The sequence below is a fragment of the Myxococcus xanthus genome (assembly GCF_006402735.1).
GTDB lineage: Bacteria > Myxococcota > Myxococcia > Myxococcales > Myxococcaceae > Myxococcus > Myxococcus xanthus_A.
In genome coordinates, this window is sequence record NZ_CP017174.1 from 6,157,491 (window position 1) to 6,272,575 (window position 115,085).

Sequence of the window (115,085 nt, forward strand, 5' to 3'; positions counted from 1 at the left end):
GGAAGCGCAGCTCGCCGCGTGCGGCAACATCGTTCCCGGCTTGCGCTCCATCTACCGGTGGGAGGGGAAGGTCCAGGACGAGCCCGAGGTCCTGCTCATCCTCAAGACGCGCGCGGCCCTATTCGAGCCGCTGCGCGCGCGCATCGTCGAGCTGCATCCCTACGACGTCCCGGAGGTGCTGCGCGTGGACATCGCGGAGGGGCACGCGCCGTACCTTTCCTGGATTCTGGGCAGCACCCGCACGCCGGACTGAAGTCCCGCTCCCCTGCCCTACTGACTGGCGCAGCCAGCGCTCCACCTGCGGCTGGAACAGGGAGGAAGCGGCTTTGGAGAAGGGCTCGTGCGTGGCCTCCGCCCCCTGTTTTCAGAGGGACAGTGCGGCCTGGCGGGCCCGCGCCGGGAGCCTGAGCGACCCGGCGGGCCGCCTGCTCCACGAGGGCACGGCCACGGGCTTCCGGCAGAATACGGCGCGGCGAAAGGAACGTTGTCGGCTCGCCCTCTTCCCCCCCAGGAGCCGACCCCCATGTCCCGACTGCGCAGCTTGTGCCTCCTCGGACTCGTGTCCGTGGGTGGCGTCGCCTGCTCCAACGGCGCGCAGGCGCCTGCTCCAGCGTCCGATTCGGACCGCCTTCCCAGCTATCCTGGCTCGCGGCAGCCCTCGGCCCCCAACGTGCCTCCGCCCGCGCCACAGAACGACAACGACGACGTTTCTGGCCACGACGGCGATGACGAAGACGACATGCCCGTGGTGGAGCAGCCGCCTCCCGTCCCCGAGCCGCAGGCACCGGAGCCGCCCGTCTACGCGAAGGAGTGGTACGTCAGCCCGTCCGGCAATGACTCGGCGAATGGCTCGCGTGCAAAGCCGCTGCGCACCATCTCCAAGGCCCTGACGCGGGTGGGCCCGGGGGAAATCATCCGCGTCCAGAAGGGCACCTACACAGAGAAGCTCATCATCGACGCCAGCGCCAAGGCCGGCACCGCGGATGCCCCCATCACCCTGCGTGGCGAGGACCTGCCCAAGGTCGTTCCCACCAACAGCGGCTGGTTCATGGCCCACGTACAGCGCCCCCACTGGCGCATCGAGGGCTTCGAGTTCGACGTCCGGGGTCAGCGCCAGGTCGCCGTGACGTTCTCTGGAAACACCACCGGCACCGTGCTCGCGGGCAACGAGCTGCACCACGGCGCGTTCGGCAGCGGCATCAGCACCGACGCGGGCGCCAACGGCATCACCATCGAGAACAACCACATCCACCACTTCGCTCGAGGCAACGACGACTCGCACGGCGTCGTCATCGCGCCCACGTCGGTGGACATCACCGTGCGGGGCAACGACATCCACGACAACTCGGGTGACTCGGTGCAGTGCCTGGGCCCCGAGGGCTTCAGCAACAACACCCCGGCGCGCGGCGTCCTCATCGAGGACAACGACATGTACGACAACCGGGAGAACGCGGTGGACCTCAAGACGTGCCACGACGTCGTCGTGCGCGGCAACCGCATGTACGGCTTCGAGAAGTCCACCTCGTCCCGTGGCGAGGCCGTGGTGGTGCACTACTCCGCGCGCAACGTCGTCATCGAGGACAACGACATCTCGGATTCGTCGCTGGGCATCGCCGTGGGGGGCACCCGCGTGGGCGCGCCGCCCACCAACATCTCCATCCGCCGCAACCGCATCCACGACTTGAAGACGCCCGAGGGCTCCGGCATCCGCATCGAGAATGGCAGCGACGTGCGCGTGCTGCACAACACGGTGGTGGGGACGGACGGCTTCGCCTTCGTGGTGGGCCACGGCACCGGTGGGCCGTCCACCAACATCGCGGTGCGCAACAACCTGTTCGCCACGCGCAATGCCGTCAGCATGGGCCTGTCCGCCCCCGGCCTCAGCATGACGTCCAACCTCTACCTGGCCGACGCCGCGTTCAACACGGGCATCTTCGTCGCCCCGCAAAGCGGGTGGGTGGGCAGCACGCTCGCCCACTGGCTGTCGAACGGCGTGGAGCAGGACTCGGATGAGGGCGGCGAGCCGCTGGTGGACCTGGACACGCTGATGCCCGGCGAGCGCGCGGTGGACCGGGGCATGGACCTGGGGCTGCCCTACTGCGGCGCCGCGCCGGACATCGGCGCGGTGGAGTCGGACTGCCCCGAGGCCACCACCGCCGCGCTCATGGAGTAATCGCGCGCACCAGCGAATTGCCGGCGTCCGCCACGTAGAGGCGACCATCCGGCCCCACCGTCAGGCCGGCCGGGAGGACGAGGTCCGCCTTGTCTCCCGACCCGTCCGAGTGGCCGTAACGCCCGCTGCCGGCCAGCGTCGTCACCTTGCGCGCGCTGCCGTCCGCGTTCAGGACGACGCGGCGCACGCGGTAGTTGCCCGGGTCCGACACCGCGAGCGAGCCATCCTTCAGCACCGCGATGCCCAGGTACGGCAGGAACTGGGACGACTCCGGCGCGCCGTCACGGAAGCCCGGCGTCGTGCCCGCCACCACCGACGTGAGGCCGTCGCGAATGCGCACCACCCGGGACATGCCGGACTCGACGACGAACAGCGTGTTCCCATCCGCGCTCACCGCCACGCCCGAGGGCCGGTAGAGCCAGTCACCCTGCAGCGTCGTCACCGGGTGGCCCTCCGCCACCAGGTCGATGCGGCGAATCACGCCGTTGTTCATGTCCGCCACCAGCAGCGCGGTGCCATCCGGCGTCACCGCCAGGCCCGTGGGCTGGTTGAAGGCCGCCTGCTTCGCGGGGCCGTCCATCAGGCCCGGCGTCCCGCCCGCGAACACCTCCACCTTCCCTTCCGGGTCGATGCGGCGGATGACGTAGTGGTCCGTGTCGGCCACGTACACGTTGCCCGCTGCGTCCGCGGCGATGCCCATGGGGCCATTGAGGCCGGAGGCCACCGTCTTCACCTCGCCCCCCGGCGTCACGCGCTTCACCGCGTTGCCCAGGCCGTCCGCCACCACGATGCCCCCATCCGGCAGCAGGGCCACCGCGGTGGGCGCCCCCAGCGAGTTGCCCGCCACGGGGACACCGGCGCGGACGCGCTTTCCGGGCACGCCCGCCACCGTGCGCACCTCGGCCGAGGAGGGCCCCTGGGCGCTCGACACGTTCTGCCGCTCGAAGCGCACCAGCGTGTCGGGTACCGGCCGGCCCAGCGCCTTGTAGAGCACGTTCGCGACGATGCGGGCCGCGCGCGGGTCCGCCATGTCCTCGGAGGCCAGCGTGCGCACGAAGTCGATGCCGCCCGAGGAGAAGATGTAGGCGCTGCCCTGCTTGCGCAGCACCATGTGGCCGAAGCCGAAGGCGCCCTGGAGCGACAGCAGCGGGGACTCGGCCAGCACCTCCAGGCCCTCCGGCGAGCTGCCGTTGCTCACCAACTGGTCCACTTCGTAGCCGTTGGCCATCCACAGCGTGTCACCGGCCTTCAGCCCCGAGCCCGCCAGTGCCCAGTGTCCCGGGTTGGTGATGACGGCGGGGAAGCCGAACTGGTGCCAGCGGGCGGAGAACTGCACGCCCAGGAGCGCGTTCTCCGGACGGCCCACGACGCGCTCGCGGAACTTCACCGTGCGCTGGGCGCCCGAGTACGGCTCACTCGCGTGGCCCTTGTAGCAGGCGATGATGCGCCGCGGCCGGCCGTCCTTGGACGGCTCCATCTGCACCTGCCAGTACGCATTGTTCGCGCCCAGGTTGAGCAGCGACCGGCCTTCCGCCACCGCCCGGTCCGCGTGCTCGCGGATGCGCGGGCTCCAGTACTCGTCGTGGCCCGACATGAAGAAGGCCTTGGCGCCGGCCAGGAAGTCGTAGCTGGCGTCCAGGTCCTCGTCGGTGAAGTAGCCCACGTCCAGGTCCTGCGACTCCAGCCACTGAACCAGGCTCAGGTCGTCCGTCAGCAGGTGGCCGCTGCCATGGCCCCGGTAGTTGGGCCGGTCATAGGACACCTGGAAGGCGCGGCTGACGCCGTGCTCGCGCATCACCCGGTCGCGGTCGTCATAGAGGCTGGTGCCCCCCCAGGTGTTGTAGGCGGCCCAGGTGGCGGTGGGGATGAGGACGGCCACCTCGGCGCGCGGATTCGCGTCGCGCACGAAGAAGGGCACGTAGCGCTGGTGGTTGTCCTCACGCACCAGCTTCACCACGTACACGCCGCGCACCCAGTCTTCACCGACGGAAATCTCCAGCGTGGGCGCCCAGCGACAGGCGACGACGCCCGTGGCGCGGTCCGCGGGACAGTCACCCTGGCGCACGCCGGGCACCGGGCCTCCGCGTGCCACCTCGCGGGCGCCCGTGCCGCCGTAGTGCCCCATCCGGTACACGTACCAGCGGAACGTCCGGGCCTCGGACACCGACACGGCGACTCGCAGCGTCTCGCCCTGCGTCAGCGTGGCCTTCAGCGCGTAGCCTTCGATTTCGCGGCCGTGGGCGTTGCGGGTGATGCGCCACGCCGTGGTCCCCGGGCGGCGGTTCTCCTCGCGCACGGCGTCCGCGTCTCGCGCGGGCAGCTCCACCGGGCCCGCGTCGGGAGGCGCGGGCTGTCCGGTGCCGGCGTCCGGCACACCCGCGTCAATGAGTCCCGGATGCGGCTCACCGTCGCCGCCGTCATAGCCGTCGTTCAGGGGAGGCGTGTCGTGTTTGTCACCCGGTAGCACCGGGCGCACGGCCGCCTCCTCACAGCCAATGCCACCGAACACGAGCGCAAGCCCGCACACCCAGCCCGCCCAACGGCCTGCCTGAGCCATTCCGATCCTCCAAGCCACGGCTATTGGAGCGGAGGGTAGGCACGAACCCCCAGGAGGGAAGCGGGTGCCCTCCTGGAGCAATCATTGGGATGGATCACCCGGACAAAAGCTCAGGGTGGGAAAAGGCCTACCCGCCCAGGAGCTCTCGGTGCAGCCGGGCCGTCAGCGCCTTCAGGTGTGCTTTGTCCACCAGCAGCGTCAGTTGCAAAGGCGACGTATGGGCCGCGTGAACGTGAGCCCCCAGCTCCTCGGCGGCGGCCAGCGCGCGGCGCAGCGGCGCCCAGTCCGCGTTCAACCCCACGCCCACACAGGTGACGGTGCCCAGGTCCTCGCGCCAGGACACGGCGTCACCGAAGCGCGTGGCCAGCTCCCGGCGCAGCGCGTCCGCGCCATGGATGTCCGCCAGAGGCACGGTGATGACCGTCCTGCGCGCCCCGCCCACCGAGCCCTCGAAGTCCAGCGTCCGCCCTCGCACGGCGCGCGCGTCCAGGAACTCCAGCAGCTCCGCCAGGCGGATGGGCTCCGCGGCGGACAGCACGGCCATCTCCGCGTCGGCGGTGACGCCCTTGAGCCGGTGGTCCGTGGGGACAGCCAGCTCCTGGACCGCCGTCCCCGTTCCCTGGCCGTGCGCGGTGCGCGCGAGGATGGTGATGCCCCGCGCCTTGGCCCACTCCACCGCCTGCGCGTTGAGCACCTTGGCGCCCGCGCTCGCCAGCTCCTGCATCTCGTCGTAGCTCAGCGACTCCAGCTTGCGCGCATCCGGCACCACCCGGGGGTCCGCGCTGAACACGCCGTCCACGTCCGAGTAGATTTCACACGCCTCCGCGTCCAGCGCCGCCGCCAACGCCACCGCCGTCGTGTCCGAGCCGCCGCGCCCCAGCGTCGTCACTTCCTTCTTGAAGGAGACGCCCTGGTAGCCCGCGACGATGACGACCTTGCCGCGCGCCAGCTCGTCGTGGATGCGGTACGGACGCACCTCCACGATGCGGGCCTGCGCGTGCGCGTCCGTGGTGATGATGCCGCTCTGGCTGCCGGTGAAGCTGATGGCCGGCACGTCCATCTCCTGGAGCGCCATGGAGAGCAGCGCCATGGAGATGCGCTCGCCACACGTGAGCAGCATGTCCAGCTCGCGGCGCGGCGGGTCCGCCGAAACGCCCTTGGCCAGCGCCAGCAGCTCATCCGTGGTGTCGCCCATGGCGCTCACCACCACCACCACCTGATAGCCCGCCTCGCGCTTGTCCTTCACCCGCTGGGCGACCTTGCGGAGCTTCTCCACGCCGGCGACCGACGAGCCGCCGTACTTCTGGACCACGATTGGCATGATTCGACTCACTACCCCTGTTCGGCGTGTCCGGAAAACCACACTGGTAGGCCTCCCTGCAGAAGTCTGGCCAGCCGCTGAACGACGCCCACACCCGGAGTCGGTGTCGCCTTGACACGCCAATGTCGGGTTTAATACCCGCCCATGCCGATGATCGAGGTCCAGCACCTCACCAAGCGATACCGCGACCGGGTGGCCGTGGACGACCTCACCTTCCAGGTCGAGGCCGGTGAGATTCTCGGGTTCCTGGGCCCCAACGGGGCGGGCAAGTCCACCACCATGAAAATCCTCACCGGCTTCCTCCCGCCGTCGGAGGGGGTGGTCCGCGTCGGGGGCTATGACGTCGAAGCGCAGCCGCTCGAGGTGAAGCGCCGCATCGGCTACCTGCCGGAGATGCCGCCGCTCTACGTGGAGATGACGGTGCGAGGCTACCTGCGCTTCGTCGCCTCACTGAAGGGACTGTCGGGGAGCGCCCTCAAGGCCGAGCTGGAGCGGGTGGCCGCCCTCATGGGTGTGACGCACGTCATGGACCGCGTCATCCAGAACCTGTCCAAGGGCTACAAGCAGCGTGTGGGAATCGCCCAGGCGCTGCTCGGCTCCCCGCCGGTGCTCATCCTGGACGAACCCACCGAAGGCCTGGACCCCGCACAGCGCGCCGAGCTGCGCGCCCTCATCAAGGGCCTGGCCGGCAAGCACACCGTCATCCTCTCCACGCACATCCTCCCGGAGGTCACGATGACGTGCCAGAAGGTGCTCATCATCCACCAGGGGAAGATGGCCGCGTACGACGACATCTCCCAGCTGGCCCGCATCCACGGCCAGGCGGAGAACGCGTCGCTGGAAGAAGTCTTCATCAAGCTGACCGCCGCCTGAGCGCGGCCCCCTTTTCGAGGACCCTGCCTCCATGCGCACCGCCCTGGCGATTGCCCGCAAGGAACTGTCCATCTACTTCACCACGCCGTGGGCCTACGCCGTCTTCACGGCGATGGCGGCGCTGACGGCCTTCTACTTCACGGACCTGCTTCAGGCGTTCAACGACGTCCAGGGCGTGGCGCGCCGGGTGGGCTGGGCGCAGATGTCCCCGGACTTCAACATGTACCGCAACCTCACGGACGGGGTGGTGGTGGAGCTGTGGGGCAGCGTCCTGGTCATCACCCTGGTCGTCACGCCGTTCCTGTCCATGCGGCTGTTCGCGGAGGAGAAGCGCAACCGCACCTTCGAGCTGCTGATGACGGCGCCGGTGCGGCCCATTGAAATCGTGCTGGGCAAGTACCTGGGCGGCCTGGGCGTCATCTCCGCCACGCTGGCGCTCACGCTCGTCTTCCCGCTGCTGCTGTCCGCACTGGGCAGCAGCGAGTCCGGGCTGGCGCTGGAGTGGTCCACCGTCCTGCTGGGCTACGGCGCGTTGCTGCTGTGGGGCGCCACCTGCATGGCCGTGGGACTGTTCATCTCCGCGCTGACGGAGAGCCAGATGCTGGCGGCCTTCCTCACCTTCTGTGTCCTGCTGGCGTGGATGCTGCTGGGCCAGGTGGCCCGCCGCGCGGAGGAGCCGCTGCGCTCCGCGCTGTCCTACGTCGCCTGCGACCTCCAGTTGCAGGGGATGATCAAAGGCGTGCTGGACGCGCAGTCGCTGGTGTTCTTCGCCTCCGTCATCGGCTTCTCCCTCTTCCTCACCCACCGCACGGTGGATGCCCAGCGGTGGGCCTGACATGCAGGCGGCCAACGTCGGCAAGGTCCTGGGCGCGTTCGGACTGCTGCTGCTGCTGTCGAGTCCGTTCACCCTGTTCGTCACCTCGGACAGCGCCGTCACCGCCGCCGTGAAGGCGGGCGCGGGACTGGTGCTGGTGGGCATCTACGGCGCGACGAACTACCGGCAGTTCGGCCAGTTCGCCACCCGCCGCTCCAGCAGCTTCTTCGCCACCACGGTGCTCACCACGCTGGGCGTGTTCGCCGGGCTGGTGGCGGTGAACTACCTGGCCTTCAAGCAGAACCGGCGCTGGGACTTGACGCAGGCGCGCATCCACACGCTGGCGCCACAGACGGTGTCCTCGCTGGCCGCGATTCCGGACCAGGTGCGCGCCATCGCGTTCATCACCCCGGCGCATGCCCAGTACGGCCAGTTGGAAGCGCTCCTCGCGCTCTACCATGCGGAAGCGCCGGGGAAGTTCGAGTACACCTTCAAGGACCCGCGCCGCAGCCCGGACCTGGCCGCGAAGTACCAGGTGCGTGAGGGCCAGACGGCGGTGGTGCTGGTACGCGGCGAGGGCGAGCACGCCACGCACACGCTGCTCGCCACCGTGTCCGAGCAGGAGCTGACGCACGCGGTCCTCAAGCTGAACTCGGTGGGCAGCCAGAAGGTCTATTTCGTCACCGGCCATGGGGAGTGGCCACTGGACAAGGAGCAGGCCCCGCCCAATGACCCGGGCGCCAGCCTTTCCGAATTCCGGAGGCAGTTGCTCCAGGAGGGCTACACCGCGGAACCGCTGAACCTCGCGGGTGTCCAAGATGTGCCACCGGACGCCGCGCTGGTCATCATCGCGGGGGCCCGGGTGTCCTACACCGCGCCGGAGAAGGAGGTGCTCCAGCGCTACCTCGCCTCCGGTGGACGCATGCTCTACTTCGCCGACGCCAATCTCCGTGACGGCCTGGACGGACTGCTGGCCGAGCACGGCGTGCAGGTGGACGAGGGCATCGTCGCGGACGCGCAATACAACAGCGGCAACCCCTTCGTGGTGCTGTCGCTCTTCTACAGCGACCACGAGATTGGCAAGCCGCTGCACCAGCGGGGGCTCAACGTGGAGTTCCCCACCCCGCGCAGCCTGACCCTGCTGCGCATGGGCATGGCGCCGGGCGTCCAGGTGGAGCCGGTGGTCCTCACGTCCCAGTACGGATGGGTGGAGAGCACGCCAGAAGAGAACGCGGTGCCTTCGGATGGCGAGAAGACGGGCCAACTGGTGCTGGTGGCCGCCGTGACGCGTGATACCCAGGCCGCGCAGGGCAAGCGCTTCGACGAGGCGCGCCTGGTGGTGATGGGGGACTCGGAGCTTCTCCTGGACCCGAACTGGGGCCATGAGCCCAACCGCAACCTGGTGATGAATGCGCTGGGCTGGGCGTCCACGCAGCTCACGAAAATCACCATCCGCCCGCCGGACCGCGAGGTGTCCACGCTGGAGCTGGACGCGGCGACGCTCAGCCGCATCCGCTTCTTCGCCACGGACCTCATGCCGCTGACGCTGCTGGGCGTGGGCCTGGCCATCTGGCTGTCGAGGCGCAACAAGTGACGCCGGCCCGCGGAAGGTGGCGGTGGAGCATCCTCACCGTCGTCACGGCGGGCCTGGGGCTCACCGCATGCACCGGTGAGAAGGCGTCCGAGGCGAGCGAGGCCCGGCGGAAAGCCGACACCCAGCAGCGCCTCTTCGTCACGGGGACGGAGGAGACGCGCGGACAGGACGACGGGGCACCCGCGAAGCCCGTCTTCACACACCTGACGGTGCGGGCCCGGGGCGCCACCACGGAGCTGGTTCGCGAGCAGGACGGTACGTGGAAGCTGACGGCGCCCGTGTCCGCTCGCGCGGAGGCAGCCGTGGTGGAGACCATCCTCGGCACGCTGGCGTCTTCGAGCTTCAGCGCCACCGTGAAGGAGGCGCCCACCGACGCCGACCTGGACGCGTACGGCCTGAAGCCGCCCCTCTTCACCGTCACGGCCCGGGCCTACCTGCCAGATGCTCAAGGCCAGGGGGCGCAGGACCCCGCCCGCCAGCGCACGGTGACACTGCACTGTGGCAAGGAGAACACCTACGACGGCTCCGTCTACGTACGCCGAGACGCGGAGCCGGCGGTCCACGCCGCCGCGGGGACGGTGCGCTGGGCCCTGGACCGGGACACCTTCGCCCTGCGCGCCAAGGACCTCCTGGCGCCCCTGGATGAGCGTGCGCTGAAGGGCATCGAGGTCAAGGCGCCGCAGGGTGCGTATCAACTGACGCGAGACGCGGACGGCACGGGCTGGCGGCTGGTCGCGCCGGTGGCCGCCAACGCGAACGCGACGCGTGTCGCGGACCTGCTGAAGGTCCTGGTGGACCAGCGGGCACTGTCCTTCCCCGAAGACACGCCGGAGTCCCGGAAGCGGTTGGGCCTGGAGGCCCCGGTGGTGGACGCCCGCTTCACCGGCGGCCCGGGCGAACCGGTTCGGGTGCGGATGTCCCGCGTGACGGAAGACGGCGCCGTGCGCGCCTATGCGTTGCGCGAGCAGGGGACGCAAGCCGTGCTGGGCGAGGTGCCCGAGGACGCCCTCGGCGTGCTGGACGTGAGCGTCCGGGAGCTGAAGGACCGGCGCGTGCTGGAGTTCCGGCGCCAGGACGTCCGCCGCATCGTGTTCCACCCGGGCGGTGGCGCGCCCACCATCACCGTGGTGAATACGTCGGAAGCCAACGAAGGCGCCGGACACTGGGACATGGAGTCCCCGCAGCGGGGCAAGGCACAACACTTCAAGCTCGCTTCGCTGCTGCGCGCGCTGGAAGGTCTGAAGGCCACGGGCTACGGCGAGACGAACCCAAGGAATTGGGCCCGGTATGGCGTGACGGCGGCCTCCCCCGGCGCCGTGCTGCTGGGCGCGGACGGACGCGAACTGGCGCGGCTCTGGCTGGGCACTGAAGTCCCCGACGAGCCCGGCACGCTCTACGCCCGCGGCTCCGGCCCTGATGTCCTCAAGGTGCCCGAGTCACGCCTCACGTTGCCCACCAGGCCCGAGGACTTGCTGGAAGCAGCGAAGGTCCCCGACGCGCCGAAGCCGCCCGCGAAGACGGAGCAGGCGCCCTGAGCGCCCCTCCCCGCCCCACCGACAAGCAGCGCCAAGCGTCAGCGTGAAGGCGCTGCGCTGAGCCCCCTCCCCTGCCCCTCCGTCAGCGTGTGCTCGAACTGGAGCATGCACAGACCGCGCTGGGTCCTCAGGCGCCCACCCGCCAGACATGTCTCACGATATCGGCTACGCGACACTGTGCTGCCCCGCGGGGTGACTACACCTCCAGCAACACATACCGCTGGTCCGGGGTGTGCTTCGCCAACAGGGGCATGGCCACGTTGTAGACGGGGATGCCGCTCTTCGTCTTTCCGTTGCGAGCGCCGTGGTGCGCGTGCCCGTGGAACACCACCTCCGCGCCGTAGTGGTCAATGGGCATGGACAGGCGGCTGGTGCCCAGGAAGGGGCGAATCTCGATGTTCTCCCCCTCCAGCGTGTCCGGCACCGGGGCGTAGTGCATGATGACCACCTTCTTCTCCACGTCGAGGTGGCTCAGCGCGGCCTCCAGCTTGAGCGACTCCGTGACGGCCTCCTGCACGAAGGCCTTCGTCTGGCCCTCGCCAAAGGCCTGGAGCGTCGCGTTGCCGAAGCCGCCGCCAAAGCCCTTCACTCCCGCCACGCCCAGCACCTTCTCGAAGATGAAGTGGTCCCCGTCCAACACGTGGACGCCGACCTTGGCCAGCTCGCCGCAAATCTCCTTCACCTGGTTGTGCTCATAGTCGTGGTTGCCGAGCACCGCGGCGCAGGGAACGCGGAGCGCGGACAACTCCTCCGCCAGCACCTTGCCCTCTTCAATCATTCCGCGGTCGGTGAGGTCGCCGCACAACACGAGCAGGTCCGCCGTGGCGTTCACCTGCTTGACCAGTTGCCGGAAGCGACCGTGGTGGTCCTCCCGGCAGTGCAGGTCACCGACCGCCGCCAACCGAATTTTCGAGCCCGGATCGCGCGCCACTCTCATCCCCTCGCTGTCGTTCGTTCTCGTCCCAGGACCTCCCGTCACTGAAGCCCCAGTGGTGGATGTCCACGTGATAGTTCACGCGGGAAATCAGGTTGCCGCGGCACAGCTTCTCTTCCCAGCGCCCCTCGCGCAGGGTGTGCAGCGTGCGGCTCATCAGCTCCGCCATCACCCATTCGGGAATGGCGTCCCGCTCGGACGGATAGGCGAAGCGGAACATCATCAGGTGGCTGAGCAGGACCTCCCAGTACCGGTCGAAGCGGCGCATCATCCGCTCCCAGTCCATGCTCCGGCCCGCTTTCAGCAGCAGGTGGTTCACGTCCGCGCCGTCATAACGCTCGCGCTCGTTCACGAACGCCTTGGACCAGATCATCTCCTCGGCGGGGGCCACCAGACACTCGTGCCCGAAGATGGTGGCGCGCGGGGCGTGTTCGAACCACTCGTCGTCCACCACCGCCACGCCGTTGCCGGAGGAGAAGATGAAGTCGACGAAGTAGTCGCCCTTGAAGGCCTTGTAGAGCCAGACCTCGTCCGCGCGCTCGGTGCGCCAGCCGTCCTTCTCCAGGACTTGCAGCGCCCGGAGCGCGTCCGCCTTGCGGGGGAAGAGGTCCAGGTCCTTCGTGTCGCGGTAGATGCCGGTATACGTCGCATAGGCGTAGGCACCGCCCACGACGAAGGGCACCCCGGCGTCGATAAGCAACCCGACGGCCCTGGCCCGGGCGTTGATTTCGTCCGGGGCCCGCTCACGCTCTGCCAGCTGCGCGTCCGTACCCATCTCGCCGGGATGGTTGGGGTGTCTCTTTTCCATGGCCGAAAGGTAGGACTGAGAATTTCGGCCGTCCGCCGGTGCGGAATAGATGCCTGGGGAGCGGGCAGCCAACCTGCAAGTATTGTGATTCCGGACGTTTCGCGCACCCTGCGGGCGCCTTTTCCGTTTTCCGGCCGAGCTGTGTCCATGAAGGCAGACACGCTGCTGCACGGCCCGCCGGGGGCCGTTCGAAGGGAACGTGGACCATGCTGCGCAAGAGCCTGCTGTGTGCCGCCCTGCTGGTGACAGGTTGTGACAACGCGACGAGCGACGAAGACGCCTTCCGGGAAGGACTGCCCTCCATGGAGATGGTGGAGATGCGCTCGCCCTCCAGGAACAACGGGCAGGGGCTGACGGCCTTCTACGGTGAAGGCCAACAGGCCGAGTACTACCGCGCGACGGTGGCGGCGGCGGCCACCGTCAACTTCGGCACGGTGAGCGTGCTCAACCTCATCGAGGACATCGTCCGGCACGTCCCCACCTCCATCGAAGGGAACGTGGCCGTGTGGGGTCCGCACACCGGTGCGCTCGACGCGGTGACGTGGAAGCTGACCGTCACCCGCACGGGCGACCACAGCTACACCTGGGTCCTGGAGGGCAAGGGCAAGAACGAAGCGGACAGCGCCTTCGTGGCCTTCCTCTCCGGCACGCACACCGCCTCGGTGAACGCCGACGGTGAGCGCGTCCAGGGCCACGGCTCCGGCGGGTTCCTCATCGACTGGGACCAGGCGAACACGCTGCCCGGCGTCACGGGCGACGACGTGGGCACGGCGGAGATTCGCTACGCGCGCGTCGCAGGAGCGGCGGAGTCCTCCGTGGAGGCGGACTTCCACCAGGTGCGTGACGAGGAGCGCCCGGACTCCCGCGTGGACGCCGTCTATCGCTTCAAGCAGGGCGTCGGCGCGGGCGGCGAGCTGGACTTCGTCATCCGCAAGGACATCGACACGGACCCGCGCCGCGCGGCGCTGGAGAACCTGGCCATCAAGAGCCGCTGGGAGGCGACGGGCGCTGGCCGCTCGGACATCAAGCTGTCGGGCGGGGACCTGTTCGGTGAAGCCACACTGAGTGAATGCTGGGACAGCAACTTCCTGAGCGCCTACTTCGCCATCAGCGTCAATCCGGTCCTGGGTTATGGCGAGCTGAGCGCCTGCGGAAACTTCAGCACCGCCGTCTACTCCACGCTGTGACGCGCGCGGTAGTCTGCGCCGTGTGACGGGAACGAGCCGGCCACTCCTCCAGGTGATTCCAGGCGGTCCTCGACAGGACCGGCGGGCCTTCCTGCGAGAGTTGTATACGAAACACGGCGGCAGCGTGTTGGGGCGCTGCCGCTACCTGTTGAAGGACGCGACGAAGGCGGAGGATGCGATGCACGACGTGTTCGCCCGCGCCCTCACGCACGGCGACGACTTCCGCGCGGAGTCCTCGCCGCTGACGTGGCTGATGAAGATTGCCACCCACCACTGTCTCAACCAGCTGCGCGGCGAGCGCGCCGGCTGGCGTCAGTGGTTCGAACGGGACGCCGCCGCCCGTCCTGAAGGCCATGGCGGGCAGGAGGCCATGGAGACGCGAGACCTGGTGCGCCGGTTGCTGGCGCGCGTGGACGTGGAGACACAGGCGGCCGCCATCCACTACCACGTCGATGGAATGACGCTGGAGGAAGTGGCCGCGCTGCTGGGCCGCTCGGTGCCCACCATCCGCAAGCGGCTGGAGCACTTCGCGGCGCTGGGCGGAGAGGAGCTGAAGGTCCCATGAGCGCGCACGAATCGGAATGGACACTGCGCCGCCTGAGCGCCGGGGAGCTGGCCACCACCGAGGCCGCCCGCGTCCAGGCCCATGCGGCCTCGTGCGAGGCCTGCGCCCAGGCCCTGCGCGGCATCCAGGAAGCCCAGACACGGTTCGAAGCGGAAGTCCCCTTCGAGCGCTTCGAGGCCGGCGTGGAGCAGGCCCTGCGGCGGCAGCAGGACTCCGCCCGGCCGCCGCCGCGCCGCTGGGTGGCGACGACGGTGGCCATCGCCGCGTCTCTGCTCGTGGTGGTGCTGGTGCGCCCGCTGCTGGGCTCCAGCGCGGAGTCCGGCGCCATCGTGGGACTCAACCGCCTCAAGGGCGGCGCGACGGCGGAGCTGCGCATCGGAGGGGGGCTGGGGCCGCAGCGGGAGGCCATTCCGGGCAGGCCCGAGGCGCTCGACCCGGGTGAGCGGGTGATGGTGGGTTACAATGCGGGGACGCACCGCTACGTGGCGGCGCTGTCGGTGGACGCCATTGGCGAGGTGACGCCGCTGTATCCAGAGGCGGGAGCCAGCGCCTCCGTGGCACCCGGCAGCGGACAGCACTGGCTGCCCGGAGGCTGGGAGTTCACCGGCTCTGGAGATGAGCGCGTCATCGTGGTGCTGAGTGACGAGCCCCTGCCCCAGGAGACGCTGGTGGAAGCCGCCCGGCGCGCCTTTGTCCAGGCGGATGGCGACGTCGGCCGGATGGCCGACCTGGAAGTCCCCGGAGCGCAGACGCACTGGGTGCTGCAGAAGCCATGAGCCGTCTGCCCTGCCCCACGCGCGCCCTGGCGCTGGTGCTCGCCCTGGCGGCGTCCGCCGCGGACGCGGACACGCTGCGCCGCTTCGCGCTGGTGGCCGGCAACGACCAGGGCGGCGCCGACACGCGCCCGCTGCGCTTCGCCCGGGACGACGCCCGGAAGATGCATGCGCTCCTGCTCCGCCTGGGCGGCGTGTCGCCCGTGGACGCGAAGCTGCTGCTGAACGAAGACGCGCGGGACTTCCTGGCCGCCCTCGCTGAGCTGGAGCAGCGCGCCCGCGCGGCCCGGGCGCGAGGCGAGCGCACCGCGCTGTTCGTCTACTACTCCGGCCACGCCAAGGACGGCGCGCTGCGGCTGGGCGACACGCGGCTGGGGTTCGACGACCTCAAGCGCCGGCTCGCGGAAGCCTCCTCGGACATCCGCATCGCCATCCTGGATTCATGCCGCTCCGGCGCGATGACACGCACCAAGGGCGCGCGACGTGCCCCGGCGTTCGACATCGAGTCGGGAGCGAGCCGCGACGCGCGCGGGCTGGTCATCCTCACCTCCAGCGCGGCGTATCCGTCCGGCCAAGGACGTGCTGAGAGGCGTTGAGTGAGGAGTCGGCGCCGAGGACCCTGGTGGGAATGTCAAAGCCGGTGGAGAAGCAGGAGTGGTTCCGGGTCGCCGAAGCCTTCGAGGCGAGCGGACTGACGCAAAAAGCGTTCTCCTCGCAGCGAGGCGTGCGGCTCAGCACGTTGCAGTCGTGGGTGTACCGGCGCCGACGCCAGCACGGCAGTCAGGCAGAGGTAGTGCGCCTGCTGCCGGTGGAGGTCGCGACGAGGCCCACGGCGACGGAGTCGATGCTGGAGGTGGTAACGGCGAGCGGAGCGCGGGTGCGCTTCGAGGAGGGCACCGACGTCGACTACGTGGCCCGGCTCGTCGCCGCGCTGGGGCGGTGAGGCAGTGTTTGCCCTTCCAGCCTCGGTGCGCGTGGTGCTGGCGACAGAGCCGGTGGACATGCGTAAGTCGATTGACGGCCTGATGGCACTGGTGCGCAGCGCATGGGGCGAGGACGTCTACTCGGGGCACCTCTTCGCCTTCGTCTCGCGCATGGGCGACAGAGTCAAGGTGCTGACGTGGAGTCGAGGCGGCTTCGTGCTGCTGTACAAGCGGCTGGAGACGGGCCGCTTCCGCCTACCACCGGTGGACGCGGGCGCGCAGGTGGTGCACCTGGACGCCACGCAGTTGGCGATGCTGCTGGACGGCATTGACGTGGCGCAGGTGAGGCGCCAGCCTGCCTGGACGCCTCCCGGGCGCACGGGCACCTGACGCGCCGGGCCCGGGACGCAGCGTGGCGGAGGCATGTTGAAGCTGGGTGCCTCGAGAGCTCCCTCAAGACCACTTCTGCCCCTGGCGCGAGGAGGCGGAGGAACTCAAGGCCGAGGTGAGCCGTATCGGCGGGGAGGTGGACGCACTCAAGGGGCAGTTGGCGGCCCTGCAGCGTCACGTCTTCGGCCGCAGGGCGGAGAAGTTGCCGACAGTGGCTGCCGAGCTGCGAGGGGACGCGGACTCGACGGCGGCCCGGGCCGAGGCCGCGAAGCAGAAGCGCCGGGAGAGAGCCTCCCGGAAGGCGGAGGAGGCACCCGCACGGGAGATTCGCCACGCGGTGCCAACCGAGGCGCGCCACTGCCCTGCGTGTGGCGGCGAGGACATGAAGCCACTGGGCAAGGGCCGCGCTTCGGTGCTGTACGAGTACGTGCCGGCGCGCTTCGAGAAGCAAGTGCACGTGCAGGAAGTGCTGGCGTGCGCGTGCGGCCGGGGCGTCGTCACCGCCCCGCCTCCGGCCAGAGTAGTGGACAGGGGCGAGTACGGCCCGGGCTTCATCGCGCATGTGGTGACGTCGAAGTGTGCCGACGCCATGCCGCTGCACCGGCTGGCCCAACGTGTTGAGCGCAGTGGCGTCCCCATGAGTCGCAGCACGCTGACGGACCTCTTCCACCAAGCCGCCTCGGTGCTGCTGCCGCTGTCGCAGCACCTGCTGCAATGCATTGCAGCCGCGGACGTGGTGTGGGCGGACGAGACGCCTCTGCGCGTGCTGGACGTGAAGAAGACGCGGCTGGGTTACCTCTGGACTTTCCTCACCCAGAACGAAGCCGGTGAGTGGCTCATTGGTTACCGCTTCAGCATGGGCCGGGCGAGCAGGACGCCCAAGGAAGTCCTGGGAGGTACCTCGGGTGCGCTCGTGGTGGACGCATACACCGGCTACAACGCGGTGACGCTGCCCCAGGGCCGGGTGCGCGTCGGCTGCTGGGCGCATTGCCGCCGCCGATTCTTCGACGCGCTGGCCACCGCGCCCGAAGCGCGCCATGCCATGGACCTCATCCTCGAACTCTACCGAGTGGAGGCCCAGGCGAGAGGCGCGGACGTGGTGCGCACCGCCGCCCACCGCGCTCTGCGCCAATTGCACAGCGCCCCCGTCCTCGCGCGACTGCACGTCTGGCTTGAAGAACAGACGCCGCGGCCCCCACCCAAGAGTCCGCTGGGCCAGGCCATTTCCTACGCCCTCAAGCAGTGGGCGGCCCTCACGCGCTTCGTCGAGAATGAGCGCCTACCCCTGGACAACAACCGCGCGGAGGCGGCGCTGAGAAAGGCCGCCCTGGGGAGGAAGAATTTTCTCTTCGTCGGCCACGAGGCCGCGGGGGAGAACCTGGCCGGTCTCTACGCGCTGGTGGCCACCTGTGAGGCCAACCAAGTCAATCCCGAGGCATACCTCGCGGACGTCCTGCTGCGCGTTCAGACGCACCCCAACTCCCGCATCGACGAACTGCTGCCCCACGAGTGGAAGCGACGGCGTATCGCCGACCCGCCCAACTCACCTCTCCAGCTCTGCATCTGAACAGCTCGCTCGTCGCGGCGCCCGCCGAACACGCTCCTCGTCCGCCTGCAACCTCTCGCGCCACATCACTGGCCGGACGGTTACAGCGCGGCGGACGAGGACTCCCAGGAGTCGGACGCGCTGGCGGGCAGCTACTTCTCACACCACCTGGCCAGCGGGCTGCTGGGGGACGCGGACCGCAGCGGCGACGGCCGGGTGACGCTCTTCGAGGCGTACTCCCACGCGTATGCCCGCACGGTGGCGGACACGGCAGCCAGCAGCGCGGGGCCGCAACATCCGACGTTCAGCTACGACCTGGCGGGCAACGGCGACCTGGTCCTCACGGACCTGCGCGCCAGCGGCGGAGGGCTCATCGTCCCGGGCGCGGCGCCGGTGGGCACCTACTACTTCGTGGACCCGGGTGGCCTCGTCGTGGCGGAGCTGGACAAGGCGGCGGACGTGGAGCGGCGCGTGGCGCTGGCACCGGGCACCTACCGCGTGAAACGACGGCTTGCGGACCGACTGCGCATCGGCGAGGTGGAGGTGCGGCGAGGCCATCAGGCGGTGCTGCACGAAGCGCGGCTCCAGGACGCCCCCTTCTCCGATGACCCGGTGAAGGGCGGCCTGCGCGCGGATGGCGCCTAGTGGACGCTGGGGCTGGCGGGCGGCGTGCAGTCCTACTTCGATGCACCCACGCGCGACTCACTGTTCCTGTCGGTGGGGATGGTGGGCGCGGAGGCCCAACTCCACGACTACTTCCGCCGCGACTGGGTCTGGGGGCTGGACGTGGCCCTGGGCAGCCGGCGGGCGGTGCTGATGCTCCCGACGCTGACGGGCCCGGGGTACCGCTACTCGATGACGAGCGTGGGCACGTCCCTGACGTCCGAGTGGCCCATGGGCCCCGTGGCGCCCTTCCTGGGCGCGCGGATGGCGTGGCTCATCATGCGCCGCGACTTCGCGGACGAAGCCCTCCCGGACCAGAAGTTCGCCATGTTCTCTCCCGGCCTGGTGGCGGGCATCCGCTGGAATCCCCTGTCCCGGCTGCACCTCACGGCGCGGGCCCGGACCCACTACCTGCTCTACAACGTCGATGCGCAACGCTCGCTGGGCTTCTGGGAGCTGGGCGCGCTGGTGACGTACCAGCCATGAAGGAGCACGCGATGCGACACCTCCCGGTGGCCTGTCTGTGCCTGGCGCTGGCCGCGTGCGGCGGCGACTTCTCCAACGACGACCTGGAGTTCCTCAACGCGCTGCCGCGGCGCGAGGACCTGGCCGCGAAGCTGCCCGCGAAGAACTCGGGGCGCTCGGCCGGTGGGCTGGCGACGCGCTCCTCCGCGCTGGTGGTACGCCTGGGCGAGCCCTCCAAGTTGATGGGCGACACGGAGGAGACAGGGCGCGCCTTCAACGCGAGCGTGGACGCCCTCCTCTCACGGTTGGAGGACATCCGGAGCCTGCCCCCGACGACGCGCGAGCCGGACCGGCGGGTGTGGGGGCCCTACCGGGACCAGAACCACGCGGGCTACGACGTCCGCTTCGTGATGACGCGCGAGGCGCTGAGCTTCGACTACCAGCTCGAGTACCGGAAGACGGGCACGGGCGAGGCCGGGTGGTGGGCCTTCCTGCGTGGCACCTTCGAGTCGGACGCGGGCATCCGCAAGGGCGTGGGCGGCCTCCATCTGGACGTGGAGCGGGCGGAGCAGGAGGGCCTTCCCGCCACCGATGTGACGGCGCTGCGGCGGCTGGACATCCACTACCAGACGAAGGCGCTGCCCACGCGAGTGGAGTTGACCTTCACGCCCAAGAACGGCGCCTTCCCCGTGGCGCGATACACCTACCGAGAGGCCCAGGGCAGCCTGGGCGAGATGCAGTTCCTCATGCCGGGGCAGGACCTGGTGCCGGGCGGGTTGCTGGAGGACCTGAGCCTGACGACGCGCTGGTCCCCGGACGGCCGGGGCATGGCGGTGCTGGACGTGCTGAGCGGCGACATCCGGGGCGCGAAGTACACCGAGTGCTGGGACGTCCGGGGCCGCGTCACCTTCACGGCGCGGAGCTGGGACTTCTTCAATCCCACGGAGGGTGAGCGCGCCACCTGCCCGGACTTCTCCTCGCTGGACGGCTAGGAAGGCAGCCGAGCGTACATTCCCGTGCATGAATGGTGACGCGCGGGGTGGATTCTCTATGCTGGCCGCTGTTCTCCCGCGCCCTCCATGTCCAAGCCCTCCATCCTCGAAGTTCTCAAGAGCCCGCGCATCTGGCTGCTCGTGGCCGTTGGTTTCGCCTCGGGCCTGCCCCTGTGGCTGACGGGCGTCACGCTGTCGGCGTGGATGAAGGACGAAGGCGTCAACTTGAAGACGATTGGCGTCTTCGGCCTCGTGAGCATGCCGTACACCTTCAAGGTGCTCTGGGCGCCGTTGATGGACCGCTACACCCTGCCCTTCCTGGGCCGGCGGCGCGGGTGGATGCTGGTGACGCAGGTGCTGCTCATGGGGGCCATTGCCGCCATGGGCCTGGTGAATCCCAAGGACGCGCCGGTGACCATGGCCGCCATGGCGGTGCTGGTGACGTTCCTGTCCGCCAGTCAGGACATCGTCGCGGACGCGTGGCGCACGGACATCCTCACCGTGGAGGAGCGCGGGCTCGGCAACTCCACGTACATCACCGGCTACCGCCTGGGTATGCTCACCGCGGGCGCCCTGGCCCTGACGCTGTCGGACATCGCCGGCTGGTCCCAGACGTACTTCATCATGGGCCTGCTGATGGCCGTGGGTGTGGTGGCCACGCTCCTGGCCCCGGAGCCCCAGGGCTCGAAGCCGCCGCGCAACCTGACGGACGCGGTGGTGAAGCCCTTCGTGGAGTACTTCACGCGCAAGGGCGCCGTCGCCGTCATCCTCTTCCTGGTGCTCTACAAGCTGGGAGACGCCATCGCCGCCGGAATGGTGACGCCCTTCTACAAAGAGCTGGGCTTCTCCAACACGGAGATTGGCGCGCTCAGCAAGGGCCTGGGCATGGTGTCCACCATCGCGGGTGGCCTGCTGGCTGGCGTGCTGATGGTGAAGCTGGGCACGCGGCGCAGCCTCTTCGTCTTCGGCGCAGCGCAGGCCCTCACCAACCTGATGTTCATGGGGCTGGCGCTGGTGGGAAAGAACGACCTGATGCTGGCGGCCACCATCACCGTGGACAACCTCTGCGGCGGTCTGGCGGTGACGGCCTTCGCCGCCTACCTGATGTCGCTGTGCCACAAGAGCTTCAGCGCCACGCAGTACGCGCTCCTGTCCGCGCTGGGCACGGTGGCCAACCGTCTCATCTCCGCCTCCTCCGGCTACATGGCCGAGTGGCTGGGCTGGCCCACCTTCTTCGCCGGAACCGTGCTGCTCGCCGTGCCCGCGCTGGTGCTGCTCGCGTTCCTCCCGGAGGACGCGGCCGCTCCGTCCAACGAGCCTCCGGAAACCGCCCCAGCCTCACCAAGTGTGTCCACCGCCTGAGTGGCGGCAATGACGCGCAGCCCCCACGCCAACGCCAGACAAAAACAGACACACCCAGAGCAGTCCGCCCTGTGCACTAGTTCACAGACTGGCGCCACGTACCCTCTCCCAAGGGATACGCAGTCATAGGATGCCAATCGCTGTCATCCCAAGGGAGGACTGGTGTGAAACCATCCGAACACATCCTGATGAACAGGCGTTGGCTGCTTCGAGCAGGCACACTGATGGGCCTGGGTGCTGGCACCCTCGCCACCGCGCGAGCCTCCGGGCCTGGTGCGGCGCCGTATGGCGACCTTTTGGAGCCCCATCCATTCGGTGCATGGGGCGATGCCCCCTCCCGTGAAGTCGTCCTGAGCTCCCGACCATGGGATGTGCTCTCCGAACGCCCGGTCGTCAACGCCTCCCCCGGCCTCGTCCGGACGCCCTACGACAACGAGCCGTCCGAGCTGGAACCCAGCCTCCAGAGTTCCTTCCAGCTGCACTTCCGGAACTCCTACGGCCTTCGAATCTGGGTCTGCATTTCGTTCTACGACCCGGTCAACTGCGGCGCCCTGGGCCAGTGGGAAACGCGGGGGTGGTGGACCATCGACCACGGGCAGTCGGCATACGTTCTCAACACGACGCACCGACAAGCCTACTACTACGCGGAGGCCTCCAACGGCGCGTTCTGGGCGGGAAGCACCCACGCCATCTACGCGCCACAGACGGCTTTCAATTCCTGCTTGTGGAACCAGAGAATTGGCGACCGCTACTTGGGGATGCGTCCCGTGAACATCAGCTCGGACGTCTACACGGTGAACCTCACGCCCTGAGCGACAGGCGCCGCGTCACTCGCGCATGCCGTGGCGGCTGGCGCGGGCCTCGGCCCAGGGATGGCGCATCCCAGGAGGATGTAACGCGGTGCACGCTCGCCAGAATCGTTGAGCCTTCCTCCGCGTGGCATGGCTATGTTCCGCGGCCATGGCACACCCGCTCGCTGGCAAGCCCCCACCGGAAGACTTCCTCATCGACCCCGAGAAGCTGCGCGCCGCATACTTCTCCGGCCGGCCCGACGTGGGCGTGCCGGAGCAGCGCGTCGCCTTCGGTACGTCCGGGCACCGCGGATCCTCCGCGCGCAACAGCTTCAACGAAGGCCACATCCTCGCGGTGACGCAGGCCATCTGCGAGTACCGCCAGCAGCAGGGCATCGACGGGCCGCTCTTCCTGGGCATGGACACCCACGCCCTCTCCGCCCCCGCGCAGCAGACGGCGCTGGAGGTGCTGGCGGCGAACAGCGTGCAGGTGCGCTTCACGGATGGCGCCACGCCCACGCCCGTCATCTCCCACGCCATCCTCACGTACAACCGCGGCCGCACGGCGGGGCTCGCGGACGGCATCGTCATCACCCCGTCCCACAACCCGCCGGAAGATGGTGGCATCAAGTACAACCCGCCCAACGGCGGCCCCGCGGACACGAACGTCACCTCCGTCATCGAGAAGCGCGCCAACGCGCTGCTGGGCACAGGCAACGCGGGCGTGCAGCGCATCCCCCACGAGCGCGCGCGCACCGCGCCCACGGTGAAGCCGTACGACTTCATCACTCCGTACGTGGAGGACCTGGGCACCGTCATCGACATGGAGGCCCTGCGCGGAGCGAAGCTGCGCATCGGCGCGGACCCACTCGGCGGCTCCAACGTCGCGTACTGGGAGCCCATCGCCACTCGCTACGGGCTGAACATGCACGTGGTGAACCCCACGGTGGACCCGACGTTCCGGTTCATGCCGCTGGACCACGACGGGAAGATTCGCATGGACTGCTCGTCCCCGCATGCCATGGCGAACCTGGTGCGCCTGAAGGACGCGTATGACATCGCGTTCGGCAACGACGCGGATTCGGACCGGCACGGCATCGTCACCCGCAGCATGGGGCTGATGAACCCGAACCACTACCTGGCGGTCGCCATCGACTACCTCTATCGCAACCGGCCCGGCTGGAAGCCTGGCACCGCGGTGGGCAAGACGCTGGTGAGCAGCAGCCTCATCGACCGCGTGGCGAAGGATTTGGGCCGCCGCGTCGTCGAGGTGCCGGTGGGCTTCAAGTGGTTCGTGGATGGGCTGCTGGATGGCTCGCTGGGCTTCGGCGGCGAGGAGAGCGCCGGCGCGTCCTTCCTCCGCAAGGACGGCACCGTGTGGACCACGGACAAGGACGGCATCATCCTGGACCTGCTGTCGGTGGAGATCCTCGCGCGCACCGGGAAGGACCCCGGCGAGCACTACCAGGCCCTGGCGGCGAAGTTCGGCGCGCCGCTCTACACGCGCATCGACCAGCCAGCCACCGCCGCGCAGAAGGCCGCGCTGAAGAAGCTGTCCCCGGAGGCGGTGAAGGCCACCACGCTGGCCGGTGAGCCCATCCTCCAGCGCCTCACCCGCGCGCCCGGAAACAACGCGGACATCGGCGGGCTCAAGGTGGTGGCGGAGAACGGCTGGTTCGCCGCGCGTCCCTCCGGCACCGAGGACGTCTACAAAATCTACGCGGAGAGCTTCCGCGACGAAGCCCACCTCCAAGCCATCCTCCAAGAGGCGCGCGCCATCGTCAGCGAGGCGTTCGCGTCCACTTGAGCGGCGTGAAGCTCGTCCTTCAGTACGTGCTCGCCCTACTGATGGTGGGCGCGGGGCTGAACCACTTCCGCAACCCGCGCATGTACCAGCGCATCATGCCCCCGTACCTGCCGTTCCACGGGCCGCTGGTGTTCTGGAGCGGCGTGGCGGAGGTGCTGCTGGGCGTGGGCCTAGTCATCCCCCAGACGAGCCGGCTGGCCGCCTGGGGCCTCGTCGCCCTGTTCATCGCCGTCTTTCCGGCCAACCTCTACATGGTGCAGCACCCGGAGCGGTTCCGGAAAATCCCCCCGGCCCTGCTCTGGCTGCGGCTGCCCCTGCAGGCGGTCCTGATCCTCTGGGCCTGGTGGTACACCTGAGCCGGGCCGCCCGCCCGGCTGCCCTCCGGTGCGTCCTTCCTTGACTCGCCGGGGGGTGCTCTTTAGTTTCAGAGGCTTCCAGTAGCCCCACCGAAATCCGAAGGACGTTCCATGGCTCGCGTTACCGTCGAAGACTGCCTCCCCCTCGTCGACAACCGGTTCGCGCTGGTGCTGCTCGGCGCCAAGCGCGCGCGGCAGCTGATGGCGGGTGCCCGCCCCATCCTCGAGCAGTCCAAGAACAAGCCCCCCGTGCTGTCCCTGCGCGAGGTGGCCACCGGCCGCGTGAAGTTCGACCGTGACGTGCGCGAGGCGCTGTCCGGCAAGTACACGGGCGACGAGCCCAAGTAGTCCCCGCGGTTCTCTTCAGCCCCCTTCCTTCCCGGCAATGCTCGCCGGGGAGGAGGCTTCGGGGAGCAGGCCCTGGGAGCGCAACCAGCGCACCGCCCGCGAGGCAACGGCCTTCTCTCCTTTGTAGCCCAGCAGCGGCACCAGTTGGACCACCGGCACCCAGCGCACCTCGTCCACTTCGATGCGCGGCCCCGGCAGCGGCCCCAGCTCTCCCTCCTGATAGCGGAACAGGAAGAAGTGGACGCGCTTGAAGATGCGCTGTCCGCGGAACTGGTACACGTAGCGAATCTCGCCCAACGGGGCCATGAGCGACACGGACAGCCCCGTCTCCTCACGCACCTCGCGGCTCGCCGTCTGCTCCGGCGACTCACCCGGGTCCACGTGCCCCTTGGGGAGCGCCCATAAGGTGCGGCCATGGGGACGGATGACGGCCACCTCCCAGTGACCGGCACTCTCCCGGATGACGACACCGCCTGCGGACGCCTCGCGTGGCATACCCGCCCACCCTACCCGATGCGGAAGGAAAGGTGCTCACCCGCCATGCGCGAAATGGCGAAGCTTGGCCTCCGCCCCCAGCCGGTAGGCGTAGCGCAGGTCCCCCAGGAGCCGGTCCAACCGCCGGGCGACGACGTGCCCCATCAGCCGCGCGCAGAAGCGGCGTGACAGCCGGTTCGCCTCCTCGTAGCGCCACCGCTCCTGGACGGAGAGCTGCTTGCGGTAGGACACCCGCTCGAAGAGACGATGGAGCAGCTCCCGCGCCCAGGCCCCCACGCCTTCGCCCCACCGGTGCAGCAGGCACACCGCGAACTTGTCCACCTCCGCCTGCGCTTCCAGCTCCAGCAGCGACACCGTCCGGCCGTGGGCCGCCGTGTGGGCCACGTAGAGGAAGTGGCTCACGCCTTCGGCCAGCTGGCAGTAACCGGCCAGGTCGCTGTCCAGCACGTACCCCAGCGGACCGGATTCGTAGGGCTTGAGCCTGTCGAGCAGCGCCGGTGACAGGTAGAGGGCCAGCTCCAGCGCGTCGCCCGCCTCGTGCACCAGCAGCTCCTCGTCGGCGCGGCCGGTGCCTCCCAATTGGGCGGCGGCCTCCGTGTCCACCACGAAGACCTCCGCCCTTGCCTCGCACGTGAAGCCGTAGATGGCCTCCAGGTGGTCCTGAACGCGGCCAATCATCCCCACCTCCGGCTAGTTGACGAGCTGTCCCTTGGGCCGCGGCATCATCCCCGCGTCGAGCAGCACGCGCTCCAGCCTGTCACTCCCGGTGCGGACCCACGCCTCATAGACTTTCAGCGCGCCGCTGGGGCCGGCCTGCACCATGCCCCGCGCGGAGATCTCCTCCAGCACCTCCACCACCTTGCGGAACTTCTCGCACAACTCCCGGTACACCTGCGCGAAGCCCGCCGCCGGCGTCAGCTCCGCCACGTGGCCATACGCCGTGCCGCCCATCTGGATGTAGTAGTCCGGCCCCACCACGCCGCTCTGCAGCGCGCCGGAGAAGAAGCCGGCGGTGTACAGCGACACGTCGCCCAGCCGGCGCAGGGTGCGGATGCGCTCGGCGCGCTCCTGCTGCAAGGCCTGGTGGTAGAGGATGGCCAGGGGCTCGTGGTCCTTGCGCCCGTCCTCCTCGCGGGTGAACAGCTTGTCGGTGACGGCGAACTCGGACAGCAGGTTCACCAGGTAGAACTCCGTCACCTCCGCCAGTTCTACCCGCTGCCGCCCCGTGACCTCGCCCAGAAGAGACTTGAAGAACTCCTTCAGAGACAGGGACGCCACCAGTCCACTCATTGACACCTCCCGTCATTCCCCGGGCGGACGTCGCCCGGAGGAGACCTGGGAAGGGTAGCAATCAGGTGCGGGCACGGCAAAGCCACTCCCAGTGATTCCGGGCACTTGCGTTAGCACTCTGGTATCGCGAGTGCCAATCCAGGGCCCTGAGGCAGGCCGCCGGGCATGGCGCCAGGGGTAGAGGATGTCACTGGAAAACCCCAGCAATGCCGCGCAGTTGGCACGTTCAGGAGCGGTCAGCCAGCGTCGCTTGACGGGTCGACTTCGCTGGTTATTATCCGCCGCGCCTGGGCGTTAGCACTCATGAGGTGCGAGTGCTAACCCCATGGGTCGCGAGGCCCTTTTTCAACCCCCAAGCAGCTTTCGGTCGCCACCGGAAACGGCGCCGGAAGCGACATGTAAGGAGCAGGCCATGAAGATTCGTCCCCTGCAGGATCGGCTCATCGTCAAGCGCGTCGCCGAGGAGAACAAGACCAAGGGCGGCCTCTTCATCCCCGACACGGCGAAGGAGAAGCCCCTGGAGGGCAAGGTCGTCGCCGTGGGTAACGGCAAGGTGCAGGAGGACGGCAAGGTCCGTCCGCTGGACATCAAGGCCGGCGACACCATCCTGTTCAGCAAGTACGCGGGCACCGAGATCAAGCTCGACGGCGAGGAGCACCTCATCCTCCGTGAAGAGGATGTGCTCGGCGTCATCGAGAAGTAATCCGGTCTCCCACACTCTTCCTTCAAGGAACCATCCAAATGGCGAAGGACATTCTTTTCGACGTGCGCGCGCGTGAGGCCATCCTCCGCGGCGTCAACATCCTGGCCGATGCGGTCAAGGTCACCCTGGGCCCCAAGGGCCGCAACGTCGTCATCGAGAAGAGCTTTGGCTCCCCGACCATCACCAAGGACGGTGTGACGGTCGCCAAGGAGATCGAGCTCGAGAACAAGTTCGAGAACATGGGCGCGCAGATGGTCAAGGAGGTTGCCTCCAAGACGTCTGACGTCGCCGGTGACGGCACCACCACGGCCACCGTGCTGGCGCAGGCCATCTTCCGCGAGGGCGCGAAGCTGGTCGCCGCGGGCCACAACCCGATGGAGATCAAGCGCGGCATCGACAAGGCCGTGGCCACCATCGTCGCCGAGCTGAAGAAGCTGGCCAAGCCGACCAAGGACAAGAAGGAGATTGCCCAGGTCGGTACCATCTCCGCCAACGGTGACGAGACGATCGGCACCATCATCGCGGACGCGATGGAGAAGGTGGGCAAGGAAGGCGTCATCACCGTCGAAGAGGCCAAGGGCCTGGAGACGACGCTGGACGTGGTCGAGGGCATGCAGTTCGACCGCGGCTACCTGTCCCCGTACTTCGTGACGGACCCGGAGCGCATGGAGGCGGCGCTCAACGACGCGCTCATCCTCATCAACGAGAAGAAGATCTCCTCGATGAAGGACCTCCTGCCCATCCTGGAGCAGGTCGCCCGCGCCGGTAAGCCCCTGCTCATCATCGCCGAGGACATCGAGGGCGAGGCCCTGGCCACCCTGGTGGTCAACAAGATCCGCGGCGTGCTGAACGTGTGCGCGGTGAAGGCGCCGGGCTTCGGTGACCGCCGCAAGGCCATGCTCGAGGACATCGCCACCCTGACGGGCGGCAAGATGATCGCCGAGGACCTGGGCATCAAGCTGGACACCATCACCCTCCAGGACCTGGGCCGCGCGAAGCGCCTCACGGTGGACAAGGACAACACCACCATCGTGGACGGTGCTGGCAGCCAGCAGGAGATCGAGGCGCGCGTGAAGCAGATCCGCGCCCAGATTGAAGAGACCTCCAGCGACTACGACCGCGAGAAGCTCCAGGAGCGCCTGGCGAAGCTCGTGGGCGGCGTGGCCGTCATCAACGTCGGCGCGGCCACCGAGACGGAGATGAAGGAGAAGAAGGCCCGCGTCGAGGACGCGCTCAACGCGACCCGCGCGGCCGTGGAAGAGGGCGTCGTCCCTGGCGGCGGCGTGGCCTACATCCGCTGCCTCAAGGCGCTGGAAGGCCTGCAGCTGACCGGTGGTGAGAAGTTCGGCGTGGACATCATCCGCCGCGCGGTCGAGGAGCCCCTCCGCCAGATCGTCGGCAACGGCGGCCTGGAGGGCAGCGTGGTGGTGAACAAGGTCAAGGAGTCCTCCGGTCCGTTCGGCTTCAACGCCGCCACGGGCACCTACGAGGACCTGCTGGCCGCCGGCGTCATCGACCCGGCCAAGGTCAGCCGCACCGCGCTGCAGAACGCGGCGTCCGTGTCCTCGCTGATGCTCACCACCGAGGCCATGGTGGCGGAGCGTCCGAAGGAGGAGAAGGACCTCCCCGCCGGCGGTGGCATGGGCGGGATGGGTGGCATGGGCGGCATGGGCGGCATGGGCATGTAGTCCGCCCCTCACCCCGGCATCCGTCCGGGGTGACGTCCTGAACGCGGCCTCCGGCTCCCTCATGGGGACCCGGAGGCCGTCGTCTTTGCGGGCTGGGTGGCGACGCGCCTTCCCGGCCCTTACTTTGGTGAATACGAAGGAGGAGACACCCGTGAAGCCCGTGAAGATTTTTACGACCACCTACTGTGGCTACTGCGTCCGCGCCAAGGACCTGCTCAAGCGCAAGGGCGTGGATTACGAAGAGGTGGATGTCACCGGAGACGACGACCTGCGCGCGAAGCTCGTGGAGATGAGCGGTGGTCAGCGCACCGTGCCGCAAATCTTCATCGGCGACACGCACGTCGGCGGCTACTCGGACTTGTCCCGCCTGGACACCGAGGGCCGCCTGGAGCCGATGCTCCAGGCCTGAGCACCCCAGGCAGGCGGCCAGGCGCCCCCGCCAAGGCTCCCGGCCTGCGGTGCATAGGTTTCTCCCCGTGGCACTTCACTCATCCACGGGAGGCGGCATGGCAGGCGAAGAGCGGCAGACGGGGACCCGGGACGAGCAGTACAACCTCATCAGCGTCCTGTATCACCTGCTCAAGGGTGCCTCGACCAGTGAGGCGTACATCCGGGATGCCGAGGAAAACGGCGACCCGGAGCTCGCCCAGTTCTTCCGCGATTGGCAGGAGGAGCAGCGAAACCTCGCCGAGCGGGCCAAGAATCTGCTCGGCGCCCGCATGGCGGGCGTCTCCAGGGCGGGCACCGGCCGCAAGCGCTCGGCCCAAGGAGGCAGGCGCGGCGCGGACTCGGTGGAGAAGCAACCCACCAACGCGAGCGTTGCCTCGGGCGGCAATGACACGACGCGTGACGCCGTGGACGAGGAGCTGATGGAGACCTTCCCCGCCAGCGACCCGCCAGCCCGCTACTGAGGCCCCATCCGGATTCCTGCGTCCTTCCGCGAGGGAGTGACGCAGGATTCTGGATTCTGGCCGAACGTTCGTCTTGTATGGGGGGTCGTGAAACACACCGTCCCCTTCCACTGCCCGCGCCTGGTGCTGCTGCTGGTGGCCATCCTGGCCGCGGCCTGCCGGAGCACGCCCTTCCAGGTGCGTGGCGCCGTGCCCGAATCGCTGGGCGCGTCCGCGGTGGTCGTCCAGCCCTTCGGCTTCCAGTGGGCGGAGCCTGACTGGCGCGCCGTGGAGTTGTCTCAGCGGCTGGTGAATGTGGCCCTGGCGCAGGCCGGTGACGCGGCCCTCTTCTTCGGCCCCACCGAGCTGCAGGTGGCGCGGCCCGGCGAGGAAGGCGGTAACGGGCTGACGCGCGCTGTGGTGGCGGCATTGGCCTCCTACGGCGTCCGGCCTGACGGGTTGATGGTCCTCCGCCCCTCGGCGGAGCAACGCATCCAGTCCGGTGAACGTGAACTGATTGACACCGAGGGCTACACGGTGGGCCAGAGCGCCACCGAGGTGGTGATGTACGTGGGCCGTGTCGAGGTCCTCCACCCCGCCACGCAAGAGGTGGTGCTGGAGGTCTTCGGGGAGGCCACCGTGAATCCCTACGCAGACATCCTTGATGAGGGCGCGGACCCGGCTCCGGAGCTGACGCGCCTCATGGAGGAGCTCACGCGCGAAGCACTCCGCGGCCTGTCGAGCCACCTGAAGCCACCCCGCGCGCCCGCCCCCGCGCTGGCCTCCTCCCTGGCGTGGGCGCCGTGGGACGTGCTCGACATGGCGGCGTGGATGCCCAAGGACAGCACAGACCTGGAATTGCCGCCGGGTCTGCAAGAAGCCGGGCAGGACCCGCGAAGCCTGCGCGTCCAGCGCCTGCGCTTCGCCAACCCGGACGCGGACACCGCGCTGCTGGAAACGCTGGCGTTGCGCCCCGGCGGCCTCTATGTGCGCGCCGCACCCGAGGGCGCGAAGCTCTCCGCGGGGGACCTGGTGCTCACGCTCGACGGCCGCCCTGCACTTCCCCAGACACTTGCCCGCGCACGGCTGGCGCTCGTGCCAGTCGAAGCGCGCGTTCAACAACCCTCAGGCAGGATTGTTCCACTCGTACTGCCTTGAGTTTTCCCGATGTGAAGAGGCTCGCGTCGGGCTTGCCCGCCCATGCGACTCGCACCTAAAGAGGACCCGATATGGATAGGCCCGAGGTCACCCAGACCACTCAGACGGAGCAGGAAGGCCGCACCACCCGAATCCCCATCCCCGAATGGACGGTGGAGGTGGTTGCCGGACCTGACAAGGGCAAGAAGGTGAAGACGCAAGACGGACTGGTCCGCGTGGGCTCCGACAGCGCCTGCGACCTGGTCCTCACCGACGCCACGGTGAGCCGCCGCCACCTGGAGGTGGAGCGCACCTCGCGCGGGCTGATGCTGCGCGACACCGGCAGCCGCAACGGCACCTTCCTGGACGGCCGTCAGGTGGTGCAGGCCTACCTGACCAGCGGCGACAAGGTGGAGCTGGGTAAGACGAAGCTCTCCGTGAAGGTCGCCCCGCGTCCCACCGAGGTGGAGGTGGCGGGGGCGGAGTCCTTCGGCGCGCTGGTGGGCGCCTCGGAAAAGATGCGCTGGGTCTTCACGGAGCTGCGCCGCATCGCCCGCGAGGACATGAGCCTGCTCGTGGAGGGTGAGACGGGCACCGGCAAGGAGCTGGCGGCGCGCGCGGTGCACCAGCACTCGGCGCGGCGCCACGGCCCCTTCAAGGTCGTGGACTGCAACCTCATCTCCGAGGAGAAGGCCGAGCGCGAGCTCTTCGGCGGCCTGCGCGCGGGTGACGGCGAGGACCGCGAGGCCCGGGGCGTCTTCGAAGCGGCCCGGGGCGGCACCCTCTTCATGGACGAGGTGGGCGAGCTGCCGCTGCCCGTGCAGGGAAAGCTGCTGCGCGTGCTGGAGACGCGCGAGGTGCCGTCGCTGGACGGCCAGCCGGTGGCGGTGGACGTGCGCGTCATCGCCTCCACCCACCGGAACCTGGAAGAGGACGTGCGCCAGGGCCGCTTCCGCGCGGACCTGTACTTCCGGCTCGCGGTGGCGCGCGTGCGCCTGCCGCCCCTGCGCACCCGGCGGGACGATTTGCCCGCGCTAGCCCAGGCCCTGGCCCAGACGCTGCGCGCCAGCATCACCCTCACGCCCCAGACGCTGGCCCTCTTCGAGGGCTATGAGTGGCCGGGCAACGTGCGCGAGCTGCGCAACGTGCTGGAGCGCGGCGCCCTCATGGAGGAGACGGGCAACAGCAGCTGGCTGGACTTCCTCGCCCAGCCCTCGCGACGCGCGGAGGGACAGGCCCCCACCACCCAGGTGGCCACGCTGGTGGGCACCCTGCCCTACCACGAGGCCAAGGACAGGGTGCTGGCCGACTTCGAGCGCCTGTATTTCGCCGAGGTCATGAAAACCGTGGGCTTCGACATGAAGGCCGCGGAGCAGCGCACCGGCCTGTCCATGCAGAGCCTTTATCGCCTTTTGAAAAAGAACGGGCTTCGGCTCAAGGACCTCAAGAACGCCGAGGGCCTGGAGAAGTAAAGAAGTCCGCACGCAGGTCCACCTCTAGGGAGAACAACCGCATGTTGCGTCGTGTTGCCGTAGCCTCCGTCGTCTTCACTGCCGCTTGCGCCGGCCAGCAGAAGCCCGCAGCCCAGGCCGGACAGCCCACGTCGACCGAGGAGCGTGTCCGCATCACCAACCAGCCCCCGTTCGACCTGGTGAATTGCTTCCCGCGCGAGCTCCAGCTTCCGGAGCAGGCGAGCCAGGGCGTCGTGCTGGGCGCGCTACTCACCACGCGTCCCCAGGTGATGGAGTGCCTGGTGGACCCGAAGCACCGGGGCGCGGAGAAGAGCACCACGGTGGAGGTCAAGACGACCGTCACGGAGCAGGGCGGCTCGCACGCCGTCACCGGGACGAACCTCACCCCGGAAGGCCAGGCCTGCATCCAGAAGGTGGTGGACACCCAGGTGAAGTTGTCCGCGCTGCCCAAGGGCGCGCAGCCGGTGGAGGCGGCCATCCCCTTCGAGCACACCACCAGCGGCCTCAACTCCGTCACCTTCAACATCAACGAGGGCTCGGACTTCACCGGCGCGGTGCGCCTCGCGCAGCAGAGCTGGTGTGACTGCTACGCCAACTTCAAGGAGCAGGTCCCGCCGCCGCTGACGGCGAAGATCAAGCTGCTGAAGACGCAGCCCACCCCGGCCGAGGTCACCTTCGCGCCCTCCGGCAACACCGAGGCGGACCAGCTGGCCGCCTGCCTCCAGCCGAAGATCGCCGCGCTGCCGGCGAAGCTGACCTCCGACGAGCTGGGCTTCTCCTACCGCTTCGTCCACTTCGACTCGTCCGCGCCGGACGCCGCGTCGGCCGCCCTGCCGCCCGAGCTGCGCTTCCTCCAGCTGGACCTCAACCGCACCCAGCGCGCGGCGGACTCGGCCATCGCCGACGGCGCCCGCACCCCGGCGGCCCTGGCCTACGCCGAGGTCGTGGACCGCTACCAGAAGACCAAGAACTGGCGCCTGTTCGACGAGATGTCCAGCAAGTGCGACGCGCTGGTGAAGGCGGACGCGAACGTCATCGAGTCCATCAAGGCCCGCCAGGCCACGGACCAGGCCGCGCTGGCGCTGGCCACGGAGATGGCGGCGAAGGACGCGGAGAACTGGGGTGACGTCGTCATCGCCACCCAGAAGAACGTCGACGAGTCGGTGAAGGAACTGGCCGACGCGGAGAAGATGGCCGCGCAGGACAAGGCCGCCTGCCCGAAGAAGAAGTTCTAGGAGTCCCCCGCCCCACGGCGGAAAAACACGAAGGCGCGGGAGCCCGGAAGCCGGGGCCCGCGCCTTCTGTGTTTCGGGGAGAAACCGTCGCCGCGGGGCGGACACCGGAGGCCCGGTGCCCCGCCCGCCCGGGACGGGCCTACGCCGCCGTCACCTTGTCGTCGTTGGCCGCGCCCGCCTCGCGCATGCGCACGCTGACGAGCTTGGAGATGCCCGGCTCCTCCATGGTGACGCCGTAGAGGGTGTTGGAGACCTCCATGGTCCGCTTGTTGTGGGTGATGAGGATGAACTGCGACTGCTTGCTCATCTCCTTCACCATGTCGTTGTAGCGGCCCACGTTGCCCTCATCCAACGGCGCGTCGACCTCGTCGAGGAGGCAGAAGGGCGTCGGCTTGATGAGGAAGATGCCGAAGATGAGGCCCACGGCGGTGAGGGCCTTCTCGCCACCCGACAGCAGGTTGACGCTCTGCAGCTTCTTGCCGGGCGGCTGGGCGACGATTTCCACGCCCGGCTCCCCGCCCGGCCCCTCGTTGGTGAGGATGAGGCTGGCCCGGCCACCGCCGAACAGGCGCGGGAAGATGGCCTGGAACTTCTCGTTCACCACGTCGAAGGTCTGCTTGAAGCGCTCGCGGCTGGTGGCGTCGATGCGCTGGATGGCCTCCTTCAGCTGCTCGATGGAGGACTGCAGGTCCTGCTTCTGCGCGGTGAGGAAGTCGTAGCGCTTGGACAGCTCCGCGTGCTCGTCGATGGCGGTGAGGTTGATCTCCCCCATCTTCTCCACCTGCGCGCGCAGGTCCTTCAGCTCCGCCTCCGTCTCCGGGGCCAGCGCGGCCAGCATGTGGTACTTGTGCAGTTCGTTCGCCAGCTCCACCTGATGCCGCTCGCGGATGCCCCCCGCCAGGTGCTCCAGCTCCAGGGCGATTTCGCGCTCCCGCAGCGAGATTTGCGACAGGCCCTGCATCAGCTCGTCCACGCGGCCGCGCAGCTCGCGGAACGTCGCGTCCTGCTCACGCACTTCCGCGGAGGCCGTGGTGTGCGCCGCGCGGCGCGCCTCCAGCCCTTCCGCGGCGAGCCGGTGCTCCTCGGCGCGCTGGGACAGGCCGCCCTCGGTGTCCGTCGTGCGCCGCGCCAGCTCCTCGACGCGCGCCCCACCCTCCACCACCGTGGCCTGGAGCCGGGTGATGCGCGTCTCCATGTCCTTGCGCTGGGAGACGAGGCTGTCCAGCTCCTTGCGGGCCGACTCGCCACGCTCGCTGCCGGCGGCCACCTTGATGCGCAGGCCCGTCAGCTCGCCGTTGGCCGTCTCCGCGCGCAGGCGCAGCGACTCCTGTTCGGCCACCAGCTGCTTCACCCGCTCCTCACGGCCCTCTCGGTCCGCCTGGCCGTGCGCCACCTCGCCGCGGCTCGCCTCCTCCTCGTGCCCCAGGGCCTGGTGGCTCTGGGTAAGCTGCCCCTCCTCCACTTCCAGGGCCCGCACCCGCTCGCGCACGCGGGCCAGGTCCTCGCCCGCCTTGTGCAGGTCCTTCTCCTGGCTGGCGAGGTTCAGCTCCTCGGCGTGCTGATTCTTCGCCAACCCCTTGAGGACGCCCTCCGCGTGCCCCATCTGCTTCTGGAGCGTGTAGTGCCGGGTGAGAATCTCGTTGTAGCGCTCCTCCACGCGGGCCACCTCGGTGGCCAGCTCGGCGATTTCGCGCTTCTTCTGGAGCGCGCCCACCGCCGCGCCCTCGCTCTCACCGCCGACGATGGTGCCGTCCGGGCGGAACACCTCGCCCTCCACCGTCACCAGCGTGCACGCCGGGCCGCCCGACTCGGTCCACGCGCGCGCCGTGGACACGTCCTGGACGATGACGACGTCCCCCAGCAGCAGCTGGACGAGCGGCGTCAGCGCCTCCTCACACGTCACCTCACGCAGGGCATGCGCGAGCACGCCGGGCTGGCTGAAGTCCGGCTCCAGCGGGGCCGGCAGCGCATCCAGCGCGGGCACCGGGAGGAAGCTGCCCCGGCCCTCGGCGTGGCCCTTGAGGTAGTCCACCAGCTCCACGCCCTTGTCGCGGCTCTCGACGATGACGTGCTGGAGCCGCTCCCCCAGGGCGGCCTCCACCGCGCGCTCGTAGCGCGGGGTGACATTGATGACGTCCGCCACCAGGCCGAAGATGCCCTGCTCACGGGCCTGCACACCGGCGCGCGTCATCACGGCGCGCACGCCGCGGTCGAAGCCGTCGTAGTTCTTCTGGATGTCTTCCAGCGTGGAGAGGCGGCTGCGCTTGTCGCTCAGCTCCTCCCGCAGCGCGATGACCTCGATTTCGTTCTCCGTGAAGGCCGCGCGGGTGCGGGTGAGCGCGTCCTCTTCCTGGCCCTTGCGCTCGGCCAGCTCCGCGGCGAGGTGCCGGGTGTCCTCCACCCGCTTCGCCACGTCGCCCCGGACGTTCTCCAGGGTCTGCTCCTGGGCGCGCAGGGTCTCCAGCTCGCCCTGGAGCTTCGCGCGGCGGGCGCCCAAATCCCCCCGCTGGCGGGCGAGGTTGACCAGGTTGCTCTCGTGGTTGGCCAGGCGCGTGGCCACGGCCACCAGGCCGGCGCGCTCCTGCTCCAGGCGCAGCGCCACCTCTGTCTGGAGCTGGGACACGCGGCGCAGTTCCTCCTGCGCCACCTGCATCGCGACCTCGTCCTCCTTCCACGAGCCGGCGATGCCCGACAGCTCCGCCTCGCGGGCGGCCATGGCCTCGGACATCTCCGCCTTGCGCGCCAGGAGCCCGTCCAGCTCCACCTGGGCGGCGGCCACGCGGGCCCGCGTCTCCTCCAGGTCGCGCTTGCCGTAGGTCATCTCCTGCGTGTCGCGCTGCAGGGAGCTCTCCAGCGTGTGCACCTCCGCGGCCAGCGCCTGGAGCGCGGCGGACTCCGCCTCCAGCTCCGCGCGGCGCCGGGTGATGGTCTCCTCCAGCTCCTTCACGCGGTCCAGGCTCTCCCGTTCCTCGGAGCCCAGGTTCTCCAGCCGCGACTGGAGCATCTTCTTCTCCGCCATCAGCTCCAGCTGGCGGTGCGTGGCCGCGTGCAGGTCGATGTCCCGCATGCGCGACTTGAGCTTCTTGTACTTCTCCGCCTTCTTCGCCTGGCGCGACAGCGCGTCGAGCCGCTTCTCCAGCTCGTTGGTGATGTCGGTGACGCGCAGCAGGTTGGCGTCGGTCGCCTCCATCTTGCGCTCGGCGGCCTTGCGGCGGGCCTTGTACTTGGTGACGCCCGCGGCCTCCTCCAGCAGATGGCGCCGGTCCTCCGGCTTGCTGGACACGATGAGGCCCACGCGGCCCTGTTCGATGATGGAGTACGCCTTGGTGCCCACGCCGGTGCCGAGGAACAACTCGGTGATGTCCAGCAGCCGGCAAAGCGTCTTGTTGATGAGGTACTCGGAGTCGCCGTTGCGGAACAGGCGCCGCGTCACCGTGACTTCGGAGAAGCCCTGGTACTGGGGCGCGAGCTGGTCCGTGTCATCCACGATGAACGTGAGCGACACCTCCGCCATGGACAGCGGCGGCTTGTTCTCCGAGCCGTTGAAGATGACGTCCTCCATGCCGCGGCCACGGAGGTTCTTCGCGCTCTGCTCACCCATCACCCAGCGGATGGCGTCCACGACGTTGGACTTGCCGCAGCCGTTGGGCCCGACGATGCCCGTCACGCCTTCATCGAACGTGAAGACACTCCGTTCCATGAAGGACTTGAAGCCGGTGATGTCCAACCGCTTGATTCGCATGCCAGCGGGCTCCTAGAGCGGGCTCGGTACGAGGAGAAAATCGCGCGCGAGGCCGAAAAATCGGCCTCTGAGCGTTCAGCAGAAAGGAGTACCAGCCACCTTCCAGACGATCAAGCATGGCCATGCCACGCATCGCCATACGTTCGGTTGCCTGGTCTGCGACAGAGCGGACGTGCTCTGTAGCTGTAGCGCGCGCACTGCGAGGCGGCGGCGTGTGCACCGCGCTTCTACGCTCCCATGACGTCCTCCCGCCGGTGTGGCTGCGTCAGCCCTGTTGAGTCCTGTTGCGCCACGCGAGCGCGTGACCTTCCGCGGGACGTATCATTCCGGTCTGACATGCCCTCGGTAGACGCTGGGTTCCTTCGGCGCGGCCCCACCCGAGCCCACACGAACGCGCCGCCCGTGCCCACCTGACAGGCAGGCGTGTCGACGCGATGCGGGAGGGCCACGTCGCCCACGCGAACGTCGATGTGGCAGCCGCGCGTGCCGGGCATCACGCACGCATCATGACCAGGGGCAGGGTGAGACAGAACCGCCGCGTCGTGAAGCGCGGGTCGCCCGCAGCGAAGAAGCCCCAGCCAGGAACCAGCGTCGACGGGCTCAGGAATCGTTCGAGGCGCTCGGGGGCGGCTCACCGGAGCCCGCCGAGCCGTCTGACACGGTGCGCGCGGGCGCCGTCCGCGACTGCGGCTCCACGGTGACGCGCACCACGCGTGGCCCTTCCACCGCGTCCACGACGATGCGCCACATGTCGAGCCGCAGCGTGTCCCCCTTCACGGGAACACGGCCCAGCCGCGTCATGAGGTAGCCGGCGATGGTCGTCACTTCGCCCTCTTCGTCCTCGTCCAGGTCGAAGTTGACGTCCAGCCGCTCCTCCAGGTCGTCGAGCTGCGCGGTGCCCGGCAGCTCGAAGCGGCCGCCAGGCAGCGCGCGGACCTCGTCCATGCGGCGGCCCAGCTCCGCGACGTCGCCCACCACCTCGGCCACCACGTCGGCGATCGTCACCAGCCCGGACGTGCCGCCGTGCTCGTCCACCACCAGCGCCGTCTGCCGGCGCCGGCGCCGGAACTCCGCCAGCAGTTGCTCCAGCGTGGCGCCTTCGGGGATGAACAGCACCGGCCGCTGCACCTGCGCCAGGCTGCGCAGCTCGCCCCGGGACAGCAGGAAGAAGAGGTCCTTGGCGTTCACCACGCCCTCGACCTCGTCGAGGTTGCCCCGGCACACCGGCAGCCACGTGTGGCCCGCCGCGCGAGCATCCGCGATGCACTTCTCCAGCGGCTCTTCCACGTCCAGGAACTTCACCTGGTTGCGCGGAACCATCACCTGCCGCGCCGTCTTCTGCGCCATCTCCAGCGCGCGCTCCAGCAGCTCCGCGCGTGCCGTCGTAATCGCGCCCGCCTGCGCCGAGCTGTGGAGGATGACCAGCAGCTCGTCCTCGCTGTGCGCCTCGTGCGCCTCCCCTACCGACTGGAGGCCAAAGACGCGCAGCACCCACGCCGCCAGCCCGTTGAGCAGGACGATGGCCGGGTAGAACAGGACGTAGAACACCCGCATGGGCAGAGCCACCGCGAGCGTCGTGTCCTCGGGCCGCTGAATCGCCAGGCTCTTGGGCGCCAGCTCACCGAGGACGATGTGTAGGAAGGTGATGATGCTGAAGCCAATCACCACCGCCGCGGAGTGGGCCAACGTGGTGGAGGCGCCCTCTGGTACCAACGGCACCAGCACCGGCTCCAACAAACGCGCGAAGGCCGGTTCACCCAGCCAGCCCAGGCCCAGGGAAGCCAGGGTGATGCCGAACTGCGTGGCGGAGAGGTACGCGTCCAGCTTCTCCACCATCTTCATGGCCGTGGGCGCGCCCGGCGCACCTTCGTCCACCAGGGCCTGGAGCCGCGTGGCGCGGATCTTCACGATGGCGAACTCGGTCGCCACGAAGAAGCCGTTGGCGAATACGAGGAGGATCGCCAACCCCAGGAACAACCATTCGTTGCCCATGGCTCAGAACAAGGCTTCGAAGTCCGGGTCACCCTTGAGGGCGTCGAACATGGGGTCGGTGGACAGCCACCCCATTACCTTCGGCCGGTCCGCCGTGAGCGACTTCTGCAGGTACTGCACGGCGTCCTTGGGACGCCCCCACAGCGCGAACAGGGCGGACAGGTTGTAGTTGAGCAGCAGGTCTTCCGGGTTGAGCGCCCGCGCCCGCTCATAGGCGCGCTCCGCCTCCGCGTAGAAGCCCTTCTGCGCGAAGCAGATGCCCAAATCCAGCTGCGCCTCGAAGTTGTCCGGCTCCAGGCGCACCACTTCCTTCAACTGGGTGATGGCGGAGCGGTAGTCGCCCTCGTCCATCATCAGCGCGGCCAGCTCGTGACGGGGGAAGGCGTCCTGGGAGTCCAGCTCGATGGCCGTCTGGAGCTCGCGCATCGCCTCCTCCACGCGGCCCTGGTCCGCGTAGGTGAGGCCCAGGTTGAGGTGGGCGTCCGGATACTCCGGGTCCAACTCGATGGCTTCCTTGTACTCCTCCACCGCCATCTCCCCCGCGTGGGTGGAGAGGAAGCAGGCCAGGTTGTAGTGCGCCGTGGCACTCTCTGGCTCCAGCTTCAGGGCGGTGAGGTACTCCGACAGCGCCTCGCGGAAGAGCTTCTTCTCCGCGTAGACGGTCGCCAGGTTGTCGTGGGCGTGCGCGGAGCTCGGGTCGAGGTCAATGGCCTTCTTGAACTCCTTGATGGCCTCGTCGAGCCAACCCCGGTCCGCCAGCTCGATTCCACGAGTGTTGTGCTCGTCGGAGAGAGCGATGTTGTCCTTTTCGCGGGCCATGAGCGCGCGGGCAATCTACGCGCCGCGCTCCAAGAGGTGCAAGGTAGAGTTTCCCCTCGCCCATGCGCCACGTCGCCCTGCTGCTGCTCCTGTTGTCCGCCTGTCACCCCCGCGCCGTCCCCCCGCCAGAGCTATCGCCGCCGGAGGAGCCCGCCCGACAGTCCCCCGCCCCCGGGGATGCGGGCCAGGCGCCCGCCCCCTCCGCCGAGGCACCGGTGGCCGAGCCCCAGGCCCGCTCCGTGTCCATCATCGTGGGCGGCGACGTGACGCTGGGCCACAACTACCAGACACACTACGACGCGGAGACCGCCAAGGGCCGCCCCCGGGACGCCCTGCTGTCCTACGGGTTCCAGGAGGTGAAGCCCCTGACGGACGCCGCCGACCTGTTCGTCGTCAACCTGGAGTGCCCCTTCACCGAGCGCGGCGAGAAGCTGCCCAAGAACTTCAACTTCCGCGCGAAGCCGGAGCTGGTGGGCATCCTCACCGCCGGCGGCGTGGACGTGGTGAGCCTGGCCAACAACCACCTGATGGACTACGGCGCCCAGGGCCTGCTCGACACGCTGGACACCCTGGACGCGGCGCACATCCCCTACTTCGGCGCGGGCCGGAACCTGGCGGAGGCCCGGCGCCCCGCCATCCTCACCGTGGGTGGCCAGCGGGTGGCGCTGCTGGGCTACTTCTTCCTGGGCACGCGCAACATCGAACCGCCCGGGGTCTACGCCACGGAGACGACCCCTGGGGTCGCCGGCCACTTCTCCGACGAGGCCGTCATGGAGCAGATGCTCAGGGAGGACATCGCCGCGGCCCGGGCCCAGGCGGACATCGTCCTGCCCTACTTCCACTGGGGGCGCGAAGGCACCTACACCCCGGAGCCCTACCAGGTCCGGCTGGCCCACGCCGCCATCGACGCGGGCGCTGCGGGTGTGCTGGGCGCCCACCCGCACGTCCTACAAGCCATGGAGCTGTACCAGGGCAGACCTGTCGTCTACTCGCTGGGGAACTTCGTCTTCGGGGGGAACTGGAACCCTCGCGACAAGCGCGGCGCCCTGTGGAAGGGCCACTTCGGGCCCGACGGCGGCTACCTGTCCAGCGAGGTTCTGCCCTTGAGGACCGACCGCTTCCCGGAGCTGCCCTTCCAGCCGGTGCCCGTCACGGGCGAGGCGGCGGAGGCGGTGCTGCGGCTCCTGGCGGAGTCTTCAGAAGGCGTGGAGCGGATGCTGCCCGAGTTGGAGCCGTGGGCCCGTCCGCCTCCCTCCCCCTGAAGTCCGAGGGAGGGAGTAGCCAACGCACTAGACCTTGTTGTTGGACTGGCCCTTCTTGGCGCGGCTGCGGCGGCGCTTCAGCTGGGCCTTCCGGCCCTTGGCGCGGTTGGCGACCTTCTTCTTGGAACGATTTCCCTTCTGGGCGGGCATGTGGAAGGACTCCGTGTAGGTGATGTGAAACCGACCGCTCAGCGCGGTGAGGGCGGCCCTTTTTTCATGCTCCCGCCCAAGCGTCCAAGGAATTTCTTGACTCCGCCCGCCCTTGCCAGAGGCCGTGCAAAGGGGCAATACCCCCCGGAACGACGATGATTGACAAACTCGAAGACGTCGAACGCCGGTTCGAACGCCTGACCGCCGACCTGTCGAACCCCGACGTACTCGCCGACTCGGCGAGGCTCCAGAAGGTGTCCAAGGAGCGCGCGGGCCTGGAGAAGCTGGTCGAGGCCTTCCGGGCCTACCGCAAGGTGCTCGCCGACCTCAGCGAGGTCGAAGCCTGGCTCGGCAGCAGCGACGCCGACGAGAAGGCCTTTGCCCGCGAGTCCCTGCCCGGCCTGAAGGAGCAGCGCGACGAGATGGAGGCCAGCCTCAAGATTCTCCTCCTGCCCAAGGACCCGAATGACGAGAAGAACGTCATCCTGGAAATCCGCGCGGGCGCGGGCGGTGACGAGGCGGCCCTCTTCGCCGAGGAGGTCATGCAGATGTACCTCCGCTACGCGGACCGCCGGGGCTGGAAGGCGGACATCCTGGACATGAGCCCGGGCAACGCCGGCGGCGTGAAGGACGCCACGGTGACGCTGTCCGGCGACGCCGTCTTCAGCAACATGAAGTACGAGTCCGGCGTACACCGCGTGCAGCGGGTGCCGGCCACGGAGACGCAGGGCCGCATCCACACGTCCACGATCACGGTGTCGGTGATGCCGGAGGCGGAGGACGTGGACGTGCAGGTGAACCCGGCGGACATCGAGATGCAGGTGATGCGCTCCACGGGCTCGGGCGGCCAGAGCGTCAACACCACGGACTCCGCGGTGCGCCTCATCCACCACCCGACGGGCATCGTGGTGAAGTGCCAGCAGGAGAAGAGCCAGCTGAAGAACCGCACCATGGCCATGCGCATGCTGCGGGCGAAGCTCTACGAAATCGAGCAGGAGCGCATCCGCAACGAGCGCGACTCCGCGCGCCGCGCCCAGGTGGGCACCGGTGACCGCAGCGAGAAGATTCGCACCTACAACTTCCCGCAGGACCGGCTGACCGACCACCGCATTGGCCTCACCGTGCACAACCTGCCGGGCGTCATGGCTGGCAACGTGGACGACGTCATCACCGCCTGCCGGACCTACTACCAGGCCGAAGCGCTCAAGGCGCAGACGGCCGGCGGCCCGAAGCCCTCCGCATGAGCAGCGACCCCTGGACCATCCGCAGGGTCCTCACCTGGACGACGCAGCACTTCGAGAAGCGACAGGTGGATGCCCCGCGGCTCACCGCGGAAATCCTCCTGTCGTACGTGCTCAAGCTCAGCCGCGTCCGGCTGTACGTGGACCTGGACCGCCCGCTCTCCAAGGACGAGCTGGGCGCCTTCCGTGCCCTCATCGAGCGGCGCATGGCGGGCGAGCCCACGCAGTACCTGACGGGGGTGCGTGAGTTCTACAACCGCCCCTTCAAGGTGGACGCCCGGGTGCTGATTCCGCGCCCGGAGACGGAGCTGCTGGTGGAGGCGGCGCTGCGCATGCTTCCCAAGAACGCGCCCGGCCGCGCGCTGGACGTGTGCACCGGCTCCGGCTGCATCGCCATCAGCCTGGCGGCCGAGCGGCCACAGGCCACCGTCATCGCCACCGACCTGTCGCCGGACGCCTGCGCGCTGGCGCGGGAGAACGCCCAGGCGCTGGGCGTGGCGGACCGGGTGACGGTGTTGCAGGGCGACCTCTTCGCCCCGGTGCCCGAGGGCGAGCGCTTCCAGGTGGTGGTCTCCAACCCGCCGTACATCGCCTCCGGGGAGATTCCCGGCCTGTCCGCCGAGGTGCGACGCGAGCCGAAGCTGGCGCTCGACGGCGGGCCGGACGGACTGGTGGCGGTGCGCCGGGTGGTGACGGGCGCGCGCCAGTGGTTGGAGCCTGGCGGCCTCCTTGCAATGGAGATTGGTGAGGACCAGGGCCCCGCCGTCCTGGAGCTCCTGCGTGCCGCGGGTTACGCGGACGCGCGGGTGGAGAAGGACCTGGAGCGGCGGGAACGGATGGCATTTGGGACACAGCCCGTGGCCAGCGAGCCACAGGGCTGAAGACGCAGGGAACCATGGACAAGATCGTCATCAAGGGCGGCCAGGCGCTGCACGGCGAAGTGCAGGCCTCGGGCGCGAAGAACGCGGCGCTGCCCATCCTCGCCTCGGCGCTGCTGGCCGACGGCACCTCCACCTACCGCAACGTGCCGGACCTGGCGGATGTCGCCACCATGCTCAAGGTGCTGCGCACCATGGGCTGCGACGCGGAGCGCGACTCGGAGAAGACGGACGTCTGCCGGGTGGGCGTCAACGGCCACATCACCCCTGAGGCGCCCTACGAGCTGGTGAAGACGATGCGCGCCAGCGTGCTGGTGCTGGGGCCGCTCGTCGCCCGCTTCGGCCGGGCGCGGGTGTCCATGCCGGGCGGGTGCGCCATTGGCGCGCGGCCCATCGACCAGCACCTCAAGGGGCTGAAGGCGCTGGGCGCGGACATCCACCTCACGGAAGGCTACGTGGAGGCCACGGCGAAGCAGCTCAAGGGCGGCACCGTCAACTTCGACGTCATCACCGTCACCGGCACGGAGAACGTGATGATGGCGGCGGTGCTGGCCAAGGGCCGCACCCGCATGGAGAACTGCGCCCGCGAGCCCGAGGTCGAGGAGCTGGCCAAGGTGCTCAACAAGATGGGGGCGCGCATCGAGGGCGCGGGCACGTCCATCATCACCATTGAGGGCGTGGACGGGCTGAAGCCGGTGGAGCACGCCATCCTCCCCGACCGCATCGAGGCCGGCACCCTGCTGGTGGCGGCGGCCATCTCCGGCGGCGACGTGCTGGTGAAGCGCGTGGTGCCCGAGCACATGGACGCGCTGGTGGAGAAGCTGCGCGAGGCCGGGTGCACGATGACCACCGAGGGCAACGGCCTGCGCTGCAAGGCGCCCCAACGGCTGGACGCGGTGAACATCACCACCACGGAGCATCCGGGGTTCCCCACGGACATGCAGGCCCAGCTGATGGCCCTCATGTCTGTCAGTCAGGGGACGTCCGTCATCAGCGAAAACATCTTCGAGAACCGCTTCATGCACGTGCCGGAGCTGCACCGGCTGGGCGCGGACATCACCATCCAGGGGCACACCGCGGTGGTGAAGGGTGTGAAGGGCCTGAGCGGCGCGCCCGTCATGGCAACGGACCTGAGGGCGAGTGCGTCACTCATCCTGGCCGGGCTGCGAGCGGAGGGCCGCACCGACGTCAGCCGCGTCTACCACCTGGACCGGGGCTATGAGCGCCTGGAGCGCAAGTTGAGCGCCCTGGGTGCGGACATCCGCCGCGAGAAGGCGTAGGGCTGGGGGGCTGGGGGGCGACGGGACGGCGCGTTGCCAACAGAAGGCGCAAGGCGGGTTGCATCCGAAATTTCGCGCGACCTATCATTCTCCCATCGACTGGGGAGAACACCACTCCCCCCCAACAGGAGAATGGAACCGCCCCATGGATTGCCCCAGCTGCAACGTCGAGATGTCCGATCTCGAGGGGGATGATCAGACGTTGCGAAAGTGTGGAGATTGCGGCGGCCTTTGGATTGACGTCGCGGACCTCAACCGGGTCCTGCTCCACAACAACCTCCCCGGGCTGGAGAGCCAGGGCGGCAAGGTGGATGCAGAGGCACTGACCGGTCAGTGCCCCGAGTGCCAGGTCGACCTCGTCCGCGTGGACGGTGGCGACCGCCAGCATCCGCTGCATTACGACACCTGCGAGTCCTGCGGCGGTATCTTCCTGGAATCCGAGTTCCAGGACGCCACCGACGTGAAGATCGCGGTCGAGGAAATCATCGCGTTCTTCCGCCACTTCGGCGCGAAGCGGAAGATGGCCGCTCTGTAGGCGGAGTGCCTCGCCCCCCGGGAAACCGGGCGGGCGGCAGCCAGCCCGTCAGCTCACCGCTGGCTGCGGAACTCGTCGCCCCAAGCCTCGGCGACGGGCCCGTCGAACGCCAGCGACGCATCCGGCGGGCGTGTCCCCTCGGAGTCCCCTCGCGGGAAGCGCACCGTCACCCGCCCGTGCGGGGGGACGTCCAGGGACAGCTTCTCTCCGGACAGCGTATAGGCGCCACTGACTGTCGTGGACACCTCGCCCTCCAAGGGCTCCTCGGTGAGGCTGTAGGTTCCGTCCAGGTAGAAGGACAGGAAGCGGTGCGGTGCGCCCTTCAGGCCACCGAACCAGGTGCCGAGCAGCGGCGCCAGCCGGCCGTTGTAGCGCAGCTTGGGCGCCAGCCAGGTTCCATTGAGGGCCTTCCCGCCGGCGTAGAAGACGATGTCGGTGACGCACACGGGCGCGTCGTCCTTGGCGCCCGGGAAGCGCTCCGACACCTCCAGCGTGAAGCGAGCGCCCCGAAGTCCGGGCTTGAGGGGCACCACCTGGAGCCCGCGCTTGTCCTCCACGCTGACGCTGCGCGCTTCCTTGATGCCGGTCAGGGTGAGCTTCCGCGCCCGGGCGCGGGCCTTGAACGCGGCCCGGTCCGAGCCGTCGCCCGTGTACACGCGGACCTCGTCCACGGTGACGATGTCCTTGAAACCGAAGGTGAAGGACGCGGGCGCGTCTCCGCTGACACACCACGCGGTGGAGTCGCGGCCGTCGAGCACGTTGAGGGGCCCGTAGCGCTCCGGCTGACTGGTGCGGTCGAGCCAGTCGGAGGCCTGGACGTAGCCTGGCGGGACATTGGATGCGGCGGAGGCCGCCGTGGCGGACAGGAGGGAGGCGAGGAGCAGGCGTCGCATGTCTCCGCATCTTTGATCGCCTCGCGAGCGCGGCTCCAGTCCGAGCACGCACGGAGCGGCCGGGTAGATGCGGATGAAAGCGCCCGCGCGGATGTTGGGGTGCTTGACACTCCGTCCCTGACGGGAAGGATGGCGGCCTGTTCTGGAGGAGACCGTGATGAGACGCTGGGGGTGGGCCTGTGTGCTGGGGCTGATGCTGGCCGGCTGCAAGGAAGACAAGGCGCCGGAAGCTCCGGACGCGGGTCCGGTGGAGACGGGACCGGCCGCTCTCACGGAGAAGGAGCCCAACGACCGGCCCGACCAGGCCCTGGACATCACCCGCAACAGCACGGTGAGCGCGGAGCTCACCGCGCAGCCGAACAAAGCGGACGAGGACTGGTACCGGCTGGCGCCCGGCGCGCCGCGCATCGCGGACGTCACCGTGTCCGGCCTGCCCGGCGGGGACATCACCCTGGAGGTGTATGACCGCGACCGCAACCGCCTGGTGGGCGTCAACAGCGAGGGCGAAGGCAAGCCGGAGCGGTTCCCCAACCTCTACGTGGAGAACGAGCGCTTCATCCGCGTGGTGCCCACCCGCAAGGGTGTGGGCGGCGCGTACACGCTCGAGGTCCGCATGCGCGCGCCCGAGGACGGCGAGGAGCGCGAGCCCAACGACCGCGCCGTGGACGCGGTGAGCCTGAGCTTGGGCCAGACGGTGACGGCCTATCTGGGCCATGCCGGCGACGAGGACTGGTACCGCATCGAGCTGCCCGACCCGACGCAGCCCTCGGCTCCGCAAGGCACAGGCCCGGGTGGGACGGCGGAGGACCCCTCGACCGCGCCCTTCGGCGATTCGCCGTCGCAGGGCACGCCGTCCCCGGGAGATGGCACCGCGCCGCAGGGGATGGGCGGCACGCTGCCCGGCGCTGGAGGCGCAGGCGCCCCCCTGGGGCAGGACGACGCGATGGGCGGCGGCCTCGCCGGTCAACAGGGCACGACCGGCGCTGGCGCTCAGGACGGACAGGGCAACCCTGGCGCGGGCGCCGCTGGGGCGAGGCAGGACCTGACTGGCAACGGTTTCGAGACCGAGGAAGGCGTGGCCCCCCGGGGCACCGAAGAAGATGGAACGCCCGGCCTCACGGCACAGGAGGGCAGACGGGGTGCGTCGCCCGGCCAGGGCGGAGTGGATGGCTTCGCGCGTGACGAGGCGCCGCCCTCCCCCGCCGTGGAGGGCACCTTCGCGGGCAGCGAGCCGCCGCCCGTGGGCAGCCAGGCGGTGGGCGAAGCCATTGCCCGCGCGCTGGACGCGGGCACGGCGGTGCCCGTGCCCCCGGAGCCGCCCTCGGTGGCGCTGAAAATCGAGCTGACCGGCGTGGACGGCGTGCGGCCGGAGCTGTCGGTGCTGTCCGCGGCGGAGGCGCCGCTCTTCACCCTGCGCGGCAAGGAAGGCGAGACGCTGTCGCTGCGCAACATCGGCGTGCGCGCCATGGACCGGGTCGTCTACGTGGTGGTGAAGACGAGCTGGGTGGGCACCGGCAAGGAGGCCCGCAGGCCGTTCAACACCACCATGCCGTACACGCTCACCGTGTCGCAGGAGGAGGCCGGCGCCAGCGCGGAGTTGGAGCCGAACGACGAGCTCCACAAGGCCACGACCGTCACGGCCGGGGGCTACCGCGAGGGTTTCCTGGCGCCCAAGGGCGATGTGGACCACTTCGTCCTGAAGACGTCCGAGCCGGTGCTGGCGAAGGTGGAGCTGACCGGCGTGGAGCGCCTGGACCTGGTGCTCTCCATGGTGGAGCCCCCGGAGGGGGAATCCGGCAAGGAGACGGTGCTGCTGCGCGCCAACGACGGCGCCATCAAGGAGCCCGAGCGCCTCAACAACGTCGCCTGCAACGGCGCCTGCTACTTCCGAGTGGAGGGCGCGTCGCGCAAGGTGGACGGCAAGTGGGTGAAGGACTTCGAGAACGCCGAACAGCCCTACCGCATCACCGTCACCACGGTGCCGGACAACGGCGGCGAGGAGCGCGAGCCCAACAACACCGCGGACCGGGCGCAGGACCTGACACTGGGGCAGCCGGTGCGTGGCACGGTGTATCCGGTAAAGGACACGGACTTCTTCCGGCTGGACCTGTCGGACCGGCCGGTGCGCACGCCCATCCGCGCCACGCTGCTGGGCATCCTGAAGGTCGACGTGGGGCTGTACCTGCACCGCGTGCAGCCGGACGGGAAGCTGTCGCTCGTGCAGACGGCTGACCGGGCCAAGGGCGACCAGCCGGAGAGCATCCGCTACAGCGCCGAGCCGGGCGTCTACCTCTTCGAGGTCCGGGACGCGCGCAACCGCGAGTCCAACTTCCAGGACTCGTACCAGCTCACCGTCGAGGAGACGGAGTAGCGCCTCACTTCCCGTTGACAAGCCCCGGGGCGGCCCGTACTTTGCGCCCTGCTTCGCCTGCGGTGGTAGCTCAGTTGGTAGAGCACGAGCTTCCCAAGCTCGGGGTCGAGGGTTCGAATCCCTTCCGCCGCTCACTCATGAAGGCCGGTAGTCCTTGAGGAAACTCGGGACTACCGGCCTTCGTGTTTTGAGGCTTCGGGACGCCTTGCAGCAAGGATGCAGCAAACGGCGCGAAGCCGGCCCCGCCGCTCCCCTCCCCGGCTCGCGCCTGCCGCACCTCCGGCGGTTGCTGGGGATAGGCGCGAAGGACAGCTTGTCGAAATCGAAGCTCCTCCTCACCAGTCCTGCCCCGTCCACTCGCGGCCTCCTCTCCTTCATCGGCTCCTTCCTCGCCGCTGCCTGGGGCGCCACCATCGCCTCCTCTCCTGCTTTGGGGAGGAGCTGTCGAATCACGGCCGCTGCGGGAGGGGGCTTGAGATGGGAGGGCGTATCCGCAGCAATGGTGAGAATTTTCAGCGAGGCTGAGAGGGATTGCTACACACCTGTCTGCAGGGCGAAATCGATATCAATCAAGGAATGGCAATGGGAATACCCTTTCAGGTGATAGGGTATTCGCGCCCGCAACACCGCTATCGAGTCGTAAACACCGCCGGTCCTGACGGAAGCGAGACGCCCAGCGCGGGGCGTGGGTCGCTGACGGGGCGCGGGCCTGCGGTCTGGAAGCCAACGCGCCGCTGGGGGACCGCGGCGCGCCGGTCCGGCATCGTCCGCCCGGTGAGTCGTGGCTCCTGGTGGTCTCACTTGAGGTATCAACTTGAATCCACACCACAGGACCTCATCCCGGGGGGATGGATGCACCTGCCCGTGTGCTCGCGCTGACTGCCCTTGCGCTCGCGACGCCCGCGCTAGCCGCCGAGGGATTCACCTCCGTCACCGCCAGTGGGGATGACGGCAACGTCCCCGCCAACGCCATCGACGGCGACCCCACCACGCGCTGGTCCAGCAACGGAGTGGGAGAATGGCTCACCGGCGACCTGGGCGCGGTGAAATCGCTCAGCGCCGTGGACATCGGCTGGCACCGTGGCAACGAGCGCGTCAACAACTTCGCCATCTCCACCTCCACGGACGGCACGACCTTCACGCAGGTGCATTCCGGCAGCTCATCCGGCAACACCGCCGCGCTGGAGCGTTACTCGTTCTCCCCGGTGAGCGCGCGCTACGTGCGCATCACCGTGAACGGCAGCTCGATGAACACCTGGGCCAGCATCGCGGAAATGCAGCCCGGCACCGGCTCGACCCCGCCCACCGACCCACCTGGCGAGCAGGGCCAGGACAAGTTCGGCGTGACGATGATCTATCCGACCAAGTCGGGCGGCGAGCAGTGGTTCCTGGCGGACAACGCTACGTCCGACAAGCGCTTCGACCCGCAGAACACCATCAGCCGCAACTCGGACGGCTCCTGGAAGATGAGGAACAGCAAGGTGCGCATGTCCGTGTTCACCTCCACGGGCTACAGCGTCCAAGATTCCGACCTACGACCGCGACGTGCTGGCCAGCCGGGGCTACATGCAGGCGGCGAACGACTGGCGGAACATCGAGATGACTGGCTTCGTGAAGGTCAACTCGGTGTCCGACGTGTCGGACAACTTCGCGTGGTACGCGCGAGGCGGCAAGCACAACGACAACCACTCGGGGTGCGAGGGCAGCAGCTACAAGGGTTCGCTGCACTATGACGGCCGGGTCCGCTGGAAGAAGGAGACGTGGCACGTCTCCTACAACCAGGCGTCGTACAAGTCCGGTACCTCGGCGCTACGCGGCCGCTGGGTGGGCTTCAAGTCGGTGATGCGCAACACCAAGGTCAACGGAAAGGAGGCCGTGCGCCTCGAGAAGTACCTCAACGAGAACGCCGACAAGAAGACCTGGAAGAAGGTCTACGACATGGTGGACTCGGGCAGCTGGGGTGGTGACGCCAGCCACTGCGGCGGCGCGGTGAACGCAATGCCCATCACTTGGGGCGGCCCCATCGCGGTGTTCCGCTGGGACAGCGCCAACGACGTGGACTTCAAGTGGCTATCCGTGCGCGAAATCTCGCCGGAGCAGTGAGCCGCTGACCACGTGACGCCCGCCCCGGTGCTCCTTCCTTGGAGTGCCGGGGCGTGGCGTTTTCAGGGCATTCGATGGGCGCCATCACCGGCGTCCGAGCCCTCCACGGGGACCGCCAGCAATCCCCCATCACCGCGAACTTCGCAACGAAGAGCGGCCATCTCCGGTGCATGGCACAGCAATCGAGCAATCCAATATCAGCCCAACAATGAGCCGATTTCCGGCCAGCACCGACCGAGCCTGCGACGAGCAGAGTCCGCGCCCTCTCGCCATGGATTGATGGCGGGCCCCCCTCCGGCTCCGCGCCGGATGAGCGGTCTCGGGTCCCGTGGGTGCGGGGAGGCCAGAGCTGGAGGTGTCTCCACATGGAATGCCCGCATGGATTCGCGAGCCCTCCCGCACGCTGCGGGAGATGCCCTGCGGGATGAGGAGTGCGCCGAAAAAGTGTTCTCCACTGCGTGGAGGTCACGGCCCCCAAGGCGGTTGTGATGAAAGCCGCAGCACATCATCCTCCGTAGCCGCAACAATTATCGGAAAGGCTTGCGGTTCATGCAGCCTGACCGGTTCCGGGGGGTACCATGAACACACTGAAACAAAATGTACGGATGGCTTGCGGTCTGATTTTCGGCTCGCTGCTGATGGCGGCCTCGCCAGGCTTTGCCCATTCCTCTGATGCAGCCGGCTGCGCGGACCGTCAGCGTGAGGGATTCAAAGACATCGCGCGCTGGCCTGACATCGCGGGGTGCGCCGGTGCATGGCGGATTCCGGGCCTGCACACGGACAACCCGGGGATTGCTCCGGCCTGCCCGGGCCTCGTGACCTTCGACACCCTGACCCCCGTCTGCGGCCGCAAGGGCGGTGACGATGGCCCGAAGCCGGGTGGCGCCGGCTGCAACGTGGCCGACCTCTGCGCGAGCGGCTGGCACGTCTGTACGAGCGACGCCGAGGTGATGAGCCGGTCCTCCACCGGTTGCAAGGGAGCCACCAAGGCGGGAGACCAGGCCCTCTTCTTCGCCACCCGGCAGAGCACCAATGGCTGCGGCGTCTGTGCCAACGGAACCTCGACAGGTCCGGAGTGCGACTCCGACAGTTGCACTCCTGGCTGCCTGCAGACCGCCCGAACGTCGAACGACTTCTTCGGCTGCGGCAACTTCGGAACCGAGGCCACGTGTGGCCCCCTCAACCGGTTCTCGGAGAACCTGTGCTCGGGGCTTGAAGGCTCGCCATGGTCGTGTAACGCCGCGACGACCGCTGACGACAACGGCCTCTGCGAGGCCTACACGGCCATCAAGACGGGCTCCCGCTTTGGCGGTGTGCTCTGCTGCCGCGACACCTGCACCGATTCCGACAAGGACGGCGTCTGCGATAGCGCGGACCGCTGCGCGGGCACCGTGCTCCCCGAGTCCCTGTCCACAGGCTCCCTGCCGGGCATGAACCGCTTCGCCGATACTGACGGCGATGGCACCTTCAACACGCTGTCGTCGAACGACGGCGAGCCGGAGCGCCGCTTTACCCTCGTGGACACCGCTGGTTGCAGCTGCGCGCAGATTGTCGATGCGCTGGGGATGAGCCAGGAGCACGCCCAATCTGGATGCAGCCTCAGCACCCTGGAGAGCTGGGTGTCGCGCGTGAAGGAGAACTAGAGGGTCTGAAGTTGCCCCCATCCTGATGGGCCCCACCCAGCTCTCCTTTGATTTGGATACGAGTTGTGCCGCGCCTTCTGGTTCCAGGGTAGGAATTCTCCTGGCGGACACCAATCCTCCGTGCCCGCCTCGCCGTAGGCGGCCTGGATGAATTCCTGGGCCCCGTCGAAGCAGCGCTCCATCCGCGGGTGGTCCGTCCAAGGAGGCGCGGCGTCCGCTCGGGCCACCATGGCCAGGCAGAGCGACAGGAACAGCGACGGCAATCTCATCTCAAGGGACCTGGGACGCATCGTGGACCGTGATGTTCGCGGTGGCCGGAGGGTTTCCCGGTGGGAAGACATTGGAAGGTATTCACCAGCGGCGGGTAGGCCCACTGCGCGGTGCTGGTCAAGGGCACCTCGTCCAACAGGACGTTCCGGACGAACCGCATGAAGCCCTGCCGCTCTCGCGAGGTGAATACCTCGGCCAGCAGCGCCTCGTAGGACTTCTCCAGGTGGCGGGCGAGGGCCTCGAGTTGGTCCCACGACGTCTGGCTTTCCACCACCCGGCCCTCGCGCGCGGACGGCGAAGTCCACCGAGTAGCGGCCGCCGGGACGGAGGCGCGGCGGGGCGGGCTCCGTCACTGGGGCGGCCATGGCCGCGCCGGGGCCTGGTGCGCGGCGGCTTCACGCCGGAGGACGGCGAGAACCTACGCTCGCGTAACAGGGACGGTGCTCGGAAGGTTCCAGTTCCCGCAGTAGGGCCGGGAACCACCGGGTCAGTCACGACCTCAACCAAGGAAGACGTCCACGTCCGCTGGCCGGACGCGGATGGCGTTGCTCCCCCGGATGTGGGGCAGTTCGCCTCGCTCACACAGCCGATAGCCGGTGGCGGTACAGACGGACAACCGCTCCGCGACCGCCCACCGCACGGTGAGCAGGCGCGCCCTCCCGCTCGGCAGCGCGCGGAGCCGCGCGGGCCCCTGACCTTGCAGGACGCTCGCCACCGCCGCCAGGCTTGCCCCGGACTGGATGAGCAACGAGGCGCACGTGCCGCGCAGGTCGTGAAAGCGCAACCGGCGCGGCCATGCACCGCCAATTGGCGCTCCTCCGGACGCGACCCGGTTTCCTGCGCTGTCAGACCTCAGAGATAGGACTCCTCAGGCCGGGCTCCCGTCTCGCTGCCATCACGCCTGCATGCAACAGCTGCAATGGGGTCTCCGACCACGCGGCCCTGCTGGAGCAGGCGCTTCGACACGGGAGAGGGGATGAGGAGGACGTGCGCTTCGAGTCCCATGCCGTGCGCACAACCGCCGCGAGGGAACGCGGCTCCGAGGTCATACATGTCCATTCGTCACACACTCGCCATCCTGGCGGGTTCTCTGTTCATCGCCTGTGGGGCGGTCGAGACCGAGTCGTCCGACACCTCCACCGCGGCCGTGTCGCAGGAGCTCAGCGGGTTCACCGGCCCGATGAGCAACTCCCATCAATATCCCAGGCTCGCGCTGCTGAACGACGGGCGCGTGCTCGCCGCCGACGGCCTCGTGTCGGAGCTCTACGACCCCGCAACGAATACCTGGACCGCCACGCCGCCCATGACCGCCAGTCGCGTCTTCCACAGCCTCATCACCCTGGCGGATGGACGGGTGCTGGCCGCAGGGGGTGGCATGGGAAGCTACCTGTCCTCGGCGGAGTTGTTTGATCCGCAGACGAAGACCTGGACGCCCACGGGCTCGATGGCCGTCGGCCGCGAGCGGGCGCTGAACACGCGGCTGGCGGATGGACGCGTGCTGGTGATGGGAGGCCTGAGCACCGGCTCTGTAACCGTCAAGTCCGCCGAAATCTATGACCCCGCGACGGGGACCTGGTCGTCCGCGGGCGATGCCAACTACCCCAGCTCGCAGGGCACCGCCACGCTGTTGCCGGACGGGCGCGTGCTGCTCATCTCCATGTATGGAGGCGAGCTGTTCGACCCCGCCACGAACACCTTCACGAAGGTGGGGACCATGACCAACGGGCGTACCGACCACGTGGCCACGCTGCTGCAGGACGGCCGCGTGCTCCTCGTCGGGGGACGCACGGCGACGGAGCTGTTCGACCCGGCGCTGCTCCACTTCACGGCCACCGGCTCGCCGACGAACAGCAGCCGCTGGCAAGCGACTGGCACGGTGCTGGCGGACGGCACGGTGCTGCTCACGGGCGGCTACAACAGCGCGGGGGAGACGCTCGCCTCCGTCGAGCGCTACGATCCCGCCACGGGCACGTGGACGCAAGGGACCCCGCTCCTGCAGAAGCGTGAGTACGCGAAGATGGTCCAGCTGACCACGGGCGATGCCCTGGTGGTGGGAGGCGTGTACCGCATCCCCGGCGGCGGCAGCATGATCATCGGCGGCACCCAGGCCGCGGAGCTCATCTCCCTGACGACGTGCACGCCCACCACCTGTGAGGCACAGGGCAAGACCTGCGGCACCATTCCCAACGGCTGTGGCGCAACGTTGAGCTGCGGAACCTGTGGCGCAGGCCAGATGTGCTCGGCGGCCAACGTCTGTGTCTGCGCGCCCACCACCTGCGCCGCGCAGGGCAAGAACTGCGGCACCATTCCGGACGGGTGTGGCAGCACGCTGAGCTGTGGCACCTGCGGCGCCGGCCAGGCGTGCTCGGCGGCCAACGTCTGCGTGTGCGTGCCCACCACGTGCGCGGCGCAGAACCGCACCTGCGGCAGCATGTCGGATGGTTGCGGTGGCACGCTGGACTGCGGCACCTGCGGCGCCGGTTCCGCCTGTGACACGGGTCCGGGAGTCTGCGTGCCCGTGCAGTCGGGACAGGCGCAGTACGACGCGACGCTGAAGGTCCCCGTGTGCACGGGGGAGTCCTCCTCCTGTGATTCGGGCACGCTGCTCGTGGGCCGTGGCCCCGAGGGCTCCGAGCCGAACGCTCCCAACACCCTGGGCGGCACCTGCGCCGACGGCATGGGCGGCAGCTTCCATGTGGACGAGTCGCTCGACCGGCTCAAGGTGCGCAGCCTCGACGGCGGTCCGCTCACCGCGGGCAAGACGGTCATCGTCGACGCGACGGTGTGGGCCTTCTCCGGCTACTCGACCGACTTCCTGGACATCTACTCCGCTGCGGATGCGTCCAACCCGAGCTGGGTCTTCGTGGCGACGGTGGCTCCGTACACGGCGGGCTCCCAGGTCCTATCGACGAGCTTCGTGTTGCCGCACGGCGCCCGGCAAGCCGTGCGCGGCGTCTTCCGCTACAACGGCTCGGCGGCGCCCTGCTCGACGGGCTCCTACGATGACCGTGACGACCTGGTCTTCCAGGTCGTGACGCCCGTCGACACGCAGGCGCCCTCCGTCTCGCTCACGTCTCCCGTGCCGGGGGCGACGGTCCGCGGCCAGGTGGTGCTCCAGGCGTCCGCGAGCGATGACGTCGGCGTCACGCGTGTCGACTTCTACGTGCAGACCAACACCCCGGGCACGCAGGCGGCGCTCGTGGGCTCCGACACCACCGCGCCGTACTCGGTGACGTGGAACACGCTGCAGGCGGCGCCCGCCAGCTCGTACCTCCTGACCGCGCGCGCCTACGACGCCGCGAGCAATGAGACGGTCTCCGCGCTCCAGGTCAACGTCGTGGACAACACGGGGCCGGGGGTGACGCTGGACAGCCCGCTCAACGGCGCCACGGTGAGCGGAACGGTGACGCTGGCCGCCACCGCGCAGGACTACTCGGGCATCCAGAAGGTCACGTTCTACGTCGACGGTCAGGCTGTCGGTACGGCCACGAGCGCGCCGTACTCGGTGGCGTGGAGCGCGGCGAGCGCCACGGCGGGCACGCACACCGTGCATGCGGTGGCCTGGGACGTGCCGGGCAACTCCGCATCATCCCAGTCGGTCAGCATCACCGTCGCGGGATCTTCGGGCGGCGCCATCCAGGCGAGCTACAGCAGCACGTGGCGTGCACCGTCGTGCGCGGGGGTCGGGGGGGCGAGCTGCGACTCGGGCACCCTGCTCACGGGCCGGGGCAGTGTGGGCCCCGAGCTGAACGCGCCCAACACGGTGGGCGGCAGTTGCTCCGATGGAAACTCAGGCAGCTTCCACCGGGACGAGTCCATCGACCGGCTTGTCCTCGCCACCGTGGATGGTGGGGCGCTGCGCGCGGGTACGGCGGCACGACTCACCGCAACCGTCTGGGCATTCAACACGACGGACGTGCTGGATGTGTACTCCGCGCCGAGCGCCACGTCGCCGGTGTGGACGCTGGTCGGGACGGTCCCCGCCGCGGGCTCCGGCCTCCAGAGCCTGTCGGTGACCTACACACTGCCGGCCGGCTCCGCGCAGGTGGTGCGCGCGGTGTTCCGTTACGGGGGCCTGAGCAGCCCCTGCCCCACCGGGGAACTCGACGACAAGGACGACCTCGTCTTCAGCGCGATGTAATGAGGTGAGGGTGGCGCACGGGATGCCTCCGTGCGCCACCTTGCAGGGCGTGGGTGGAGGTAGGCGAACACGTCCACTTCTCTCAAGGGCTATCATGAGGGAGCCATTGGAACGCCACGAGGCCTGATTTGACTCCGACCTGCGTGAGGTCGAGCGCTGCATGGCTCCGGGAAAGAGCATCCCCCCTGGGACGACGGCGTGTTGCTCAGCGATGAGCGCTCATTGGTGATGTGCAAGCCAGGCGGCGTCGAGTGGACATGGGACGCTCCGTCCAGCATCGCCCAGCCCCGTGTGCGAAGCCGTAAGCCCTGGCACCATGCGGTCCGCTGTCCCGCCCCCCACCCAACAAACCGTTGAGGTCAGCTCACGCATGTCCAAGACCAACGCCCCCTCAGGACTCGGGTCCGAGTACCACCCGCTCGACTCTCCCCAGCTCGAGAATCCTCATCCGTTCCTCGCGCGTGCACGGCGGGAGGAACCGGTGTTCTTCAGTCCGGCGTTGGGGGCGTGGGTGGTGACGCGCCATGCGGACATCAGCGCCGTGGTCGCCGATACCGCACACTTCTCGTCCGCAGAGTCCATCACGGTGGGCGCCGCGACGACGCCGCCGGAGGTGGTCACCGCGCTGATGGACGGTTACCCCCTGGTGCCCAGCCTCGTCGACAATGATCCGCCAGCGCATGGCCGCTTCCGGAGCCTCGTCAGCAAGGCCTTTACCGGGAGGCGCCTCGCGGAGAAGGAGCCCTTCATCCGCACCCTCGTGGACGCGCTCATCCACTCCTTCAGGCACGAGAGGCAGGTGGACCTGTTCCTCCGGTTCGCCCATCCACTGTCGTGCAGCATCATCGCGGAGATTCTCGGAATCCCCAGCTCGGACATCCACCGGTTCCGGCGCTGGTCCGATGAGCTGTCCACGGTCCTCGCGGCGCATGGCCCCATCGAGCACCAGGTCGCGTGCGCGCGAGGCGTGGTCGAGTTCCAGCGATATCTGGCCTCGGCACTCAAGGAACGGGAAGTGTCCCCCCGAGAGGACCTGCTGAGCGACATCGTCACCGGGGCGCAGGCGATGACGCCGCCCATGAGCATGGCGGAGCTGGTGAGCCTGCTGATGCAGGTGCACTTCGCGGGACATGAAACAACCGCGGGTCTCATCGTGGGAGCGGTGGAGCTCCTGCTCGAGCATCCGGAGCAACTGCGGGCACTTCGGGACGACCCGGGCCTCATCGCAGGCGCGGTCGAGGAGGCGGTGCGGATGATCTCCCCCGTGCATGCCATGTTCCGTACGGCGCTGGAGGCGGTGGAGATTGGGGGCGTGCCCATTCCCAAAGGAGCCCACATCCGCATCGTCTACGCGTCGGCCAACCGCGACGCGGCCCGGTTCCACGAGCCTGAGCGCTTCGACATCCGGCGGCCTGACGTCAAGAAGCACCTCGCCTTCGGGCAAGGCCTCCATTTCTGCATCGGCGCGCCGCTCGCGCGGCTCGAGGCACGCCTGGCAGTGGAGGCACTGCTTCGAAGTCTCCCGGGGCTCCGGCTCGTACCGGGGCAGAAGCCGGGCTTCCTGAGGAGCGTCACCGTCCGGAGGCACGAGAGCCTCGAGGTCACGTGGGACGTCCAGGCGATTCAGGCCCTCTGACGACCAGCACCACCAGCGGAGCGAGGCTGGAGGTGCCCAACCGGGCTATCTCCAGCTCGCCGCCGGGAGCACCCTGCTCGGGCTGTGCAGGCTCACCAGGAGCGGCCCCTTTCCATCCCCGCCGAGCGCGCCAGTGCTGTCGGCGAAGGTGATGGGCACCTCGGTGGGGCACACCACCGGAGCGCGGCCGAGGAAGTCCGTCGCCACCGCCCGCTGCACGTCGCTGCACTCCATGCGGAAGTTGAAGCCGCGCTCCCCGGCTGCAGCAACGGAGAATCGGGAGCGAGGAGGACTTCGCGTATCGAATGGGCACCGCCGTGGTGGAGTCAGCGCGGCACGCTGTCCCAGAACGCGGAGCGTACAGGCGGGATAGAAGCAATGTTGAGGGTGAGGGCTGGAGCGGAGGAGCCGAGAAGGGCCACTGCCGGGGCCGCCCGAGCCGTGCGCCCAGCCTGTACAGAGGCCGCTTGAGCCCCCTTGGGGACACGTCAGCCCTGGCCGCCCTCCCCATGAGGTGCGCGGCAGGGGCTTGGCTCTCTTGTCCCGGGCGGATTGAGCCTCAACACCACGCGGTCTGGGGGCCCTCTCGCCGGGGCCAGCCTCGCACCTGCCGTGGGCAGGCCCAGGTGCTTCAGATTCGCGCGCCCCCAGGCCGTCAGTCGGCCACGGCCCACAGCCCCACGGTGCCATCCCCCTGCCCCCAGGCCACGAAGCGCCCGTCGGGGGAGAAGACAGCATCACTCGACTGGAGGTCGTTGTCGTCGCTGGCACGGAAGAGGACCTCTCCCGTGTCGAAGTGGTGGAGGGCGAAGCCAGGACCGTCGTGCGCAGCGGCGAGCAGGTGCCCCTCCGGGTGGAAGTCCAGGTTGTAGGCGTAGCCGTAGAAGCCCGGAATCGTCCGGACGAGGCGGCGCTCCTCTGCGTGGACGACGGCGACGTTTTGAGTGGGGCCCCCCACGACCAGCAGGGGCTCCCGGGGATGGAACGAGACACTCCAGGCCGTCGACGCATCGATGGGCATCGTCCAAGGCTGCCCTCCCGACGCTACCTCCCACAGCCAGAGGACGCCTCTCTGGTCATCGTTCCACAGCGTGGCGGCCGCCGCGGCGAAGCGGCCATCCGCCGAGAGGGCACACGCGGTGACGGAGAACTCCCCCTCCGGCCACGGCAGCTCTCGAACCGGACGCCAAGCGCGGACATCCCAGAGAAGGCCCTCGCCCTCGTCCATCACCGCGAGCAGATAGGAGCCGTCCCTGGACGCACAGAGCGAGGTGACTGCGTGGGGCAGAAACTCCTGGCGCTGGAGAGAGCCATCCCTGGCGGACAGGGCCTTGAGGCTCGGCCGCCAGAGTCCCGAGGGTGACTGTTCCGGAGCGCCGACACAGACCACCAGTTCCCCCACCGCCACGGCAGGAGCCCCTAGGAGCGGCAACTCAGTGTCCATCACGGGATGGTCCGAAACCGTCCTTAAATCCCACCACCGTAGACGAGCGCGCCGACTGTCCTTTGCGACCAGCACCGCGCCTTGGGAGTCGAAGCCCAGTCGCTGGCCCGAGGAGAAGGAGACGCGCACGGGGCCGAGTTGCCGCACGCGACTCAGGCGCGCGGCGTTGGCCGGGGTGATGATGGGACGTAGGGAGGTCATTGGCACTCTCTAAAGGCAGGTCCCCGTGCTGTGGTCGGGAATGCACTCGGGCAGGATGACGCGCCCATCCATGATGTCGAGCTCGAGGTGATAGTTCATGGAGTACTCGGTGTCCTTGTCCGAGAGTGACGCGGGGCTGGAGCCGCCGCGCAGCTCCAGGCACAACGTGCGTTGGAGCGCATCCGCGAAGAAGCGGAGGCCATTGGCGTCCAGTTGAACAAGGAGAAGACCCGGACGGTGTTGCTCACCGAGAAGGGGGCCAGGTTCGCGTTCCTTCGGGGGCGAGGGTTCGAATCCCTTCCGCCGCTCACTCATGAAGGCCGGTAGTCCTTGAGGAAACTCGGGACTGCCGGCCTTCGTGTTTGAGGGCCGACCGATACCCTCCACCAGGACCTGCACCTTCGTTACCGGGGCCAGTGCTCGCCCAACGAGGCGTCGAGGCGAGAACTGGGGACCTGCTGTACTCCGGGCGTCAGTAGTCCCAGCGGTAGACTTCCAGTTCCTTCACGTCATACCGGGTCGCGCCGCTCATGCTCAGACCGAAGTACTGGTACGTCTGGTCCGACGTGAAGGAGTGGACGTGCGTGCCACCGCCCGCGCCCGTGCGAGTGGCGAGCGTCACCCAGGAACTCATGCCCGGCGTCCAGCCCATCAGCGTGTAGCCGGGGGGCACGAAGCTGCCCCATTTCACGACGACGCGGCGCACGGCCTCCGCCCGGCCCAGGTTGACGTTGAGCCACACCGTGTCCGAGGTGTTGGCGTGGTACGCCGAGCGCCATGCGCTGCGATAGTTCTCCAGGTGGTAGGCGCCATTGCCGTCCACGGCGGCGCTGGGGGCGCTGATGCCCGTGTTCTCCGAGTCGCTCGCGCTAGCCGCCGTGCCAAAGGCAAGGTTGGGGTTGGAGTCCAGATCGAGTGAGCTGCCGAGGTCGTTCACGACTTCGAAGTCGACGATGAGGTTTTCCGTCTCCGGCTTCGTGCTGCCCAGCGCCTGTTTCACGCCCGGGGTGACGTCAATCCAGCACCCCAGGGGCTTGTAGGGAGATGCCGCGCGGCCGCCCAGCGCGGCGTCACTGAGGATGCTGTCGGCGGGCCCGGAGTCCTGGAGCGTGGTGAGGACGCTGCGGCCATAGCCCGCGTGCCCCGGGTGGCGGTTGGTGATGCGAATCTGCGTGCCCCACTTCAGCGAACGCGTGCTGCTGGTGCGCAGGTCCGACTGGGCCGCGGTGACGCCAGCCAGATTGACGATGGTGTTGTTGGCGGCGTTGTAGCCGTAGTCCAGTGGAAGCGCGACGTAGAGCGCGCTCCAGGAGATGGTCTTCCCACTGGCGCCGGTGCCACCCCAGAAGCTGGAGGCATAGGCGCGGCGCTTGCCGGTGAACTGCGCGTTGGCGGTGCCGCAGAGGAGCATGGCGAGCACGAGCGTCCAGATGGGCAAGCTGCCGCGGGACAGGGATGGGAGCATGGAGCGAAGCCTCTCGGGGGAAGGGACGGAGCGAGCTTCGGAGCCATTCGGTGCGGGTGTCAAAAATCCGCCGAGGCCAAGGTTTCGGAGCGATTGCGCGCCCTGCTCGCCCGGCGTCGGGCAATGAAGGCGTCCACATCCGCAGGCAGAACGCGGATAGCGTTGGTGCCCCGGACGTGAGCCAGTTCGCCCCGCTCACACAGCCGGTAGACGGTGGTGGACCAGGCCTGGACGCCGAAGAGTGCAGCGGCTGGAACGCAGTTGCGTCCTCCCGTGACGCAGCAACGCCCCGCTTCCGGTTAAAAAATGCGCCCGCACCTGGAGGTCGTTGGGTGCACGAATTGCAGTGAGTCTCGGCTGGGGCTTCTCCCTGAGAAAGAGACATCAATGCCAAGCACGAGCGCTTCTGGAACCTGGGTGCAGTTCTTCGACATGTGGGGCTACCAGCACGCCTACATCAACTTCACGGGCGCCCAGAACGTCTCGGATCTGGATGACTACAAGTTCACGCTGTTTGGCTCCAGCTCCCCAGGCAGCGCCAAGGTGGGGGACCACATCGAGTCGCTGGTGACCGGCCCCCAGACCTGGCTCATCGTCTACGAGGATAAGGACTACAACAAAAAGCACCCGAGCAAGACGAAGCTGTATTTCGGCCCCAACACGCTCGTGTCCGACTTGGAAGGCGAGTACCGCTTCGGTGACAACATCGACAGCTTCCAGATGTTCAGCGCCCAGCCCGCGGACTGGCCCGGTGCGTCCGCGGCACGGAATGGAGCCATCACCCAGTTGGCGATTGTCGAAGAAAAAGCGCTCTTCGCCACCATCTCGAACGATCTGGAGTCGCTGGTGGGGGCGCTCATCAACCTCATCCCGGACATCGGAGGGTTCCTCAGCAGCTTGATGGGCATTTTCTGGCCCTCCACCACCAACCCCAACCTCATCTGGGAAGCCATCCAGCGGTACATCGTCAAGGCCGTCTACCTCGGCGTTGAGTCATCGGTGATGAGCTCCGTTGAGAATGAGTTCCGGGGCATCCTCAACGCCATCAAGCTGTATCAAAACGACCGGCTCTACAATGAGTACGACGGCCTGTGTCAGCTCATCGCGGACCGCGCTCCGTATTTCACCTACAACGCCAACTACCCCGCGTCGCAGTATCCCTCGCAGAAGCTGCCCTATAGCTCCGCCTATTTCACGATCGCGCTGGCCATCTACAGCGCGCGCTGGCGTTACTTCGACCAGATCTATGCCTCGGCGCCTTGGTATCCGACAGAGGGGCCCGCGAAGCGCGAGGCCTTCAGGTTGGCGCTGGACTCCTTGCTGGAGCAGGCCACGGCCGCGCTGAAGGTGATGGCGAAGCAAGCCTTCAACGAGCAGAAGGCCTGGGCGGAGTCGAAGGCGCAGAACCAGTACCGCGAGCGGGAGGCGTTCCTCTATACTCAACAGTTCGCCGTCAATACGCTGGGGTGGTTGGCGCCCTCCTTCATGTGGCCGTGCTTCGGCTCCACCGGCCAGCTCCCCGTCCAGAGCGTCATTCACGCACTGACGGGTCCCTACGGTGGCGCGGAGAACATCTCGGGAGGGGGCCGTGCGAAAGACGCCGCCGCCAGTGGCCAGAACATCTCCCGCGTCCTCCTTCGCACGGGCAGCCGGGTGGATTGTCTCCAAATCTGGATTGACGGCTCCGAGCAACCCATCCGGGGTGCCGCCGGCGGAAGCAATGTCTGTGACGTCACCTTCGCGGAAGGGGAGTATGTCGTCGCTGCCTTCGGGTATGGCGGCACCCTCGACGCCGGCTCGCTCAATCAACTCTACCTCCGCACCAACCTGGGGAGGCAGTTCGGTGGAGGCGCTCCGGGGAGCACTCGGTTCCAGTCGCTGGCACCCCAGGGCGTCGATGCTCGCCTGTCGGGTTTCACCAGCGCGCTCCAGCCCAATACCCTCAACAGCATCTCCTTGATCTGGCGCTTCGAGACCCCCACCACGCCCGGGTTCGACCCTATCGCGTGGCTGGACCTCCCGGGACTCACCGGCGGGTAGCGCCAGCCAGATGGCCCTTCGGCGCCGAAGGCTCCCGCGGTTGGGGAGCCTCGGCGCCTTTGTTCCGGAACGCGGGTCAGCAAGGCGCTGGGACAACAACGGCGGCCAGAACGTCGTCACCACCCGGTAGGCGACTCGCCGCGCGACGCTGCCGCGGCGAGCCCTTGAAATGAACGGCCGCGACTTGCGCTTCGCCTCCTCAATCGCGCGACGGTGTGCCCAGTCGACGGTCGCGTCTCACGACGCGCGCGAGCGCGAGCAGCGCCATGGGGAGCAACGCCTGCGGTCCCCCCTGGCAGCCGCAGCCAGACGCTGGCTCCGTGGGAGGCGCTGGCGAGCCTCCATCGTTGGAGCCCGCGTCCACGGCCGGAACTCCCGAGTCCGGCGTGGAAGTTCCCCCATCCGTGCCCGTGTCTCCTCCATCCGTGCCCGTGTCTCCCCCATCCGAGCCCGTGTCTCCCCCGTCCGTGCCCGTGTCTCCTCCATCCGAGCCCGTGTCTCCTCCATCCGAGCCCGTGTCTCCTCCATCCGTGCCCATGTCTCCCCCGTCCGTTTCAGGGATGGGACCGCCATCCACCTCACCGGGCCCACCCGCGTCAGGGGTCCCCGCGTCCATGGGTCTGCACTCGCCCTGCTGGCAGGTCCCTCCCGTGCACTCCGTGCCGTCTTCCACGGGAGTCGAAGCGCAGGTGCCCGTCTCCGTGCAGTTGGGCAGATGGCATTCATCGAGCGCCACGCAGTCGTTCGCATCCCGGCACTGCGCACAGACGAAGTCCTCGGTCTGGCTCACACAGTACGGCGTTGATGCCCCACACGGAGAGCACGACGCCCCACAGAAGAGCGACGAATCACAGGGAGCGCACAGGGCCGCCGCGTTGCAGCGATAGCCCGCTTCGCATCCCCCATTCCCTGGCCCGTTGGAGAACTGGCGATTGCATTGGGCGCACTCGGTGAGGGTTGGTAGCAAGGACTGCCCCGACTCCGTCTGATGAAACATCTCGGGCGTGACGAGCACGAAGCCCGCTGCAGCCAGATTGATGACGGGCGGTGTGTTCGCGGCCCTCTCGAAGTCCGCGAAGTCGCCGTCGTACATCGAGATCTCAAGTGCGGAGTGCTCGCTCATGTTCGTGTGGAGCACCTCCACGCCGTAGAGTCCAGGCTGCTCGAAGTAGACCGTCTTGGTGGCGCGCCACGTTGGTGCGCCGAGCGTCGGCGGACGGTTGATGACCGGATAGCTCGTCTGATTCCGGTCAAAGAGCGTCAGGCTCACAGAGTCGTCGGCGTAGAACCCGAAGTGCAGGGGTCTGTTGAGCATGTCGTTCGTGACCGCGATGAAGCCACGCAAGCGGGTCGCGAAGGATGTGAAGTCATCGTCGTCGCCGAAGTCACATCCGCCGAGAGGGCAACCTGCGGCGACCCCGGTGAAGTCGCCGTAGCTCAGCGTCCTCCCATCATTGAGGTTGTTGGACAGGTCCAGGGGCGTCCGAAGCACCGACGTGACGCGATTGCTCCGGTTCGCCTCCATGAAGGCATTGATGCCAGCGACGTAGGTCGACTGAGTCTGCGGGAAGTCAGCTGCGGGATTCCGCGAGACGCTCGTCGCGGCGCAGAGGCCCAACCCCGCTGTTTCGGGAAGGGGCGCCACGGGAGGTCCGCTCACCGTGACGAACTGGGCACTGGCGGGGAGAGGGATGGACAACCCACACAATAGGGGAAGAAGGACGCGGAGCAATCGCATCCGCGGATCTTACTCATGACAAGAGAGCTCCGACCAGTCGAATGCCACCAGTCGCTTGGGCCGTCCAAACGTGCTCAATGCCTCTCCGAGCGCATCGAGATGCCGAGGGCCGTCCACCCTCACAGGCGTCATGTCTGGGGGGATGGAGCCGCGGGCCGGGGAGGACTGCCGAGGCGCGCCCTCACAACGCACCTGCGATGTCGCGACATGAAAATCCCCTGGAAATCACCGACCGAAGACTTTCCGGAGGGGTCGTTCTTCAGGGCGCGGGATGACCTCGCTCCAGGATGAATGGACCGGCGCACCGCGCGCAGTGTCGCGAGAGCCGACTCATGGAGAGTCGCTCGATGCGATTTCAGAAAAGGAAAGAAATATGCGTAGCGGAATGAAGTGGCTCGCGATGGGAAGCCTTGGCCTTGCGCTGTGCACGGGATGCTCGGGGGCGGAGGTGGAGCAGGCCGGCCCCGGTGACTCCGAGACGCCCGTCAACACGACCACCGAAGCCAGCGTCGTGCTGCGCATCGAGGTCGAGCCGGGCCACACCGTCACGTTCCATGAGCCCGCGCCGGGCGCCCTGTACCTGGCTGAGCACAAGCTGCCGGCCCAGTCATTCGTGCTCGGCGACAAGGAGTCCGCGAACGCGCTGCTCGCATTCGAGCGGCTGCGCCCCGGTGCGCCGGTCCCCGCGGAGCTCCAGGCCGCATACGACCGCGCGCTGAACCTTCCGAGCGACGTGAATGAGCAAGAGTCCTACGCGGGCGGAGGTGAAAGGGAGGACGCGTCCGCGCGGGCGCAGCGCCCTGGCGTCAGCGAGCAGGCGCTGACGTCTTCGAGCAGCGCGGCCACGTTCGTCAACAACGGCGGCTGCAATTGGGGACCGAAGTGGAGCACCTGCGCGGTGAACTGGGCCAACGGCTACTATGCCTATTCGACCTCGACGTCCGGCCTGTGTGGCGTGGACCACTACTCTGGCAATGGCGTGATCATCCAGATCACCGTCGGGAGCACCATCTCGTCGGTGTTCCAGGGGGCGGGAACTCACGCCCAGTACAGCCTGGGCTCCGCCGGCGTTTCGACCACGCGCCGGCTCGACATCACGAATGCCTCCGGCGACAGCTTCCACGTGGGCTGCCGCTGGGGCATCTGAGGTCATGAGCAGGTGATTCGTGGCCCGTGCTGCCGCCGGGGACTCCTCCGGCGGCGGCATCCACGACCGGCGAAGCCGGAGTCCTACGAGGCCACCGGCTTCAGGCAGTAGAGCGTGGTGCGCTCGCGCGAGCGCGCCATGTGCAGCGGGTCTGACGTGTCCTTCGCTTTCGAATGCCGCGCCGGGGTCGACCGGGCCCACTGCACCGACAGGCCGCACCGTTCGAATTCCGCTTCGAGCCACCCGGGTGGGCGCAGGCCGAGCAGCACCGCGAGGTCCGACAGGAGCAGCAGGCCCACTCCGCCAGGAGCAAGCGAAGCGGAGAGTCCTTCGAGAAAGCGCCGCAGGAACTGGCTGTCCTCGTCGAACACCGCGCGGTCCACCCGGTTCTTGGGCGGTTCGGGAATCCAGGGTGGGTTGCACACCACGAGGTCCGCCGTGCCCTTCGGGAACAAGTCGGCCTCGGCCACCTGGAAGCGCTTGCCGAGCCCGAGCCGCTCCGCGTTCTCCCGGGAACAGGCCACGGCGCGGGAGTCACAGTCAGTCGCCTGCACGGACGCCGCGCCCCGCTGGAGGAGGAGGAACGAGAGCACGCCGGTTCCAGTGCCGATGTCGAACACGCGCTTGCCCTTCACCTCCGTAAATGAGCTCAGCAGTTCCACGTAATCCGTGCGGGTCGGAAGGTAGACGCCATAGTGCGGGTGAAGCAGCCCTGTGAGGCCAGGAACAGCGAGTCCCTTGCGGCGCCACTCCGCCGCCCCGAGCATACCGAGGAGTTGTTTGAGCGGGACCACGCTGGTGTCCGTCGTTGGAGCCCCCCACACCTGATGGCATGCCAGTGACGTGTCCGGTGCCCGCGCGAGCCCGAGCCGGTAGTCGCGGTCGAGAGACACCACGATGCGCGACAGCGTCTCGTGTTCGAGCTGCCGGGCCCGCCGCTCGGCACGGAATGCCTCCAGCGGCGAGCGCGCCTTCGCTGGCTGCGGTAGCCGCCGGCTCAGCGCGCCGAGGAGCTGCTTCGCGTTGTGGAAGTCACCGGAGTACAGCAGGAACTCGCCTCGGCGCACCCGCTTGAGCGCCGTATCCGCGCTGAGCCGGTCATTCACGGGGGACAGCCGAGCAGGCGCGGGTTCCGCGCTCTCTGAGTGCCAGGTGAAGGCGGAGTCCAGCGGCGGCTCGGACGGAGAGGTGGAGGGGTTCGGCCCCTCGGGCGAGGCATCGGTTCGGGGAGCGCGAGGCATGGCGATGGGGTAGCACGTCCGCGCGCTCCCGTCGCGTGTGGGAAACCACCGGCGCTCCCCGCGCCCTCAGCGCTTCTGACGGCGACGCTGTCGCCCTGACGCACGGCGCTTCGAGCCACCGGCAGGCGGGCCGCGCCTGAAACGTTGTGCGCCGGAACGCTGCTCCGGGGCAGGGGCCGGCTGCGGCTGCCTTCGCTCGCGCCTCCCGCCGCCGTTGCCCTGTGGGGCGTGCTTCGAACGCTTTGAACCGCCCGCTTGCATCGAGCCACTGAGCGCCTGGCTTGCGTCTTTCGCCACGCCTTCGGGCCCGACCGTGCCCTTCACGGCGTCTCGCACGGGTCCACCAGGCCCGAGTGCCTGGTCGGCCACGCGGTTCACCGTCCCGCCGGGTTCCAACGCCCCCTTCGCCGCCCCTCCCACGTCCTGGACGGCCTCGGACACCGCTCCGCCAGGCTTCAGGCTCTCATGGGCGGCTTCCCCCACCTCGCCTATCGCATGCCCCACGGGCCGAAGCAGGCTGGCGAGCAGTTCGGGGTTGTTGTCGAGTGTCTGGAGCGCACGGTCCAGGATTTCATAGACACGCTGGAGCCGGACCTTGAGCAGCGCCTGGGCCTCCACGCCTTTGATGGTCAGCTTGACCCGTTCGATGCCCACGTCAGCGCCCACATCGAGGCGCACGAGATTGGCCAGTTCGGCATGCAGTGAGACGCGTGCACGCAAGTTCTCCACGTCGAGCGTAATCTCATCCACCTTCACCGTCGGGACGTCGAGCAGCACGTCGGGCACGATTTCGATGGGCCCCTCGTCGACGCCCGCCTGCGCGAGCGCATGCCGGGTCTCCTCTCGCGTGGCTCCGCCTTCCCGCTGCGAAGGCCGCTCCTCGGGATTGTCATGCTCCGTCTTGTTCGCGGACTTCGTTCCCCGTAATCGCCATGCCCCCCATCCTGTCTTTGACACGTTCGACCTCCTCCCCTTGTCAAGAGTGAGGAGCGGACGACGGGCCTGACACCCGGTGTGGCCAAGGGCCTCGTCCCACTGGCCTCAGTCCCTCGAAAGGCACTGCCGGCAGGCCGCACGGCTTCTCACGCAGGCAGCCAGGGACCCCACGGGAGCAGGCCACGCCCGCCTTGCCACGGCCTCCCGAGCAACACGTCCCCAGATTGAAAGGGGACTGTTGGCCCATGCCCCAGGGAGTTCCCCATGCCGGTACGTCGACCACCGCAATCAAGTCACGCGCGTTTCCAGAGCGCGCCATTGAACGACCAGGAATCCGAGCTGAACGATGACGTCGCCATTGCCGCACGCGCCCGGGGCGAATCGCTCGTCGTGCATGCACTCCATGGCGTTCATGTTCGCACCTGGTCGTCTCCTGGCGTCGAGAGCGTCCACACCTCGCACCGGACGGGAGTACCGGCGCCTCTCACGACAGGGCACTACGGGCCCTTCGAAGCATCCATGCATGTGGGGACACGGTTTCAGGAGCCTTCAGCGCCCCCACGGAAGCGCTCCGGGCGGAGACGCGACTGAACCTCCATCGGCAGCCAGGGCGGGCCGCCCCCCGTCCCCCACCCGCCCGGCGCTCACCCACCCTTTCGGTCCACCCGCTCCAACTTGCGCCGCGAAGGACCTTCCTCGGGCTCGGGCCTCAAAGAGGCCAGCTGCTCGACTGCCGCGTCCGCCGCCATCTGTCGTACGGCCGCCAGGACTTCTTCGAGTCGCCCCGGTGCGTCCAAGCGGTCGGCCAGGTCCCGCGCCTTTCCCGCCGCACGTGTATAAGCGCGACGCTCCAGCGCCGAGGCCGGCAAGAGGGAAGCCGACAGGAAGCCCAGGGCCAGGACCCCAAGTCCCGCCCCCACGGGATGCTGTCGCATCGCCTGCGCTGTCCACGTCTGGGCTCCCACCGCGCGGGAGCGCGCATCGTCTCGCGAGGGAAACTTCTCTCGGAGACTCCCGGCAACCGCCCGGCCCTTGTCGCGGACCGTCCGCAACGGCGCCAGTCCCCCTTGCGTCTGACCTGGAGCGCCGCCGTTCCGTCCCTCGCCCGCTGCCGTCTTGTTCGCACTACGTCTCATCACTCAGCCTCCCCTTCCACATCGCCAGCACCGCTGGCGCGAAACATCCGCCCCGCGAGCAGGCCTGCCCCCAGCAGTCCCGTGAGCAACCATCCCGGGCGCTGCCGCACGAACTGTCCCGTGCGGTCCATGAATGCCGCGATGGATTGCTCATCCAGCCGCGAGGAGGCGCCGCGGAACATGCGCTCTCCCGTCTCCAGCATGCGTTGCGATGCCGGGCTCGGTGCACGCCGGGTGGCGCTGCCCAGCCCCTCTGCCACGTCCTCCAGCACCGACACGAGCAAGCCCCGCTGGAAGTCCAGGCGCTCCATCACCCGACCCCGCGCGTATCCCGTGACCTGTTCGAACTGCTTCTGCGCAGCTTCCATCCTGGGTGATGCGTGTCGCGCTGGGCCGCGCGAGCGCTTCCTCTCCTTTGTCTTCGTCGAGGCCATGATGTGCGTCCTCCTGACACCGAAGGTAGACACCTCCGCGTCACGTCCGGGCAACCAGACCACTCACGGCGTGGTCGTTCGCACGCACGTCCCGTGGGTACCTTGCGGACATGGCCGTCGCCACGTTGATTCATCAGGAGGCGAACATGAAGCCAGAGCAGGAGAAAACGCTTCACGAAGAGGTCGTGGCAACGGTGGACCGGCTGGTGCTCAAGAACCCGGCGCTGGAAAAAGAGCTGGAGCAGGCACAGGGCTACGCCGTCTTCCCCTCGCTGGGCAGGGCATCGCTGGTCCTCGGCGGCTCGTACGGCCACGGCGAGGTCTTCGAGAAGGGCAAGCCGATTGGCTTCGCCACGCTGAGCCAGCTGACCCTCGGAGTCCAGGTGGGCGGACAGACCCTGAGCGAGCTCATCTTCTTCAAGGACCGTGATGCCATTGAAGCGTTCAAGGGAGGGAAGGCGGCCTTCGCCGCCAACGCGTCCGCCGTAATCGTGAAGGCGGCGGCGTCCGGAACCATCAACTATGCGAAGTGCGTTGCACACGCCTACTCGCGTGGCGGCATGCTGCTCGAGGCCTCCCTGGGCGGACAGAAGTTCACGTTCATTCCGCGTTCGTCGGACGCATCGGAGCGAGGGAACGGCGGCCTGGTGCAGCGCTTCCGCAGGCAGGGTGCCTCCGAGGAGAACGGGGCCGATGACACCGGGCCGCGTTCGCGGCTGCAAGCGGCGCAGCCCCCTCCTGCCCTGACCACGGGGCTGACGGCTGCCGCCCTGCTGCTCACCCGGATCCTCAAGGCGCAGGCCAGTGCTCGCCACGAATGAAGCGCCCATCCGAGATAAACTGGTGAGCCAAGGCCATCGTGTGTTGAAGCTCGCGCGGAAGGAGCTGGCCGTCCACCGCAGACTGCATGGTAACGCACGGGCGGCATTGCACCGGATGGAAGCCCGCTCACCGGAGCTGGCTCAGGCGAGGGCCCGGGCCTACGCCTATGCCGTCTTCCCTTCGCTAGGCCAGGGGAGCGCCGTGCTCGGAGGCACCTGGGGGCTGGGCGAGGTCTTCCGTCAGGAGCGGCTGGTCGGATACGCCGCGCTGGTCCAGCTGACCGTGGGGGTTCAGCTGGGCGGACAGACATCTTCGGAGGTCGTCCTCTTCGAGGACCAGGAGGCTTTCCAACGCTTCAAGCATGGCGGGACGGGACTGGCACTCAACGCGGCCGCGACCCTGGTCAAAGCAGGCGCGGCGAAGGCGCGGGGCCCGGCTGGCAGCACGACGGTCGCGCTGGCCACGGATGGAGGAATGTGGGCGGGCGCCGCGCTCGGCGCCCAGCGAGCCTTCGTCGTGCCGGCCGTCCTCACCCGCAGCAGTACATTGCGCCGGCTTCTCTTATCCATACCTTCTTTGACACGAGGAACGCCGGCCCCCAACGAGGGCGAAACGAGGGAGAGCGCGATGGCCAAGCCGCAGACGAGTAAATCCGGGGGAAAAAGGTTGGGCAAGCTCACCGCGGCCTGGAAGCGCCGCAAGGCCCAGGCCGAAGAGAAGACAGGTCCCCAGAAGGTGGCCGCGCATACACGCGAGGCCATGCAGCGGGTCAGCACCCGAGGGCGCGAGACACTGGAGCATCTGCGAGACCGGGTCCCCAGTGGAGACAGACTCCGTGAGCGAGCAGGCAAGGCACGCACCTGGGCAGCCGACCAGCTGGGTGAACACGCGGTGGCCATCGGATTGACGACGCTGGCAGCAGGCGTCGCGGGAGCGGCGCTGCTCCCCGTGTCGGACCGGGAGCGCCGCGCGTTGAGCTCCGTGTCCCACAAGGTGCAGGGACTGACCCACTCTCTTGGAGCCACCCCCCAGGTTGCGCGGCTGACCCGGTCCGTGAGCGGCGCGGTGGCACGCGTCCGCCGCGGTGACGGCGCTGCCACGGAGGAGGAGAAACCCCGGGCCCCCCGCCCCAAGAAGCTCGCGGCGACGCGTGGCAAGAAAGCCGCGGGGAAGCCAGCGGCGGCCGCCAAGACATCGCGCCGTTCCCGGAAGGGCGGCCCTCCGCCCCAGGCCACTAAGTAGGGACGCAGGCCGGAGCGCCCAGCGGAACGTCGCCTGTTCCCGTTGCGCGGAAGGTGAAATCGGACGAGGCGTTCGTGGAGGGACTGGAGGCCAGCGCATCGCCATTGCGGGTGCACAGGGGGCGCGTAAGGTGGCGGGCGAAATGGCCTCCATTCGCGCTATCGCGCTCTCCTGCATCGTCGTGCTCGGCTTCGTAGCTGCTTGCGGTGACGATTCCCCCCCCACCCCCACCGATCCACCCGACGCAGCTGAGCCAGAGACGTGCGACAGCGTCGGCGTCGCGCTGTGCGGCGACACCTGTACGAGCATCGAGACCGACCCGGCGCACTGCGGAGGTTGCGACCAGGCTTGCGGGACTGCCGAGGCCTGTGAGGGCGGCGTCTGCGTCGCGCGGTGTCAGATCGGCGACCAGCAGGTCGCCTCCGGAGCAGTGAACTCGGCGAATTCGTGCGAACAGTGCGAGCCGGCGACGTCCGCGACCACATGGACGCAACGCACGGACGGGACGCAATGCAACCCGGGACAGGTTTGCTCGGATGGCGCGTGCAACCCGAAGTGCTTCATCGACGGCACGCTCTACGCCGAGGGTACGGCGAACCCGGCCAATGCCTGCGAAACGTGCTCACCGGCGGCGTCGACGACGAATTGGACGGCGCGCGCAAGCATTCCGCTGCTGAACGGCGGCGACGACATCACGGAGCAAGGCTGGACGACGGTCGCGCAGACGCCGAACACGCTCACGTACGGCGCGGACTACGTTCGCCTCTCGACGTCGACGAACAGCGACTCGGCGACGAGTGGGCAACTGCTCATCACGCGGGCAGACGCGTTCGACGGAACGAAGCCGTTCAAGCTTCAAGTGACGATGCAGGTCGAATCGGTGAACGATCACAACGTGCTCGACAGTGGAGCGGCCATCCTTGGGAGCTTCACGAGGCCGTTTGGCAACGCCGTGGATCGTTCGCAGATGATCTACCTCGACAGCGCGGCGATTGGCTGGGCGGATAACACTCAGTCCGCGGCGTTCTCAGTGACCGACGGCGCGTATCATGTCTACGAGCTCGCAGTGGATGCGGCGAAGGTGGCGACGGTCAGCATCGACGGCGTCGCGAAGCTCACGCGGACCCACTTCACGACGAACGGCACCCTCGCCATCGGCGACCAGACAAACGATGCGAGCGTCAATGGCGCGGTGCGGATCAAGTCGGTCGCGTTGATGTGTCCCTGAGTATCTGCGAAAGAATGGCCCGACGACGAGGGGGGCAGGCCGCGCCGCTGCCCTCAGTCCCGACCTGCCAACCTTCGAAACCTGCCCGACGCTGCCGGTACCTGAGTTCGCACGGCCACTTTTCGCCACATTTCAACGGCCCCCAAGGCCGCGAAGCAACCCCCACGTCCTCTCGCAAGTCGCTTCCGCAGCCTGAATCAGGAGCCACGCAGGCCTTCTGCCATGCACGCCCCGCTGGCTCCTGACAGGATTTCGAAGGCGGCGCGTTGGCCAGAGAAGAGCGCCCCCTCCATCCAACCGGGCATGGGAGAAGTTTGGTCGCCAGCGAAGTGGACCCGGCCTTCGCGCGTTGCGAGCGCGTGTCCCCACTGGGTGAGTTGCGTCGGCCGGAACCACGCAAAGGCGCCCCGTGCCCAAGGGTCCAGGTCCCAGGTGTAGGAGGTTCCGCTCTGCACTTCGGAGGACAGCTCCGGCGCGAACTGGCTCAAGCCCCGGACAGTCATCACGATGCGCTCCTCCTCGGAGAGAAGGCCCGCCGCGCGGGCGCACGGGCCCGCGCGATACGCTTCGAGGATGCCTGACGGCGGAGGTTGAGTCGGTGCCGCGTCGAGAACGTGCATGATGGGGAGGTCCGTCAGCCACCCACTCGACCACCCCCACTCTGTCCAGAGGCGGCGCCGGTATTGGATGAAGGTACGCACGACGGACGTATGCTCGAGTTCGCGAATCGCCCGCATCTTGTCCGCCGAGAAGACGGGGGCGAGTTCGATGTCGCGAAGGACCGAGAACGGTATGGCGCACACGAGCCGCTCCGCCGTGAACGTTCTGTGTTCTCCCGTGCTGCCGCGGCAATACACGCGGACGGTCCCCTGCTCTTGCTCAATGCGCTTCGCTGCCCATCCGAACTGAATCCTTCCGCCGAGCGTTTCCGCCAGGGCGGCGGGAAGCCGGTCACTTCCGCCTCTCACGGTGTAGGCGCTCGAACCTCCTCTGCCGACAGTCAGCAACTCCCGTCGAAGAACGCCAAGCGCCGAGCTTGCGTCGATGCCATCACCAACGAGGTCAAACCGCCCCAGGCTCACCGCGTCGATGGCCGCTGAAGAAGCGCCCTGTTCCGCGAGGGCCTCACGCATCGTCAGGCCATCGAGGCGGGTCGCGCCTGGACCGGGCCAGGTCTCATGGAAGGGGTCGCCGACAGCCTCCACGAGGGGGGCCACGTACCTCCGATAGAGGCCTGAGAGGCCGAGCTGCTGCTCATCCGCCCTCAGGACATGCGGGAGGCCCGTATCATCACCGATGGGGGCCAGGATGCGACGTCCCCGAAGATGGAGGGGCCGCAAGGCCGACGCGTGCGGAACTGGCAGCGGGTCGAGCTCCAGGCCGAGCCTCCTCGCAAAGCCGAGGACCGTCGAGTGCCCGCTGAGGACATACTTCGCGCCCGCCTCGGCGTACATTCCGTCCAGGAACGGCTGCCGCAGGGTCAGGACCCGGCCACCGACTCGAGAGCGCGCCTCGAGCACGACGACGTCCTGGCCTGCGAGGACAAGCCCATGCGCTGCCGCCAGTCCTGCGAGGCCCGCGCCCAGAATGATGACGCGTTCGCTCATTCGAGACGTCGCCTCGCGCCTTCGGTGAGACTCATGCCAGCGGAAGCAGGTACGGATTCAGCAGTCCTCGCCTGAGCTTGAGCGGCGATGAGGGCGGCTTCGGATTCCGCGGGGGAAGGCGGCGCGGCAGCAGCCCACTCCCGAGGCGTAACAGGCTCGGACAGAACGCCAGAGGCTGCGTCCCAAGGACCAGCGCCTGGCAAGTCCGGAACGGAGAGGCCGCCGCCAGTGTGAGATTGATGACCAGGGTGCGCAGCCCATGCTGTCGGAACCTCGTGACGAGCTCCCCCGCCGCGTCGGGGACCCGAACACGAGGGAGCGCCACCGGGGGACCCTCCAGGAGCAGGTCGACAGCGCTCCGCATCGCGGGGTTCAAGTAGAGCAACGTGATGTCGAGGAGGGAGTCGATGAGCCAGTACTTCTCCAGGACCGGGGGCCGCCGGAGCGCCTCGAAGTCAATCGCAAGCTGCCGACGAAGGGCCACGGCCTCCGTCAACATTCGCATTTCACGGAGCGCTCGGTGCACGGCCACTGCCGGGTCCCCCGCGGCCGCGGCGGCGAGGAGCGTCCCTCCTTTGGGGAACGCACCCTCTCCTGTCGCCTCGGCGATAAGTGCGATGACGTGAAGGCCGGCGCGACCGGGCAGGTACGAGAAGTGGAGGGTCCAGCCCGAACCCTTGAAATGACTCGACACCCCCTCATCAATGTCGAGCGTAGCCATGTCGAGGCTCCGCGCCCCTTGACCTCGATACCAGGCGAGCTGGAGCGCATCGCGCTCCACCACCTCCAGGAGCGCGGACCGCAACGCGGCGTCATCGCTCGTATGCGTCGCGACGCCATTGGATGAGGCACACAGGAAGCGCGGGCCCACGAGCCGTTCGGAAGTCGTGAAGGCTGCGGGAACGAGCAAATGCTCACCGGTCTCCGCATCCGTGGCCCTGACCCAATCCAGTGGCGTGTCCTGGGTGACTGGCGCGTAGGGGAACCCCGGGCTTGCGTACTGCTCCGGCGTGTAGAGGTCCCAATCACGCATGGGCAGGAAAGGCTGCGCGAGCGCACGCGCCGGAGTCGCGCAGACGTCGGGCACACGCAGGAGGGACGAGGCACGCTCGATGGCCTCTGCTCGCGCGGTCAGCCTCCGCTCCTCCAGGGATGCTCCGACGCCCACCTGGGCCAGGAAATGTCCTGACACCACGGGACGTCCTCGTTTCCGAAGACGCAGGGTGGCGGCGCCCCAGGTCAAGGTGACAATGGGAGGAGCCCCCCGCCTGCCGCGGACCGTGGCTTCGCGCGTCGCGATTCCCACGCGACCCAGCGCGGCACCGGCCATCCGCGAGCCCTCCAGCTTGCCGATGCGGTTCGCCGCGCCCCAGTTCGCGGAGCACGCGCATCCCGCCGCGGGCCGGGACCGGATGCGTCTGGCGCCTGGCCGCCCGTAGGCGCCCTCTGTCCAGGCACGCGCATCGAGGGAATGCGGCTTCATGGCTTTCCGGAGGGCCGTCAGATCGGCTGCCCCCAGCGCAATCACAGCGCGGAGAGGGAGCGCATTCGCCACGACGGCTGCCTCATCGGGCGCATCCGCGCTCTGGACCTCCCAGAGCAGACCACAGGCGACACACACACCACTGCCAGCGCTTCGCCAACGTGTGGCGCTCAGTTGGATGAGCGCTCCGCTGTTCTCGGAAATGTCGGCCGTGCGAAGAGGCCCCAGTCGCAGCCTGCCGGTGATCTCCAATGCCTTGCGGAGGGCTTGCTCGTCCATCAAACGTGGAGCGCCTCGCCCCAGCGCCCCTTCCTCTTCGAGCCGCGCTCCGAGCTCCCTGGCGCCGGTAGGGTCGACGCCCGCCTTCACCAGCGCGCGGACGACCGCGGCGCGCCCTCCGCGGCGAACGTCTCCGAGGATGGAGACGAGAAGAGCAAAGGGGAGGCCCCGTATCTCCATCAGCGCCCTGCGGGTCTGAAGGATGGAGATTCCCCTCGCCATTTCGAGGAGCACGACACCTGACTGAACTCCCATGTCGTGCCCGGGACGCCGCTACTTCGAAATGTGGGAAATGCTGGACACGGTGGTTTCAAATGCCTTGAGCGCGGACACCTTCAGAACGCGTACCGTGACCTTGAGAGTCTTTGCACGCTTCGTACGAGCAGGCTTCTTCATGTTCGGCCTCCCTGGGTGAGCGAGAAGTGTCCCCTCAAGCCACACTTCGAGTCAACAACAGGCCAGTGCACGTTGGGCCGTGATGGGAATTGCCGTGGCCCACACAGGAAATGGGCCTACTTGTCAGAGCGCAACACCATGCGCGCTGACAGTCCATTTCCGTGTCGAGCTGACCTCAGGCACGCCCCGAGGTCAGACAGGACTCACGACCAGAGGATTGGCAACGACGATATGTCCGCGCCGGGCGCTTCGTTCTCAGAGGGCCAGCCCCTTCCCATTCTGGGGGCGCGTCACAACCCGCCTTGAGTGAAACTGAAGGGGCCCCGCATGTCCCGTCTTGGTCTTTCGTTCATCGTATTGTTCGCATGCACGTCCGCATTCGCCTCCCCACCTCCGCGGATTGAAACCGAAGCGGAATCGCTCGCGTCGACTCCGACACCGTTCCCCGTGCTGCGTGAGTTCGTGACCGAGGACATCTATCACTACCGATTCGACATTCGTGTCGGCACCGCCCCCAACGCCATCGTGCGGGTCCATCGCGTCGTCCGAGAGCGCGCGCCGTGGCGGCCTCGGTCGCCCGCCCACGCGATCATGTTGCTTCACGGAGACTTCGCCAACTTCGTCACGAACTTCGTGCCGACGCTCGGCAATCCCGCGTCATCGGCGCCGGGGCTCGCTCCGTACCTGGCGGCCCGGAACATTGACGTCTGGGGTGTTGACCGTCGCTGGACGCTGCCCTCCGCCAACGGAGACATCTCCGACCTGGGCGAGATGGGGGTTGCCCAGGAGCTCGGAGACATCGCCATCGCGCTCACCTTCGCACGGGCAACGCGGCCCAGCGGCGACCGCGATACGAGCCGGCTCGTGCTCGGCGGATTCTCGCATGGCGGCGAGCTCGCCTACGCATATGCCGCCGCCAACGGCCGCCACGTGTCTGCGGTCGCCGTGCTCGACGCCTATTACGACATCGCGCCTGAGCACGCGGAACTGCGCGAGCTTGCGTGCGCCAATGCCGCCGCGGGACGTGAGGCGCTTGCTCAAGGCGTGACCGACTCCGACAACAGCTTCTTCATCACGTTGGGCGAGCTGGCCCGGAGCGCGCCCCAGGCGCAGTCTCCCGTGTTTTCGAGCTACACCAACCGCGGTGCACTGCTCGCGATGAATGGACTGACCTACCTTCTCGCGCCGTACACGCCGCTGTACCATTTGAGTGCGCCCATCCTCGACGCCAACGGCAACGTCACGGCATTGCGCGAGTCGTCCGAGGACAGCGTGAGCGCGTGGTTCGCCAGCGCGCCGCCGCACCAGTCGCTGCGTGAGACCGTGGAACTCGACGAAATCTGGTGCGGGACGACACCAAGGCCCGAGCTCTCGAACATCCGCGTCCCGTTGCTCTACCTCGGCGCCGCTGGCGCGTTCGGTGACTACGGGCTGTATTCGACGACCCGGGTGTCATCGACGGATGTCACGGCGCTCGTCGTCCGCCGCTTCGGTCCGGCGCGAGTGGCCGAGGACTTCGGCCATGGCGACCTCTTGTACGCGGCAGATGCACCGACGCTCGCGTGGCAACCGCTCGCGACGTGGTTGCTGAGCCACTGAGGAGAAGCATCTCTCGGGAGACTGGGATGGCCTGGAAGAAGTCCGCGGGCATCGGCCGCCCCGGCTCATGACTCACGGAGCGGATCGGCCCCAGACTCGACAGTCAGGACCTCGCCCTGCCTCATGATGATTCCATCCCACGCCGGAGGTGGGACAGCGTGAGGAACCCGGCCCATCGTCGTCAGAGAGCGAACGCGGCGTGCGGACGGGATGCCTCTGTCGGACGCGCCGGGCTACGCATCGACCCCATCATGATGCGCCCCGAGGACCCACGGGGCCACGACTTCCACGCCAACCGCATCGAGGGACTCGATTACGAGTTCATGCAAGAACAGGGTTGGCTGTTCCCATGCGAGCCCCCCGGATACGAGTGGCTGTGCCACCCAGCAGGCAGCGAGGTTGCCACCACGAACTTCAAGTTCGTGGCCCCACTCATCCAGTACCCGCCCCACGAGGCCGCATGAAGAAGGCTCTCGGCTCGCGAGGGCGGAAGGGGGAGCCCTTCGCATCGGACAAAGGGCCCCATCACCTGAAGTGCCGTTGGGCTTACGGCCCGTCGAGCACGGCCAACATGCGCGGCAGCACGTCGAAGAACGCGTAGTTCCAGCAACTGAAGTTGTGCCCGCCGTCACAACCGAAAGGCTTCTGGCCCGGCGCGGGGCGGCCATACATCTCGTAGTGGTGCGGCACGCCCGCGGCATTCAGCGCATGGTGGAACCGGTCCGTGGACGCCCCCGGGACGCGTTCGAGCACGTCCCCATCCCAGATGCCCGAACCCGCATACAAGGCGACGGCCACGCCCCGCAGAGACGCCGCACGCGGAATGGGGTTGTTCATGTTCCATGCCTGGTCGAAGGGCCAGAATGGAGAGCCGAACGCCCCATCCGGGTTCTGCAGCCACCGTGTCCCCTCCTCCGTGATGGTGGCGCGGATGGCGGCGTCACCGAGGTCCAGGGCCCCCGAGAAACTGGCCGCATAGGCAAACAGGTCGGGGCGCCGTGCGGCGTAGCTGATGGCCCCGAAGCCGCCCATGGACAGCCCCGCGATAGCACGGCCCCGCTTGTACGCCAGCGTGCGAAGGTTCTGGTCCACCCACGGAATGAGCTGGTTGAGGTGGAACTCCTCCCACGCCTGATTCACCCCGCGAGGGAAGACCCAGTTCGTGTACCAACCGACCTTGCCGCCATCCGGCATGATGGTGATGACGGGCATGTTCTCGGTAATCGCATACGCCGCACCGAACTCCACCCACTGAGCCGAGTTCGCGCCTCCACCCCCGTGCAACAGGTAGACCGCGGGGTAACGCACGCCCGGGTTGTTGTAATACCCCGTCGGGAGGAGCACCCGAACGTGATGGCGTGGGTCATAGACCGCGTGAGGCGCGATCAGCGGCGTGGAGATTTCCACGTCGATGAGCCTATCCGTGATGTGCCGCACCGCATGAACCGTAATGCCATGCCCCGAATAGAAGTTCGGCGCGAGCGAGGCATCTGATGCCTCCGCGCCGCCTGGCACTCCGAGGAACAGGGCGACGAACAAGACTCCGACGAGTCCGCGTGCGGCACGGGCGGGAGACTCGCATCGCTCAAGAGCGGTGCTGGAAACAAAGACGTCCTGGGGCAGCAATCTGCGCATCCTCTGACCTCGGAGAGTAGGTGGGGCGACAACGGGCTCTTCATCCGCCAATGACAGGTGCGACGCTAAGGGGCGTATCTGACCATGGCAACGCACACGTTGGAGCGACCGTGTAATTCCCTGGCGAGGGCCGCTGAGGCTGTGTCTTTCCCGCGACTGTGGACGCGAGCTGTCCGTTACTGCGCGGCGTGGCGGGCTGAAACCCCACCTGCCCGCGACCCGAGTTGGTAGAGACTCCGCAGCCCTGAGCCCCGAAGTCATCGAGCCATCCATGAACGTCGTCATCACCGGTGCCAACCGGGGCATCGGCCTCGAGTTGGTGCGTCAGTGTCGCTCCCGCGGTGACGTGGTGCACGCCGGTGTGCGCGCTCCCGTGCACGCAGCGGAGCTCACCGGCCTCATCCGGGGCGCTGGCGGGAGACTCCATGTCCACACGCTCGACGTCGCGGACCCGGCGAGCGTGCGTGCCTTCGCGATGGGGCTCCCCGGTCCCGTGCACCTGCTCATCAACAACGCCGGCGTGCGCAGCCGCCCGGACGAACTCTCCGACCTGGACGGCGACGACCTCACCCGCACCTTCCAGGTGAACGCGGTGGCGGCATTGCGCGTGACGGTGGCCCTGCTGCCGCAGCTGCGCGCGGCCGGTGGCGCGAAGGTGGCCAACCTCAGCTCGAACCTCGGCTCCATCGCGGACAACAGTTGGGGTGGCGCCTACGGCTACCGCATGTCCAAGGCGGCGCTGAACATGGCTACGCGCTCGCTGGGACACGACCTGAAGGAGGACGGAATCCTCGCCTTCGCTCTCAGTCCCGGCTGGGTACAGACGGACATGGGCGGAAGCGAGGCCCCCACGGCCGTGGACACTTCGGTGGCGGGGCTGCTCGCCGTGCTCTCCCGCTTGAGACCCGAGGACTCCGGAGGCTTCTTCGACTTCGAGGGCAAATGCATTCCTTGGTGACTCACTTCGTCCCGGAAGGCCCCACCCTCGAATGACGGAGTCCTCGAACGGGACACAGCCGCGCCCTCGCCCAAATCGTCCTCCCCCACGCAACTCCGTGCGCAGATGAAGGACAATTCCCACAAAGGCATGAAGGAACGCACCTCATGCTTCAGACCAGGGGGGGTCTACATCATGGGTACCATCTCGAGGGTAACGACGACGTTCTTGAAGCAGGGCGCGCGAGGAGTGTCCCACTCCGGCGGCCACGGGGCGCCCGCCCGCGTGCTGCAGCAGGTCGCCCATCATTCAACCAAGGCTCCAAGCCCGTCTCAAATGGCGAGCGAGACGCGGGCGCGGAACAACAGCCTGGACCTGATGAGCGACATCATGGAGGCCATGGACCGCCGTGATGGCGGCAACAACGCGGCCATGCCTCGTATCAAGTTGGATGTTCCGCTGTCGCGCCGTGAGAACTTCGCGTTCGACGCCATCCAGCCGGGGTACGGAACCCCGAAGTCCGCCATCGACAAGCAGGGCAAGCTCCAGCCCGCGGGCGACAGCGTCACCGTCAGCGCCTCCGACCACGTCGATGGCGAAAAGTCCGTCAAGGCGAAGACGCCGTATACGTCCTTCAGCGGCCCGCCGGTGGGCGTGGACGGCACGGCCACGGGGCCCCTGGTCGACAACCCGCTCTACGGCAAGGACCGCATCGTCACCAACCCGGCCAAGGACCCCAAGAGCGGTGTGGTGCTCGACCAGTTCGACATCCAGCGCGACCTCCGGACGAGCACCAAGCCCGGCTTCGACGAGACCGCGGTGCTGCGCTCCGAGCCACGTCCGCAGCCGCTCTGGCAGCCCACGCCCGAAGAGCGCGCCATCATGCCCCAAGTCGGTGTGGACCCCGAGAAGCCCTCGTTCACGTTCCGCGAACGCGCGATGGTGAACTCGGCGCGGGACAACGAGTACCTGGTCAAGGGCACCATCCACGAGTTCGACTTCTTCCAGGGCCAGCCGGACGGCTCGCTCAAGCCCCTCTCCATGCAAGAGGTGATTGACGAAGCCAGGAAGAAGCTCTGAGCCACCGCGCATCGTCCCGCCACAGTGCCAGGAGAACCTTGACCCTCGCGGCGACATGTCGCGCCGCGAGGGCCGTGAGCCCGTCAGCTCATCGTCGTACGTGCCGGTCGGTGGCGTCTTCCCGGCGATCCAGCGGACCCGCGCAGGCCCCCTCCCGGACGACGCCACCGGGTCCAGCGCACCGAAGTCCGTCTCGGCGCTGGGGCGTCCCCACGTCGTGGCGATCTACAGCGTCGGTCCAGGCTACCCCATGACGCAGACCCCCGACGAGCAGGTCTTCGCCGCCGGACAGACAACGCCGCAGGCGCCGCAGTTGTTCTCGTCCGACGACACATCCACGCACTGCGCGCCACACTGCACCCGGGGAGCCGGGCAGGAGCCACCCACGCAATCATAGCCACCCGGCGTGTTGACGCACACCTGGCTGGGATTGCACGCGGCAGTCCCGTTCGAGCACTCGTCGATGTCACTGCACGTCCAACCATTTCCCGAGTAGCCCGGCCTGCAGGTGCAGGTGTAACTTCCCGGCGTGTTCGTGCAAATCGCATTCACCGAACACTGCGCAGTGCCATTCGCGCATTCATTGACGTCCGTACAGACACTGGGCTGCATGCCATTGCAGGTGTACCCCGGCTCCACCCGGCAGATGCTGCTACAGCCATCCGACGAAACCCGGTTGCCGTCGTCACACTGCTCCCCATTGCTGATACGGCCATCACCACACACGGCGCTCACACCGCCGCCCGTATCCTCCACCGCGTCCAAGCCGTACAACGAGGCAATCCCACCGCGCAGCCTCACGTAGCGGTACGGCGTGGAATTGCTGAATGGCACCAGCGTGGAGTGGGTCCCGAGCCCCAGGTCCAGCAGGTTCGCCTGCCCCGTGCTGATGATGCTCATGTCCCCACGAAGGAATTCCACCTGGGCAATGACCGCCAGCGAAAGGCCCTGGTAGTAGATGCGCAGCGGCCCTGTGCCCTCTTCGCCCAGGCCCATGTCCAGAACCATGGAGCCGCCCAGGAGCCCCAGGAACGTCGCGGCGTTCCCATCCGGTGCGCCCACGGCGTTGTTCGGATTGAGGACGGCGATGACACCGCTTTGGACGACTGCGTTGGCATAACGATCACCGGCCATCGCCGACACCGCGTCCGATGACGACTCGCCGTCCACCGGTGCCTCTTCGGAAACAACGGACTCGTCCTCCAACTCAGGACCGCACGCGCTCATCACGCCGAACGCCAGGGCCGCACTCAGCATTCGCCACATGGGGGCCACTCGACTGACCTTCATTGTCTTGCTCCAATCCGCTTGGACTTGGGGATGGCGGTCCGACGTGAGAACAGCCACACCGGATAACCGCCACAACAATGAACGCACGAATTCCTTTTTCAGCTTTAAAGGCACGCACGTCGAAGCCAGAACGCGTGTGCCATTGGACAGCTTCTTCTCCAGGTATCGCCGCGTCGACCGCAAGGCGACACCCACCCTGGACACGAAGGCTGAGACTTCTGTCCCAGCACGAGGCTGCCTTCTCGATTCTCGGGAGTGGAGAGAAAAGACAGCGGCGGCGCGCCCCCTCAATCCCAGCCACGAAGTGGCACGCGGCCGCGGCGAACGCACCGAACAGCCAACTGCGTTCCACCTCGCCCAGCGTCGCATGCAAGAGTCCGGAGCCACCCGCGAGCATCAGCCCACTCGCCGCGAGCCACGTGTCGCACCCTCCACGACAGGCCGCCCCCGACGCCTCCGCGCCCACGCCTGTGGGGCGTTGATCGCCCGCACCATTCGCCCATCGTATGCTTGGGGAAACGCCTCACCCTTTCCCAAGGCCCCATGCGACTGTCACTGACGAGCTTGCTCTGCCTCCTGGTCTCCGCTGGCTGCGGAGACGATCCGTCCCATTTACCGAATTCCTCGCTCGCGGCCTGCTCCTTCACCGACGCATGCGCGAACGCCGACGAGGAGTGCTACGTCAGCCAGGTCTGTGGCCCGCCCGCCCCTGACGAAGAGCTCTACTGCCAGGCGGAGAAGGGCGACCGCCAGTGTCACCGCCGCTGCCAGGACAATGACGCCTGCGGTCCCGGCGAGACCTGCAGGACAGTCGAATGGGTCAAGCGAACGGACGTGCTGACCACGACCACCCTTTGCTTCAATTAGCCGGCGCAAGCATCCCAGGGACCGACGCCGGTGACGCCCCCAGCTCCTCACCGGCGCAGGGTCCCCAGGGCGCCCGGTGCTTAGGTCGCCACCCGCGCGCTCAATCCCAACCGCGAAGCTGGACGCGGACCCGCCGCACGAGCAGTTCCCACTCCTGACGCTTCAACGTCGTCAGGACGCGCCCGCCAATGAGTGTGAGGCCGGTGAGCGTCATCACCAGGAAGCCGATGCGGTGGTCCCTCAGCCCAGCGTCGAGCAGCGTGGCCGCGACGTCCAGCGTGAGGAACAGGGTCCCCAACGCCAGGTAGGCGCGAATCTGGAACACCATGCCCGCCACCACGCCGAGCAGACACACCCCGCCAAAGGCGAGCGCATACGTGCCGTCGGGAGACTGGCCCACCTGGACCGCGATGCGCGCCGCCGCGGGCACATACAGCAACAAGCCCCCGAGGATTCGCACCGTGTTGCGCGCGGCGTGCGGCAGGCTCTCCGCGAAGAGCTGGCCCAGCATCAACAACAGCAGGCCCATCGGCGCCAGGTAGATTTCCAGTCCCTCCAGGCCAAAGGCCAGCGCGGAGATGAGCAGCGCGAAGTTGCACGCCGCCGCGGCGAACGCACCGAACAGCCGGCTGCGCTCCACCGCGCCCAGCGTCGCGTACAGGAGTCCGGAGCCCCCCGCGAGCATTGCCGCCTCTTGCGTCGCCTCGCCTGGCAGCACCAGCGCCATGCCCATGGGTAGCAGCGCCGCGAAGCGCCGGGTGGCCGCCTCCACGGGCTGCACGCCGGCCCGCCGGGCCAGCACCGTCACGCCTACCAGGATGAAGCCCAGGGCCAACGCGAAGAATGCGTCGTGCTCGGCGCGCAGGCCCGGTGCATACAGATTGCGCACCAGGGCGTAGACCCCGACCACCGCTGTCTGCACGAAGTAGACGTGCCGGCCGGTGTGCTGGCTCCAAGCGCAGTGCAGCGCCACCAACACCAGGATGCCAATGGAGGCGATGGCCAGCGGAAGAGCGCCGTCGGAGGCGGAGCCCCCCACCGCCAGGGCCGCGAGCATCAGCCCACTCACCACGAGCCCTGTGTCGCGCCCCCACGACAGGCCGCCCGCGACATCCGGCCGGCGCCTCCGCACCCACTCCTGGGCGGCATGGAGGGCCAGCACGCCCACGGAGGCGGCCAGGGACAGGGCCGCGCCATGGAGGATGAAGAGCGCGCCATAACGCAGCCACGGGCCGACCAGGCTCGCGCGAATCGAAAGGAAGGCCATGAGGGAGGCGACAAAAGTGCCACCCACCACCCAGGCCCCCAGCGTCGCGACGAGCGAGGCGAGCGTGCCCTTCCACTGGAACGCCGCCACGAGCACCGACGCGGCAACGAGCGCCAGCGTCACAGGCAACGCGGGAGAGACCATCCAGCTCCCGCCCATGCTCAGCAGCATCTCCCCCAGGAGGTTGAGCGCGGCGAGCGTCGACGACGGCGTTCCATTCGTCGCCAACGCGTACACGAGCGCTGCCAACAGATAGATGGCCATGGACTGGTGGATGCGCATGCGAGCGGCGCTCTCGGACAAGCCCCTGCGCCGGACAATCCACGGCCCCAGCGTCACCACCGCCAGCCCCACCAGCGCGAGCACCGGGCCGGGCCACACCTCGAAGATGTCCACACGGTGCGCCAGCGCGTGGACCAGCAGGAGGATGCTCGCGCCAAGCACACCGCGCCCCTGCGCCCTGCCCCCTCCGAAAAGCAGTACCAGACCGGTGATGCAGACCAGGCCTGCTGCCGTGAGCCCGGGCTGGAAGAGGGCCGCGACGAAGACCACGCCCACACTGATGACCGAATGGCGCTGCAACAGGCGCTGGAAGGAATCGGGCAGCCCCCGGAGCGAGGCAACGGCATAGACGAGCCCCGCGGCGGCGATGCCCGCGAAAGCCCGCTGCCACATCAGGAACACCGTGTCTCCTGGTGCGAGCCACGCGGCCTCATCGAGCCAGTGCAGGGACTCGGCGCCGATGCGCACCCACATGCCTTCGGACGACCACGAGGGCATGAGCCTGGGCCCGAGCAGCGACTGCCTCGCGGCCCAGAGCGCCGCACCGGGCAGGCCGAGCCAGAGCCCCACGCTCGCGAGCCGCACCGAGCGCGCGGACACGGAGAGCAGCAACATCAATACCGCGGGCCCCAGCAACATCAGGGGCGGAATGAGGGCCAGCGCACGGGACGGCCGGGGCAGGCCGACGAGGAGCGCGCCTTTCAGGAGCACACCTGCCAGGACCGCCACGCCCAGATGGGGAACCCAGTGGTAGAGCTTCCCGTGACGAGGCTTCTCCAGAAGCCCGGCGACCCAGGGCCCGAAGCGCCGTGTCGCCAGCGCGACGCCCCAGAGCGCGATGCCGATGAGCGAGGTCCGCAGGGCGGCGACATCCGGCGGCGACGGCCGGCCCGCGCGGTTGAGCAGAGCGGTGAGCGCGATGAGCCCGCCCAGCGACGCGAGCGTCACCACCGAGCCGCGCAGGTACCAGGCCTCGAAACCGCGCGACACGAAGGCCACGAGCGCGACCAGGAGGAGCAGACCGGCCGCGAGCAGGCACGTGGCGCGCTCGGCATCCGTGGGCCTGCCCAGCCACCCGGCCAGCGTGAGCGCGGCGATGACCGTCTGCACCAGCGCCGCCATGGCGAAACCATCCGTGAAGAGCGGCAGCCCCCGCGCACCGAGCGGCAGCCTGAAGAGATCGAACATCCTCCGGCCCCCGCGCCCGGCAGCGGTGTCCGCGGCATCCAGCGGAGTGCGGCCGCGCAGCGCGGAGAAGGCCGCGAAGCCGAGCGCCAATGACGCGGCGACCAGGGCAGCTCGCGGGGATGCGAAGTCGGAGACGGTGCCCATCACCTGGGAGACCGCGAGCGCGAGCCCCGAGGCCGCGAGGAACCCGACGAGCCTGCTGCCATCCCGCCGGACACGCAGCAGCAACCAGGCCGTGACCACGGCCGTGGGAAGCGCGGAGAGCACACTGGCTGACAGCCCCGTGGCTGACACGAGCAGGTCCGGAGCGCTCGGGGAAGAATCCACGGCCAGGAGGACTCCCGCCGCGGCCAGGCAGAGGGCGAGGTCATCCAGGGGTAGCAGCCCGTCCTTGCGCGAGACGGGCTGCGCCCACGCGCCCTGCACGAGCCCCGCGACACCGTAGAGCCCACTTACGAGCGCGAAGACCGCCAGCCGGCCCCAGCTGCCCTCCAACGCCGGTGTCCCCTCGGCGAAGGCGAGCACACCAAAGAGAAGACCCACGCCGCCCAGGTAGTGCAGGCTCCGCCAGCGCCAGCCGCCAGCAACATGCGCGGCCCCAGCGATGACCAGCCCCGTCAGCACCTGGGGCCACGGCGAGGCGGCGCTGCCCACCTGGCTCACCAGGGGCATTGCCACCAGCGACCCAAGGATGGTCCAGGCGAGCAGGCGGATACGTCGTCCCGGAAAGGCACTCCAACGCGCCAGGAGCATCAAGCCCGCGGTCGCCACCGTGCCGCCGAATACCCACCAGCCCGGCTCCGTCGGCGCCTGCGTGCGAGCGGACAAGGCTCCGGCGAGGAGCGTCGTCATCACCATGAGGTGGACCAGGGCCCCCCGCCGTGGCTCCAGCAGGAAGAAGACACCCGCCGCGATGAGTGGCGCGAGCGCCGAGGCAAAGTCGACCTGGAAGTCCCCTCCCGGCTCGATGGAGAACGCACCCAGCGCGCCCACGACCGCGCCACTGGCGAGCACCGCGTAGGCCACAATCTCCAGCACCGGACTCACGCGCGGATGGGCCTCGCGAGCGGCGTCGGTGGTCGCGGCCACGGCGATGACGGTGGCCAGGGCCTGGGCCCACAGCGTGAGGCCCGCGAACAGAGCGCTACCTGGCTCCAGGGCGTCGAAGCCCGACGGTGCGCTCACCACACAGAAGACGGCGAGCCACAGCGCGCCATAGAGCGCGGCGCTCGCGCTGACGAGCGCCGTGTTTCCCTCCGTCGCCTTCCGTGCGCGCCATACAGTGGCGGCCAGGGCCAGGACACCCACGGAGGCACAGAGCGTGCGCAGCCAGGGCGCGTCCTCGAGCGCCATCAGTGGAAGCCCCGCGAGCAGCGAAGGCAGGAGCGCCAACCCCAGGGCCGCGGCGGAAGTGCCATGCAGCAGCCGTCCCGCCGCCCTCAGCGGCACCAGGCCCAGCGCGGCGACGCCAAGCGCCACCGAGGCACCGAGCCCAGATGACAGGGCGAACAGTGACGACAGCGCGATGAAGGCGACGGGGAGCAACGCGAGGCCAATGCCCGCGAGCACGCGGCCGACCGGCATGGAGCGCCGGGACAGGAACACACCGAGCCCGATGAAGGCCGCGTGGTACCCCCACAGGGCGCCCGTGACGAGGAGCTGGCGCGGGACGCCACCAAGCGCGCGCCAGGCCTCGCGCACGCCCATGAGCGAGCCGCCCAGCACCAGCATCGCGCCGAGGAACCACCAGATGAACTCCTGGAACCGGGGAGTGCTCTCCGGCCGTGCATCGAGCGCCACGACGGCCTCGAGCCCTCCGCTGAGCGGGCCTGACGCATCCCGGTCGAAGTACGTCTGCCCGGAATCCAGCGCCGCGCCCAGGTCGTCCTCTCCCGCCTCCGAGCCAGGCCGGAGCCCACGACGCTTGCGCGCCTTCTGCTCCCGCTCCGCCTTCGCGGCTTCGTCCAACGAGCGCGCGAGCGCCGCACCCCAGCCCCACAGCCGCCATTCTCCCCCGTTGCGAAGCGAGGTCGCGACGCCATCCGCCCAGGCCTCCGCGCGGGTCGCCGCGTCCACGGGAGGGACCGCCTTCGCTTCGAAGAAGTCCTGGGCGGGTGCCTGCTCGCCCTCCTCGGCCTTCGGCGCTCCGGGGTCAAGGCCATCCGCGCCATGCGTGAGGGACTCTGCGAGCCGGGCCGCGGTGACGACATCGATGAGCGCGCTGGCCTGCCAGCCTTCGATGTGACGCCGCAGGCTCTCCCTGACGAGTGCGTCGAGATTCGGCTCGGTGGCGGGCACGAGCGGGGCACCACACTCCTGACACATGGCCCCCGAGGCCACGTCACGGAGCCGAGCGCAGGCTTGGCAGATCATGATGTGACAGCATAGCCCCAGTTCCATGAGACCTGCTTGATGCCCGGCGCCCTACCCCTCAGCGCAAGAGCGAGCTGACGCCGCCATCCGTAATCATCGAATGGCCGGTGACGACGACGCGGGTGCCCTCTCGCGCGAAGTCGAGCGCCGCCGCTCGACCGATGCCCGGGTTGCCACCCGTCACCAGAACGACCTTGTTCTCGAACGTCTTCATGGATTGGACCCACCTTGCAGCAAGGTGTTCAAATACTTGTCCGACCCGAGCGACCTCGCTCGTCGAGCACGCCCACGGATGCCTCGCGAGCCGCCCATCGTCCTTCCCGTTTCACTGCCGCTGCTCCGGCATGCGAACCCGTGGGCGCTGCTTCTCTCCAAGGAGGAAGGCTATCCACTCTCCACCGCCGCCCTCCTCTCAGAGCGCTATGCCCTGAAAAGCGACGAGAAGCCCTTCGTACGAGAGCTGCTCAATCGCAAGCGGAACCTGTGGGTCTTCCGCTGTGACCAGCGCCGCTTCGCCGGAGACTTCGTCGTCGTGGACATGGCGGAGCCCCGTCCCGCTCGACGCCGGGTAGTGGTGCTCGACCTCAAGATGGGGGCGCCCCTCGTCCTCGGCGGCGGTGGTGCCGGCATGCAGCTCACCCATGCCCAGGATGCGGTGAACGGTGTCGCTGCACGCAAGGGCCTCATCGCACCGGGCACGCCCTACGTACTGGCCACGGGTGGAAAGGACGCCATGCTCGCGTATCTGCGGGCGTGACCTCTCCAGGCGCGACGCTGCATTCTTTGAAGTGCCATTCAGCACCCACAATGAGGCGGTCCACATGGAACTCTCTCCAGGAAGCAAGCGAGGCAGTTCGCGACGGAGCAGATGTGAATGCAGCCGACGAATACGGTGAAAAACCCCTAACGGAGTCCGTCGCAGTCGGAGCAGGAGTTCAAACATCAACGAAACTCGTCAAATATCTACTCTCCCAAGGAGCGCTCCTTGCAAATGAGAACTCCAGGACGGGTTCTGGAACATCGATTCATCGCGCGACAAGAAGCGGGAGCATCGAGAACTCTACTCAAGAAAGATGGACACGCAGCCCTTTCGCAGTTTGACGTTCTCGGCCTCACGTCACTGGCAGTCGCCATGTTCAACGATTCGATTGAAACAGCACGGCTGCTGATTGATGCCAAGTCGCCGCTCAACATACGTGACAAGGAGGAGCTAGGAGATCCGGCGCTGCCCCATGCGGTAGGGAATCACAACGCGGCCCGCATGCGCTTGATGCTAGGATTCCCCAGCCGGGAAGATGAGGCCCCCCGGTCAAGCAGGCGTACATTCAGGCCAAGGACATCGTGGGTGGAGTCCTGTCCGCTGGACTGCTTCTGGTAGGCTGGTGGAGCAGATGCGAGCATGGGCGAGGATGCGCTGCCCTTCTGAGGCAACGATTCGTACTGGATTGACTTCTATTCAGACGCGAGCCTCACGCGGTTGGCCGGCGTCAAGTCCTGTAGTTGTTACGAGACGGCACACATCTCCGGACGGCAGACGGCGTTCTGCCGTGACGGACTTCTACTCCGTCTGTCGTTAGCCTTCGTCTCCGTGGGCTCCCAGCGCCCGGCCCTTTCACCTGATAGGGCCGGGTCGTTCCGTCGATGACACAGACACCGCAATGCGTCATCCAGCGACGCAATCCGTTTCAACCCACCGGGTGTCAGAAACACACCATTTACACTAAGTGAAAACCCCCATACACACCGCGTGTCTCCAATTCGGAGACAACTCGCAATGAGGGGGAAGTCATGAAGAAGCTCAATACGTTGGGAGTTGTGGGTCTGCTGTCTCTAGCTGCCGTTGGCTGCGGTGGGGAGTACACGCCGGAGGACGAGCAGGCCATGCAGCAGCCTGAGCTGAGCGATGTGGAGCAGGCCATGGAGTCCGCGTGGATTGACGCTGGTCAGACGCGCGATTTCTCGACCTGGCTGTTCGGCGTGACGCCGTTCTCCATCCAGAACGTCGGTACCGCCCCCACGTCGTATTACGCGTACTGCGGGAGCAACAACATCTCCGGTACCGTGGGTGTCGGCCAGACGCACAGCAACCTGAACCTCAACTGCGCGTGGCCCGGGGCGCGGCTCTACGTGAGCAACACGAGCGGCACCGTCGGCACCCACAAGCTCTACGTCTGGACCTGGTAGCGCGCTGTTTCAGCTGCCCACCATCCGGATGATGCACTGGGGGAACTCTCTGCAGGGGGTTCCCCTTTTTCGTTGTCGCTCGCCCCTTGACTGAACGTGCTTTCAGGCCCACGGTGGGCACATGAAGGCGCGTCCCATCGACAATCCGCCCAACCCCTGGGCGAGCACCGCGGTGGAGTACCTGGACGAAATCCCGCCGTCCAAGCTGGAGGTCTTCGAGGACCACAGCCGGCAGGTGCTGTCGCACAACGACAGCCCGGACGTGGGCTTCAGCTGGAGCGTCAACCCGTACCGGGGCTGCCTCCACGCCTGCGCGTACTGCTACGCGCGGCCCACGCACCAGTACCTGGACATGGGCGCGGGCACCGACTTCGAGACGAAGCTGGTGGTGAAGCCCCGGGCGCCGGAGCTGCTCCGCGAGGCCTTCGAGAAACCCTCCTGGAAGGGTGAAACCGTCGTCTTCAGCGGCGTCACCGACTGCTACCAGCCGCTGGAGGCCTCCTTGCGGCTGACGCGAGGCTGCCTGGAGGTCTGCGCCGAGTACCGCAACCCGGTGGGCATCATCACCAAGGGCGTGCTCGTCGAACGGGACTTGGACGTCCTCCAAAGGCTGGCCCGGGACGCGCGCCTGTGGGTCAGCATCAGCCTCCCCTTCCACAACGCGGAGCTGGCCCGGGCCATGGAGCCCTATGCCGCCTCTCCCATGCGCCGACTGCTGACCATCCGCCGGCTCACCGAGGCGGGCATCGACGTGGCGGTGTCGGTGGCCCCCATCATCCCGGGCCTCAACGATGAGGACATCCACCGCGTGCTGGCCGCGGCGCGTGAAGCCGGCGCCACCCGCGCGCACCACATCCTGGTGCGGCTGCCCGGCCCGGTGAAGGACGTCTTCGCGGAGCGGCTGCGCGCGAAGCTGCCCCTGCGCGCGGAACGGGTGCTCCACCGCATCCGGGAAACCCGCGGCGGGGAGCTCAACGACAGCCGCTTCAAGCACCGGATGCGCGGTGACGGCCTCTACGCGGAGACCATCCACCGCCTCTTCCACACCGCGGCGCGCAAGGTGGGCATCCGCGCCTCGTACATCACCGAGGACGCCCCGGACACCTTCCGGCGTCCGGAGCGCAAGCCGCCGCCCACGCCGCAGCTCAGCCTCTTCTGAGCGCGCACGCGGGCGGCGGGCGTCATTTCCGGATGGCTTGGACGATGGAGATGAGGATGACGGAGCCCACCGTCGCCACCAGCAGTGACCAGAGGTTGAAGCCCGTCACCCCGGTGCCGCCCATCAGACTGAAAACCCAGCCGCCAATCATGGCCCCGACGATGCCGGTGGCGATGTTGGCGAACATGCCCATGCGGGCGTTGGTGCCCTTGATGATGCTGGCCAGCCAGCCCGCGATGCCACCCAGCACCAACCACGTACAGATACCCATGACGACCTCCTTCGTGCCCTCCGGTTGCTATCAGACCTCCCGCCCTCGCGCAGCGGCCGACCGCCCTCCTCATGTACGCACGGGCCGTGGACGCATTGCATCCGGCCCCTGAAACGACGACGCCCCGTGCCTCGCTCGGAGACACGGGGCATCCGCGGCGCGCGCGTGTGTCGCTCAGTCCTTGCCGAGCATGCCGTCGCGCAAGCTGCCATCCACCGGGCTCTTGCCCACGAAGACGGAGAAGAGCGCGTCGGAGAAGTCCTTGCCCTCGACGGAGATCTCCTTGCCCGTCTTGCTGGACACCTGCGTGCCCTGGCCGGGGATGTACGTGAGGATGAGCTCGTCACCCTTCTTCACGTCCGGGATGGCCGCGTTGAAGGTGTCCAGCTTGGGCTGGAGCTCCGGCAGCTTGGAGCCCGCGTTCTTCTTGAAGCCGTCGCCAATGGCATCGACGATGGTCTTCTTGTCCAGATCCCTCAGCATGTACATGCGCACACGCTTGATCTGGTCCGAGCTGATGATGGCGGCGCCATCCTTGGACGGCGTCTCCAGATAGAGCCCCGCCGTATAGACCTTGAACACCAGCTTGCTGCGCAGGCCCACGCCGTTGAGCTTCAGCTCCTTGCCGGCAACGGACGCGGTCTCCGGGTACTTCACCCCCGCAACCTCCTTGGCGAAGGCCGGAACGGCGAACATCAGGGACAGCACGACGGCGGTCAGCGAGGCTTTCATGAATCCTCCGGGTGTGGGTAATCCGTGCGGTTGGACGCAGCCTACCCGCGTGTCTTCACGAAGTGGTCCATGAAGGCGGCCAGCGTGCGCACATTCTCCACGCTCACCGCGTTGTACATTGAAACGCGGATTCCTCCGGCCGTCCGGTGCCCCTTGAGGCCCACCATTCCTTGCTGCTTCGCGTCAGCGACGAAGGCCGCATCCAACGCATCCGAGGGCAACTGGAAGACAGCGTTCATCACTGAACGGGACTCGCGCTCCACCGGCGCGCGGTAGAAGTCCGGGTATCGGTCCACGGCCCCATAGAGCAACGCCGCTTTTTCCCGGTTCCACTGCTCCAGCTGCGCGAGGCCCCCCACCGACTGCACCCAGGCCAGGACGTTGCGCACCAGGTAGACGGCCAGGGTGGGCGGCGTGTTGTAGAGCGAGTTGTTCTCCGCGTGGGTGGTGTAGCGGAAGATCTTCGGAATGTCCGTCCGGCCCCGCGCGATGAACGCCTTGTCAGCCACCACCAGCGTCACGCCGGAGGGCCCCAGGTTCTTCTGCGCGCCCGCGTAGATGAGGCCGAAGCGGCTGACATCAAAGCCCTTCCACAGGAAGTCCGAGCTCATGTCCGCCACCAACGGCACGTTCCCCACGTCCGGGAAGGTGTGCCACTGGGTGCCAAAGATGGTGTTGTTGCTCGTCAGGTGGACATACGCCGCGTTCGAGTCGAGGCGCAGCTCATCCTGGCGGGGCACCCGCGTGTAGCGCTTGTCCGGCCGCGCCGTGCTCACCGCGACGCGCGGCGTGCCGTAGTACTTCGCCTCGTCGAAGGCCTTCTCGCTCCACACGCCCGTCATGAGGTAGTCCGCGCTGGCGCCGGGCGGCAGGAAGTTCATCGGCACCTGGGCGAACTGCTGGGAGGCGCCGCCGGTGAGGAACAGGACCTGGTGGGTGTCGGGAATCCCCAGCAGCCGGGTCAACAGGGAGACGGCTTCGTCGTGGACCCCCTCGTATTCCCGTCCCCGGTGGCTGTGCTCCATCACCGACATGCCGGAGCCCTGGAAGTCGATCAGTTCGTCCCGAGCCCGCTCGAGGGCCGGCAGTGGCAGTCCGGCCGGGCCGGCGTTGAAGTTGATGACGCGCATGGCAGTGTCCCTTCTTGAAATGAACGGCCGCGGAGACATTCTTCCCCCCAGCGCCCCCCCGGGTGCCAGCGAGAAAAAGGTTGCCCGCCTGCTTCCATGGAGACGGTGGCGTCCACCGGCCCTGTGGCCGGCGGGTCTTTGCGAGGGTCTGGAGGACAGGTGGCTGCGTCGGAGGGACTGACGGAGTGGGTGCGGCGGGCATCGCAGGGGGAGGCGTCTGCCTACAGCGAGCTCTACCGGCGCACGCGTCCCCTGGTGACGCGGCTGGTGGGCGGCTTCGCCCAGTTGGACGCCGACGAGGTGGAGGACGTCATCCAGGAGACCTTCGTCCGGGCGTTCCGGGCGCTCCCCCGGCTGAAGGAGCCCGGGGCCTTCGAGTCATGGCTGCTGTCCATTGCCCGAAACCGGGCCCGGACGCGGCTGGAGCGGAAGTCCAGCACCCGGCGGCTGGAGGAGGACGTGGCGGACCCGGAACCGGAGACGGTCCCCCACATTCCCGAGGCGCTGCAACTGGAGCGTGACATCGCGGTGGTGCGGCGGCTCATCGCGGAGCTGCCCGAGGGCGAGGAGAAACGGACGGTGCACCTCTTCTACGTGGAGGGTGAGCTGTCCGCGCGGGAGATTGCGGAGAAGCTGGGCGTGGGAAAAAGCGCGGTGACGATGCGGCTGGAGCGGTTCCGGTCTCGAATCAAGCGCGAGCTGCTGCGGCGAGTCCTCGCCGGCCGGTGGGAGTGAGTGTTCATGAAACACCTGGACGATGGCGCACTGAGCGCCCTTTCCCGCCGAGAGCCCGAGGCCGTGGCGTACTTCGCCGGACACCTGGCGCACCCGTGTGAGACTTGCGAGGCGTTCCTCGCCACGCACCCGGGCCCGGGCCTGCTCGACGGTCAGGCGGACTCGCTGCTGCTGGGGCTCGCTCCAACCGGCGCGTCCGCTCCGCCCCTGGATGAAGTGGGTCTGGCGCGCGTGCGGCGCGCGCTGCGAACCCATCGGCCCGCGGCCGGGCGCTGGGGAATGATCGCCGGCGGTCTTGCCGCGTGCCTGCTGGCGGTGGTGTTGCTGCCCCGCATGCGGGGGGCGGGTCCCTCCGGCCAGGAAGGCTCGGCGGAGGAATGGACGGGTGAGAAGGGACGCCTGGCGCGCATCGCCCTGGAGCTGTCGGTGGTGGCACGCGACAGCGCGGGAGGACTGCGGCGCCTGGACCCGGGCAGCCCGGTGAAGGATTCGGATGTGCTGCTCCTGCGCTACCACGCCACCGAGGCGGGCACCGCTCTGCTCTTCGAGCAACGGCGGGGCGAGGCGCCGGAGCTGCTGGGCCAATTCCCCCTGGTCGCGGGCACCCATGACCTGCAGGGGCCGCAGGGGCTCGCGGGCGTGAGCCTCGCGGGCGAGGCCGGCCCGGTGACGCTGTGGCTGGTGGGCTCCACCGGTTCGCCGCCCGAGGCCGCGGCGGTCGGTGAAATGTTGGAGGGAAGAAGCGGCGCGGGACTCCAGGGCTCACTGGCCATCATCCGGTTCGACGTGAGCGTGCGAAGCAGCCAGAATCGTCCCTGAACGGTTCCACGTGAGGCGACTCCTTCCCATCCTGCTGGCCTGTCTGGCCGCGTGCGCGACGCCCTCCTCCTCCGGGGAGAAGGGCGGACTGGTGCCGCTGAAGCTCGATGAAGCGTCGCTGTCCAGCGCCTACAAGCCGCGCCGGATGGCCCTGCTGGTGGGCATCGCCTCGTTCGACGACCCGCGCTGGAAGGAGCTGCGCTACACCGGCAAGGACGCCCGTGATTTGGGCGCCGCGCTGAAGGACCCCGCGCGCGGCGGGTTCGACCAGGTGCGTGTGCTCACCCGCCGCGAGGAGACGACGCGAAAGGCCATCCTCGCGGCGCTCCGGCAGCTCAAGAAGGAGGCGAACCGCCCCGATGACGTGGTGGTCGTCTACTTCTCAGCGCACGGCACGCTGGCGCGCGACGCGAAGGGCGAGCTGCGGCGCTACCTAGTCACCCGCGACGCGGCATACCGGGACATCCCCCAGACGGCGCTGAGCATGGACACGCTGAAGGCGGAGTTCGACGGGCTGGCCAGCCGGCGCCGCATGCTGGTGCTGGCCACCTGCCACAGCGGCAGCGGCAAGTCGTTGCTGCCCAAGGAATTGAAGGCGGAGCTGGAGGGCATCAAGTCCGGCTTCTACACCCGGCCGCTGGAGGAGTCGTCGCGCGCGTCCATGGTGTTCGCCGCCTGCGACTGGGGTGAGACGGCGCGAGAGGACGAGAGCCTGCGCAACGACATCTACACCCACTTCCTCATCGACGGCTTGAGCGGCGCGGCGGACCGCAATGGTGACGGCGCCGTCACGGCCACCGAGGCCCATGACCACGCACGCCGCCGCACCTTCGCCTTCACCGAGGGGCGGCAGCGGCCGTCGGCGGAAATCCTGGAAGTGGGCGCGGACCCCGTGGTGCTCTCCGGCAGCATCACCCGGACGGGCCGCCCCGAGCTGTTCTCCTACAACCCGCGCCTGGACGGCTTCACGCTCAAGGTGGACGGCGAGGCGCGCACGGACCTGCCCGGCGGCGCGGCGGTGACACCCGGCAAGCGGACGGTGGAGCTGACCAAGGGCGACGCCGTCCTCATGCGCCGTGACGTGGAGGTGGGACAGGGGGACCGTCTGCCCCTGGAGCGGCTGCTGGCGGAAGCCTTCCCGCGGCGTTCGCTGTCGCTGCTGGGCGGCATCTTCAGCTTCGCGGACGCCCGCAGCCGCACCGAGCTGCTGCCCATGTCCCCCGAAGTCGCCCTGTCACTGCGGCTGGAGGACCAGCCGCTCCAGGATTTCGGACTGCTCTTCGACGTGGCCTTCAGCACTGGCAACCGGGCCCTGCAGCTGACGCCGGGCAGCGAGGTGCCCTTCCGCTACACCACCGTCTCTGCCGGAGCGGCCCTTCCCTACCTGTGGCGCTGGGAGCGGCTGACGTTGTTCGCGGGGCCGCGTGTGGCCGGCCTGTACCTCAGGCGGTCCTTTGACGTAGAGGCTGCCGCCAACGGGCAACGGTTCTTCACCGTCAGCCCCGGCGTGGTGGGCGGCATCGTGTGGCGGGTGGGTGAGCGGCTGGAGCTGATGTCACAGGCCCAGTTCATGCTGACGTATGTCGTTGTGGATGGGCAGGGGCAGGCCGTGGGTTTCACGGGTGGCTGGGCCGGCGCGGGATATCGTTTCTGATGCGCTCGACGTTTCACATCGCGGTAGCCACCCTCCTGGCCTGCTGCGCCGCGGGCTGCGGCAACCTGGAGAACGCCCCCTTCCGGGTGGGCACCGTGCATGGGCAGCTCACGGAGAGCGACCCCTCGGTGGCCATGGTGTCGCTGGTGGACCAGCCCGGCGTGAGCAGCCATGTCGACGCGGACGGGCGATTCACCCTGGAGGACATCCCCACGGGGATGGCGGAGCTCTTCATCGTCGCCACGGCCGAAAAGGCCGCCCGCGTCCAGGTGCAGGTGCTGGGAGGCCAGTCCGTCCAGGTACAACCGGTGGCGCCCACGCCCGCGGGCTTCCTCGACCTGCGCGTGAAGACGACCAACGGCTTCCGGCTGTCCGCGGCGGAGGTGTCCGTGAAGGGCACGCCCTTCCAGCGGCTGCTGCTGGACGCGAAGGGGCGGCTGCGCGTGGGGCCCCTTCCGGACGGCTGCTACACGGTGACGGTGACGGCCCTGGGCTTTCCGGCCACCCAGGTCGAGGACTGCGCGGGCCCAGGCGAGAAGAAGGAGCTCAAGGTCGACCTGGAGGCGGACGAGTCGCTCCTCGAACAGGGCTGCCAAGAGATTGGCTGCGAGGAAGGCCTGGTGTGCGCGCCGAACAAGAAGTGCCTGGAGTGCTTCGGCAACTCGCAATGCGGCGCGGGCCTGACGTGCAAGGGCAATCGCTGCGAGGGCCCCGGTCCCCTGTGCGCGCCCTGCACGGGCGACTGGCAATGCGCCGCTGGGACGCACTGCGAGGTGCTGCCCGAAGGAAGCGCCGCGTGCGTCGCCCGGTGTGGCGACGACGATGACGCCCCCCCCACGGCCCAGGCCTTGTCGGTCGACGATTACTCGGCGCGGTGCGCGCCGGGCTTCACCTGCCAGTCCGGGCGGTGCTTGCCAGATGCCGCGAACTTCGCGGGCTGCCATGCCCTGCGGCGGATGGACGCGCCCTGCACCGACGACGCGAACTGCCACGAGCTGGGACTGCCCGGCGGGCGCTGTGTCAGCGGGGCCTGCACGGTGCCCTGCGCAACGGACCGTGACTGCCCGGACACCCGGTGGTGCGTGACTTCATCGGCGGGCCGCGTCTGCCAGGTCGGGACGTAACACCGTGGCGAGCCAAGGCACCCCGCGGCTCCGCCTCATCCTGGTCACCCTGTACACCGTCACGACGTGGGGTTGTGAGCCGGCCCCCCGCCATCCTTCGACGGTTCACAACACCCCTCCCCGGCTCGAAGTCAGCCCCACCCTGGACATCACCCCGCTGCGAGTGGGCCAGGCCGTGGAGTTCGTGGCCTCCGTCGAGGATGCGGAGGACGGCGCCGCGCTGGGCGCCAACGTGCTGTGGGTGTCCTCCGTCGAAGGGCAACTGGCCCGCGGCGCACGCGCCACCCTCGCCTTCAGCGAACCGGGAGAGCAGCGGCTGACCGCCTCGGTGGTGGACGCCGGTGGACTGGCCGCGAGCGCGTCACTCCACTTGAACGTCCTCGCGCGGGGCGCTCCCGTGGCCACCGTGCTGCGCCCCGCCCCGGGCAGCACCTTCAACCTCGGCGAGGTGTTGGGCCTGGAGTGCGTGGCGATGACGGAGCGTGGCGCGCGGCTCCAGGGGCGCGCGGTGCAGTGGACGTCCGCCCTGTCCGGGCCGCTGCCTGCCGGCGACGTGGTGCGGGCAACCCTGTCCGTGGCCGGCGAGGACAGCCTCCGCTGCACGGCGGTGGACTCCGCCACGGGTGTCTCCGCCACCGCCGCAGTGCGCGTCACCGTCCGCGCCACGCGCGCTCCCAGCGTGCGCATCCTCCGGCCCGAGCCCGCGGAAATCTTCGTGAAGCAAGGCGAGGCCCCACCCCACGGCGCCTCCGTCCGCTTCGCGGCCACCGCCCAGGACTTCCACGCCGAGGGCGGCGCGGGCAACCTGGACGGCGTGGTGGAGTGGCGCCTGGCGCCCACTGGGCGTCCGCTGGGCCGAGGCCCAGCCCTGACACACGCCTTCACCGCGCCCGGCGTCTACACGGTGATGGCGCGGGTGGTGGATGGGCGCGGCAACACCGCCTCGGACAGCGTGCAGGTGCGGCTGGTCACCAACCTTCCGCCACGGTGCGAGCTGGAGCTCCCCACGACCGAGAATCCACGCCTGCTCGTAGGCGTCCCCAGCCGGCTGCGGGCCCGCTGCGTGGACCCGGAGACGGAGCAACCGGTGGAGCCCACCTGGACCACCAGCGCCGAGCCCACGCCCCTGGGCACGGGTGAAGCCGTGAGCGCAGTGCTGTCCGTGGCCGGTGCGCAGGTGTTGTCGGCGTGCGCCGTGGACCCCGAGGACACCGAGCTGCGCGGCTGTGTGGAACGGCCGGTGCGCGCCATCGTCAACACGCCCCCCCTTGGCTGCGCCATCCAGGCACCGCTTCCGGACGCGGTGGTGAACGCGGGTGTGCCGCTGACGCTCACGGGTTCGGCGTCGGACGCGGAGGATGCGCGGACGGGCCTGCGCTACACGTGGGTGTCCTCGCGGGACGGCGCCCTGGCCCAGGGCCCGAGCACGCACACCGTCCGGCTGTCCACGCCCGGCCACCACGTGCTGACGCTCACCGCGACGGACCCCTGGGGACTGGCCTGCGCGGCGACCGTCGCCGTCACCGTGAATGGCGCGCCCGATGTGCGGGTGGAGAGCGTGCTGCAAGGCGTGCTGGATTGCGGCAGAGGCCCATGCCTGGAGGGGCAGCCCGTGTTCCTCACCGGCTTCGCGAGGCCCGCGGCCCCTCAGGGGCACATCGCGGAGCTGACGTGGCTGGACAACCTGGCGGGGAGTCTTTTGGCGGTCGCGCTGCCGCAGCCCACCGCCACCCTCGCCTTGCCCCTCGCCGGTCGCCACACGACGGTGCTGGCCGCCACCGACCAGAACGGCGCGGTGAGCCGCGCGGCAACGTCCTTCACGGTGCTGCCGCTGGGAGGCGCGCGGCTGATGGAGGACGTGCCGGACGCGCAGCGGCCCGTGGTGGCCCTGGCACTCACCCCGGAAGGGCTCCGCTACGCCGACGGCGCATCCCCTCGAGTGTATGCGGAGCGCGCCTCCACGACGGTGCTGGACGTGGACGCCCCGGCCCTGTCGCTCCATGCGTTTCAAGGAGGAGACGGCAACGTGCTCTTCGTGGGCACCGACGGCGGCGGCGTGCTCCGGTGCGTCCAGCACACCTGCACGCGACACACGGGCGCCATGCTGGGCGCCACGGGCGCGGCGGTGACCGCGGTGGCCGCATGGGAATCCCCGGACGTGCTGCTGCTGGGCACCCGCCGGGGCGTGGTCCTCACACGCGCGAGCGACCCCGCCTCCGGAGGACGCACGGGCACCGTGGGCGGCCGCCGCCTGCTGGAAGGATGCGAGGTGCGCCAGCTCGCCATCTCCCCGGACTCCAGCCCGGAACGCGTGACGGCCTGGGCGGCCACCTCGGGTGGGCTCGCGGAAATCACCATCTTGGCGGACGACGACTTCGAGCCCGGGCTCGCCGAAGTCGTGGTGCGGCTCCACACTCCGCCGGCCATTCCCGATGACGACGTCCTGTCCGTGGCCGTGGGGCCTGAGGGCCAGGTGTTCGCCGGCACGAGGAAGGGCTTCAGCGCGCTGGGACAGCCCGGTCCCGCGCTGCGCGACGCGCCCTGGGGACTGCAGGACGAGGAGATTCGCGCGCTCCACTTCGAACGGCAGACCGTGGGCGCGCGCACCCGGGACATCCTCTGGGCCGGCACGAAGAACGGGCTGGTTCGGTATGACGTGTCAGCAGACATCGCCACCCACTTCGGACCGGAAGAGGGCTTGCCGGACCCGGACGTGAGCGCCCTGCTCGTGGCGCCCGGAGGACCGCGCTACGTGGGCACGGCGCGAGGCCTGGTGACGTACCCCTGGCACTGAGCGCCCGGACAGCGCGGGCCCTTCAATCCCCGCTGCCGTCACCCGGGAGGAGCACCAATCCATCGCGGCCGAAGCGCGCCACTGTCGCTCGCAGGTCGGCCTCCGCCATGCCCGTGGCCGCCACCACGTCCGCCAGTGCCAGCCCTTCCACCGCCATCTTCAGCACCAACAGCGCCGGTGGCGTGGCGGCCATGTAGAGCGTCTTCAACTGCTCCGGGTGGCGCCACAGCAGCGCCAGCTCCGCGCCCGACGCTGGTGACGTCGCCACGCCTCGGGCCCGCACGTACGCGCACAGGTGGAAGTCGTGCTCCAGCACCACCAGGGTGGGATTGGCCGTCAGCCGCTCCACGCGTTCGGGCGAAGGCTCCAGGGACGCGAACACCGCGAAGTCGGTCCACTCGAAGCGGGCCAGTGCGGGCACGAAGGGCGCCAATCCCCGCGAGGCCGCCGCGTCCGCGAGAAACGCGGGAAAGTCTTCGCACAGGTGGTTGAGCTCATGGTGCCGCGCGGGCCGCTTCCGCGTGAAGGCCGCCACCAGGCCGTCCCATGCGTCCTGGCCCAGGGCCTGGCGCGTCAGCGGAAACACCTTGTCCAGCGCGGAGCGCACATGGCCGAGCACGAAGCCGCCGTAGAGAGACACCCGCTCACGCGGCGCCTCCCACCCCGGGTGCCTCGCGTACAGCGCCGCCAGTGACTCCGGGCCGGGCTCGGCGAGGTAGCTCCCCATGCTGTCGAAGAAGTCGCGCAGGGACGGCTTCATCGGCCGGCGACCTCCCGCAGCGCGGCTCGCGCCACATCCGCCTCGTCCAGCACCGCGTCCAGGGAAGGAATGTCCTGGTCCCACTCGATGAGCGTCGCTACCGGACCGGTGCGCGCCAGCACGTAGCGGTAGAGCGACCACACGTCGTCGCAGACGCGGTCGCCATGCGTGTCGACGATGACGTCCGGGTAGCACGTGTGGCCGGCCAGGTGAATCTGCACCACGCGCTCCAGCGGCAGGGCGTCCACGAAGGCCCGCGCGTCGTAGCCATGGTTGCGCGCGTTGACGTAGACGTTGTTCACGTCCAGCAGCAGCCCACAGTCCGCCTGCTCCACGACGTGGCGGAGGAAATCCGCCTCCCGCAGCGTGCCGCCGGGCATCCGCGCGTAGTAGCTCGGGTTCTCCACTAGGAAGGGACGGCCCACGCGGTCCATCACCTCACGCACGCGGGGCACCACGTGCTCGACAGCGGCCTCGCTGAACGGTAGCGGCAGCAAGTCGTGCAGGTACACACCGTCCAACCGCGAAAAACAGAGGTGGTCGGAGAAGAAGGGCGCGTCCACCCGCTTCACCAGCGCCGACAGTCCCCGGACATAGTCGTCATCCAGCGCATCCGGGCCGCCGATGTTCAACCCCACGCCGTGGGGCAACACGGGCCACCGCTCCGCGCATGCGTCCAGCGCGCGCTGCGAGCGCCCCCCCAGCGACAGGAAGTTCTCCGGGATGAGCTCCACCCAGTCGAGCGTCCGTCCGGTGCGCGGCAGCTCCGCATAGAAGCTCCTGCGCAGCCCGATGCCCGCGCCCAGCGGCTTCAGCCCATGTCGCTGTGCGTACGTCACCACGGCAGAAGCCCTCTCGAGGCGTGGGAAACAACCCGGGCGGCGGTGGAGCTGCTCAACCGCCCGGCAACGAGGGCCCGGCCTTCACCAGGCCCTCGGGACTTCGGTCCGGAGGAACTACTCCTTCTTCTGGCCGCCGCAGGAGCCGGAGCCGCACGAGCCGGCGCCACAGCTGCCCTCAGCGCCCTTCTCCTCGGTCGCGGCCGGAGCGGCCTCCTGCGACTCCGTGGCTCCGCTGCTCTCCGCGCCGGTCTCCTCGGCCGTGGCGGGCTCCATCTCCGCCGACTTCTTGGTCACACAACCCGTGGCCAGCGCGGCCAGGGACAGGGTGCCGACAACCGCTGCAAGCGCCTTGACGTTCATGGATGAGACTTCCTTTCGGTACTGCGTGGGGGGTGTTGTGTGGAGGTCGCGGGTGCATTCAGGGTGTTTCGCCGTGGCTGCGCCGACCGACCACCGAATCACGCAACAGACTGTCTCGGGCGGGTACCAGCGAGACGCCGTTGGGTCCGTCCTGGACACCCAGCGCTTCTAGCAGACCGGCCTGTTCCGCAAAAGCAGGCCGCGGCAAGTGCCGCTCCAGCAGAGCATTGAACAGCGGCTGTCCCGCGACGGCATCCACCGCGGCACCGAATGCCCCGAAGGTCGAGGAACTGCCGCGAGCCGCGAGCAACTCCAGCACGTCATCCAGCCCGCGCGTGTTTCCAGTGATACGGCGCAATTCCACATCCAGATGCAACGCGAAGAGCGCTCCCGTCCAATAGACAGCGAGCGAAAAGCTGTCTTGAGACACGGCCTCCTGCATGGTTCGCGTGTCATTGCCCTCTCGCCCCCGAGCGAAGCCGCCCAGCAGTTCCTCCCAGGCGCGCCGCGAGTCCTGCCGCCCGGAGCGCGCACGCGCGACCTCCGTGTAGTAGGTGGCCAGCCCCTCCGACAGCCACGGCACGCGGGGCACGAAGACAGGATGGGTCAGGTGCAGCATCTCGTGGACGGCCACCCAGTCCCGCGCGAAGTCCTCCGGCCGCGCTTCCTGCCCCACGCTGATGGAGATGCTGGGCGGCGAGCTCCAGCGCACCATGCCGAAGACGCTGGGCCCGCGGTGCCCAGGCGCGGGGATGACACGCACGGTGATGCGCGGATGCGGGAAGGCGCGCCGCACCGTGCGGACTTCCTCCGCGGCCTTGCCCAACCAGGTGCAGACGGCCGCGTCGCTCAGGTGCGTGAAGTGTCCGAGGACGGCCACGTCCAGCACCGCGTCCGGCAGGCGCACCTGACACCGGCGGCCTCCGAAGCCGTGGAAGCCCGAGTCCACCAGGTCCTCGCCGCGCAGCCGGTACACGCCACTCTCCCCGGGCTGCCACGGCAGCAACGCATCGGTGCCCACCAGCGACAGCTCCACGCGCAGGCCCGGCTTCACCACCCGCGGCCGGATGAGGTACGCGCGGCCCGCGACGTGCCGCGCATCGCCGTCTCCGGAGCCCTGGAAGAAGTCAGGGCCCCGCTCCCGGATGGAGGCATCCAGCGGGTAGCGGTAGCGCAAGAAGCGCGTCCCCCGAGGCAGCAAGACGCGGCCCTCCTGGACGGGCAACGTCTGGACGCCCCCATCCTCCCGGTGCACGGACACCGTCGTCACGGCGCCCGGCTGACTGAAGAGGAACTCTCGCGGCGTTCCCCGCACCAGCACCACCTCCACATCCACCGCGTGCTCGGGCTCACGCACGTAGGTGAGGTTGTAGCGCAGCGCCGCCGCATCCTCCCTGGGGTGGTGGCGCAGTGGCGCCTGACACGACATCAGCGACAGGCCGAACAGGATGACGGCGGCGGCTCGGGCACGCATGCGCAGCGGTGCCCTGCTCCACGTTCGCGGCCATCCATGCCCACCGTCCATACGCGGTGAAGGTTCGCCCATGACGCGCCGGAGGTGAATGGCGATGAGGCCTCCGGGAGCGCGGGCCGACACTTCTCCAGCGTCAACCCACACTCCGTGGCACGGCGGGGCAGCCCGAGCGTCGTGCTCAGCGGGGCTTCTTCCGGGCGGGAGCCGCGGCCGGGTCGCCCGGGCCAGCGGCATGGCCCCGAAACGAAGCGCCAGCGTCGCCAGCGCGCGCTTGCGCGCCGTGACACCGCCCTCCCCTGGCACACGGGCTCGGCTACATCAACGCCCCTGGCACATCGACGGACCTGGGCGACGCCCTGGAGATGGAGGGCATTGCCCGCGTCTTCGGGGACGCGGCGCGCTCGGTCGCCGTCTCTTCGACCAAGTCGATGACGGGCCACATGAACGGCGCGGCCGGCGCCGCGGAGGCCGTCATCAGCGTGCTGGCCCTCACCCGTGGCCTGCTGCCGCCCACCATCAACCTGGAGCGGAAGGACCCGCGCATCCAGCCGGACTGCGTGCCCCACACGGCCCGCCCCGCGCAGGTGGACGCCGTCACGAGCAACTCGTTCGGCTTCGGAGGCACCAATGTGTCCCTGGTGTTCCGGCGCCGATCGCCCACGGCCTCCTCCGCCAGCCTGTAAACCCACGCCTTCGCGTTTACCAGAACGTGCCCCACCCATGCTGCAATGCATCAGTAAATGTTTGACAAGGCGCTTTGGAGAGAGAGGCGGCAGGTTCCCCACACGCCCTGAAGGGCAGTGATTTCATGGACTTGAATGTACCCGGCGCCCTGGTTCCGACCGCAGGCCAGCCGGTCCGTCGCCGGGCCGACAGGGGTCCTCGTGGATGAAAACGATCATTGCAAATCGGTAAATCGATTTGCAAAGTGGGTGAAGAGCCCGAGGCGCGCGCGGCCATTCGCGATCGCCGGGGGCATCAACGCATCCGGCCATGAACGACAACGCACTGAACGCCAACGTGGGCCTGAAGCTTCGGGGTCTGCGCCTAGCACGGAACATCAAACAGGCGGACGCAGCCAAGGACCTGGGCGTTTCCCCCGCGTACCTGAACCTCATCGAGAAGGGCAAGCGGGTGATGCCCTTCCCCCTGCTCTGGAAGGCCCTGCGCTACTTCGACCAGGACCCCGAGCAGTTCATGTCCACGCTGGGCGAGGGCCGCGTGGACGAAGCGCTCGCGAAGCTGCTGGACGAGCCGCTCCTCAAGAGCCTCGACATCGACCCGGAGTCGCTCCAGTCCCTCTCCGCGGAGCCGAAGCTCGCGGGCACGGTGGCGGCGCTCTTCAACCTCTACAAGAACACCCGCACGCAGTTGGAGAACGTGCTGGCGCAGCTCAACGTCGAGGAGCGCACGCGCGCCCAGGGCGGACTGGGCAACGGCGCCGCGCCCGGCGTGCGCTTCGACTACTCGCCCTTCGACGAGGTCAGCGACTTCCTGGAGAAGCACCGCAACTACTTCCCGGAGCTGGAGGAGCAGGCGGACGCGCTGCGCCGCGACGTGCGCCTGGAGCGGCAGCTCACCAGCGGTCAGCTCATCCGGCTCCTGGAGGAGCGCTTCGGCTACCGCGTCCTCTTCGACGACCCGTCTCCCTCCGGCTCGTCCGTGGTGCGGCGGTTGGACCCGGAGGAGCGGACGCTGACGCTGTCGCCCTTCCTCACCGAACAGCCGCTGAAGTTCCAGATTGCCGCATCCATTGGCCTGCTGGTGATGGACCGGGAGAAGCTGCTGGAGCGCGTGCTGGACGCGGGCCGCATGCGCCACGGCGAGACGCAGCGGCTCATCAAGGTGAACCTGGCCAACTACTTCGCCGGCGCGCTGATGCTGCCCTACGGGGACTTCTTCAAGGAGGTCCAGCGCACGCGCTACGACGTGGAGCTGCTGTCCAGCATCTTCGGCTCCACCTACGAGACGGTGGCCCACCGCCTGTGCAACCTGTCGGACCCGAAGCGCCCTGGGCTTCCGTTCCACTTCCTGCGCGCGGACATCGCCGGCAACATCTCCAAGCGCTACAGCGGCACCGGCATCCGCTTCGCCACCGGCGGCGGCAGCTGCGCCAAGTGGGCCGTGCACCTGGCCTTCCTCAACCCGTCCCAGCTGACGCGGCAGTACTCCATCATGCCGGACGGCACCGCCTATTTCTGCTTCGCCAAGGTGCAGCTCCAGCCGATCGAGGGCTCCATCGTCAAGGGCACCGCCTACTCCATCGGCCTGGGCACCCACGCGGAGAACGCCAAGTACCTGGCCTACGGCCTGCCCACGACGGACCTGCGCAAGGACGCCATTCCGTCCGGCATCTCCTGTCGCTTCTGCGAGCGCACCGACTGCAACCAGCGCGCGGCGGCCAGCTACCGTTTCGCCTTCGCCTTCGACGAGTACACGAAGAAGGACTGCTTCTTCTCCCCCATCCTCGTCCACGAGAAGGCCGACAAGGTGGAGAAGGACCGGCACCCGGGCGCCCATTCCCTGGCCGTGGCCGCCAACGGGACTGACGGGAGCGAGAAGGACGATTCGTTGGACAAGACCTCCCGCCGCCGCAAGGGTGGCGACGCCTGAGGCCCCCCATGCACCACCCGCCCGAAGACACCCAACGCACCCACATCCTCGACGCCATCCAGAAGCAGAAGAACGCGCTGGCGCCGCTGCGCATCACCGGCTCGCCCACCGAAGTGGGCCAGGGCCTGGTGAACCTGGCCGAACTGCACGGCCTGCTGGAGGACCACGCCGCCAGCCGGCAGTTCTACGAAGAGGCGCTCGAGAAGTTCCAGGAGGCCAAGTACAAGCCCGGCCAGGCGCAGGCCCTGATGGGGCTGGGCGTGGTGAAGGCGAACTTCGAGGATCACCGCGGCGCCATCGAGCAGATTGCCCGCGCCGCCATGCTCTTCAACGAGTCCAAGGACCGTGAGGGCGAGGCCCTGGCCCGCGCCTGCATCGGCGAGTCCCTGCGCTCGTTGGGCCAGCCGGAAGCCGCCGAGGAGAAGTACCAGGAGGCGCTCATCCTCCTGCGCCAGACGCGCAACACGGAGCGGGTGGCGCGGCTGCTCATCGACATTGGCGACATCCGCATGGAGAAGGGCGACTACGAGCCCGCGCGCAAGCGCTTCCTGGAGGCCGTGCCGCTGCTGGAGCAGGGCGAGGACCCGGAGGCGCTCGCGCTGGGCCACCTGCTGCTGGGCGAGTCCGAGGGACTGCTCGGCAACCACGAAGGCGCGCGCCCGCACCTGCTCCGCGCGGTGGAGCTGTACCAGGAGCTGCACGACCACGCGTATGAGGCCCGCGCCCGCTGGGATTTGGGCCTGTCCTGCTACTACCAGCAGGACTTCGCCGCGGCCCGCAAGCAGTTCGAGACGCTGATGCCTCTCTACGGGGATCTGGGTCAGACGGGCGAAGTGGCCAAGGTCCAGAACATCCTGGCCCACTTCACCGCGCGCGGCGTGTGAGCGCTCTTCCCTGACACCGGGGAGAGCGCCGTCACACGTGCTCTTCCTAGGCTTGGATGCCGGTGCCCACCGCGATGGCGAGCAGCCCCAGCACGCCCGCGGCCATCGCCATGTAGCGCCACTCACCCCGCAGGCCCAGCAGCGTACCCGCCACCGCGAGCCGCGCCACGGGCGTCACCAACAGCAGGGACGCGGCGCCCTTTCGCAATAAATCGATGGCGACGTGCACGCGCTCGGATTGGGGCATGGCCTCCAGCCCCAGCGACAGGACGAACATTCCGCCGCTGACCACCGCGCCGACGCGCAGCACCCGTGCGATCCACCGGTCGCCCACCACCGCGCGCTCACGGTGATGATGCCGCACCTGCTCCGCCGCCCCCGCGTCCGGTTGCGCCATGGGCGCTCCGTCCATGGGGGGCGTCAGCGACGCGGCCCCTCCCGTGACTGCCACGTTGCGCGCGACGACGGGATGCTCCGCTGTCACCGCCGACACGGAAGCACATGCCGCGCGCGCTTCCTCGGGTTCACTCACTTCAGGATGCTCGGCCACAATCCCTCCCCTCCCTTCCACAGCATCTGTCCCGCGACCACCAACAACACCACCGCGAACAAACGCTTGAGCACCGCCGTGGGCACCCTCGGCATCAACCGGCTGCCCACGTATGCGCCTCCCAGGACACCCACCACCAACGGTGACACCAGCGCCAGTTTCAGATGGCCCCTCAACGCGTACGCGGCAACGCTCGCGGCGCCCGTGACGCCAATCATCAGGTTGCTCGTCGCGCTGGCCACCTTGAACGGCACGTGCATGCCGTACGCCATCAGCGGCACCTTGAGCGGTCCTCCGCCCACCCCCAACAGCGAGGACAGGCCACCGGCCACGAAGGAGCCGGAGATGCCCAGCGGGTAGTTGGCGGGCGCGTAGTCGTCCAGCGCGGCGGGCTCCTGGCGCGGCGAACGCAGCAGCAACATCTGCAGCGCCACGTAGAGCGTGAAGAGCCCGAACACCACCGCCACCATCGCCGGCGCCACCATGGCCGCCACCATGCCGCCAGCGATGGCGCCCATCACCGTCGCCAGCTCCAGCGACAGCCCCAGGCGGATGTCACTCAGGTGCTTGTGCACATAGCCCGCCGCAGCGGAGCATGAGCTGGCCACCACGCACATGAGGCTCGCGGGGATGGCTTGCTCCAAGGGAATGTCGAACCCCAGCACCAGCGCGGGCACCAGGACGATTCCGCCTCCGATGCCGAGCATCGCACCCAAGGTACCCGCGAGTGCGCCCACCGCGATGAGGAGTAGGACCGTCATTCCTCTTCGAGGATAGGAGCGGCCTCGCGCTTCGGACAGCGCCATTCCCCGAGGGGAACCGGGCTCGCCAGGACGCCTGCTCTGCGGGTGTCACGCCGCCCGTGCGCCCAGCGTCCCTTCGGGGAAGGCCTCCATGAAGCGGGCTCGCGTACGGGGCGTAAAGGTGCCCCTCGCCATGTAGCCGTGCAACCGACGCAGTACGCCACGCGCCGTCTCCAGCGCGCCTTCCACCTCCGCGGCGAAGTCGAACGTGTCGTTGCGGTACAGCTCCTGGAACGACAGCCGCGCATAGGCCGGCAACGCGCGCGCCCGGCCCATGGGGCTTGAAAGGAAGAGACCGGAGACGTAGAGGCCGCGCACCCAGCCATCGACCTCCGACTTGCTGGGCGCCTGGCCCACACGCTCCTGTGAGGACAAACGGACCAGCTCGTAGAGCCCGCCGCCAATGCCCCGCCACGGGAAGCCCGGGCTCTTCACCACCTGACACTTCTCCCGCAGCCGCGGCGTGCCGAGCAGCTCCATGCCGTGCAGCTCGCGCAGATAGAAGAGCGTCTGCGCCCATTCGATGTCGCGGTGCGCCTCCAGGGCGCGCTCACCGCGGCGGCGGTGTCGCACCACCAACCTGTCCACCACCGGATACAGTCGGCGGTCCAGGCACAGGTGCGTGAAGTAGCCCGAGAGCACCGCGAGGCCAGGCTCGGTGCCCACCAGCGCGCCGGAGGCCACCAGCTCCGCCATCTTCAGCCCGAAGCCCACCGGGGCACGCTCATGGTACAGCCGCGCGAAGTGCGGCAGCTCCCGTTCGGGCAGGAAGGCGGCGAGCCCGCCTCGGATGCCTTCGCACAACGGGAGGTCTGGCAGCGCCGCGCCGAAGCGCGCATACGGCAGGTCCTCTGACAACGCACGCACCCAATCCGCCGGCAGCTCACCCGGGTTGGCGGCCATCCGTTCAATGGCGGTCAGATGCATCAGCAGCGTGGGCATTCCCCACACTGCTACCCAGTGCAACGAAGCAATGCAATGCTCGAATGAAATCCAACGCTTTGCGTGTAACAGGGCGGGCGTTACAGTCCGCGCCCTTTCCATCAGCCCTAGCCTTTTCACTGTTCAGGAGTTCCACGGCCCATGAACTTCAGCTTCGTCTCCGGCGATGCCACGCGGACGAGCGGCGACCTGCTCGTCATTCCCCTCTTCGAGGGTGAGCTGGGAGACAGCGCCCCGTCCTCCCTCTCCTTGGCGGATGGCGCCCTGGAAGGACGCCTGCGCGGCGCCGCCACCCAGGAGGGCTTCAAGGGACGCGCGGACCAGAGCCTGGTGATGCACACCCTGGGGCGCACGTCGTCCGAGCGGGTGCTGCTGCTGGGCCTGGGAAACCGCGCCCGCTTCCACTCAGAAGTGCTGAGGCTGGCCGCCGGCCGCGCCGCGAAGACGGCGCAGCGGCTCAAGGTCACCTCGGTGGCGTTCGCCCTGCCGGCCACCGAGTCCGCGCAGGACGCGGTGCGCGCCGTGGTGGAAGGCGTGGCGCTGGGCCTCTACCGCTTCGACAAGTACAAGTCCGCCGCGCGCGAGGAGAAGAAGGGCGCCGCGAAGCTGGGCAAGGTGTCCCTGGTGCTCCCCGAGGGCACGGAGCGCACGCGCGAGCTGGATGACGCGCTGACGCTGGCGCAGCGCGTCGCCGAGGCGACCAACTGGGCCCGCGACCTCGTCAACGAGCCGCCCAACGCCGTGACGCCCACGGTGCTGGCAGAGGCTGCGCGTCAGGCCGCGAAGGAAGGCGGGCTGAAGGTCACCATCGGCAACCGCCGCGACATCGAGAAGCTCGACATGGGCATGTTCCTCGGCGTCACCGCGGGGAGCACCGAGGAGCCTCGCCTCATCCACCTGACGTACACGCCCAAGAATGCGCGCGACGCCAAGCAGCCGCCGCTGGCGCTGGTGGGCAAGGCCGTCACCTTCGACTCGGGCGGCCTGTCGCTCAAGCCGACGGACGGCATGGTGGACATGAAGACGGACATGGCGGGCTCGGCCGCGGTGCTGGGCGCCATGAAGGTCATCGCCGCGCTCAAGCCGCCCTTCCCCGTGCACGCCTTCATCGGCGCGTGCGAGAACATGCCGGCCGGCAACGCCTACAAGCCGGGTGACATCCTCACCTCGCGCCTGGGCAAGACGGTGGAGATCACCAACACGGACGCGGAAGGCCGCCTGGTGCTGGGCGATATCCTGACGTGGGCCACCGAGCACAAGCCGGCCGCCATCATCGACCTGGCCACGCTCACGGGCGCCTGCGTCGTCGCGCTGGGCAACTACATCGTCGGCGCCTTCGGCGACCACGAGGAGACGGTGACGCAGGTGCTCCAGGCCGCGCGCACCGCGGGCGAAGAGATGTGGCGCATGCCCATCAGCGACATGCAGAAGGACGCCCTGCGCTCCGAGGTCGCCGACATGAAGAACTCCGGCGAGCGCTGGGGAGGCTCCATCAACGCCGCCATCTTCCTCCGCGAGTTCGTGGGCGAGACGCCGTGGGTGCACCTGGACATCGCGGGTCCGGCGAGCAGCCCCAAGGAGCGTGGCTACCTGAACAAGGGCGGCACCGGCGTGGGCGTGCGCACCCTGGTGGAGTACGTCCGCCTGCGCGCGCGGACGCAGGACACCGCGCCCGTAGAAGCAGCGCCGGAGCCCAAGGCCAGCAAGGCCAAGCCGGCCCGGAAGCGCGCGAAGTAGCGCGGACTTCCAGCCAGAGGGCGTCCCGGATGAAGGGGCGCCCTCAGCGCTGAGGCACCTTCCACGCCGTCGCCGGCCCCACCAGCGGGCGGACGCCCTGGATGAGCGCATCCACGCTCTGGGGCACGTCCGCCGCGGCCTGCGCCGGCCAGGTGGCCAGCATCATCAACACGCGCCCGGGGATGCCTTCACGCACGGCCACCTTGCCGTGCACGCCATCCCCCACCTGGAAATCGAAGCCCACCGCGGTGTCCGACAGCGGAATGGGCTCCGGGTCCGTGGTGGTGAAGCCCGGGTGCTGGCGGAGCCCTTCGGTGAGCCGCTCCGCGAACTGCGTGGGAGAGGCCACCGCGGGCGCCACCTGCAACACCACCTGCGCTCCGGAGACGTTGTGGCGGAGGATGACGGGAATGGCGAGCCCCTCCGGCGTGCGCTCATTCGTCTCGTCCAGCTGCCAGTCCGCCGTGGGCCGGATGATTTCGAAGCCCAGGTCCTCGTCCACGTAGCGGCGCGTCGTCGAGCGGCGGTCCTCGCTCGTGGCCTCCGCTGATGGGGCGGGCCCGGAGCCGCCGGTACCCTCGTGCTTCACCGTCTGGCGAGCGCCACCGCAGGCCGTCGTCAGCGCCAGGAGTCCCCACACCCACTTCCGCATCGCGACCATGCCCGCTCCCCGCCCCAAACGCCGTGACGGCGAACGTGGGCACGGGCAAACCCCTAGGCCAGTCCTCCTTGGAGGGTGCGGTAGGTGTTGGACAGCCGCTCCGCCACGTCCGCGGGCAGGACGTTGCGCGCTGAAAACAACGCATAGGACACGAAGGCGTCCAGGGCCTCCAACGTGAGGGCCCGGCCCACCGCCTCGCCTCCCGTGGAGAGGTTGGCCCTCAGCCGCGTCACGTCCACGCGCCCGTCCGCCGCCAGCGTCACCCCGGCGTACGCGTCCTCCAGTCCCTGCGGCGGCGCGTCCAGGAAGCCGCGCAGCAGGTCCGTGTCCTTTCCGGCGTCGCGCAGGGCCCGGTGCACCAGGGACAACAGCAGGTTGTAGCGCTCCTCGGCGGACAGCAGCTCCCAGGCCATGCCCTCCACGGCGGGCGCCTGTGCCGGAGGCGGCGCCGCGGGGTGGACGGCCACGTTGCCGCCACGCACGGCTTCCTCGAGCCACGTGTAGAAGGCGTGCGGGCCGCCTTCATAGGACGCGCGCAGGCTGGCCAGCGGCAGCCCGTCCGCCAGCCTGGCGAACAACCGCGATTCACCAGGCAGCGGTCCTTCGGGCCCCAGCGTGACGCGCGTGTCGTCCGGGAAGCGCCGACGCAGGCGCGACACCAACTCCGCCCGTTTGATGCCGGTGAGGACCAGGTCCCGCGTGCGCTCGGGCAGCTTCACCACGTCCGCCATCGGCGCGGGGCCTTCGACGAAGACGAAGCTGCCGTCCTCCAGTTCGAAGAGGCTGAGCACCACCTCACGCACCACGTACGTCATGGCGCTGTACAGGTTGGCTTCGGAGACGAGCCCTTCCGACGT

98 protein-coding genes, 1 tRNA gene and 3 pseudogenes (2 of these 102 cut by a window edge) are annotated in these 115,085 nt (G+C 68.6%); 60 read left to right on the top strand and 42 right to left on the bottom strand.

The features are described 5' to 3' along the window. Both cutA and BHS09_RS24995 read left to right on the top strand, forming a co-directional pair. Positions 1–253 carry the 3' portion of a divalent-cation tolerance protein CutA gene (cutA, locus tag BHS09_RS24990; RefSeq protein ID WP_140799335.1) on the top strand. It extends 74 nt beyond the left edge of the window, so the window shows 253 of its 327 coding nt (coding positions 75–327); the start codon falls outside the window, past its left edge; it ends in the stop codon at positions 251–253. Positions 254–523: 270 nt separating this feature from the next. After that, complete coding sequence (locus tag BHS09_RS24995) at positions 524–2,173, top strand: right-handed parallel beta-helix repeat-containing protein (protein WP_140799336.1); 1,650 nt, start codon at positions 524–526, stop codon at positions 2,171–2,173. On the opposite strand, the gene BHS09_RS25000 is transcribed toward BHS09_RS24995, so the two are convergent. Both BHS09_RS25000 and BHS09_RS25005 read right to left on the bottom strand, forming a co-directional pair. Continuing rightward, complete coding sequence (locus BHS09_RS25000; RefSeq protein WP_140799337.1) at positions 2,163–4,730, bottom strand: N,N-dimethylformamidase beta subunit family domain-containing protein; 2,568 nt, start codon at positions 4,728–4,730, stop codon at positions 2,163–2,165. The two genes, BHS09_RS24995 and BHS09_RS25000, sit on opposite strands and share 11 nt — an antisense overlap. Positions 4,731–4,857: 127 nt before the next feature. Next, positions 4,858–6,051 carry an aspartate kinase gene (locus tag BHS09_RS25005; RefSeq protein ID WP_140793899.1) on the bottom strand — a complete coding sequence of 398 codons (1,194 nt, stop codon included), beginning with the start codon at positions 6,049–6,051 and terminating at the stop codon, positions 4,858–4,860. A 150-nt stretch (positions 6,052–6,201) separates the two neighbouring features. Here BHS09_RS25005 and BHS09_RS25010 point away from each other — a divergent pair, with 150 nt between their 5' ends. Genes BHS09_RS25010 through BHS09_RS25025 form a run of 4 tightly spaced genes read left to right on the top strand, consistent with a single transcriptional unit; the run spans position 6,202 to position 10,867 of the window. After that, positions 6,202–6,924 (top strand): ABC transporter ATP-binding protein, encoded by a 723-nt coding sequence (locus tag BHS09_RS25010; RefSeq protein WP_011554860.1) that lies wholly within the window; start codon positions 6,202–6,204, stop codon positions 6,922–6,924. A gap of 31 nt (positions 6,925–6,955) precedes the next feature. Beyond that, positions 6,956–7,759: an ABC transporter permease gene (locus BHS09_RS25015; RefSeq protein ID WP_140799338.1), complete on the top strand. Its 804-nt coding sequence runs from the start codon at positions 6,956–6,958 to the stop codon at positions 7,757–7,759. A 1-nt stretch (position 7,760) separates the two neighbouring features. Further along, positions 7,761–9,332 carry a GldG family protein gene (locus BHS09_RS25020; RefSeq protein ID WP_140799339.1) on the top strand — a complete coding sequence of 524 codons (1,572 nt, stop codon included), beginning with the start codon at positions 7,761–7,763 and terminating at the stop codon, positions 9,330–9,332. After that, positions 9,329–10,867, top strand: a complete 1,539-nt coding sequence (locus BHS09_RS25025) for a DUF4340 domain-containing protein (protein ID WP_140799340.1) — start codon at positions 9,329–9,331, stop codon at positions 10,865–10,867. The genes BHS09_RS25020 and BHS09_RS25025 overlap by 4 nt, the downstream gene beginning before the upstream one ends. A 196-nt stretch (positions 10,868–11,063) precedes the next feature. Here the strand turns inward: BHS09_RS25025 and BHS09_RS25030 are convergent, their stop codons facing one another. Then, the gene (locus tag BHS09_RS25030; protein ID WP_140799341.1) at positions 11,064–11,768 is read right to left on the bottom strand and encodes a metallophosphoesterase family protein; all 705 of its coding nucleotides are present in this window, start codon (positions 11,766–11,768) and stop codon (positions 11,064–11,066) included. Further along, the gene (locus tag BHS09_RS25035) at positions 11,752–12,609 is read right to left on the bottom strand and encodes a nucleotidyltransferase (protein ID WP_418763962.1); all 858 of its coding nucleotides are present in this window, start codon (positions 12,607–12,609) and stop codon (positions 11,752–11,754) included. The genes BHS09_RS25030 and BHS09_RS25035 overlap by 17 nt, the downstream gene beginning before the upstream one ends. 206 nt (positions 12,610–12,815) lie before the next feature. Between BHS09_RS25035 and BHS09_RS25040 the strand changes: the two genes are divergently transcribed. The 14 genes and pseudogenes from BHS09_RS25040 (at position 12,816) to rpoZ (ending at position 24,777) form a co-directional block, all read left to right on the top strand. Beyond that, positions 12,816–13,796 carry a hypothetical protein gene (locus BHS09_RS25040; protein ID WP_140799342.1) on the top strand — a complete coding sequence of 327 codons (981 nt, stop codon included), beginning with the start codon at positions 12,816–12,818 and terminating at the stop codon, positions 13,794–13,796. Between the two features lie 22 nt (positions 13,797–13,818). After that, complete coding sequence (locus BHS09_RS25045) at positions 13,819–14,361, top strand: RNA polymerase sigma factor (RefSeq protein ID WP_174258888.1); 543 nt, start codon at positions 13,819–13,821, stop codon at positions 14,359–14,361. Further along, the gene (locus tag BHS09_RS25050; RefSeq protein ID WP_140799343.1) at positions 14,358–15,137 is read left to right on the top strand and encodes a DUF4384 domain-containing protein; all 780 of its coding nucleotides are present in this window, start codon (positions 14,358–14,360) and stop codon (positions 15,135–15,137) included. Before BHS09_RS25045 ends, BHS09_RS25050 begins: the two co-directional genes overlap by 4 nt. Next, positions 15,134–15,709, top strand: a pseudogene (locus BHS09_RS25055) (caspase family protein); the annotation flags it as partial. The gene BHS09_RS25050 and the pseudogene BHS09_RS25055, both read left to right, overlap by 4 nt. A 53-nt stretch (positions 15,710–15,762) precedes the next feature. After that, positions 15,763–16,077: an IS66 family insertion sequence element accessory protein TnpA gene (gene tnpA / locus BHS09_RS25060; RefSeq protein WP_140787622.1), complete on the top strand. Its 315-nt coding sequence runs from the start codon at positions 15,763–15,765 to the stop codon at positions 16,075–16,077. A 4-nt stretch (positions 16,078–16,081) separates the two neighbouring features. Continuing rightward, the gene (tnpB, locus tag BHS09_RS25065; RefSeq protein ID WP_140797277.1) at positions 16,082–16,447 is read left to right on the top strand and encodes an IS66 family insertion sequence element accessory protein TnpB; all 366 of its coding nucleotides are present in this window, start codon (positions 16,082–16,084) and stop codon (positions 16,445–16,447) included. A gap of 46 nt (positions 16,448–16,493) precedes the next feature. Continuing rightward, positions 16,494–18,014 (top strand): IS66 family transposase, encoded by a 1,521-nt coding sequence (tnpC, locus tag BHS09_RS25070; protein WP_140798131.1) that lies wholly within the window; start codon positions 16,494–16,496, stop codon positions 18,012–18,014. An 84-nt stretch (positions 18,015–18,098) separates the two neighbouring features. Beyond that, positions 18,099–19,142 (top strand): annotated as a pseudogene (locus tag BHS09_RS25075) (caspase family protein); the annotation flags it as partial. A gap of 11 nt (positions 19,143–19,153) precedes the next feature. Then, a complete protein-coding gene (locus tag BHS09_RS25080) occupies positions 19,154–20,113 on the top strand; it encodes a hypothetical protein (RefSeq protein ID WP_237079809.1) in 960 nt (319 codons plus the stop codon). 87 nt (positions 20,114–20,200) lie between these two features. Further along, entirely contained in the window at positions 20,201–21,475 is a 1,275-nt protein-coding gene (locus tag BHS09_RS25085) for an AmpG family muropeptide MFS transporter (RefSeq protein WP_140793916.1), read from the top strand. Between the two features lie 371 nt (positions 21,476–21,846). Further along, positions 21,847–22,287: a DUF1036 domain-containing protein gene (locus BHS09_RS25090; RefSeq protein ID WP_237079810.1), complete on the top strand. Its 441-nt coding sequence runs from the start codon at positions 21,847–21,849 to the stop codon at positions 22,285–22,287. Between the two features lie 148 nt (positions 22,288–22,435). Beyond that, positions 22,436–24,073, top strand: a complete 1,638-nt coding sequence (gene pgm, locus BHS09_RS25095; protein WP_140799345.1) for a phosphoglucomutase (alpha-D-glucose-1,6-bisphosphate-dependent) — start codon at positions 22,436–22,438, stop codon at positions 24,071–24,073. Between the two features lie 5 nt (positions 24,074–24,078). Beyond that, positions 24,079–24,429, top strand: a complete 351-nt coding sequence (locus BHS09_RS25100; protein ID WP_328285463.1) for a DoxX family protein — start codon at positions 24,079–24,081, stop codon at positions 24,427–24,429. Positions 24,430–24,540: 111 nt separating this feature from the next. Continuing rightward, a complete protein-coding gene (rpoZ, locus tag BHS09_RS25105; RefSeq protein WP_011554872.1) occupies positions 24,541–24,777 on the top strand; it encodes a DNA-directed RNA polymerase subunit omega in 237 nt (78 codons plus the stop codon). Between the two features lie 15 nt (positions 24,778–24,792). Here rpoZ and BHS09_RS25110 read toward each other — a convergent pair whose 3' ends face one another. From BHS09_RS25110 to BHS09_RS25120, 3 genes are read right to left on the bottom strand one after another with little or no spacing between them, the layout of a single operon-like run. Beyond that, on the bottom strand, positions 24,793–25,272 hold the full coding sequence (locus tag BHS09_RS25110; RefSeq protein WP_140793924.1) for an NUDIX hydrolase: 480 nt from the start codon (positions 25,270–25,272) through the stop codon (positions 24,793–24,795). A 36-nt stretch (positions 25,273–25,308) separates the two neighbouring features. Then, complete coding sequence (locus tag BHS09_RS25115; RefSeq protein ID WP_140793926.1) at positions 25,309–25,950, bottom strand: hypothetical protein; 642 nt, start codon at positions 25,948–25,950, stop codon at positions 25,309–25,311. Positions 25,951–25,962: 12 nt separating this feature from the next. Then, complete coding sequence (locus BHS09_RS25120) at positions 25,963–26,562, bottom strand: hypothetical protein (protein ID WP_174258889.1); 600 nt, start codon at positions 26,560–26,562, stop codon at positions 25,963–25,965. 412 nt (positions 26,563–26,974) lie between these two features. Here BHS09_RS25120 and groES point away from each other — a divergent pair, with 412 nt between their 5' ends. From groES to BHS09_RS25155, 7 genes are all read left to right on the top strand, one after another. Beyond that, positions 26,975–27,265, top strand: coding sequence for a co-chaperone GroES (gene groES / locus BHS09_RS25125; protein ID WP_013941457.1), 291 nt, complete (start codon positions 26,975–26,977; stop codon positions 27,263–27,265). Between the two features lie 38 nt (positions 27,266–27,303). Beyond that, a complete protein-coding gene (gene groL, locus BHS09_RS25130; RefSeq protein ID WP_140793930.1) occupies positions 27,304–28,953 on the top strand; it encodes a chaperonin GroEL in 1,650 nt (549 codons plus the stop codon). Positions 28,954–29,104: 151 nt separating this feature from the next. Further along, entirely contained in the window at positions 29,105–29,362 is a 258-nt protein-coding gene (gene grxC, locus BHS09_RS25135) for a glutaredoxin 3 (RefSeq protein ID WP_140793932.1), read from the top strand. Between the two features lie 97 nt (positions 29,363–29,459). Continuing rightward, complete coding sequence (locus tag BHS09_RS25140; RefSeq protein WP_174260085.1) at positions 29,460–29,864, top strand: hypothetical protein; 405 nt, start codon at positions 29,460–29,462, stop codon at positions 29,862–29,864. A gap of 87 nt (positions 29,865–29,951) precedes the next feature. Continuing rightward, on the top strand, positions 29,952–31,001 hold the full coding sequence (locus tag BHS09_RS25145) for a hypothetical protein (RefSeq protein ID WP_237079811.1): 1,050 nt from the start codon (positions 29,952–29,954) through the stop codon (positions 30,999–31,001). A 71-nt stretch (positions 31,002–31,072) separates the two neighbouring features. Next, a complete protein-coding gene (locus BHS09_RS25150; protein ID WP_140793938.1) occupies positions 31,073–32,452 on the top strand; it encodes a sigma 54-interacting transcriptional regulator in 1,380 nt (459 codons plus the stop codon). Positions 32,453–32,493: 41 nt separating this feature from the next. Next, positions 32,494–33,687 carry a hypothetical protein gene (locus BHS09_RS25155; RefSeq protein ID WP_140793940.1) on the top strand — a complete coding sequence of 398 codons (1,194 nt, stop codon included), beginning with the start codon at positions 32,494–32,496 and terminating at the stop codon, positions 33,685–33,687. A 139-nt stretch (positions 33,688–33,826) separates the two neighbouring features. On the opposite strand, the gene smc is transcribed toward BHS09_RS25155, so the two are convergent. The 3 genes from smc to BHS09_RS25170 form a co-directional block, all read right to left on the bottom strand. Continuing rightward, the gene (gene smc, locus BHS09_RS25160; RefSeq protein ID WP_140799347.1) at positions 33,827–37,429 is read right to left on the bottom strand and encodes a chromosome segregation protein SMC; all 3,603 of its coding nucleotides are present in this window, start codon (positions 37,427–37,429) and stop codon (positions 33,827–33,829) included. Between the two features lie 600 nt (positions 37,430–38,029). Further along, a complete protein-coding gene (locus BHS09_RS25165; RefSeq protein WP_140793944.1) occupies positions 38,030–39,421 on the bottom strand; it encodes a hemolysin family protein in 1,392 nt (463 codons plus the stop codon). Positions 39,422–39,424: 3 nt separating this feature from the next. Continuing rightward, a complete protein-coding gene (locus tag BHS09_RS25170) occupies positions 39,425–40,240 on the bottom strand; it encodes a tetratricopeptide repeat protein (protein ID WP_011554885.1) in 816 nt (271 codons plus the stop codon). 62 nt (positions 40,241–40,302) lie between these two features. On the opposite strand from BHS09_RS25170, the gene BHS09_RS25175 reads away from it, so the two are divergent. Beyond that, positions 40,303–41,502 (top strand): CapA family protein, encoded by a 1,200-nt coding sequence (locus BHS09_RS25175; RefSeq protein ID WP_140793946.1) that lies wholly within the window; start codon positions 40,303–40,305, stop codon positions 41,500–41,502. Positions 41,503–41,529: 27 nt separating this feature from the next. Here BHS09_RS25175 and BHS09_RS39940 read toward each other — a convergent pair whose 3' ends face one another. Beyond that, positions 41,530–41,652, bottom strand: a complete 123-nt coding sequence (locus BHS09_RS39940; RefSeq protein ID WP_013941470.1) for a hypothetical protein — start codon at positions 41,650–41,652, stop codon at positions 41,530–41,532. Between the two features lie 155 nt (positions 41,653–41,807). Between BHS09_RS39940 and prfA the strand changes: the two genes are divergently transcribed. From prfA to BHS09_RS25195, 4 genes are all read left to right on the top strand, one after another. After that, positions 41,808–42,896, top strand: coding sequence for a peptide chain release factor 1 (gene prfA, locus BHS09_RS25180; RefSeq protein WP_140793948.1), 1,089 nt, complete (start codon positions 41,808–41,810; stop codon positions 42,894–42,896). Continuing rightward, positions 42,893–43,774, top strand: a complete 882-nt coding sequence (gene prmC, locus BHS09_RS25185; RefSeq protein WP_140793950.1) for a peptide chain release factor N(5)-glutamine methyltransferase — start codon at positions 42,893–42,895, stop codon at positions 43,772–43,774. Before prfA ends, prmC begins: the two co-directional genes overlap by 4 nt. Before the next feature lie 14 nt (positions 43,775–43,788). Next, complete coding sequence (gene murA, locus BHS09_RS25190; RefSeq protein WP_140793952.1) at positions 43,789–45,051, top strand: UDP-N-acetylglucosamine 1-carboxyvinyltransferase; 1,263 nt, start codon at positions 43,789–43,791, stop codon at positions 45,049–45,051. Positions 45,052–45,196: 145 nt separating this feature from the next. After that, positions 45,197–45,586, top strand: a complete 390-nt coding sequence (locus tag BHS09_RS25195) for a zf-TFIIB domain-containing protein (protein ID WP_140793954.1) — start codon at positions 45,197–45,199, stop codon at positions 45,584–45,586. Positions 45,587–45,639: 53 nt separating this feature from the next. Here BHS09_RS25195 and BHS09_RS25200 read toward each other — a convergent pair whose 3' ends face one another. Continuing rightward, positions 45,640–46,479 (bottom strand): discoidin domain-containing protein, encoded by an 840-nt coding sequence (locus BHS09_RS25200; protein WP_237077404.1) that lies wholly within the window; start codon positions 46,477–46,479, stop codon positions 45,640–45,642. A 157-nt stretch (positions 46,480–46,636) separates the two neighbouring features. On the opposite strand from BHS09_RS25200, the gene BHS09_RS25205 reads away from it, so the two are divergent. From BHS09_RS25205 to BHS09_RS25220, 5 genes are all read left to right on the top strand, one after another. Further along, the gene (locus tag BHS09_RS25205; RefSeq protein ID WP_140793956.1) at positions 46,637–48,850 is read left to right on the top strand and encodes a mediator complex subunit 15 domain-containing protein; all 2,214 of its coding nucleotides are present in this window, start codon (positions 46,637–46,639) and stop codon (positions 48,848–48,850) included. Positions 48,851–48,909: 59 nt separating this feature from the next. Next, positions 48,910–48,982: transfer RNA gene (locus tag BHS09_RS25210), tRNA-Gly, on the top strand. Between the two features lie 734 nt (positions 48,983–49,716). Further along, entirely contained in the window at positions 49,717–50,583 is an 867-nt protein-coding gene (locus tag BHS09_RS40335; RefSeq protein ID WP_418763963.1) for a discoidin domain-containing protein, read from the top strand. Then, the gene (locus tag BHS09_RS40340) at positions 50,486–50,953 is read left to right on the top strand and encodes a hypothetical protein (protein WP_418763964.1); all 468 of its coding nucleotides are present in this window, start codon (positions 50,486–50,488) and stop codon (positions 50,951–50,953) included. The genes BHS09_RS40335 and BHS09_RS40340 overlap by 98 nt, the downstream gene beginning before the upstream one ends. 605 nt (positions 50,954–51,558) lie before the next feature. Further along, on the top strand, positions 51,559–52,596 hold the full coding sequence (locus BHS09_RS25220; protein ID WP_140793958.1) for a hypothetical protein: 1,038 nt from the start codon (positions 51,559–51,561) through the stop codon (positions 52,594–52,596). Positions 52,597–52,861: 265 nt separating this feature from the next. On the opposite strand, the gene BHS09_RS25225 is transcribed toward BHS09_RS25220, so the two are convergent. Further along, positions 52,862–53,137, bottom strand: coding sequence for a hypothetical protein (locus BHS09_RS25225; RefSeq protein WP_140793960.1), 276 nt, complete (start codon positions 53,135–53,137; stop codon positions 52,862–52,864). Between the two features lie 228 nt (positions 53,138–53,365). Continuing rightward, positions 53,366–53,650: a helix-turn-helix domain-containing protein gene (locus BHS09_RS25230; RefSeq protein WP_140793962.1), complete on the bottom strand. Its 285-nt coding sequence runs from the start codon at positions 53,648–53,650 to the stop codon at positions 53,366–53,368. Between the two features lie 267 nt (positions 53,651–53,917). Here BHS09_RS25230 and BHS09_RS25235 point away from each other — a divergent pair, with 267 nt between their 5' ends. Beyond that, on the top strand, positions 53,918–57,007 hold the full coding sequence (locus tag BHS09_RS25235) for an Ig-like domain-containing protein (protein ID WP_161604912.1): 3,090 nt from the start codon (positions 53,918–53,920) through the stop codon (positions 57,005–57,007). 370 nt (positions 57,008–57,377) lie between these two features. Continuing rightward, positions 57,378–58,643: a cytochrome P450 gene (locus BHS09_RS25240; RefSeq protein WP_140793966.1), complete on the top strand. Its 1,266-nt coding sequence runs from the start codon at positions 57,378–57,380 to the stop codon at positions 58,641–58,643. Between the two features lie 45 nt (positions 58,644–58,688). Here the strand turns inward: BHS09_RS25240 and BHS09_RS38640 are convergent, their stop codons facing one another. The 5 genes from BHS09_RS38640 to BHS09_RS40345 form a co-directional block, all read right to left on the bottom strand. Next, on the bottom strand, positions 58,689–58,862 hold the full coding sequence (locus tag BHS09_RS38640; RefSeq protein ID WP_161604913.1) for a hypothetical protein: 174 nt from the start codon (positions 58,860–58,862) through the stop codon (positions 58,689–58,691). Between the two features lie 436 nt (positions 58,863–59,298). After that, positions 59,299–60,288: a WD40 repeat domain-containing protein gene (locus BHS09_RS25250; protein ID WP_140793970.1), complete on the bottom strand. Its 990-nt coding sequence runs from the start codon at positions 60,286–60,288 to the stop codon at positions 59,299–59,301. Positions 60,289–60,297: 9 nt separating this feature from the next. Beyond that, positions 60,298–60,603, bottom strand: coding sequence for a hypothetical protein (locus BHS09_RS25255; protein ID WP_140793972.1), 306 nt, complete (start codon positions 60,601–60,603; stop codon positions 60,298–60,300). Between the two features lie 157 nt (positions 60,604–60,760). Next, positions 60,761–61,753: a discoidin domain-containing protein gene (locus tag BHS09_RS25260; protein ID WP_140793974.1), complete on the bottom strand. Its 993-nt coding sequence runs from the start codon at positions 61,751–61,753 to the stop codon at positions 60,761–60,763. Positions 61,754–61,812: 59 nt separating this feature from the next. Then, on the bottom strand, positions 61,813–61,956 hold the full coding sequence (locus tag BHS09_RS40345) for a hypothetical protein (protein WP_140796590.1): 144 nt from the start codon (positions 61,954–61,956) through the stop codon (positions 61,813–61,815). Positions 61,957–62,140: 184 nt separating this feature from the next. On the opposite strand from BHS09_RS40345, the gene BHS09_RS39510 reads away from it, so the two are divergent. Further along, a complete protein-coding gene (locus tag BHS09_RS39510) occupies positions 62,141–63,793 on the top strand; it encodes a jacalin-like lectin (protein ID WP_237077405.1) in 1,653 nt (550 codons plus the stop codon). Between the two features lie 199 nt (positions 63,794–63,992). On the opposite strand, the gene traA is transcribed toward BHS09_RS39510, so the two are convergent. Beyond that, positions 63,993–65,531, bottom strand: coding sequence for an outer membrane exchange protein TraA family protein (traA, locus tag BHS09_RS25280; protein ID WP_140799348.1), 1,539 nt, complete (start codon positions 65,529–65,531; stop codon positions 63,993–63,995). A gap of 373 nt (positions 65,532–65,904) precedes the next feature. On the opposite strand from traA, the gene BHS09_RS25285 reads away from it, so the two are divergent. Beyond that, entirely contained in the window at positions 65,905–66,678 is a 774-nt protein-coding gene (locus BHS09_RS25285; RefSeq protein WP_161607184.1) for a hypothetical protein, read from the top strand. Between the two features lie 83 nt (positions 66,679–66,761). Here BHS09_RS25285 and BHS09_RS25290 read toward each other — a convergent pair whose 3' ends face one another. The 4 genes from BHS09_RS25290 to BHS09_RS25305 all read right to left on the bottom strand — a co-directional run bounded on the left by BHS09_RS25290 (position 66,762) and on the right by BHS09_RS25305 (position 70,359). Then, positions 66,762–67,919: a 50S ribosomal protein L11 methyltransferase gene (locus BHS09_RS25290; protein ID WP_140799349.1), complete on the bottom strand. Its 1,158-nt coding sequence runs from the start codon at positions 67,917–67,919 to the stop codon at positions 66,762–66,764. A 66-nt stretch (positions 67,920–67,985) separates the two neighbouring features. Next, positions 67,986–68,876: a hypothetical protein gene (locus tag BHS09_RS25295; RefSeq protein ID WP_140799350.1), complete on the bottom strand. Its 891-nt coding sequence runs from the start codon at positions 68,874–68,876 to the stop codon at positions 67,986–67,988. A gap of 267 nt (positions 68,877–69,143) precedes the next feature. Beyond that, positions 69,144–69,269, bottom strand: a complete 126-nt coding sequence (locus BHS09_RS39945; RefSeq protein ID WP_257792115.1) for a hypothetical protein — start codon at positions 69,267–69,269, stop codon at positions 69,144–69,146. A gap of 721 nt (positions 69,270–69,990) precedes the next feature. Then, a complete protein-coding gene (locus BHS09_RS25305; RefSeq protein WP_140793980.1) occupies positions 69,991–70,359 on the bottom strand; it encodes a hypothetical protein in 369 nt (122 codons plus the stop codon). A gap of 212 nt (positions 70,360–70,571) precedes the next feature. Here BHS09_RS25305 and BHS09_RS25310 point away from each other — a divergent pair, with 212 nt between their 5' ends. The 3 genes from BHS09_RS25310 (at position 70,572) to BHS09_RS25325 (ending at position 73,717) form a co-directional block, all read left to right on the top strand. Next, positions 70,572–71,246 (top strand): lipid-binding SYLF domain-containing protein, encoded by a 675-nt coding sequence (locus BHS09_RS25310; RefSeq protein WP_237079813.1) that lies wholly within the window; start codon positions 70,572–70,574, stop codon positions 71,244–71,246. Between the two features lie 40 nt (positions 71,247–71,286). After that, positions 71,287–72,489: a lipid-binding SYLF domain-containing protein gene (locus BHS09_RS39515; RefSeq protein WP_237079814.1), complete on the top strand. Its 1,203-nt coding sequence runs from the start codon at positions 71,287–71,289 to the stop codon at positions 72,487–72,489. A 142-nt stretch (positions 72,490–72,631) separates the two neighbouring features. Next, positions 72,632–73,717, top strand: coding sequence for a hypothetical protein (locus tag BHS09_RS25325; protein WP_140799352.1), 1,086 nt, complete (start codon positions 72,632–72,634; stop codon positions 73,715–73,717). A gap of 197 nt (positions 73,718–73,914) precedes the next feature. Here the strand turns inward: BHS09_RS25325 and BHS09_RS25330 are convergent, their stop codons facing one another. Together BHS09_RS25330 and BHS09_RS25335 are read right to left on the bottom strand one after the other, a co-directional pair. Further along, positions 73,915–75,324, bottom strand: coding sequence for a flavin monoamine oxidase family protein (locus BHS09_RS25330; RefSeq protein WP_140799353.1), 1,410 nt, complete (start codon positions 75,322–75,324; stop codon positions 73,915–73,917). Between the two features lie 31 nt (positions 75,325–75,355). Further along, entirely contained in the window at positions 75,356–77,341 is a 1,986-nt protein-coding gene (locus BHS09_RS25335; RefSeq protein ID WP_140799354.1) for a YcaO-like family protein, read from the bottom strand. A 468-nt stretch (positions 77,342–77,809) separates the two neighbouring features. Here BHS09_RS25335 and BHS09_RS25340 point away from each other — a divergent pair, with 468 nt between their 5' ends. Next, complete coding sequence (locus BHS09_RS25340; RefSeq protein WP_237079815.1) at positions 77,810–79,081, top strand: lysophospholipase; 1,272 nt, start codon at positions 77,810–77,812, stop codon at positions 79,079–79,081. Between the two features lie 251 nt (positions 79,082–79,332). Beyond that, positions 79,333–79,545 carry a hypothetical protein gene (locus BHS09_RS25345; RefSeq protein ID WP_140799355.1) on the top strand — a complete coding sequence of 71 codons (213 nt, stop codon included), beginning with the start codon at positions 79,333–79,335 and terminating at the stop codon, positions 79,543–79,545. An 82-nt stretch (positions 79,546–79,627) separates the two neighbouring features. Here the strand turns inward: BHS09_RS25345 and BHS09_RS25350 are convergent, their stop codons facing one another. After that, the gene (locus BHS09_RS25350) at positions 79,628–80,620 is read right to left on the bottom strand and encodes an alpha/beta hydrolase (protein WP_140793991.1); all 993 of its coding nucleotides are present in this window, start codon (positions 80,618–80,620) and stop codon (positions 79,628–79,630) included. 367 nt (positions 80,621–80,987) lie between these two features. On the opposite strand from BHS09_RS25350, the gene BHS09_RS25355 reads away from it, so the two are divergent. Together BHS09_RS25355 and BHS09_RS25360 are read left to right on the top strand one after the other, a co-directional pair. Beyond that, entirely contained in the window at positions 80,988–81,674 is a 687-nt protein-coding gene (locus BHS09_RS25355; protein ID WP_140799356.1) for an SDR family oxidoreductase, read from the top strand. 315 nt (positions 81,675–81,989) lie between these two features. Next, entirely contained in the window at positions 81,990–82,733 is a 744-nt protein-coding gene (locus tag BHS09_RS25360) for a hypothetical protein (RefSeq protein ID WP_237079816.1), read from the top strand. A 243-nt stretch (positions 82,734–82,976) separates the two neighbouring features. Here BHS09_RS25360 and BHS09_RS25365 read toward each other — a convergent pair whose 3' ends face one another. The 3 genes from BHS09_RS25365 to BHS09_RS25380 form a co-directional block, all read right to left on the bottom strand. After that, complete coding sequence (locus BHS09_RS25365; protein ID WP_237079817.1) at positions 82,977–84,023, bottom strand: EGF domain-containing protein; 1,047 nt, start codon at positions 84,021–84,023, stop codon at positions 82,977–82,979. Between the two features lie 967 nt (positions 84,024–84,990). Next, complete coding sequence (locus tag BHS09_RS25375; protein ID WP_174260587.1) at positions 84,991–90,000, bottom strand: hypothetical protein; 5,010 nt, start codon at positions 89,998–90,000, stop codon at positions 84,991–84,993. A gap of 58 nt (positions 90,001–90,058) precedes the next feature. After that, the gene (locus BHS09_RS25380) at positions 90,059–90,214 is read right to left on the bottom strand and encodes an SDR family NAD(P)-dependent oxidoreductase (RefSeq protein ID WP_140799360.1); all 156 of its coding nucleotides are present in this window, start codon (positions 90,212–90,214) and stop codon (positions 90,059–90,061) included. Between the two features lie 78 nt (positions 90,215–90,292). Here BHS09_RS25380 and BHS09_RS25385 point away from each other — a divergent pair, with 78 nt between their 5' ends. The 3 genes from BHS09_RS25385 (at position 90,293) to BHS09_RS25395 (ending at position 93,343) form a co-directional block, all read left to right on the top strand. Beyond that, entirely contained in the window at positions 90,293–90,757 is a 465-nt protein-coding gene (locus BHS09_RS25385) for a hypothetical protein (RefSeq protein ID WP_140799361.1), read from the top strand. Positions 90,758–91,788: 1,031 nt separating this feature from the next. Continuing rightward, the gene (locus BHS09_RS25390) at positions 91,789–92,184 is read left to right on the top strand and encodes a hypothetical protein (protein ID WP_140794005.1); all 396 of its coding nucleotides are present in this window, start codon (positions 91,789–91,791) and stop codon (positions 92,182–92,184) included. Between the two features lie 121 nt (positions 92,185–92,305). After that, a complete protein-coding gene (locus tag BHS09_RS25395) occupies positions 92,306–93,343 on the top strand; it encodes a PA0069 family radical SAM protein (RefSeq protein ID WP_140794007.1) in 1,038 nt (345 codons plus the stop codon). Positions 93,344–93,365: 22 nt separating this feature from the next. On the opposite strand, the gene BHS09_RS25400 is transcribed toward BHS09_RS25395, so the two are convergent. The 3 genes from BHS09_RS25400 to serC all read right to left on the bottom strand — a co-directional run bounded on the left by BHS09_RS25400 (position 93,366) and on the right by serC (position 95,476). After that, entirely contained in the window at positions 93,366–93,614 is a 249-nt protein-coding gene (locus BHS09_RS25400) for a GlsB/YeaQ/YmgE family stress response membrane protein (protein ID WP_140794009.1), read from the bottom strand. 174 nt (positions 93,615–93,788) lie between these two features. Continuing rightward, positions 93,789–94,346: a chalcone isomerase family protein gene (locus tag BHS09_RS25405; protein ID WP_140794011.1), complete on the bottom strand. Its 558-nt coding sequence runs from the start codon at positions 94,344–94,346 to the stop codon at positions 93,789–93,791. A gap of 41 nt (positions 94,347–94,387) precedes the next feature. Further along, on the bottom strand, positions 94,388–95,476 hold the full coding sequence (gene serC, locus BHS09_RS25410; protein ID WP_140794013.1) for a 3-phosphoserine/phosphohydroxythreonine transaminase: 1,089 nt from the start codon (positions 95,474–95,476) through the stop codon (positions 94,388–94,390). Positions 95,477–95,635: 159 nt separating this feature from the next. On the opposite strand from serC, the gene BHS09_RS25415 reads away from it, so the two are divergent. From BHS09_RS25415 to BHS09_RS25435, 5 genes are read left to right on the top strand one after another with little or no spacing between them, the layout of a single operon-like run. Beyond that, on the top strand, positions 95,636–96,211 hold the full coding sequence (locus tag BHS09_RS25415; protein WP_174258892.1) for an RNA polymerase sigma factor: 576 nt from the start codon (positions 95,636–95,638) through the stop codon (positions 96,209–96,211). Between the two features lie 6 nt (positions 96,212–96,217). Further along, positions 96,218–97,030, top strand: coding sequence for a hypothetical protein (locus BHS09_RS25420; protein ID WP_237079819.1), 813 nt, complete (start codon positions 96,218–96,220; stop codon positions 97,028–97,030). Between the two features lie 10 nt (positions 97,031–97,040). Further along, positions 97,041–98,684, top strand: a complete 1,644-nt coding sequence (locus BHS09_RS25425) for a caspase family protein (RefSeq protein WP_140794019.1) — start codon at positions 97,041–97,043, stop codon at positions 98,682–98,684. After that, positions 98,684–99,808 carry a carboxypeptidase-like regulatory domain-containing protein gene (locus BHS09_RS25430; RefSeq protein WP_140794021.1) on the top strand — a complete coding sequence of 375 codons (1,125 nt, stop codon included), beginning with the start codon at positions 98,684–98,686 and terminating at the stop codon, positions 99,806–99,808. The genes BHS09_RS25425 and BHS09_RS25430 overlap by 1 nt, the downstream gene beginning before the upstream one ends. 4 nt (positions 99,809–99,812) lie before the next feature. Continuing rightward, positions 99,813–102,602: a hypothetical protein gene (locus BHS09_RS25435; protein ID WP_140799364.1), complete on the top strand. Its 2,790-nt coding sequence runs from the start codon at positions 99,813–99,815 to the stop codon at positions 102,600–102,602. A 22-nt stretch (positions 102,603–102,624) separates the two neighbouring features. On the opposite strand, the gene BHS09_RS25440 is transcribed toward BHS09_RS25435, so the two are convergent. The 4 genes from BHS09_RS25440 to BHS09_RS25455 all read right to left on the bottom strand — a co-directional run bounded on the left by BHS09_RS25440 (position 102,625) and on the right by BHS09_RS25455 (position 106,038). Further along, entirely contained in the window at positions 102,625–103,362 is a 738-nt protein-coding gene (locus tag BHS09_RS25440) for an HvfC/BufC N-terminal domain-containing protein (protein WP_140799365.1), read from the bottom strand. Then, a complete protein-coding gene (gene bufB, locus BHS09_RS25445; protein ID WP_140799366.1) occupies positions 103,359–104,204 on the bottom strand; it encodes an MNIO family bufferin maturase in 846 nt (281 codons plus the stop codon). The genes BHS09_RS25440 and bufB overlap by 4 nt, the downstream gene beginning before the upstream one ends. 114 nt (positions 104,205–104,318) lie before the next feature. Next, the gene (locus BHS09_RS25450; RefSeq protein WP_140794029.1) at positions 104,319–104,564 is read right to left on the bottom strand and encodes a hypothetical protein; all 246 of its coding nucleotides are present in this window, start codon (positions 104,562–104,564) and stop codon (positions 104,319–104,321) included. Positions 104,565–104,622: 58 nt separating this feature from the next. After that, positions 104,623–106,038 (bottom strand): M61 metallopeptidase family protein, encoded by a 1,416-nt coding sequence (locus tag BHS09_RS25455; RefSeq protein WP_237079820.1) that lies wholly within the window; start codon positions 106,036–106,038, stop codon positions 104,623–104,625. A 308-nt stretch (positions 106,039–106,346) separates the two neighbouring features. On the opposite strand from BHS09_RS25455, the pseudogene BHS09_RS25465 reads away from it, so the two are divergent. The 3 genes and pseudogenes from BHS09_RS25465 to BHS09_RS25475 form a co-directional block, all read left to right on the top strand. After that, a pseudogene (locus tag BHS09_RS25465) lies at positions 106,347–106,721 on the top strand (beta-ketoacyl-[acyl-carrier-protein] synthase II); the annotation flags it as partial. A gap of 310 nt (positions 106,722–107,031) precedes the next feature. Beyond that, positions 107,032–108,651 (top strand): helix-turn-helix domain-containing protein, encoded by a 1,620-nt coding sequence (locus tag BHS09_RS25470; protein ID WP_140794031.1) that lies wholly within the window; start codon positions 107,032–107,034, stop codon positions 108,649–108,651. Positions 108,652–108,659: 8 nt separating this feature from the next. Beyond that, a complete protein-coding gene (locus tag BHS09_RS25475) occupies positions 108,660–109,535 on the top strand; it encodes a tetratricopeptide repeat protein (RefSeq protein WP_140794033.1) in 876 nt (291 codons plus the stop codon). A 46-nt stretch (positions 109,536–109,581) separates the two neighbouring features. Here BHS09_RS25475 and BHS09_RS25480 read toward each other — a convergent pair whose 3' ends face one another. The 3 genes from BHS09_RS25480 to BHS09_RS25490 form a co-directional block, all read right to left on the bottom strand. Next, complete coding sequence (locus tag BHS09_RS25480) at positions 109,582–110,067, bottom strand: hypothetical protein (protein WP_140800766.1); 486 nt, start codon at positions 110,065–110,067, stop codon at positions 109,582–109,584. Next, the gene (locus BHS09_RS25485; protein ID WP_140794035.1) at positions 110,064–110,846 is read right to left on the bottom strand and encodes a sulfite exporter TauE/SafE family protein; all 783 of its coding nucleotides are present in this window, start codon (positions 110,844–110,846) and stop codon (positions 110,064–110,066) included. Before BHS09_RS25485 ends, BHS09_RS25480 begins: the two co-directional genes overlap by 4 nt. Positions 110,847–110,936: 90 nt before the next feature. After that, positions 110,937–111,830, bottom strand: coding sequence for a zinc dependent phospholipase C family protein (locus tag BHS09_RS25490; protein WP_140794037.1), 894 nt, complete (start codon positions 111,828–111,830; stop codon positions 110,937–110,939). 141 nt (positions 111,831–111,971) lie between these two features. Between BHS09_RS25490 and BHS09_RS25495 the strand changes: the two genes are divergently transcribed. Beyond that, positions 111,972–113,567, top strand: a complete 1,596-nt coding sequence (locus BHS09_RS25495) for a leucyl aminopeptidase (RefSeq protein ID WP_140799367.1) — start codon at positions 111,972–111,974, stop codon at positions 113,565–113,567. Positions 113,568–113,610: 43 nt separating this feature from the next. Here BHS09_RS25495 and BHS09_RS25500 read toward each other — a convergent pair whose 3' ends face one another. Both BHS09_RS25500 and BHS09_RS25505 read right to left on the bottom strand, forming a co-directional pair. Then, on the bottom strand, positions 113,611–114,228 hold the full coding sequence (locus BHS09_RS25500; protein ID WP_140799368.1) for a hypothetical protein: 618 nt from the start codon (positions 114,226–114,228) through the stop codon (positions 113,611–113,613). 53 nt (positions 114,229–114,281) lie between these two features. Further along, positions 114,282–115,085: the 3' portion of a DUF4388 domain-containing protein gene (locus tag BHS09_RS25505; protein ID WP_140799369.1), read on the bottom strand. The gene runs 432 nt beyond the window's last position; only the last 804 of its 1,236 coding nucleotides appear in the window; its start codon lies off the right edge, out of view; the stop codon is at positions 114,282–114,284.

Coding starts and splice junctions, on each gene's coding strand:
- BHS09_RS24995 (WP_140799336.1), top strand. CDS start 524: ATGTCCCGACTGCGCAGCTTGTGCCTCCTCGGACTCGTGTCCGTGGGT.
- BHS09_RS25000 (WP_140799337.1), bottom strand. CDS start 4,730: ATGGCTCAGGCAGGCCGTTGGGCGGGCTGGGTGTGCGGGCTTGCGCTC.
- BHS09_RS25005 (WP_140793899.1), bottom strand. CDS start 6,051: ATGCCAATCGTGGTCCAGAAGTACGGCGGCTCGTCGGTCGCCGGCGTG.
- BHS09_RS25010 (WP_011554860.1), top strand. CDS start 6,202: ATGATCGAGGTCCAGCACCTCACCAAGCGATACCGCGACCGGGTGGCC.
- BHS09_RS25015 (WP_140799338.1), top strand. CDS start 6,956: ATGCGCACCGCCCTGGCGATTGCCCGCAAGGAACTGTCCATCTACTTC.
- BHS09_RS25020 (WP_140799339.1), top strand. CDS start 7,761: ATGCAGGCGGCCAACGTCGGCAAGGTCCTGGGCGCGTTCGGACTGCTG.
- BHS09_RS25035 (WP_418763962.1), bottom strand. CDS start 12,609: ATGGAAAAGAGACACCCCAACCATCCCGGCGAGATGGGTACGGACGCG.
- BHS09_RS25040 (WP_140799342.1), top strand. CDS start 12,816: ATGCTGCGCAAGAGCCTGCTGTGTGCCGCCCTGCTGGTGACAGGTTGT.
- BHS09_RS25050 (WP_140799343.1), top strand. CDS start 14,358: ATGAGCGCGCACGAATCGGAATGGACACTGCGCCGCCTGAGCGCCGGG.
- tnpA (WP_140787622.1), top strand. CDS start 15,763: ATGTCAAAGCCGGTGGAGAAGCAGGAGTGGTTCCGGGTCGCCGAAGCC.
- BHS09_RS25080 (WP_237079809.1), top strand. CDS start 19,154: ATGCGACACCTCCCGGTGGCCTGTCTGTGCCTGGCGCTGGCCGCGTGC.
- BHS09_RS25085 (WP_140793916.1), top strand. CDS start 20,201: ATGTCCAAGCCCTCCATCCTCGAAGTTCTCAAGAGCCCGCGCATCTGG.
- pgm (WP_140799345.1), top strand. CDS start 22,436: ATGGCACACCCGCTCGCTGGCAAGCCCCCACCGGAAGACTTCCTCATC.
- rpoZ (WP_011554872.1), top strand. CDS start 24,541: ATGGCTCGCGTTACCGTCGAAGACTGCCTCCCCCTCGTCGACAACCGG.
- BHS09_RS25110 (WP_140793924.1), bottom strand. CDS start 25,272: ATGCCACGCGAGGCGTCCGCAGGCGGTGTCGTCATCCGGGAGAGTGCC.
- BHS09_RS25115 (WP_140793926.1), bottom strand. CDS start 25,950: ATGATTGGCCGCGTTCAGGACCACCTGGAGGCCATCTACGGCTTCACG.
- BHS09_RS25120 (WP_174258889.1), bottom strand. CDS start 26,562: ATGAGTGGACTGGTGGCGTCCCTGTCTCTGAAGGAGTTCTTCAAGTCT.
- groES (WP_013941457.1), top strand. CDS start 26,975: ATGAAGATTCGTCCCCTGCAGGATCGGCTCATCGTCAAGCGCGTCGCC.
- groL (WP_140793930.1), top strand. CDS start 27,304: ATGGCGAAGGACATTCTTTTCGACGTGCGCGCGCGTGAGGCCATCCTC.
- BHS09_RS25140 (WP_174260085.1), top strand. CDS start 29,460: ATGGCAGGCGAAGAGCGGCAGACGGGGACCCGGGACGAGCAGTACAAC.
- BHS09_RS25150 (WP_140793938.1), top strand. CDS start 31,073: ATGGATAGGCCCGAGGTCACCCAGACCACTCAGACGGAGCAGGAAGGC.
- BHS09_RS25155 (WP_140793940.1), top strand. CDS start 32,494: ATGTTGCGTCGTGTTGCCGTAGCCTCCGTCGTCTTCACTGCCGCTTGC.
- smc (WP_140799347.1), bottom strand. CDS start 37,429: ATGCGAATCAAGCGGTTGGACATCACCGGCTTCAAGTCCTTCATGGAA.
- BHS09_RS25165 (WP_140793944.1), bottom strand. CDS start 39,421: ATGGGCAACGAATGGTTGTTCCTGGGGTTGGCGATCCTCCTCGTATTC.
- BHS09_RS25170 (WP_011554885.1), bottom strand. CDS start 40,240: ATGGCCCGCGAAAAGGACAACATCGCTCTCTCCGACGAGCACAACACT.
- BHS09_RS25175 (WP_140793946.1), top strand. CDS start 40,303: ATGCGCCACGTCGCCCTGCTGCTGCTCCTGTTGTCCGCCTGTCACCCC.
- BHS09_RS39940 (WP_013941470.1), bottom strand. CDS start 41,652: ATGCCCGCCCAGAAGGGAAATCGTTCCAAGAAGAAGGTCGCCAACCGC.
- prfA (WP_140793948.1), top strand. CDS start 41,808: ATGATTGACAAACTCGAAGACGTCGAACGCCGGTTCGAACGCCTGACC.
- prmC (WP_140793950.1), top strand. CDS start 42,893: ATGAGCAGCGACCCCTGGACCATCCGCAGGGTCCTCACCTGGACGACG.
- murA (WP_140793952.1), top strand. CDS start 43,789: ATGGACAAGATCGTCATCAAGGGCGGCCAGGCGCTGCACGGCGAAGTG.
- BHS09_RS25195 (WP_140793954.1), top strand. CDS start 45,197: ATGGATTGCCCCAGCTGCAACGTCGAGATGTCCGATCTCGAGGGGGAT.
- BHS09_RS25200 (WP_237077404.1), bottom strand. CDS start 46,479: ATGCGACGCCTGCTCCTCGCCTCCCTCCTGTCCGCCACGGCGGCCTCC.
- BHS09_RS25205 (WP_140793956.1), top strand. CDS start 46,637: ATGAGACGCTGGGGGTGGGCCTGTGTGCTGGGGCTGATGCTGGCCGGC.
- BHS09_RS25220 (WP_140793958.1), top strand. CDS start 51,559: ATGGCTTGCGGTCTGATTTTCGGCTCGCTGCTGATGGCGGCCTCGCCA.
- BHS09_RS25235 (WP_161604912.1), top strand. CDS start 53,918: ATGTCCATTCGTCACACACTCGCCATCCTGGCGGGTTCTCTGTTCATC.
- BHS09_RS25240 (WP_140793966.1), top strand. CDS start 57,378: ATGTCCAAGACCAACGCCCCCTCAGGACTCGGGTCCGAGTACCACCCG.
- BHS09_RS25250 (WP_140793970.1), bottom strand. CDS start 60,288: ATGACCTCCCTACGTCCCATCATCACCCCGGCCAACGCCGCGCGCCTG.
- BHS09_RS25255 (WP_140793972.1), bottom strand. CDS start 60,603: ATGAGTGAGCGGCGGAAGGGATTCGAACCCTCGCCCCCGAAGGAACGC.
- BHS09_RS25260 (WP_140793974.1), bottom strand. CDS start 61,753: ATGCTCCCATCCCTGTCCCGCGGCAGCTTGCCCATCTGGACGCTCGTG.
- BHS09_RS39510 (WP_237077405.1), top strand. CDS start 62,141: ATGCCAAGCACGAGCGCTTCTGGAACCTGGGTGCAGTTCTTCGACATG.
- traA (WP_140799348.1), bottom strand. CDS start 65,531: ATGCGATTGCTCCGCGTCCTTCTTCCCCTATTGTGTGGGTTGTCCATC.
- BHS09_RS25285 (WP_161607184.1), top strand. CDS start 65,905: ATGCGTAGCGGAATGAAGTGGCTCGCGATGGGAAGCCTTGGCCTTGCG.
- BHS09_RS25290 (WP_140799349.1), bottom strand. CDS start 67,919: ATGCCTCGCGCTCCCCGAACCGATGCCTCGCCCGAGGGGCCGAACCCC.
- BHS09_RS39945 (WP_257792115.1), bottom strand. CDS start 69,269: ATGAACGCCATGGAGTGCATGCACGACGAGCGATTCGCCCCGGGCGCG.
- BHS09_RS25305 (WP_140793980.1), bottom strand. CDS start 70,359: ATGGAAGCTGCGCAGAAGCAGTTCGAACAGGTCACGGGATACGCGCGG.
- BHS09_RS25310 (WP_237079813.1), top strand. CDS start 70,572: ATGAAGCCAGAGCAGGAGAAAACGCTTCACGAAGAGGTCGTGGCAACG.
- BHS09_RS25325 (WP_140799352.1), top strand. CDS start 72,632: ATGGCCTCCATTCGCGCTATCGCGCTCTCCTGCATCGTCGTGCTCGGC.
- BHS09_RS25330 (WP_140799353.1), bottom strand. CDS start 75,324: ATGAGCGAACGCGTCATCATTCTGGGCGCGGGCCTCGCAGGACTGGCG.
- BHS09_RS25335 (WP_140799354.1), bottom strand. CDS start 77,341: ATGGGAGTTCAGTCAGGTGTCGTGCTCCTCGAAATGGCGAGGGGAATC.
- BHS09_RS25340 (WP_237079815.1), top strand. CDS start 77,810: ATGTCCCGTCTTGGTCTTTCGTTCATCGTATTGTTCGCATGCACGTCC.
- BHS09_RS25345 (WP_140799355.1), top strand. CDS start 79,333: ATGATGCGCCCCGAGGACCCACGGGGCCACGACTTCCACGCCAACCGC.
- BHS09_RS25355 (WP_140799356.1), top strand. CDS start 80,988: ATGAACGTCGTCATCACCGGTGCCAACCGGGGCATCGGCCTCGAGTTG.
- BHS09_RS25360 (WP_237079816.1), top strand. CDS start 81,990: ATGGCGAGCGAGACGCGGGCGCGGAACAACAGCCTGGACCTGATGAGC.
- BHS09_RS25365 (WP_237079817.1), bottom strand. CDS start 84,023: ATGAAGGTCAGTCGAGTGGCCCCCATGTGGCGAATGCTGAGTGCGGCC.
- BHS09_RS25375 (WP_174260587.1), bottom strand. CDS start 90,000: ATGATCTGCCAAGCCTGCGCTCGGCTCCGTGACGTGGCCTCGGGGGCC.
- BHS09_RS25380 (WP_140799360.1), bottom strand. CDS start 90,214: ATGAAGACGTTCGAGAACAAGGTCGTTCTGGTGACGGGTGGCAACCCG.
- BHS09_RS25385 (WP_140799361.1), top strand. CDS start 90,293: ATGCCTCGCGAGCCGCCCATCGTCCTTCCCGTTTCACTGCCGCTGCTC.
- BHS09_RS25390 (WP_140794005.1), top strand. CDS start 91,789: ATGAAGAAGCTCAATACGTTGGGAGTTGTGGGTCTGCTGTCTCTAGCT.
- BHS09_RS25395 (WP_140794007.1), top strand. CDS start 92,306: ATGAAGGCGCGTCCCATCGACAATCCGCCCAACCCCTGGGCGAGCACC.
- BHS09_RS25400 (WP_140794009.1), bottom strand. CDS start 93,614: ATGGGTATCTGTACGTGGTTGGTGCTGGGTGGCATCGCGGGCTGGCTG.
- BHS09_RS25405 (WP_140794011.1), bottom strand. CDS start 94,346: ATGAAAGCCTCGCTGACCGCCGTCGTGCTGTCCCTGATGTTCGCCGTT.
- serC (WP_140794013.1), bottom strand. CDS start 95,476: ATGCGCGTCATCAACTTCAACGCCGGCCCGGCCGGACTGCCACTGCCG.
- BHS09_RS25420 (WP_237079819.1), top strand. CDS start 96,218: ATGAAACACCTGGACGATGGCGCACTGAGCGCCCTTTCCCGCCGAGAG.
- BHS09_RS25430 (WP_140794021.1), top strand. CDS start 98,684: ATGCGCTCGACGTTTCACATCGCGGTAGCCACCCTCCTGGCCTGCTGC.
- BHS09_RS25440 (WP_140799365.1), bottom strand. CDS start 103,362: ATGAAGCCGTCCCTGCGCGACTTCTTCGACAGCATGGGGAGCTACCTC.
- BHS09_RS25450 (WP_140794029.1), bottom strand. CDS start 104,564: ATGAACGTCAAGGCGCTTGCAGCGGTTGTCGGCACCCTGTCCCTGGCC.
- BHS09_RS25455 (WP_237079820.1), bottom strand. CDS start 106,038: ATGCGTGCCCGAGCCGCCGCCGTCATCCTGTTCGGCCTGTCGCTGATG.
- BHS09_RS25470 (WP_140794031.1), top strand. CDS start 107,032: ATGAACGACAACGCACTGAACGCCAACGTGGGCCTGAAGCTTCGGGGT.
- BHS09_RS25475 (WP_140794033.1), top strand. CDS start 108,660: ATGCACCACCCGCCCGAAGACACCCAACGCACCCACATCCTCGACGCC.
- BHS09_RS25485 (WP_140794035.1), bottom strand. CDS start 110,846: ATGACGGTCCTACTCCTCATCGCGGTGGGCGCACTCGCGGGTACCTTG.
- BHS09_RS25490 (WP_140794037.1), bottom strand. CDS start 111,830: ATGCCCACGCTGCTGATGCATCTGACCGCCATTGAACGGATGGCCGCC.
- BHS09_RS25495 (WP_140799367.1), top strand. CDS start 111,972: ATGAACTTCAGCTTCGTCTCCGGCGATGCCACGCGGACGAGCGGCGAC.
- BHS09_RS25500 (WP_140799368.1), bottom strand. CDS start 114,228: ATGGTCGCGATGCGGAAGTGGGTGTGGGGACTCCTGGCGCTGACGACG.